The sequence below is a fragment of the Bacillus sp. LJBS17 genome (assembly GCF_019334685.1).
Taxonomy (GTDB): Bacteria; Bacillota; Bacilli; order Bacillales; family Bacillaceae; genus Bacillus; species Bacillus subtilis.
Genome location: NZ_CP079759.1, coordinates 403,187 through 516,884, shown reverse-complemented (window position 1 = coordinate 516,884; position 113,698 = coordinate 403,187). Strand labels below are relative to the sequence as shown.

Annotated in this window: 125 protein-coding genes and 1 riboswitch (2 of these 126 cut by a window edge); of the genes, 32 read left to right on the top strand and 93 right to left on the bottom strand. The window is 45.4% G+C overall.

Annotated features, from left to right (window positions below; translation table 11 throughout):
• A protein-coding gene (locus KXZ66_RS02645) for a SprT family protein (RefSeq protein ID WP_003234309.1) crosses the window boundary here: on the bottom strand, window positions 1-278 show its 5' portion. 175 nt of this gene lie to the left of the window's left edge; only the first 278 of its 453 coding nucleotides appear in the window; the start codon lies at window positions 276-278; its stop codon lies beyond the left edge, outside the window.
• Between the two features lie 103 nt (window positions 279-381).
• On the opposite strand from KXZ66_RS02645, the gene cmpA reads away from it, so the two are divergent.
• Entirely contained in the window at window positions 382-495 is a 114-nt protein-coding gene (gene cmpA / locus KXZ66_RS02640; protein ID WP_003225207.1) for a cortex morphogenetic protein CmpA, read from the top strand.
• Between the two features lie 9 nt (window positions 496-504).
• Here the strand turns inward: cmpA and KXZ66_RS02635 are convergent, their stop codons facing one another.
• The 19 genes from KXZ66_RS02635 to acpS all read right to left on the bottom strand — a co-directional run bounded on the left by KXZ66_RS02635 (window position 505) and on the right by acpS (window position 12,704).
• Complete coding sequence (locus KXZ66_RS02635) at window positions 505-2,664, bottom strand: Tex family protein (protein WP_085186786.1); 2,160 nt, start codon at window positions 2,662-2,664, stop codon at window positions 505-507.
• 93 nt (window positions 2,665-2,757) lie between these two features.
• Window positions 2,758-3,201, bottom strand: a complete 444-nt coding sequence (locus KXZ66_RS02630) for a MarR family winged helix-turn-helix transcriptional regulator (RefSeq protein ID WP_014475883.1) — start codon at window positions 3,199-3,201, stop codon at window positions 2,758-2,760.
• The gene (locus KXZ66_RS02625; RefSeq protein WP_003246529.1) at window positions 3,185-3,625 is read right to left on the bottom strand and encodes an EVE domain-containing protein; all 441 of its coding nucleotides are present in this window, start codon (window positions 3,623-3,625) and stop codon (window positions 3,185-3,187) included. Before KXZ66_RS02625 ends, KXZ66_RS02630 begins: the two co-directional genes overlap by 17 nt.
• Window positions 3,622-3,858: a hypothetical protein gene (locus KXZ66_RS02620; RefSeq protein ID WP_228394539.1), complete on the bottom strand. Its 237-nt coding sequence runs from the start codon at window positions 3,856-3,858 to the stop codon at window positions 3,622-3,624. Before KXZ66_RS02620 ends, KXZ66_RS02625 begins: the two co-directional genes overlap by 4 nt.
• A complete protein-coding gene (locus KXZ66_RS22495) occupies window positions 3,809-3,970 on the bottom strand; it encodes a hypothetical protein (protein WP_003246653.1) in 162 nt (53 codons plus the stop codon). The genes KXZ66_RS02620 and KXZ66_RS22495 overlap by 50 nt, the downstream gene beginning before the upstream one ends.
• Window positions 3,931-4,047 carry a hypothetical protein gene (locus tag KXZ66_RS02615; protein WP_120027795.1) on the bottom strand — a complete coding sequence of 39 codons (117 nt, stop codon included), beginning with the start codon at window positions 4,045-4,047 and terminating at the stop codon, window positions 3,931-3,933. Before KXZ66_RS02615 ends, KXZ66_RS22495 begins: the two co-directional genes overlap by 40 nt.
• Before the next feature lie 110 nt (window positions 4,048-4,157).
• Window positions 4,158-4,757, bottom strand: a complete 600-nt coding sequence (gene rsbX / locus KXZ66_RS02610) for a phosphoserine phosphatase RsbX (protein ID WP_021481701.1) — start codon at window positions 4,755-4,757, stop codon at window positions 4,158-4,160.
• On the bottom strand, window positions 4,757-5,545 hold the full coding sequence (gene sigB, locus KXZ66_RS02605) for an RNA polymerase sigma factor SigB (RefSeq protein WP_003246715.1): 789 nt from the start codon (window positions 5,543-5,545) through the stop codon (window positions 4,757-4,759). Before sigB ends, rsbX begins: the two co-directional genes overlap by 1 nt.
• Entirely contained in the window at window positions 5,511-5,993 is a 483-nt protein-coding gene (rsbW, locus tag KXZ66_RS02600; RefSeq protein ID WP_021481702.1) for an anti-sigma B factor RsbW, read from the bottom strand. Before rsbW ends, sigB begins: the two co-directional genes overlap by 35 nt.
• Window positions 5,990-6,319, bottom strand: coding sequence for an anti-sigma factor antagonist RsbV (gene rsbV / locus KXZ66_RS02595; protein WP_014475877.1), 330 nt, complete (start codon window positions 6,317-6,319; stop codon window positions 5,990-5,992). The genes rsbW and rsbV overlap by 4 nt, the downstream gene beginning before the upstream one ends.
• A gap of 68 nt (window positions 6,320-6,387) precedes the next feature.
• Window positions 6,388-7,395, bottom strand: coding sequence for a phosphoserine phosphatase RsbU (gene rsbU / locus KXZ66_RS02590; RefSeq protein ID WP_014478900.1), 1,008 nt, complete (start codon window positions 7,393-7,395; stop codon window positions 6,388-6,390).
• A gap of 11 nt (window positions 7,396-7,406) precedes the next feature.
• Window positions 7,407-7,808: a serine/threonine-protein kinase RsbT gene (rsbT, locus tag KXZ66_RS02585; RefSeq protein ID WP_003225192.1), complete on the bottom strand. Its 402-nt coding sequence runs from the start codon at window positions 7,806-7,808 to the stop codon at window positions 7,407-7,409.
• Between the two features lie 3 nt (window positions 7,809-7,811).
• The gene (rsbS, locus tag KXZ66_RS02580) at window positions 7,812-8,177 is read right to left on the bottom strand and encodes an RsbT antagonist protein RsbS (RefSeq protein ID WP_003225190.1); all 366 of its coding nucleotides are present in this window, start codon (window positions 8,175-8,177) and stop codon (window positions 7,812-7,814) included.
• A gap of 4 nt (window positions 8,178-8,181) precedes the next feature.
• A complete protein-coding gene (gene rsbRA, locus KXZ66_RS02575) occupies window positions 8,182-9,006 on the bottom strand; it encodes an RsbT co-antagonist protein RsbRA (RefSeq protein WP_009966610.1) in 825 nt (274 codons plus the stop codon).
• Window positions 9,007-9,120: 114 nt separating this feature from the next.
• Window positions 9,121-9,471, bottom strand: coding sequence for a type II toxin-antitoxin system endoribonuclease NdoA (gene ndoA, locus KXZ66_RS02570; protein ID WP_003156187.1), 351 nt, complete (start codon window positions 9,469-9,471; stop codon window positions 9,121-9,123).
• A gap of 4 nt (window positions 9,472-9,475) precedes the next feature.
• The gene (gene endB / locus KXZ66_RS02565; protein WP_003225183.1) at window positions 9,476-9,757 is read right to left on the bottom strand and encodes a type II toxin-antitoxin system antitoxin EndoAI; all 282 of its coding nucleotides are present in this window, start codon (window positions 9,755-9,757) and stop codon (window positions 9,476-9,478) included.
• Between the two features lie 115 nt (window positions 9,758-9,872).
• Window positions 9,873-11,042, bottom strand: a complete 1,170-nt coding sequence (gene alr / locus KXZ66_RS02560) for an alanine racemase (protein ID WP_219144776.1) — start codon at window positions 11,040-11,042, stop codon at window positions 9,873-9,875.
• A gap of 114 nt (window positions 11,043-11,156) precedes the next feature.
• A complete protein-coding gene (locus KXZ66_RS02555) occupies window positions 11,157-12,173 on the bottom strand; it encodes a LolA family protein (protein WP_003234282.1) in 1,017 nt (338 codons plus the stop codon).
• Window positions 12,174-12,338: 165 nt separating this feature from the next.
• The gene (gene acpS / locus KXZ66_RS02550; RefSeq protein ID WP_015252768.1) at window positions 12,339-12,704 is read right to left on the bottom strand and encodes a holo-ACP synthase; all 366 of its coding nucleotides are present in this window, start codon (window positions 12,702-12,704) and stop codon (window positions 12,339-12,341) included.
• 94 nt (window positions 12,705-12,798) lie between these two features.
• Between acpS and KXZ66_RS02545 the strand changes: the two genes are divergently transcribed.
• Window positions 12,799-13,398, top strand: a complete 600-nt coding sequence (locus tag KXZ66_RS02545) for a rhomboid family intramembrane serine protease (RefSeq protein ID WP_219144775.1) — start codon at window positions 12,799-12,801, stop codon at window positions 13,396-13,398.
• A 196-nt stretch (window positions 13,399-13,594) separates the two neighbouring features.
• Here KXZ66_RS02545 and KXZ66_RS02540 read toward each other — a convergent pair whose 3' ends face one another.
• The 5 genes from KXZ66_RS02540 to KXZ66_RS02520 form a co-directional block, all read right to left on the bottom strand.
• Window positions 13,595-15,076: a PH domain-containing protein gene (locus KXZ66_RS02540; RefSeq protein ID WP_021481704.1), complete on the bottom strand. Its 1,482-nt coding sequence runs from the start codon at window positions 15,074-15,076 to the stop codon at window positions 13,595-13,597.
• A complete protein-coding gene (locus KXZ66_RS02535; RefSeq protein ID WP_003234318.1) occupies window positions 15,066-15,545 on the bottom strand; it encodes a PH domain-containing protein in 480 nt (159 codons plus the stop codon). The genes KXZ66_RS02540 and KXZ66_RS02535 overlap by 11 nt, the downstream gene beginning before the upstream one ends.
• Before the next feature lie 172 nt (window positions 15,546-15,717).
• On the bottom strand, window positions 15,718-17,202 hold the full coding sequence (cshA, locus tag KXZ66_RS02530) for a degradosome RNA helicase CshA (protein ID WP_003246685.1): 1,485 nt from the start codon (window positions 17,200-17,202) through the stop codon (window positions 15,718-15,720).
• Window positions 17,203-17,601: 399 nt separating this feature from the next.
• Window positions 17,602-18,975 (bottom strand): UDP-N-acetylmuramoyl-tripeptide--D-alanyl-D-alanine ligase, encoded by a 1,374-nt coding sequence (gene murF, locus KXZ66_RS02525; protein ID WP_077671303.1) that lies wholly within the window; start codon window positions 18,973-18,975, stop codon window positions 17,602-17,604.
• Window positions 18,976-19,046: 71 nt separating this feature from the next.
• On the bottom strand, window positions 19,047-20,132 hold the full coding sequence (locus tag KXZ66_RS02520; RefSeq protein WP_077671277.1) for a D-alanine--D-alanine ligase: 1,086 nt from the start codon (window positions 20,130-20,132) through the stop codon (window positions 19,047-19,049).
• Window positions 20,133-20,285: 153 nt separating this feature from the next.
• Between KXZ66_RS02520 and KXZ66_RS02515 the strand changes: the two genes are divergently transcribed.
• Complete coding sequence (locus KXZ66_RS02515; protein ID WP_003234326.1) at window positions 20,286-20,606, top strand: thioredoxin family protein; 321 nt, start codon at window positions 20,286-20,288, stop codon at window positions 20,604-20,606.
• A gap of 14 nt (window positions 20,607-20,620) precedes the next feature.
• On the opposite strand, the gene KXZ66_RS02510 is transcribed toward KXZ66_RS02515, so the two are convergent.
• Complete coding sequence (locus KXZ66_RS02510; protein WP_014475869.1) at window positions 20,621-21,493, bottom strand: cation diffusion facilitator family transporter; 873 nt, start codon at window positions 21,491-21,493, stop codon at window positions 20,621-20,623.
• A gap of 247 nt (window positions 21,494-21,740) precedes the next feature.
• Between KXZ66_RS02510 and KXZ66_RS02505 the strand changes: the two genes are divergently transcribed.
• On the top strand, window positions 21,741-21,905 hold the full coding sequence (locus tag KXZ66_RS02505) for a Fur-regulated basic protein FbpA (protein WP_003225157.1): 165 nt from the start codon (window positions 21,741-21,743) through the stop codon (window positions 21,903-21,905).
• On the top strand, window positions 21,859-22,038 hold the full coding sequence (gene fbpB / locus KXZ66_RS02500; RefSeq protein ID WP_010886410.1) for a Fur-regulated basic protein FbpB: 180 nt from the start codon (window positions 21,859-21,861) through the stop codon (window positions 22,036-22,038). Before KXZ66_RS02505 ends, fbpB begins: the two co-directional genes overlap by 47 nt.
• Before the next feature lie 23 nt (window positions 22,039-22,061).
• Here the strand turns inward: fbpB and KXZ66_RS02495 are convergent, their stop codons facing one another.
• The 8 genes from KXZ66_RS02495 to dctS form a co-directional block, all read right to left on the bottom strand.
• Window positions 22,062-23,207, bottom strand: coding sequence for an acyl-CoA dehydrogenase family protein (locus KXZ66_RS02495; protein ID WP_032722925.1), 1,146 nt, complete (start codon window positions 23,205-23,207; stop codon window positions 22,062-22,064).
• Window positions 23,208-23,334: 127 nt separating this feature from the next.
• Window positions 23,335-23,670, bottom strand: a complete 336-nt coding sequence (locus tag KXZ66_RS02490; RefSeq protein WP_003225151.1) for a hypothetical protein — start codon at window positions 23,668-23,670, stop codon at window positions 23,335-23,337.
• Between the two features lie 94 nt (window positions 23,671-23,764).
• Window positions 23,765-24,532, bottom strand: coding sequence for a DUF2705 family protein (locus KXZ66_RS02485; RefSeq protein ID WP_015715273.1), 768 nt, complete (start codon window positions 24,530-24,532; stop codon window positions 23,765-23,767).
• Window positions 24,525-25,451, bottom strand: a complete 927-nt coding sequence (locus tag KXZ66_RS02480; protein WP_124073401.1) for an ABC transporter ATP-binding protein — start codon at window positions 25,449-25,451, stop codon at window positions 24,525-24,527. Before KXZ66_RS02480 ends, KXZ66_RS02485 begins: the two co-directional genes overlap by 8 nt.
• A gap of 271 nt (window positions 25,452-25,722) precedes the next feature.
• Window positions 25,723-26,775 (bottom strand): AI-2E family transporter, encoded by a 1,053-nt coding sequence (locus KXZ66_RS02475; RefSeq protein ID WP_124073402.1) that lies wholly within the window; start codon window positions 26,773-26,775, stop codon window positions 25,723-25,725.
• Window positions 26,776-26,923: 148 nt separating this feature from the next.
• Entirely contained in the window at window positions 26,924-28,189 is a 1,266-nt protein-coding gene (dctP, locus tag KXZ66_RS02470) for a C4-dicarboxylate transporter DctP (protein ID WP_064671969.1), read from the bottom strand.
• A 119-nt stretch (window positions 28,190-28,308) separates the two neighbouring features.
• On the bottom strand, window positions 28,309-28,989 hold the full coding sequence (gene dctR / locus KXZ66_RS02465) for a two-component system response regulator DctR (protein WP_064671968.1): 681 nt from the start codon (window positions 28,987-28,989) through the stop codon (window positions 28,309-28,311).
• Window positions 28,979-30,586 (bottom strand): two-component system sensor histidine kinase DctS, encoded by a 1,608-nt coding sequence (gene dctS, locus KXZ66_RS02460; RefSeq protein ID WP_151870424.1) that lies wholly within the window; start codon window positions 30,584-30,586, stop codon window positions 28,979-28,981. Before dctS ends, dctR begins: the two co-directional genes overlap by 11 nt.
• A gap of 69 nt (window positions 30,587-30,655) precedes the next feature.
• On the opposite strand from dctS, the gene dctB reads away from it, so the two are divergent.
• Entirely contained in the window at window positions 30,656-31,708 is a 1,053-nt protein-coding gene (dctB, locus tag KXZ66_RS02455) for a C4-dicarboxylate TRAP transporter substrate-binding protein DctB (protein ID WP_151870425.1), read from the top strand.
• 84 nt (window positions 31,709-31,792) lie between these two features.
• Entirely contained in the window at window positions 31,793-32,614 is an 822-nt protein-coding gene (locus KXZ66_RS02450; protein ID WP_015715268.1) for a manganese catalase, read from the top strand.
• A gap of 36 nt (window positions 32,615-32,650) precedes the next feature.
• On the opposite strand, the gene KXZ66_RS02445 is transcribed toward KXZ66_RS02450, so the two are convergent.
• The 4 genes from KXZ66_RS02445 to KXZ66_RS02430 form a co-directional block, all read right to left on the bottom strand.
• Entirely contained in the window at window positions 32,651-33,010 is a 360-nt protein-coding gene (locus tag KXZ66_RS02445) for a YdbC family protein (protein ID WP_029317320.1), read from the bottom strand.
• Window positions 33,004-33,345 (bottom strand): cupin domain-containing protein, encoded by a 342-nt coding sequence (locus tag KXZ66_RS02440; protein WP_003246564.1) that lies wholly within the window; start codon window positions 33,343-33,345, stop codon window positions 33,004-33,006. Before KXZ66_RS02440 ends, KXZ66_RS02445 begins: the two co-directional genes overlap by 7 nt.
• 131 nt (window positions 33,346-33,476) lie before the next feature.
• Complete coding sequence (gsiB, locus tag KXZ66_RS02435) at window positions 33,477-33,848, bottom strand: glucose starvation-inducible protein GsiB (protein ID WP_003234357.1); 372 nt, start codon at window positions 33,846-33,848, stop codon at window positions 33,477-33,479.
• A 128-nt stretch (window positions 33,849-33,976) separates the two neighbouring features.
• Window positions 33,977-34,795 (bottom strand): EcsC family protein, encoded by an 819-nt coding sequence (locus KXZ66_RS02430; protein ID WP_015715265.1) that lies wholly within the window; start codon window positions 34,793-34,795, stop codon window positions 33,977-33,979.
• A gap of 117 nt (window positions 34,796-34,912) precedes the next feature.
• On the opposite strand from KXZ66_RS02430, the gene KXZ66_RS02425 reads away from it, so the two are divergent.
• The 5 genes from KXZ66_RS02425 (at window position 34,913) to KXZ66_RS02405 (ending at window position 37,743) form a co-directional block, all read left to right on the top strand.
• Window positions 34,913-35,365, top strand: a complete 453-nt coding sequence (locus tag KXZ66_RS02425; RefSeq protein WP_003246574.1) for a DUF2188 domain-containing protein — start codon at window positions 34,913-34,915, stop codon at window positions 35,363-35,365.
• A 77-nt stretch (window positions 35,366-35,442) separates the two neighbouring features.
• Window positions 35,443-35,700, top strand: a complete 258-nt coding sequence (locus KXZ66_RS02420) for a GlsB/YeaQ/YmgE family stress response membrane protein (RefSeq protein WP_003246519.1) — start codon at window positions 35,443-35,445, stop codon at window positions 35,698-35,700.
• A gap of 229 nt (window positions 35,701-35,929) precedes the next feature.
• Complete coding sequence (locus KXZ66_RS02415) at window positions 35,930-37,207, top strand: Nramp family divalent metal transporter (RefSeq protein WP_032680356.1); 1,278 nt, start codon at window positions 35,930-35,932, stop codon at window positions 37,205-37,207.
• Between the two features lie 103 nt (window positions 37,208-37,310).
• Window positions 37,311-37,577 (top strand): hypothetical protein, encoded by a 267-nt coding sequence (locus tag KXZ66_RS02410; protein WP_038827757.1) that lies wholly within the window; start codon window positions 37,311-37,313, stop codon window positions 37,575-37,577.
• A gap of 28 nt (window positions 37,578-37,605) precedes the next feature.
• Entirely contained in the window at window positions 37,606-37,743 is a 138-nt protein-coding gene (locus tag KXZ66_RS02405) for a hypothetical protein (protein ID WP_064671965.1), read from the top strand.
• A 56-nt stretch (window positions 37,744-37,799) separates the two neighbouring features.
• Here the strand turns inward: KXZ66_RS02405 and KXZ66_RS02400 are convergent, their stop codons facing one another.
• The 10 genes from KXZ66_RS02400 to lrpC all read right to left on the bottom strand — a co-directional run bounded on the left by KXZ66_RS02400 (window position 37,800) and on the right by lrpC (window position 52,290).
• Window positions 37,800-39,524: a pyruvate oxidase gene (locus tag KXZ66_RS02400; protein ID WP_046160070.1), complete on the bottom strand. Its 1,725-nt coding sequence runs from the start codon at window positions 39,522-39,524 to the stop codon at window positions 37,800-37,802.
• 66 nt (window positions 39,525-39,590) lie between these two features.
• A complete protein-coding gene (mutT, locus tag KXZ66_RS02395) occupies window positions 39,591-40,040 on the bottom strand; it encodes an NUDIX hydrolase (RefSeq protein ID WP_021481719.1) in 450 nt (149 codons plus the stop codon).
• Between the two features lie 58 nt (window positions 40,041-40,098).
• Complete coding sequence (gene kimA / locus KXZ66_RS02390; RefSeq protein WP_021481720.1) at window positions 40,099-41,922, bottom strand: potassium transporter KimA; 1,824 nt, start codon at window positions 41,920-41,922, stop codon at window positions 40,099-40,101.
• A gap of 192 nt (window positions 41,923-42,114) precedes the next feature.
• Window positions 42,115-42,258, bottom strand: a riboswitch (cyclic di-AMP (ydaO/yuaA leader).
• A 135-nt stretch (window positions 42,259-42,393) separates the two neighbouring features.
• A complete protein-coding gene (locus KXZ66_RS02385; protein WP_151870428.1) occupies window positions 42,394-44,505 on the bottom strand; it encodes a cellulose biosynthesis cyclic di-GMP-binding regulatory protein BcsB in 2,112 nt (703 codons plus the stop codon).
• Window positions 44,506-44,510: 5 nt separating this feature from the next.
• Window positions 44,511-45,773 carry a glycosyltransferase family 2 protein gene (locus KXZ66_RS02380; RefSeq protein ID WP_003246697.1) on the bottom strand — a complete coding sequence of 421 codons (1,263 nt, stop codon included), beginning with the start codon at window positions 45,771-45,773 and terminating at the stop codon, window positions 44,511-44,513.
• Window positions 45,766-47,475, bottom strand: a complete 1,710-nt coding sequence (locus tag KXZ66_RS02375) for a DUF2334 domain-containing protein (RefSeq protein ID WP_151870530.1) — start codon at window positions 47,473-47,475, stop codon at window positions 45,766-45,768. Before KXZ66_RS02375 ends, KXZ66_RS02380 begins: the two co-directional genes overlap by 8 nt.
• Before the next feature lie 10 nt (window positions 47,476-47,485).
• Entirely contained in the window at window positions 47,486-48,337 is an 852-nt protein-coding gene (epsK, locus tag KXZ66_RS02370) for a cyclic-di-GMP receptor EpsK (RefSeq protein ID WP_021481723.1), read from the bottom strand.
• Window positions 48,318-49,406, bottom strand: coding sequence for a hypothetical protein (locus KXZ66_RS02365; RefSeq protein ID WP_021481724.1), 1,089 nt, complete (start codon window positions 49,404-49,406; stop codon window positions 48,318-48,320). The genes epsK and KXZ66_RS02365 overlap by 20 nt, the downstream gene beginning before the upstream one ends.
• A gap of 201 nt (window positions 49,407-49,607) precedes the next feature.
• Window positions 49,608-51,791: a DNA topoisomerase III gene (locus KXZ66_RS02360; RefSeq protein WP_032726499.1), complete on the bottom strand. Its 2,184-nt coding sequence runs from the start codon at window positions 51,789-51,791 to the stop codon at window positions 49,608-49,610.
• A 64-nt stretch (window positions 51,792-51,855) separates the two neighbouring features.
• Window positions 51,856-52,290, bottom strand: a complete 435-nt coding sequence (gene lrpC / locus KXZ66_RS02355) for a transcriptional regulator LrpC (protein WP_003246585.1) — start codon at window positions 52,288-52,290, stop codon at window positions 51,856-51,858.
• Between the two features lie 184 nt (window positions 52,291-52,474).
• Here lrpC and KXZ66_RS02350 point away from each other — a divergent pair, with 184 nt between their 5' ends.
• A complete protein-coding gene (locus KXZ66_RS02350) occupies window positions 52,475-52,765 on the top strand; it encodes a DUF3817 domain-containing protein (RefSeq protein ID WP_014475846.1) in 291 nt (96 codons plus the stop codon).
• Between the two features lie 44 nt (window positions 52,766-52,809).
• Here the strand turns inward: KXZ66_RS02350 and amj are convergent, their stop codons facing one another.
• The 5 genes from amj to KXZ66_RS02325 form a co-directional block, all read right to left on the bottom strand.
• Complete coding sequence (amj, locus tag KXZ66_RS02345; RefSeq protein ID WP_219144774.1) at window positions 52,810-53,619, bottom strand: lipid II flippase Amj; 810 nt, start codon at window positions 53,617-53,619, stop codon at window positions 52,810-52,812.
• A gap of 507 nt (window positions 53,620-54,126) precedes the next feature.
• Window positions 54,127-54,549 (bottom strand): pyridoxamine 5'-phosphate oxidase family protein, encoded by a 423-nt coding sequence (locus KXZ66_RS02340; protein ID WP_014475844.1) that lies wholly within the window; start codon window positions 54,547-54,549, stop codon window positions 54,127-54,129.
• 77 nt (window positions 54,550-54,626) lie between these two features.
• Window positions 54,627-55,178, bottom strand: a complete 552-nt coding sequence (locus tag KXZ66_RS02335) for a GNAT family N-acetyltransferase (protein WP_003234398.1) — start codon at window positions 55,176-55,178, stop codon at window positions 54,627-54,629.
• Window positions 55,179-55,263: 85 nt separating this feature from the next.
• A complete protein-coding gene (lyxE, locus tag KXZ66_RS02330; protein WP_003234400.1) occupies window positions 55,264-55,767 on the bottom strand; it encodes a D-lyxose ketol-isomerase in 504 nt (167 codons plus the stop codon).
• 15 nt (window positions 55,768-55,782) lie between these two features.
• Window positions 55,783-56,643 (bottom strand): SDR family oxidoreductase, encoded by an 861-nt coding sequence (locus KXZ66_RS02325; RefSeq protein ID WP_003234401.1) that lies wholly within the window; start codon window positions 56,641-56,643, stop codon window positions 55,783-55,785.
• Window positions 56,644-56,798: 155 nt separating this feature from the next.
• On the opposite strand from KXZ66_RS02325, the gene KXZ66_RS02320 reads away from it, so the two are divergent.
• Window positions 56,799-57,395, top strand: a complete 597-nt coding sequence (locus KXZ66_RS02320; protein WP_204267228.1) for a class I SAM-dependent methyltransferase — start codon at window positions 56,799-56,801, stop codon at window positions 57,393-57,395.
• 17 nt (window positions 57,396-57,412) lie between these two features.
• Here the strand turns inward: KXZ66_RS02320 and KXZ66_RS02315 are convergent, their stop codons facing one another.
• The 4 genes from KXZ66_RS02315 to pbpC all read right to left on the bottom strand — a co-directional run bounded on the left by KXZ66_RS02315 (window position 57,413) and on the right by pbpC (window position 64,415).
• Window positions 57,413-58,924 carry a class I adenylate-forming enzyme family protein gene (locus KXZ66_RS02315; protein WP_032726504.1) on the bottom strand — a complete coding sequence of 504 codons (1,512 nt, stop codon included), beginning with the start codon at window positions 58,922-58,924 and terminating at the stop codon, window positions 57,413-57,415.
• A 211-nt stretch (window positions 58,925-59,135) separates the two neighbouring features.
• A complete protein-coding gene (gene mtlR / locus KXZ66_RS02310) occupies window positions 59,136-61,220 on the bottom strand; it encodes a mannitol operon transcriptional activator MtlR (RefSeq protein WP_080528932.1) in 2,085 nt (694 codons plus the stop codon).
• Between the two features lie 185 nt (window positions 61,221-61,405).
• A complete protein-coding gene (locus tag KXZ66_RS02305; RefSeq protein ID WP_124073408.1) occupies window positions 61,406-62,308 on the bottom strand; it encodes an aldo/keto reductase in 903 nt (300 codons plus the stop codon).
• 100 nt (window positions 62,309-62,408) lie between these two features.
• Window positions 62,409-64,415, bottom strand: a complete 2,007-nt coding sequence (gene pbpC / locus KXZ66_RS02300) for a penicillin-binding protein 3 (protein ID WP_014478860.1) — start codon at window positions 64,413-64,415, stop codon at window positions 62,409-62,411.
• Window positions 64,416-64,565: 150 nt separating this feature from the next.
• On the opposite strand from pbpC, the gene KXZ66_RS02295 reads away from it, so the two are divergent.
• Complete coding sequence (locus KXZ66_RS02295; RefSeq protein WP_014478859.1) at window positions 64,566-64,853, top strand: antibiotic biosynthesis monooxygenase family protein; 288 nt, start codon at window positions 64,566-64,568, stop codon at window positions 64,851-64,853.
• Window positions 64,854-64,858: 5 nt separating this feature from the next.
• On the opposite strand, the gene KXZ66_RS02290 is transcribed toward KXZ66_RS02295, so the two are convergent.
• The 9 genes from KXZ66_RS02290 to KXZ66_RS02250 all read right to left on the bottom strand — a co-directional run bounded on the left by KXZ66_RS02290 (window position 64,859) and on the right by KXZ66_RS02250 (window position 72,281).
• Window positions 64,859-65,104 carry a YczI family protein gene (locus tag KXZ66_RS02290; RefSeq protein WP_003240256.1) on the bottom strand — a complete coding sequence of 82 codons (246 nt, stop codon included), beginning with the start codon at window positions 65,102-65,104 and terminating at the stop codon, window positions 64,859-64,861.
• Window positions 65,105-65,276: 172 nt separating this feature from the next.
• Entirely contained in the window at window positions 65,277-65,918 is a 642-nt protein-coding gene (gene lipC / locus KXZ66_RS02285) for a spore germination lipase LipC (protein WP_041850707.1), read from the bottom strand.
• A gap of 63 nt (window positions 65,919-65,981) precedes the next feature.
• Entirely contained in the window at window positions 65,982-66,734 is a 753-nt protein-coding gene (locus KXZ66_RS02280) for an IclR family transcriptional regulator (protein WP_014478857.1), read from the bottom strand.
• A gap of 15 nt (window positions 66,735-66,749) precedes the next feature.
• Entirely contained in the window at window positions 66,750-67,757 is a 1,008-nt protein-coding gene (pxpC, locus tag KXZ66_RS02275) for a 5-oxoprolinase subunit PxpC (protein ID WP_080121237.1), read from the bottom strand.
• A gap of 2 nt (window positions 67,758-67,759) precedes the next feature.
• Entirely contained in the window at window positions 67,760-68,482 is a 723-nt protein-coding gene (gene pxpB, locus KXZ66_RS02270; RefSeq protein ID WP_029317303.1) for a 5-oxoprolinase subunit PxpB, read from the bottom strand.
• 44 nt (window positions 68,483-68,526) lie between these two features.
• Entirely contained in the window at window positions 68,527-69,300 is a 774-nt protein-coding gene (locus KXZ66_RS02265) for a putative hydro-lyase (RefSeq protein WP_103803548.1), read from the bottom strand.
• A 23-nt stretch (window positions 69,301-69,323) separates the two neighbouring features.
• Window positions 69,324-70,538: an NRAMP family divalent metal transporter gene (locus KXZ66_RS02260; RefSeq protein WP_014478854.1), complete on the bottom strand. Its 1,215-nt coding sequence runs from the start codon at window positions 70,536-70,538 to the stop codon at window positions 69,324-69,326.
• A gap of 14 nt (window positions 70,539-70,552) precedes the next feature.
• Window positions 70,553-71,326 carry a 5-oxoprolinase subunit PpxA gene (gene pxpA, locus KXZ66_RS02255; RefSeq protein ID WP_120027782.1) on the bottom strand — a complete coding sequence of 258 codons (774 nt, stop codon included), beginning with the start codon at window positions 71,324-71,326 and terminating at the stop codon, window positions 70,553-70,555.
• A gap of 205 nt (window positions 71,327-71,531) precedes the next feature.
• Window positions 71,532-72,281: a phosphoglycolate phosphatase gene (locus tag KXZ66_RS02250; protein WP_003234424.1), complete on the bottom strand. Its 750-nt coding sequence runs from the start codon at window positions 72,279-72,281 to the stop codon at window positions 71,532-71,534.
• Window positions 72,282-72,413: 132 nt separating this feature from the next.
• Here KXZ66_RS02250 and KXZ66_RS02245 point away from each other — a divergent pair, with 132 nt between their 5' ends.
• Window positions 72,414-72,578, top strand: coding sequence for a hypothetical protein (locus KXZ66_RS02245; protein ID WP_003234425.1), 165 nt, complete (start codon window positions 72,414-72,416; stop codon window positions 72,576-72,578).
• Between the two features lie 32 nt (window positions 72,579-72,610).
• Here the strand turns inward: KXZ66_RS02245 and KXZ66_RS02240 are convergent, their stop codons facing one another.
• Window positions 72,611-73,003, bottom strand: coding sequence for a 3-hydroxyacyl-ACP dehydratase FabZ family protein (locus KXZ66_RS02240; protein ID WP_219144773.1), 393 nt, complete (start codon window positions 73,001-73,003; stop codon window positions 72,611-72,613).
• A gap of 85 nt (window positions 73,004-73,088) precedes the next feature.
• On the opposite strand from KXZ66_RS02240, the gene KXZ66_RS02235 reads away from it, so the two are divergent.
• Window positions 73,089-73,697: a dienelactone hydrolase family protein gene (locus KXZ66_RS02235; protein WP_038829069.1), complete on the top strand. Its 609-nt coding sequence runs from the start codon at window positions 73,089-73,091 to the stop codon at window positions 73,695-73,697.
• Between the two features lie 68 nt (window positions 73,698-73,765).
• Here KXZ66_RS02235 and sipU read toward each other — a convergent pair whose 3' ends face one another.
• The 6 genes from sipU to KXZ66_RS02205 form a co-directional block, all read right to left on the bottom strand.
• On the bottom strand, window positions 73,766-74,329 hold the full coding sequence (gene sipU, locus KXZ66_RS02230; protein WP_021481743.1) for a signal peptidase I sipU: 564 nt from the start codon (window positions 74,327-74,329) through the stop codon (window positions 73,766-73,768).
• A 133-nt stretch (window positions 74,330-74,462) separates the two neighbouring features.
• Window positions 74,463-75,527 carry a tartrate dehydrogenase gene (locus tag KXZ66_RS02225; RefSeq protein ID WP_003234436.1) on the bottom strand — a complete coding sequence of 355 codons (1,065 nt, stop codon included), beginning with the start codon at window positions 75,525-75,527 and terminating at the stop codon, window positions 74,463-74,465.
• 90 nt (window positions 75,528-75,617) lie between these two features.
• Entirely contained in the window at window positions 75,618-76,739 is a 1,122-nt protein-coding gene (locus KXZ66_RS02220; RefSeq protein ID WP_161619500.1) for a mannitol-1-phosphate 5-dehydrogenase, read from the bottom strand.
• Window position 76,740: 1 nt separating this feature from the next.
• The gene (locus KXZ66_RS02215; RefSeq protein ID WP_003246714.1) at window positions 76,741-77,172 is read right to left on the bottom strand and encodes a PTS mannitol transporter subunit IIA; all 432 of its coding nucleotides are present in this window, start codon (window positions 77,170-77,172) and stop codon (window positions 76,741-76,743) included.
• A gap of 24 nt (window positions 77,173-77,196) precedes the next feature.
• A complete protein-coding gene (locus tag KXZ66_RS02210; protein WP_010886406.1) occupies window positions 77,197-78,633 on the bottom strand; it encodes a PTS mannitol transporter subunit IIBC in 1,437 nt (478 codons plus the stop codon).
• Between the two features lie 172 nt (window positions 78,634-78,805).
• Complete coding sequence (locus KXZ66_RS02205) at window positions 78,806-79,159, bottom strand: hypothetical protein (RefSeq protein ID WP_003246726.1); 354 nt, start codon at window positions 79,157-79,159, stop codon at window positions 78,806-78,808.
• A gap of 164 nt (window positions 79,160-79,323) precedes the next feature.
• Here KXZ66_RS02205 and ycnK point away from each other — a divergent pair, with 164 nt between their 5' ends.
• Genes ycnK through KXZ66_RS02190 form a run of 3 tightly spaced genes read left to right on the top strand, consistent with a single transcriptional unit; the run spans window position 79,324 to window position 82,183 of the window.
• Window positions 79,324-79,896 (top strand): copper uptake transcriptional regulator CutR, encoded by a 573-nt coding sequence (gene ycnK, locus KXZ66_RS02200; RefSeq protein ID WP_024573246.1) that lies wholly within the window; start codon window positions 79,324-79,326, stop codon window positions 79,894-79,896.
• Window positions 79,897-79,930: 34 nt separating this feature from the next.
• Window positions 79,931-81,556 (top strand): copper transporter YcnJ, encoded by a 1,626-nt coding sequence (gene ycnJ / locus KXZ66_RS02195; protein WP_219144966.1) that lies wholly within the window; start codon window positions 79,931-79,933, stop codon window positions 81,554-81,556.
• A 12-nt stretch (window positions 81,557-81,568) separates the two neighbouring features.
• Window positions 81,569-82,183, top strand: a complete 615-nt coding sequence (locus KXZ66_RS02190; RefSeq protein ID WP_014475816.1) for a YcnI family copper-binding membrane protein — start codon at window positions 81,569-81,571, stop codon at window positions 82,181-82,183.
• Between the two features lie 43 nt (window positions 82,184-82,226).
• Here the strand turns inward: KXZ66_RS02190 and gdh are convergent, their stop codons facing one another.
• The 4 genes from gdh to gabT all read right to left on the bottom strand — a co-directional run bounded on the left by gdh (window position 82,227) and on the right by gabT (window position 86,785).
• Window positions 82,227-83,012, bottom strand: a complete 786-nt coding sequence (gene gdh / locus KXZ66_RS02185) for a glucose 1-dehydrogenase (protein WP_024573629.1) — start codon at window positions 83,010-83,012, stop codon at window positions 82,227-82,229.
• Window positions 83,013-83,031: 19 nt separating this feature from the next.
• Window positions 83,032-83,895, bottom strand: coding sequence for a glucose uptake protein GlcU (glcU, locus tag KXZ66_RS02180; protein ID WP_003234455.1), 864 nt, complete (start codon window positions 83,893-83,895; stop codon window positions 83,032-83,034).
• 122 nt (window positions 83,896-84,017) lie between these two features.
• A complete protein-coding gene (gene gabD, locus KXZ66_RS02175) occupies window positions 84,018-85,406 on the bottom strand; it encodes a succinate-semialdehyde dehydrogenase (protein WP_021481750.1) in 1,389 nt (462 codons plus the stop codon).
• A 68-nt stretch (window positions 85,407-85,474) separates the two neighbouring features.
• Window positions 85,475-86,785: a 4-aminobutyrate--2-oxoglutarate transaminase gene (gene gabT, locus KXZ66_RS02170; RefSeq protein WP_124073412.1), complete on the bottom strand. Its 1,311-nt coding sequence runs from the start codon at window positions 86,783-86,785 to the stop codon at window positions 85,475-85,477.
• Window positions 86,786-86,891: 106 nt separating this feature from the next.
• On the opposite strand from gabT, the gene gabR reads away from it, so the two are divergent.
• Complete coding sequence (gene gabR, locus KXZ66_RS02165; protein WP_033883682.1) at window positions 86,892-88,331, top strand: MocR-like transcriptional regulator GabR; 1,440 nt, start codon at window positions 86,892-86,894, stop codon at window positions 88,329-88,331.
• 1 nt (window position 88,332) lies between these two features.
• Here gabR and KXZ66_RS02160 read toward each other — a convergent pair whose 3' ends face one another.
• The gene (locus KXZ66_RS02160; protein WP_003234476.1) at window positions 88,333-88,647 is read right to left on the bottom strand and encodes an ArsR/SmtB family transcription factor; all 315 of its coding nucleotides are present in this window, start codon (window positions 88,645-88,647) and stop codon (window positions 88,333-88,335) included.
• Window positions 88,648-88,786: 139 nt separating this feature from the next.
• Between KXZ66_RS02160 and KXZ66_RS02155 the strand changes: the two genes are divergently transcribed.
• The 4 genes from KXZ66_RS02155 to KXZ66_RS02140 all read left to right on the top strand — a co-directional run bounded on the left by KXZ66_RS02155 (window position 88,787) and on the right by KXZ66_RS02140 (window position 92,320).
• Window positions 88,787-89,074 carry a putative quinol monooxygenase gene (locus KXZ66_RS02155; protein WP_003234477.1) on the top strand — a complete coding sequence of 96 codons (288 nt, stop codon included), beginning with the start codon at window positions 88,787-88,789 and terminating at the stop codon, window positions 89,072-89,074.
• A 16-nt stretch (window positions 89,075-89,090) separates the two neighbouring features.
• A complete protein-coding gene (nfsA, locus tag KXZ66_RS02150; protein WP_003234479.1) occupies window positions 89,091-89,840 on the top strand; it encodes an oxygen-insensitive NADPH nitroreductase in 750 nt (249 codons plus the stop codon).
• 163 nt (window positions 89,841-90,003) lie between these two features.
• Window positions 90,004-90,882 (top strand): TetR/AcrR family transcriptional regulator, encoded by an 879-nt coding sequence (locus KXZ66_RS02145; protein WP_003246592.1) that lies wholly within the window; start codon window positions 90,004-90,006, stop codon window positions 90,880-90,882.
• A gap of 19 nt (window positions 90,883-90,901) precedes the next feature.
• Window positions 90,902-92,320, top strand: a complete 1,419-nt coding sequence (locus tag KXZ66_RS02140; RefSeq protein ID WP_014478836.1) for an MDR family MFS transporter — start codon at window positions 90,902-90,904, stop codon at window positions 92,318-92,320.
• Window positions 92,321-92,366: 46 nt separating this feature from the next.
• Here the strand turns inward: KXZ66_RS02140 and yclQ are convergent, their stop codons facing one another.
• The 4 genes from yclQ to yclN are packed head-to-tail and all read right to left on the bottom strand — an operon-like array spanning window position 92,367 to window position 95,984.
• Entirely contained in the window at window positions 92,367-93,320 is a 954-nt protein-coding gene (yclQ, locus tag KXZ66_RS02135) for a petrobactin ABC transporter substrate-binding protein YclQ (protein ID WP_219144772.1), read from the bottom strand.
• A gap of 21 nt (window positions 93,321-93,341) precedes the next feature.
• Window positions 93,342-94,100: a petrobactin ABC transporter ATP-binding protein YclP gene (gene yclP / locus KXZ66_RS02130; RefSeq protein WP_014475806.1), complete on the bottom strand. Its 759-nt coding sequence runs from the start codon at window positions 94,098-94,100 to the stop codon at window positions 93,342-93,344.
• Window positions 94,094-95,041, bottom strand: a complete 948-nt coding sequence (gene yclO / locus KXZ66_RS02125) for a petrobactin ABC transporter permease YclO (protein ID WP_014475805.1) — start codon at window positions 95,039-95,041, stop codon at window positions 94,094-94,096. The genes yclP and yclO overlap by 7 nt, the downstream gene beginning before the upstream one ends.
• The gene (gene yclN / locus KXZ66_RS02120; RefSeq protein ID WP_014475804.1) at window positions 95,034-95,984 is read right to left on the bottom strand and encodes a petrobactin ABC transporter permease YclN; all 951 of its coding nucleotides are present in this window, start codon (window positions 95,982-95,984) and stop codon (window positions 95,034-95,036) included. Before yclN ends, yclO begins: the two co-directional genes overlap by 8 nt.
• Before the next feature lie 384 nt (window positions 95,985-96,368).
• Here yclN and KXZ66_RS02115 point away from each other — a divergent pair, with 384 nt between their 5' ends.
• From KXZ66_RS02115 to KXZ66_RS02105, 3 genes are all read left to right on the top strand, one after another.
• Complete coding sequence (locus tag KXZ66_RS02115) at window positions 96,369-97,733, top strand: aspartate kinase (protein WP_015715246.1); 1,365 nt, start codon at window positions 96,369-96,371, stop codon at window positions 97,731-97,733.
• A gap of 152 nt (window positions 97,734-97,885) precedes the next feature.
• Window positions 97,886-97,999 carry a YjcZ family sporulation protein gene (locus KXZ66_RS02110; RefSeq protein ID WP_014478831.1) on the top strand — a complete coding sequence of 38 codons (114 nt, stop codon included), beginning with the start codon at window positions 97,886-97,888 and terminating at the stop codon, window positions 97,997-97,999.
• Between the two features lie 81 nt (window positions 98,000-98,080).
• Window positions 98,081-98,170 (top strand): YjcZ family sporulation protein, encoded by a 90-nt coding sequence (locus KXZ66_RS02105; protein ID WP_015482794.1) that lies wholly within the window; start codon window positions 98,081-98,083, stop codon window positions 98,168-98,170.
• A 98-nt stretch (window positions 98,171-98,268) separates the two neighbouring features.
• Here KXZ66_RS02105 and phrC read toward each other — a convergent pair whose 3' ends face one another.
• The 4 genes from phrC to yclJ form a co-directional block, all read right to left on the bottom strand.
• On the bottom strand, window positions 98,269-98,391 hold the full coding sequence (gene phrC / locus KXZ66_RS02100; RefSeq protein ID WP_003224994.1) for a phosphatase RapC inhibitor PhrC: 123 nt from the start codon (window positions 98,389-98,391) through the stop codon (window positions 98,269-98,271).
• Window positions 98,375-99,523 carry a response regulator aspartate phosphatase RapC gene (gene rapC, locus KXZ66_RS02095; protein WP_014475800.1) on the bottom strand — a complete coding sequence of 383 codons (1,149 nt, stop codon included), beginning with the start codon at window positions 99,521-99,523 and terminating at the stop codon, window positions 98,375-98,377. Before rapC ends, phrC begins: the two co-directional genes overlap by 17 nt.
• Before the next feature lie 163 nt (window positions 99,524-99,686).
• A complete protein-coding gene (gene yclK / locus KXZ66_RS02090; RefSeq protein WP_077671293.1) occupies window positions 99,687-101,108 on the bottom strand; it encodes a two-component system sensor histidine kinase YclK in 1,422 nt (473 codons plus the stop codon).
• Window positions 101,095-101,778, bottom strand: a complete 684-nt coding sequence (gene yclJ / locus KXZ66_RS02085; RefSeq protein WP_015482792.1) for a two-component system response regulator YclJ — start codon at window positions 101,776-101,778, stop codon at window positions 101,095-101,097. Before yclJ ends, yclK begins: the two co-directional genes overlap by 14 nt.
• Before the next feature lie 212 nt (window positions 101,779-101,990).
• On the opposite strand from yclJ, the gene KXZ66_RS02080 reads away from it, so the two are divergent.
• Window positions 101,991-103,451: an ABC transporter permease gene (locus KXZ66_RS02080; protein WP_041850694.1), complete on the top strand. Its 1,461-nt coding sequence runs from the start codon at window positions 101,991-101,993 to the stop codon at window positions 103,449-103,451.
• A 15-nt stretch (window positions 103,452-103,466) separates the two neighbouring features.
• Window positions 103,467-104,147 (top strand): ABC transporter ATP-binding protein, encoded by a 681-nt coding sequence (locus tag KXZ66_RS02075; protein ID WP_014475797.1) that lies wholly within the window; start codon window positions 103,467-103,469, stop codon window positions 104,145-104,147.
• 104 nt (window positions 104,148-104,251) lie between these two features.
• On the opposite strand, the gene gerKB is transcribed toward KXZ66_RS02075, so the two are convergent.
• Genes gerKB through gerKA form a run of 3 tightly spaced genes read right to left on the bottom strand, consistent with a single transcriptional unit; the run spans window position 104,252 to window position 108,245 of the window.
• Complete coding sequence (gene gerKB, locus KXZ66_RS02070; RefSeq protein ID WP_163136801.1) at window positions 104,252-105,373, bottom strand: endospore germination permease GerKB; 1,122 nt, start codon at window positions 105,371-105,373, stop codon at window positions 104,252-104,254.
• Window positions 105,374-105,397: 24 nt separating this feature from the next.
• On the bottom strand, window positions 105,398-106,621 hold the full coding sequence (gene gerKC, locus KXZ66_RS02065) for a spore germination protein GerKC (protein ID WP_165634616.1): 1,224 nt from the start codon (window positions 106,619-106,621) through the stop codon (window positions 105,398-105,400).
• A complete protein-coding gene (gene gerKA, locus KXZ66_RS02060; RefSeq protein ID WP_165634615.1) occupies window positions 106,611-108,245 on the bottom strand; it encodes a spore germination protein GerKA in 1,635 nt (544 codons plus the stop codon). The genes gerKC and gerKA overlap by 11 nt, the downstream gene beginning before the upstream one ends.
• Before the next feature lie 125 nt (window positions 108,246-108,370).
• On the opposite strand from gerKA, the gene KXZ66_RS02055 reads away from it, so the two are divergent.
• A complete protein-coding gene (locus KXZ66_RS02055; protein ID WP_015715241.1) occupies window positions 108,371-108,592 on the top strand; it encodes a YczF family membrane protein in 222 nt (73 codons plus the stop codon).
• Window positions 108,593-108,610: 18 nt separating this feature from the next.
• Here the strand turns inward: KXZ66_RS02055 and KXZ66_RS02050 are convergent, their stop codons facing one another.
• Window positions 108,611-110,365: a right-handed parallel beta-helix repeat-containing protein gene (locus tag KXZ66_RS02050; protein ID WP_219144771.1), complete on the bottom strand. Its 1,755-nt coding sequence runs from the start codon at window positions 110,363-110,365 to the stop codon at window positions 108,611-108,613.
• 279 nt (window positions 110,366-110,644) lie between these two features.
• Here KXZ66_RS02050 and KXZ66_RS02045 point away from each other — a divergent pair, with 279 nt between their 5' ends.
• The gene (locus KXZ66_RS02045; RefSeq protein WP_021481763.1) at window positions 110,645-112,123 is read left to right on the top strand and encodes a peptide MFS transporter; all 1,479 of its coding nucleotides are present in this window, start codon (window positions 110,645-110,647) and stop codon (window positions 112,121-112,123) included.
• Between the two features lie 40 nt (window positions 112,124-112,163).
• On the opposite strand, the gene KXZ66_RS02040 is transcribed toward KXZ66_RS02045, so the two are convergent.
• From KXZ66_RS02040 to bsdD, 3 genes are all read right to left on the bottom strand, one after another.
• Window positions 112,164-113,009, bottom strand: coding sequence for an alpha/beta fold hydrolase (locus KXZ66_RS02040; RefSeq protein ID WP_077671296.1), 846 nt, complete (start codon window positions 113,007-113,009; stop codon window positions 112,164-112,166).
• A 65-nt stretch (window positions 113,010-113,074) separates the two neighbouring features.
• Window positions 113,075-113,539, bottom strand: a complete 465-nt coding sequence (locus tag KXZ66_RS02035; RefSeq protein WP_219144770.1) for a pyridoxamine 5'-phosphate oxidase family protein — start codon at window positions 113,537-113,539, stop codon at window positions 113,075-113,077.
• A protein-coding gene (bsdD, locus tag KXZ66_RS02030) for a phenolic acid decarboxylase subunit BsdD (protein ID WP_010886405.1) crosses the window boundary here: on the bottom strand, window positions 113,536-113,698 show its 3' portion. 65 nt of this gene lie beyond the right edge of the window; 163 of the gene's 228 nt are visible here — the last part of the coding sequence; the start codon falls outside the window, past its right edge; it ends in the stop codon at window positions 113,536-113,538. The genes KXZ66_RS02035 and bsdD overlap by 4 nt, the downstream gene beginning before the upstream one ends.

The following is a 113,698-nucleotide window of genomic DNA, read 5'->3' as shown; positions in this document are numbered from 1 at the left end:
TGCAATAGCATTCTAAAATCTCTGTCTCTGTGCTTGTACCCTTTTCCTTCAAGGTGGAGATGATAATGGCAGAGCTCGTGCTTGATGATGCCGATCAGCTCCTCCCTGCCGTGTTCAATCAGATATTTTCTGTTCAATTCAATGTTATGAGAGGTTAACAGGTACCTTCCGCCCGTGGTTTTAAGCCTGTCATTAAAAAGCGCCTGATGGCGGAACGGCTTTTTAAAATATGTTTTAGAAATATCCTCTGTCAGCTTTTGAAGCTCTATATTATCCATAGTGCACCTCACTTAAAAAACATTGAACGGGACAATTCACCGTTCGCATACAATATGGTAATCACCGTCCCTCTTATGATAAAAGCTGAGGAGGAATGAGCCTATGCCAAATTGGCTTAAAAAGCAGATGCAAAAAGCGTTCCTTGAAAAAGATAATTACCAAATTAAACTGCTGAATCAATGCTGGTATTTCTATAGGAAAAAACACTGCTCGTAAGCAGTGCTTTTATTTTACCATAGACAGCGATACTCTGCCTTTTTGTACATCTACGCCGTCAACCCAAACTGTCACAATATCGCCGACAGATACGACATCAAGAGGATGCTTGACGAATTGATTGCTCAATTTTGAGATATGCACAAGCCCGTCTTGTTTGACTCCAATATCAACAAACGCTCCGAAGTCCACTACATTGCGCACGGTGCCCTGCAGTTCCATTCCCTCTTTCAAATCTTCCAGCTGAAGGACGTCTGTTTTCAGCAAAGGCTTAGGCACCTCATCGCGCGGATCGCGTTCCGGCCTTGTCAGCTGTTCACAAATGTCTTTCAGAGTGATTTCGCCGATTCCCAGCTCTTTTGCCGTTTCAGAAAGCGCCAGCTGATTGATTTTGTCCTTCAATTCCGCCGTGCCGATATGTTCTGTTGAAAGTCCAAGTTTTTTCAAAAGCGCTTTTGTTTCTTTATAGCTTTCCGGGTGAATGCCTGTTCTATCCAAAGGCTCTGTCCCTTCCTGCACTCTTAAGAAACCGATACATTGCTCATAGGTTTTCGCACCGAGCCTTGGGATGTCCTTCAGTTCTTTTCGATTTGAAAACTTTCCGATTTCCTCACGTTTTTTGACAACGTTGCCTGCTACAGACTTCGATAATCCCGCTACATACTGAAGCAGCGCGGCGGAGGCTGTGTTGACGTTTACTCCCACCTGGTTTACGACCGTTTCGACTACAAACCGCAGAGATTCATTTAAGCGTTTTTGGCTGACGTCATGCTGATACTGTCCGACACCAACAGACTTCGGATCGATTTTAACGAGCTCCGCAAGCGGGTCTTGAAGTCTTCGCGCAATAGACACGGCACTGCGCTCTTCAACCTTAAGGTCAGGGAATTCTTCTCGGGCCAGCTCTGAAGCCGAATAGACGCTTGCACCCGCTTCATTGACGATCACATAATAAATTTTGCGCGGCATGTCTTTCAGTACATTGACGATGAATTGTTCTGTTTCTCTGGATGCTGTGCCGTTTCCGATCGCCACCATCTCGACTTGATACTGCTCAAGAATCTTTTTCACTTTTTCATGGGCTTCTTTTGTTTTGTTGACTGGCGCATGCGGATAGATCACATCAATTTTCAAGACTTTTCCAGTCTCATCTGACACAGCGAGCTTACAGCCGGTTCGAAAGGCTGGGTCAACACCGAGAACGGTTTTGCCTTTCATCGGCGGCTGCAAAAGAAGTTTTCTCAAGTTCTCTGAGAAAATATGAATCGCCTGTTCATCAGCTTTTTCTGAGAGCTCTTTCCTGATTTCACGCTCGATTGCCGGCTGGATCAGCCTTTTATAGCTGTCTTCAATTGTCTCCTGCAAAATCTCTTTTACGGATGTTGAGCGATTTTTAATGATTTGTTTTTCTAAATACGCCTTAATGTGATCCGCAGGCGGTTCGATTGATACCTTTAAAATATCTTCTTTTTCGCCGCGGTTCATTGCCAGTACCCTATGCGGAACGACTTTTGCAATTGGCTCTTCATACTCGTAATACATTTCATACACATTTTTCTCATCGGTGTCTGCCGACTTTCCGGCTGCGGACTTAATGGTTCCTCTTTTGAAGGTTTCCTGGCGAATCCACTTTCTGAAGGTCGGCTCGTCTGAAATTTGTTCCGCAATAATGTGCTTGGCGCCTTCAATCGCTTCTTCTCGTGTGAACACTTCTTTTTCTTCGCTGATGTATTGGTCTGCTGTTGCTGCCAGACGATCATCTTGGGGAAGTGTCAGGATATAGTCGGCAAGCGGCTCAAGGCCTTTGCTTTTGGCGACTGTCGCCTTTGTTTTACGTTTTTGTTTATAAGGGCGGTAAAGGTCTTCCACTTCCTGAAGCTTCACCGATTGCTCGATTTTACGTTTTAGATCATCTGTCAGTTTATCCTGCTCTGCAATCAGCCTGATGACTTCTTCTTTTCGCTGATTCAGGTTTTGTATGTATTGCCAGCGTTCAGAAATCGTCTGAATCTGAACCTCATCCATTGAACCCGTCTGCTCTTTTCGATACCGGGCAATAAACGGGACTGTATTGCCGTCCTCAAGCAGGCGGATGACACTTTCAACGTGTTTTTGTGATAAACTTATTTCTTTCGCAATTTGCTGTTTTAAAAGGGCTGACGTTTCCATGTAACCAAAGCCTCCAATTTTGTCGTTCTGTCTCTAGTGTATCAAAAACCGAAAAAAACACATAAAAAAAGACAGCTGACGCTGCCCGTATCTTTACTCATGTTTCAATAGTTCCTGTAATCCGCTCAGAAAATTCTCTTTTTTCATCGCAGCTGCAAAGAAGGCTTGATCAATCTTCTCAACAATTGGCAAAGCCGCTGTTACTTTTTCTCCTCCTGTTTCTGTAAGAGACAGGAGAACCTCTCTTTTATCTTGGGGATTTTTGCTTCTTTCGATAAATCCTTTTTTCTCAAGCGTCCGCACAACCTCCGAAACCATCATGATATTGGTCTGGCTGAAGCTTGCAAGTTTTTTTTGCGTGACGGTTTCTCCGTGAGCAATCATATACTTGCACGAGGTCAGCAGAACAAATTGAACGTGGGTCAGGTCAAACTCAGCCAATGCTTTTCCCACTTTCCGCTGCCAGCTTTGCGTGGCCTGCCATAATAAAAAGCCCGGGCTTGTGTTCGGACCGCTAAATTTAGAGTGCCATTCCACTTATGTTAACTCCCATCGCTTGTGCTATTGTCAAAAAATCTTTTTTGCTTATTTCAAAGTGTCCTCTGCGAAATAAAAAGCCAAGATGCTTGGTTTCCTGAACGAATTCAAGCTTTGATTTAATGTCGTAAAAACCGATTTTATGGCATGGATAATAGTCTATATCTAATCGGTATGGAATAAAATTCGGAGCCATTTGATACGGATAGATGTTTCCGCTTTTTACTTTGCCGATCGCAGTAAAGCTTCGCAGCAGTTTGCCGTCTGGATATGCGTCTCTCGGAGAATAATAAATCAGCCAATCTCCCTCTTTCATTTTGGCGAGCGGGGCTTTTTTTCCATGGCACAGCTGTGCAAAACCGCCGGCAGCGCCTTTTAATACATGCTGCTCTGACACAACGCCGATCCAATAATTTGTGTTCATTTTATCACTCCTCCGCAAAGGTGAACAAGCCTGCTGACAGCCGTCGGCATGTCTTTAGACAGTTCAGTCCCAATGATTTCTCCCCACTTTTTTGCTTCAGCGCCTTCTAATACAATTCCATATGTGATACACAAATCTTCTTTTTGCTTTTGAAGCACGTGAAAAAACTCCATTTTTACATTGCTATGCGGGCATGTTGACCATGACAGAAAACGCCCGATGTTTCTCCACATGCTCAAGCCATAAGAGAATTGTTTTTCCTTGCAGAAGCAATGTTCCTTCCGTTCCATTTTGAAATTGTCCTTTCAAAGAATCTGATGCAATACCCGTCTCCCATTGATCCATTGTTTCTGTTTCCTGATAACAGTTCCAGGTTTTCCCACATCCGCATCAGCTATCGCTGTGTATTCATAATTCCACATCCATAAGCTCCCAGAATGATAAGTTCACTTATTAATTATAATAAGCGCACTTATTAATAGTCAACCGCAAAAAAAAAGAAGCCGGATGTCCAGCTTCTTTTTCTGGTTTTTTAGGACAGCTGTCCGAGAATATAGGTCAGGTCATCTTTTCTCGATGTCGTATACATTTTCAGCGAATTCGATATTTCTTCTACCGATTGGCCTTTTTTTAAATGGGAGCGGATATCAGGTACGTTGAGTCCATCTGTATGTATAATGAACTTTGAACCCTTTTCATAGGTGGCGGTGTGCGTTTTGTATTTTTGCGGCTTGCCTGATAAATAGCCCGAAATCGGCAGAGGATAAAAGCTTTCACCAGACGGGGAATGCAGAATAAACCGTACATTTCCGACAGAGCAGTACGTAAACTGCCTTTGCTCAAAATTGATTTTCAGGATAGATGCTGTAGCGCCTCTTTTGTTTTTCATCGCCTGATTACAGCGTTCGATAATTGTTTCTACGTCTTCACTCGCATAGTTTTCCACTAAGTCTTTGATGGCTGCAGAGGATTCGTTAGCAAGTGATCCGCTTCCCAGTCCGTCAGCAACCGCGCAAATTAACTCCTTATCATCAGCTTTCATAAAAAAGCTGTCACCGCAAATCGATTTCCCTTCTTTATTCAGTTGATATACTAGAGTTTGAATATGCTCATTTTCTTCAACCTGGATCATTACATTAACTCCATCGAGGGATCTTCAATCAAGGCCTCTCTGAGCTTCTTCACAGCTTTGCGCTGCAAGCGCGAGACGTGCATTTGAGATATACCGAGAATGTCCCCAGTTTCTTTTTGGCTTTTGTTTTGAATATACGTAAGGTCTATGATTTGTTTTTCACGATCTGAAAGGACATGAAGCACGCTTTGCAGCATCAATTGCTGGTTGACCCGCTCATATCCGTCCTCCTGTGATCCGACGATATCAAGAATCGTGACGGTGCTTCCGTCCGAATCCGCTTCAATGCTGTGGTCAACGGATAAGGCTTGGTAGCTTTTGCCCATTTCCATCGTTTCAAGAACCTCTTCTTCAGAAACATCGAGGAATTCGGCAATCTCTTCTACTTTCGGCGATCTTTGTGTTTCAGTGGTCAGCTGATCAACCGCCATTTTGATTCTTGGACCCAGTTCTTTAATTCGTCTCGGCACATGAACGCTCCATGTTTTATCTCTGAGGAAACGTTTAATTTCACCGATGATTGTCGGAATTGCAAAAGCTTCAAACGATTTGCCGACAACAGGATCGTATCGCTTAATCGCGCCTAGCAGCCCGATCATGCCGACCTGGCGGAGATCCTCGTGGAAGCTTTTGCCTTTTGAATATTTTTTCGCAAGCATGTCAACCAGATTTGTATACACCCGCACAAGCGTTTCCTGCGCCTGTTCATCTTGCTTTGTTTGGTAATCGCTTATGAGCCGATCGACTTCATCTTTAGTTAGTTTCGTAGTTTTTGATGGTTGTGTCATGATCAACTCGCTCCCCATTTAAATACTTTGTCATCGCTACGGTGACGCCGGAGTGGTTTTGCACTCTGACTTCATCCATGAGCGTTTCCATTAAATATAGACCGAGCCCTCCTTCTGATAATTGATCAACTGTGTGCGAAGGTGTGTACGGCCCTAGATCCTGCTGCTTTTGATCAAAGTCAAAGCTGTCTCCTTCATCCGCCACAATAATCTCTAAACGGTCTTCAAACACACCGAATCGTATTGACACTTCCCCAGTTTTATCTTCTTTGTAAGCGTGCTGAACCGCATTTGTGCACGCCTCGCTGACTGCGATTTTCAAATCTTCAATTTCATCGTACGTATAGCCCATTCTGCTTGCGACCCCTGATAGCGTCAGTCTTATAATTCCAACATATTCAGGTTGGGCCGGCACTTTCATTTCGATGTAATCAACATTATTCTTCATTGCACTCCACCTTCTGACTTTGCAGAAATATCAATGATGTCCTTCAAGCCTGTAATGTCAAACAGTCGGATCAGCCGGTCAGAAAGATTTTCAAGTTTCAGCGAACCGCCTTGTTTTTTCACCATTTTAAAGGTCCCTACAAAAACGCCCAATCCGGTACTGTCCATGTAGCTGACATCTTTCAGGCAAATTCTTAAGTCAGCTCCTTGTTCTGCCAGAGGAACGAGCTTCTCTCTGAGCACCGGGGCTGAGTATACATCAATTTCTCCTGCAATGTTTACTTGTATATCATTCTCGTTTTGCTTCACATCAACATTTATATTCATTCGTATCACCTCAAATTTTCCTTCAAATCACTAATCACTAGTTGCTTTATACCCTCGTCTGGCAGACGTTAAACCTTTCTCCGCAAAACAATTAACGTAAAATCATCGTGAAGCTGAAAATCCTGCAATTTGAGGAGGCTGTCATAAATGTTTTTGACCATTTCCTGCGCGGAGGAACACATATGTTCCTCAATGAGCTTCTGCAGATCAGGACGCTCCAAGAAACCGTTTTCCGTTCTGCATTCTGTGACGCCATCAGAAAATAAAACAATCATATCGCCCTTTTCCAGATGCTGATCGAATTGTTTGTAGTCATAGTCCTGCGAGATGCCGAGAACGAGTCCTTTGGCCTCTAAATCGTAAAACGTGTTGTCCTTTTGAGAATAATAGAATCCCGGTTCATGTCCCGCTGAAGCATATGTAAATTGATGATTGTCCATATTATAATTCGCATAAAACATCGTAATAAACATACTGGCATCAACGTTTTGTTCAACAACACGATTCAAATTTTTCAGCACTTGAGAAGGGTGTATGCCCGTTTCCGGCAAAGAGTCCATCGCGTATTTAATCATGGACATGCATAAAGCCGCTGGAATGCCTTTTCCGATCACGTCCGCGATTGCGATATTGATGGATTCCTTGTCTTTGACAAAGTGGTAGTAATCACCGCTCATCTGTTTAGCGGGAACACTGATGGCGCCGATATCCAGCGCTTCCTCCTGAGGAACTTTAGTTCCGAGCAGCGTCTGCTGGACATTTGCCGCGATTTCAATTTCTGATTTGATTTCCTGCTGTATCCCTCTAAGGGTTTGATGCTCCTGATAAGCCATTCCATAACCAATCATGACTTCTATTAAAAAATCCAGCGAATGAAACACATCTTCCGGGAGACTTGGATACAGCTCCTTCAGCACTTTTCTGTGAATGCTGATGATTTCTTCCGGAGGAATTTGGTGCTCGATTGTTTTTCGGCTGAATTTTTGGGCTTGATATAAAGATGTTTCTGTTAATTCGGCTATATATCGGCTAAGCAGCTGATGATACCGCTGCTCAATAACCTCCCTAAAATCCACGTTCTTACCTCCTACCGAAGCCATTTGATGGCTTGTATCTCTGTTCCTTCCCCCGCTACGGAATTTAAGCTGAATTCATCCATCAGCCTTTTGACCCCAGGAAGTCCCGCACCAAGTCCTCCAGACGTTGAAAACCCGTCTTCCATGACTTTTCGGATATCAGGAATTCCCGGCCCTTGGTCTTCCGCTATGATTTTCAGGCCTTTTTTTCCTCTGTCTGCGACCTGTTCAATTCCAATCTGCCCTTTGCCGGCATATAAATAAATATTCCTGGCTAATTCTGAAATAGCCGTTGTAATTCTAGCCTGGTCTACCGTGCCGAAACCCAGTTCTTTCGCAACGTTTCGTCCCAGCTGTCTGGCGGCCACAATATCCCATTCTGTCATGATTTTTACACAGGATTGGTCGTTCATTCGCTATTCCCCCAATTCCCGCTTCAATGTCTCAAGCCCCTGCTCTAAGTCGAGCGCAGTTTCGATTTCCTCAAGCGCGATTCCAAGTTCAATCAGCGTCACTGCCACAGCGGGCTGAATGCCGGTCAAGACGACTTTAGCCCCCATTAACTTAGACATTGTAATGACGTCGCCCAGCACTTTCGCGATAAATGAATCAATCATATCCACAGATGTCAGGTCAATGACGACTCCGTTAGCACCTGTTTCGTATATTTTATTTAATAAGTCTTCTTGAAAAGTTAATGCTGTCTGGTCATCAAGTTCCCATTGAATGGATACTAATAAGCAATTATACAGTTTCAAGATCGGGATTTTCGGATGTCTCAAAATGTTATTCCCCCAATGAAACGATTTTTCGATCCGTCATTTCCAATGCTGTTTGAATTCCTTTTTGCAGGGTATTCTTAGTTATAACTTGGGATAAATCAATCCCCAAATTGACGATTGTTTGAGCAATTTCCGGACGGATTCCGGCCAGCAGGCATTTTGCTCCGACAAGCCTTACAGCTTCTGATGCCTGAATAATATGATGGGCAACCATCGTATCGACGACAGGGACACCTGTAATGTCAATCAGCACGACTTGGGAACGGTGTTTGACGACGCCATTAAGAAGGTTTTCCATAATTCGTTTCGCGCGTTCGGTATCAATTGTTCCGACAAGAGGCATCACAGTGATATTTTCAAACACCGGGATAAGCGGCGCAGACAGCTCTTGCAGCGCGATTTTTTGCAGGGATACTGTTTTTTCCCATGAGATTGAGTATTGATTAAAAATTTCTGTGTTAATCGGGCTGAAAAAGCGGTCAATCTGCCAGATTAATTCCGTGCTCTCTTGATCTGGCAATCTCTTATCATTCATTTTCGTGTAGAGACGCTTCCAGAATTCAGCAAGCGCAGTAGCCAAAAACTTCATAGACAGTCCGATTTGGACCGCTCGAAGCGCCAGTTCGCTGATTTGGCTTTCAGCAGCATTTTCGTCCTTAACAGACAGCAGCAGAATGTCGATATATTCTTTAGATATATTTTCATACACTTGGTCAGTCAGCTGATAGGATTCTTGCTCGCTTAATTCTTTTAGTGTGTCAGTCCACAGTTGGAGCAGTTCATTTTGATTTTCGGCAATGAACTGGTATACAGTCTGGTTCGACATCAAATTCGCTTACCTCCCAATAAAAAACAACATATTTTTTCGTTATTTCACTATTATATCGTTTATGTTTTTTGAAAACAAAAAAAGTTGCTCTATTTGAGCAACCTGCAAATATGTCTAAAAATCAATGAGTGCCAAACTGATTTGTAAGGCTTCATCAACCTTATCCATCATTTCATCATCCAGATGAGTAATCTTATCCGTTAACCTTTGCTTGTCAATCGTCCGAATTTGCTCCAGCAAAATAACGGAATCTCTTTCAAAACCGTAGCGTTTTGCATCGATTTCGACGTGGGTTGGTAATTTCGCTTTCTGTATTTGTGCTGTTATGGCTGCAACAATAGCAGTTGGGCTGAAGCGATTTCCGATGTCATTTTGGATCACTAAAACCGGGCGCACCCCGCCTTGCTCTGAGCCAACAACAGGAGATAAATCAGCAAAATAAACATCGCCGCGTTTCACAATCAAATGATTATCCTCCGCTGACTAAGCGCTCAACTGTCGTTTCAGCCTCGCACTCCGCAAAGTGAGCCTCAGAAGAAATATTCAGGTTGATTTTCGCCATTTCCATATAGCCGCGTCTCATCAAATCACGGTTGTGACGAGTTGTTCGTTCGCTGACATACGCTCTCACTGCTTGTGATATCAGTTCGTTTCTGCTTCGTTTCTCCCGCATCGCTACACCATCCAATTCAGCTACTAGGTTTTCGGGCAAGCTGATTTTCATTTCGGTTCTTGCGCTGGATTCAGACAAAAAACATACACCTCCACCAAACTTACGGATACGACTCTTTTATCCATCCAGTGATAATGATACCATTATTCACTCTTCAAGCAAAGCTGTTTTATGAATTCTCCATTTAGGTAAGTTAATTGCTTGTATTTACCTGCAATAAAGGATTTCTTACTTCCATTATACTCCCATTTTCCAAAAACATACGGGGAACACGGGAACTTATTGTACAGGCCACCTCATAGTTAATGGTTTCGAGCCTTCCTGCAATCTCATCCATGGAAATATATTCATCCCCCTGCCGGCCTATTAATGTGACTTTTGTGCCCGGCGGATATTCCTGATCCAGCTCCACCATAAATTGGTCCATGCAAATTCTGCCGGAAATTTTCAAGCGTTTTCCCTTCACAAGGATGTCAGTCCCTTTCAATTTTCGGAGCCAGCCGTCCGCATAGCCTACAGGCACCGTCCCGATCCATGTTTCTTTTTCTGCTGTGTACTCGGCTCCGTAGCTGACGCTCTCGCCTTTTCTGATCAGTTTGACATGCGACAGCGTCGAATGCAGGGTAAATGCCGGACGCAGCTGAAACGGTATCTCGTCCGAAATGTCAGCAGACGGGCGAAGGCCATACATGCCGATGCCGAATCTGACTGCATTAAAAAAGCCTTTTTTCAGCCGGAGTCCGGCGGCGCTGTTCGCGCAGTGGACCATCAGATTCTTTAACGGCAGCGGAGCAATCAGCTCTTTAAAACGCTCAAACTGCATTAAGAAATAGCCTCTTTCTTTTTCATCCGCTGTCGCAAAATGGGTAAATACCCCTTTGCACTTTAAACGAGGGTTGCGGTCAAGAATGGCCATCACGTTCTGAACTTCTTCCTCTGTTTTTACACCAAGTCTGTTCATCCCCGTATCGACCTTCAGATGAAAATGAAGAGAACCTTTTTTCGTGTGGCGGGCTGCCTCCTGAAGCCATTCAACAGAATAACCTGTTAAGGTCACGTCATACTCAGCAGCGATTGCAACATACTCCGGGGGAACCGCGCCAAGCACCAATATAGGCGCCTTCAATCCCTTTTTGCGCAGTGAAATCGCTTCATCCAAAATGGCCACGGCCAAGCATGAAGCACCTGCGTCAAGAGCAGCCTTTGCTGTTTCTGCATCACCATGCCCGTAGGCGTTTGCTTTCACAACTGCCATCAGGTGGACATGTTCACCGATATGTTTTTTCATATTGCTGACATTTTCCTTTATCGCGGACAAGTCAATTTCCGCCCACGTATCTCTGTAAAAAGGTTTTGTGCTCATTACGACACTTCCTAGCTTTTATTCAATATCATTTACATATCATACTAAAATTAAAGGCTAAAGGGAAACGATGTCTAACGAAAAAAAGGCCAAATCATGTTTGGCCTTTGGCGGTTATTTCGATGATTGTCCCTGCATGCTTTTCGCTACTGTCACCATTTCCTCTTTAGAAAGATCTTTAGAAGAGAGAAGGTAATCTACGCCGTCATATGTCCATGATAATGATGCATCCGACAGGGCGCCGATGGTGTAGCCGAGATTTACCGGTTCGCCGTTCAGCGTAACGGAGGAGGAAGCCTTGGCAATCTGGGCTTTTTCCTGAATTAACGTAAATGATTTTTCTCCTCCGTACGTCATGATGATGCGCTTCCCGTCTTCAGTAGATATATCTTTTTCTTCAAGCAGCTTGACGCCAAGCGGCAGTTCCAGCGGCGTTTTGACCGCAAATGTATCGGAAGGCTTCGCGCTTGTGGCGACATCCATTTGAGAAAGAGTCATATTTTTCTTTTCGTCAAATGATTCTTTATCAAATTGTTTATTAAATTCAAAGCTGCTGAATTCTACTTTGACCATCACTTTCCGGTCAGTATCCATCACCTTGACAGATGACGGGCTCATATCTTTTTTGTTAAATGTGATTTCTTGCGTGGGCAGCATTTTGTTATGCTGATAGTTTGTTTTTGTTTCAAATACGTATTTCTTTTCTTTCGCTGTGAAAACTGCATCCGAATCGTTTTGAACATCCTTTACGAGCGATTCAAACAGATAAACCTGGCTGCTGTTGTTCGGCCAATCGCTTTGAAATCTGAAGCTCTTATTTAAAGACGGCGTGAGAACGAATACTCCGTTTTCATTTCGTAAAATGACTTGGTTTTGGTCCTTTTTCGGATTTTCTAAATAAACCCTGTACAGAGACGGCTTTTTGTGCCAGATTTCCACATTGTATACTTGAGGCTCACTCCCTGTCTCGATGGTCATTTTCGCTTTTGCTTTGTACGAGGTGTATTCTTTCGCCTTTTCATCTAACCCGGCCACAATATCTTGCTGTGTTTTTTGCCCGCAGGCAGAAAGAATAAGAACAGCAAGCAGTCCCGTTAAAAGCAAAACAAAGCTTTTTCTCACCTTTTTCAACCCCTTTTTCTCAATTGATGTAAAAGGAAGAAATCGCTTGTTTGACTTTAACGGTACGCTCGGTACACGTTTAGGCAGAACAGATGCGTACCATAAAAGCCTCAAACAACTTGTCTCCCTTAATGCACTATCAAATATATGAGTGGGGTTTCCCTAATATGCAGACTAGCTTGACAACCTTTCAATCACAACCTGCGCGGCAGCGTATTCTTTTGTATGAGTGATTGATACGTGAACGGCTGCCTGGCTCAGTTTCGTGCAAATGATATAGGGCTTGCCATTTTGGTCTTTCCTAATTTCAATGTCCTGAAAGCTGAGCTGTCTCCCAATGCCGGTGCCAAATGCTTTCGAGAAAGCTTCTTTTGCCGCGAATCTGCCCGCGAGAAATTCGATTTTTCTTTTCTCTGAAAGCTCATAGTATTGGTCAAGCTCGCTTCGCGTCAAAATCCGCTCGGCAAACCTTTTCTGGCGCCCAGCCATAGAGGCGATCCGTTTAAGCTCGGTAATGTCCAGCCCAATGCCGTAAATCATGTATGATAACCTCCTTTGCGTACGTACTATTTAAATGGTTTGTCTCATAAACGTGTTACTATAGATATACCAAAATGAAGAAAAGGGGCTCGGAATGTTTATACGGACTGAAAATTTTCAAACATTTATCAGGCTTTACCCCGTTGTCACCTTTATATTGGCTTTGCAAGCTGTTCTCTGGCTGTTTTTTTCACTTCCTGCCCATTCAGTCGTGTTATGGAGGGATACCGTCACAGGCTATAATCTAGGTGTCGCAAACGGTGAATGGTGGCGGCTTATCACACCGATTTTGCTGCACGCCGGTTTCACACATCTGCTGTTTAATTCCATGTCCATCTTTTTATTTGCCCCGGCTTTGGAACGCATGCTGGGAAAAGCGCGTTTCCTTCTTGTATACGCCGGCTCCGGCATCATCGGCAATATCGGCACTTATGTTACAGAGCCGCTTGATTACGTGCATGTCGGGGCTTCAGGCGCCATTTTCGGGCTATTTGGCGTATACCTGTTTATGGTTCTTTTTCGCAATGAGTTAATTGGGCAGGAGCATTCCAAAATGATCATCACACTGCTCGCATTTGCCATTCTCATGTCGTTTATCAACTCCAATATTAACATGATGGCCCATCTGTTTGGACTATGCGGCGGGTTTCTTCTTTCGTTTTTATGCGTGCAAAAAAAAGCGCGGCGGTATTAACCGCCGCTTCAGATTGTTGACAAAATCCTAAAATGGTTTTCATTTTAGGATTTTGTCATCTTTTCAGCGTGATTGAAAACCCTTGAAGTCTAGGAAGGACGAGCATAGGAGCGGAGCGAATGTTCTAATTCGTGAGCACCGAATCGCAGTCCTGACAACGAATGCGAGGGTTTGCCGACACGCTGGAGCGGCGGTATTAACCGTCCGCTTTTTCATATGAGTACCACTTTAAAATGAAGGCTGCATCCTCTTCACCTACATCCCTCACCGTTAATTCTTCCATATGGCTCGATGATTTCACCGAAGTAGAAATGGTATACAAGCGGCCTTTCTTTTGGAAATAGGATTGGCTGAACTTGCAGACCTGCATTCGTTTTTTCAGTACAATGGCGGTTGTTCTGCCTATAAATCTAGACGTCAGCTGAAGACGGTCCCCGTTGATCGTCCATGCAGCCTCTTTATACGCGAGATAGCCGAAGAGCAATTCTATCGGCAGCAGGATCACTGACAGATAGCCCCATGGCTGAAAGAAGATACATAACGGGATGATCAAAAAGAGTGAAAAAATGACAGAACGGAACAAATAGCGTTTCAACGCGCGCCGCGGCAGGCGGCGGCAGTTTTCTTCCAGCGTATATTCCGGTGTAAATGTTCGGAGCATGTGCGGAAGCTTTTTTTTATGAATCATTGGAAAGAGAATGGTCAAAGCGCCTTCTTCTTTTTCCCGGTCGCCGCCTCCTGCGCTGACGATGGACACCGTTACAAAGCCGAAAAGCTGGCGAATGATATTTTCTTTGATTTTAATGGCTTGTATTTTTCGCAGCGGAATCGTGACTTGATGTTTTTCAATAATTCCCCTTGAAATCACCAGTTCCTGTTCTTTTTTTATGATTTGAAAGTTTGCGTATCTAAACATCATGCCCGCGATACTGAAAATCCAGGCGATAAATAAACCGATAAAAATGAGTACCGCGTAAATACCAATACTGGCGTGCTGAAGGAAGGAAAACTTATCGAATAACCAATCCATTGGCAGCACTTCATCAAGCTGGGAAATAAGTGCAAATACAGCTGAGATAATGACTCCGATTCCGCCGGAGGTAGAAGCGGCCATGAGCAATTCTTTCGCGTTCATGCGATAGTGCTCTTGCACCTCAACGACCGGAACCAACTCCTCTTCAGCTTCAAGCCATTCTTCATCAAGTTCATTTTCTCGTCTTTGCGCTTTTTTCTTAAAGACAGCTTCTTTGATGCGTTCGGCTTCTTCAACAGAAATAGCAGAAAGAACGGCTTCTGCCTCCTTGCCTCCGCCTGCTGTTTCAATTTGCAGCTTCACAAGCTTAAAGATTTGCTGGACAAGGCCCGCGCTCGTATTCATTGTTTGAATCCGATCAATCGATATGTATCGTTTTTTCGTAACAAATAAGCCTTCTTCAATTCTAAATTCATCATCTTCAATTCGATAGGTAAACCTTCTCCATTTGATGATGCTTGCCGCTACAAGCCAGATGAACAGCACACCGAGCGCAATAGCCCCGTAAAAACGGACAGTATGGTTTGAATTGACAATATACACAAAAAAGAATGGCAGAATGATATTTTTTATCGTTTGAATAATGGTATGGCATAAATTCAAAATGACTGCTGCCGGGTGCAGGCGTTTCGGTTCAGACATCATCGTCAGTCACCCTCGCCAGACGGGAAATGGAGTCTCTCAGCCGATCCGCTTCCTCCATCTCTAAAGCGGGGATCGAATGAACGGTCGCGGCCGTGGAAATTTTCACCGTTGCCAGGTTGTATTTTTTTAATAATGGCCCTTGTGACGTATCGACGTGCTGAACTCTGACCATCGGAACAATCACACGTGTCACCACAAAAATACCTGACTGAATATCTATTTCATGTTCATGGACTTCATATCGCCACACCTTATGACGGACCTTCGGAATGATAAAGACCGTCACAATCGATCCCAGCAGCCAAACAGCGCCGAGCACGCCGCTGATCCAGTACGGCCAATGAAAATAATAGCTTAACACTGCAACTGCAATGACAATAAGTAAGCAAACAGCGGATATGATGATCTCTTGAAGTCGCCAAACCTTTAATCCGTCTGGACTGATTTGGTTTTTTGGCTGCTCTCTCAAAAATACCTACCTCCCTTTTTTTCGTCGTTATTTATACGTCTCTTTTACAGAAAGGTTTCATTCTTAAGCATACAGAGAAAAATGGCTTCCGTCAGCTGAAAGTTTGCTGAATAACAAATCGCGAACATAAAAAAGCCCAAAACATCATGTTTTGGGCTCTCGATCGATCAAATTAGTAAGATTTTTTCTGGCGTCTGTCACCTGAAGAACGGCGATCGTTTGAACGCTTTTTGTCATAGGAAGAACGGTTGTTGCTTTTCCCTTTTCCGCCGCGGTAGCCGCCGCCTTGACCGTCTCTGCGTTTAGAAGAGCGCTGGTTCTTGTAGCGTTTGCTGACCATCGGCGCTTCGTCTGTTAAGCGAACCGGTGTGTCGTCTGGCTCTTTTGTAGCCATTTTGATAGCCGCCGCAACCACTGTTACTGCATCATGATCTTCAAGCAGCTCAGCTGCCGCTGTCATGTAGAAGTTCAGGTTGTTTTCACTGATTGTTGTGCGAAGACGTTCAACAGTAACCTGTTGCTGGCCTTCTAACGCTTCATCAAGTGTAGGCTCCTTCATGCGGTCCATTTTGCGTTTTGTTGTTTGTTCAATTGCGCGAAGCATGCTTTTCTCACGCGGTGTAATGAACGTCATCGCCATACCTGTTTTTCCTGCACGGCCCGTTCTTCCGATACGGTGAACGTAGCTTTCAGGATCTTGAGGCACGTCGAAGTTGTATACGTGTGTAACACCTGAGATATCAAGTCCGCGAGCGGCAACATCAGTTGCGACTAGAACTTCGATTGCGCCTTCTTTAAATTTACGAAGCGCAACCATACGTTTCGCCTGCGTTAAGTCACCGTGAATTCCTTCAGCTGCATATCCGCGAAGGTTCAGGGCTTCTGCCAGCTCATCGACACGGCGTTTTGTACGTCCGAATACGATCGCAAGCTCAGGAGACTGAATGTCAAGAAGGCGAGTCAGTGTATCGAATTTTTTGCGTTCTTGCACTTCCAAATAGAACTGCTGAATGTTAGAAACCGTCATTTCTTTCGCTTTTACTTTTACGTGTTCCGGCTCAGTCATAAAGCGCTCTGCAATGCGTTTGATCGGCGCAGGCATTGTGGCAGAGAACAGAAGTGTCTGATGCTCGCTTGGCACGTTTGAAAGGATAGATTCAATATCGTCAATGAATCCCATGTTCAGCATTTCATCCGCTTCATCCATTACAACGGTATTTACGTTGTTTAAACGAATTGTGCGGCGGTTGATGTGGTCAAGAAGACGGCCAGGTGTTCCGACAATAATATTCGGATTCTTCTTTAACGCCCGGATTTGCCGTCCAATATCCTGTCCGCCGTAAATAGGAAGAACCTTCGCACGTTTATCTTGTCCGATTTTATACAATTCTTCAGATACTTGAATGGCTAATTCACGGGTTGGCGCGATTACGATTGCTTGAATATTAGGAGACTCGGGGTTAATTTTTTCAACAAGGGGTATACCAAACGCAGCTGTTTTACCTGTACCTGTTTGCGCTTGTCCAATGACGTCTTTATTTGAAAGTCCGAGCGGTATCGTTTGTGCCTGAATCGGTGTTGCTTCTTCAAATCCCATACGATTAATTGCTTTCATGAGATCAGAACTTAAATTAAAATCTTGAAACGTTATAGTCAAATTATTCAAACTCCTTCTAATTGCTGTTTCAGTAATGTCGTGATTTACCACTTATAAAACTGCCCTTTAGACAAGAAGGACAGGATCCATCCGTATACAAAGCCCGAATTACTTTAAGTTTTATCTTACCATTACACTATTTGTTTTTCAATAAGATGAGAAGCAGATCGGCATCTCGAATATGCCGGCTGCTGCTCCATCCGCTCCCAAGAATCCAGCGGAGAACTTCGGGTCACGATGAAAAGTCCGGACGAATATGTTCGTATCGCGAAATAACCTATATATATTGTATCATAGCCGCAGCCGGCCAGATATACATAATTTTCGGCCGGCATACATTAGTGTTTGCATATCATGTTATTTTATGATGCAATATGCGTTTTTTCGCAAAATATTTTCTTATGAAAGCGGGCTCTCTATTAAATCTTTAACGATTTCTTCAAGCTTCATACCTCTGGACGCTTTGAATAAAATCAAATCGCCTTTTGATGCGTTTTCCTTCACAGCTTGGAGGAGATCTTTTTTCTCAGTGTAATGGCTGACGCGGTCTTTCTCAAAGTGTTTCAGGGCGCCTTCCGCGATAAAAGCTCCCAGTTTTCCGTACGTAAAGACGCGGTCAATTTTCTCAGGGCTGATCACAGCGCCGCACTCTTTATGGAACGTTTCTTCAAGATCGCCGAGTTCAAGCATATCACCGAGCACGAGCATTTTTTTGCCGTAGCCTTCAAGGCTTTCTGTCAATTGAATGGCAGCTTTCATAGAAGTCGGGCTCGCATTATAAGCGTCATTGATTATCGAAAGGCCGCTGTCTGTTTTGATGAGTTCAAGCCTCATCCCGGTTACCTTTAGGCCGCTCAGTCCTTTTGCCGCATCCTCAGGCGCGATGCCAAAATAAGCCCCTGCAGCAATTGCAGCCATGGCGTTCATCACATTGTGCTTGCCGAGTATTGGAATAAAAAACGTGTTTTCTATCCCTTTGATTGTAAAATGGGTTCCTTCCTCACTCTGGCTGACATCCTGAAGCTGATAATCATTATGCGTTCCCGTACCGTACGTTTTCGTCTGGCAGCTGTATGCATTTTGAAGAAGCGGTTCGTCCCCGATATAAATCAGCACTCCGTCTTCTTTAAGCCCGTTTATGATTTCAAGCTTCGCCTCCGCGATGCCCTCTCTAGAGCCGAGGTCTTGCATATGCGATTCGCCGATATTCGTAATCACTGCCGCATCCGGGTTTGCCAGTCGGCTCAAGAGGTCAATTTCTCCTTTGGCGCTCATTCCCATCTCCAATACGGCGATCTCCGTATTTTCAGGCATCGCTAAAACCGTCAGCGGCAAACCGATATGATTATTGAAGTTTCCTCCAGTTTTGTGGACACGGTACTGGGTCCCCAATACGGCGTGAATCATATCTTTTGTTGTCGTTTTGCCATTGCTTCCGGTTACTCCGATGACACGCGTGCCAAGCTCCTGCAAATAGGCTTTTGCAAGTTGCTGAAGTGCAGTAAGGGTATCGTCCACTAAAATGACGGCGTGATTCTCGGGCGGATTTGGTACTGACCGATCCCAAAGAACAGCCGCTACACCAGCTTCAAAAGCCTGCTCCACAAAAGAGTGGCCGTCAAAACGTTCCCCTTTCAGCGGAATGAAGAGCTGATGTTGTTCCAGTTTTCTTGTATCGGTTGCCACTCCATGAATGACTGTTTGTTCATATTGCGGATTTGTTAGTGTGCCTTTAACCATTTCGGCAATGTTTTTTACTGTTCGCTTAATCAAGTAAGGTCCCTCTCTTTCTTTTGTATATACGGGAAAAAACACTGCCCTTTTACCGGCAGTGTCCTTCTTCATTAGAATGTATGCTTAATCAATTGTTTTTCAGCGTGGCGTTCTTTTGCAAACTCCACAAGCTGTTCAATCAGCTCAGCATATTCCACTCCGGCTTCTTTCCAGAGCAGCGGGAACATGCTGAAAGGTGTAAAGCCAGGCATTGTGTTGACTTCATTGATCAGAACTTCGCCGTCAGCTGTCAGGAAAAAGTCCGCTCTGACGAGTCCTGAACCATCGATCGCTTTAAACGCTTTGATCGCCATATCACTGATTGTTGCGTATTCCTCATCAGTCACAATCGCCGGAATCATCAGATCAGTATCTCCATCCTCATATTTCGCTTTGTAATCGTAGAAATCTGTCTTCGGTGCGATTTCTCCCACAACAGAGCATTTAGGATCATCATTTCCAAGAACGCCGATCTCAATCTCGCGGCCGTTAATTCCTTCTTCAACGACGACTTTGCGATCATATTGGAAAGCAAGCTCAAACGCTTTTTGCAGTTCTTCACGGTTTCGGCATTTGCTGATTCCGACACTTGAGCCGAGGTTCGCCGGTTTTACGAAGCAAGGGTAGCCTAATTCCTGTTCAACCTGCTCACAGCTTTCTTTCGGAGAACGAGTCCAGTCTTTCTTAAGGAAAGCTGCGTATTTAGCCTGAGCAAGGCCGGCCTGAGCAAATAAATGTTTCATGACAACTTTATCCATGCCGGCTGAGGAAGCAAGCACTCCGTTGCCGACATAAGGAATGTTCAACAGCTCGAGCATTCCCTGGATCGTACCGTCTTCTCCGTTCGGTCCGTGGAGGAGCGGGAATACGACGTCGATGGCTTCATTTTGCTGTGACGCTTCCTGCGGAAACATCTCCTGGTTCAGGGCAGCTGGAGAAAAAGCACTGCCTCCTTGCTCAAATTGAAGCATTTTCACGTTTGAAACAGGTTCAGTTAAACGGGCGCCTCTAACCCATTCGCCTTTTTCTGTTATATAAATCGGATGTATATCAAACTTCTCAGTATTTAGCGCTTTGATTACAGCCAGAGCTGTCTGCAGGGAAACATTATGTTCTGCCGACTTTCCTCCGTACACTAATCCTAGACTTGTTTTCAATGGATACTCCCCCCACTACAATTCATCTTTACTATCTTATCATTTTCACCGGAAAATGATCTAATTATTTTTGGGCATGCTGATGTTGAATGCATTTGTATGTAATTCCTTTTTATTTTATATTAAAATGGCATTGAAAAGGAGATGTGACATATGAAAAAAATCACAACAAACGAACAATTTAATGAACTGATTCAATCTGATAAAGAAATCATTGTAAAGTTTTATGCTGATTGGTGCCCAGACTGCACACGCATGAATATGTTCATCGGCGATATTTTGGAAGAATACAACCAAAACGACTGGTATGAGCTGAATAAGGACGAGCTTCCTGACCTGGCTGAAAAATACCAAGTAATGGGCATTCCCAGCCTGCTTATTTTCAAGAACGGTGAAAAAACAGCTCACCTTCACAGCGCCAATGCCAAAACGCCTGAAGAAGTGACTGAATTTTTATCTGAACATATAAGCTAATTCGTTAAACAGCCTTATTTTATGTCGTCAGGCTCTACATGAACATGAACATGAGTGACATCGTGTTCATGTTTTATTTTGTCTTCTACTTCATCCGCCACTCCATGGCCTTCTTCTACTGTAAGCTTCGGATCAACCGTAATCACCATCTCGATATGAACTGTACTGCCTAAATACCTCGCTTTCACATCCTTTAGGCGATGCACATTTTCGATCCTGCCGACGGTCTGTTTGTAAGGCTCAAGATCTTTTAAATGGAAGCCGTCTGTTAAGGAATGTGAAGCGTCTTTAAAGATATCCCACGCAGTTTTGCAAATGATGATGCCGATGATAAAAGCCGTTACCGGATCAATCCACGGCAGCTTCAGCTGGGACGAAAAAACACCGATAAACGCGCCGGCACTTACAAAAGCGTCTGACCTGCTGTCCTTTGCCGCTGCCATCAGGGCAGAGCTTTTAATGGACGCTGCCAGCCTTTTGTTATATAAATAGATGCCATACATAAACACAGCACTGCCTAACGCCGTCCATGCCGCGATAAGATTTGGCGTTTCCGTTGTGCCGCCCGCAATCGCTTTTCCTCCGCCGATTAACACTTCAATGCCGACTGCCATCATAATAAAAGACGCAACAAGAGACGAAATTGTTTCAGCCCGATAATGGCCGTATGGATGATCGCTGTCAGCCGGTCTTTGAGAAATCCGCAATCCTATCAGCACTGCTACTGACGCAACAATATCTGTTCCATTATTTAACCCGTCTGCTCTCAGCGCTTCAGAATGATATAGAATCCCGATAACTAGCTTTACAACAGCAAGGATGACATATGCAAAAATATTGAGGAGCGCCCCTTTTTCTCCCTTTTTCAGATTTTCTGTCCGCTCCATTGAATACCAGCCTCCATTCTATTACATAGTATGGTTCAAAACATGAAAAATAGCAGGGTGCGTTCAATGAAGCGGAATATTTCGACAGCAAATTATTGCCCGGGAAACTTTTTGTCGATTTGTTGAATGTTTGTAAATTGGAGAAAGAATAGGACTCTTTTCATCTTTACAGGCTATTGCGGACATTGTATACTTAAGTTAATTGATAATGATTATCAATATCGTTTGATTGGAGGTTGGTGACACAATGACACCTCAGTCTGCAGAAATCAGAAAAAAACAGCTCATTCATCTGTTAATACAGAATGGTATATACAAAAAGTCAAAGCGTCATCTGTATGAATTGTCGCTGACGGAGTTAGAAAGTGAATACAAACATGTCAGGAGGGCGCCGGAGCATGCCGAAGCGTAAAGTGAAAACTTACCAACAGCTGATCCAGGAAAACAAAGAGGCGATTATGGGCAATCCAAAGCTGATGAACGTTATTTATGACAGGATCGACCGCAAGCATCAAAAAAATCTGCAAGAGCAAAACAATACATAAAAAGAGCCGGTAAGGCTCTTTTTTTATGACTCAAATGCTTCAGCTGCCAGCTTGTGTATCACGGCGTCATCCATCGGCGGGTTGTGAAGACCGGCGCGCACATCACGGTAATAGCGCTGAAGCGGGTTGGTTCGTCCCAGGCTTTTGGCCCCGACAATTCTCATCGCTTTATCAACAACAGACAGCGCAGCGTTTGTGACGATATGTTTCGCCGCACCGAGCTCGCTGGTCAAGTGTGGACGCCGCTCCGGATCGTCATACAATTGAGCGATATGGAAAAGAAAGTGTCTGGCATTGAGCAGTTCAAGCTCCATTTCGCCTGTTCTTTGCTGTACGGCCGGGACATTCTTGATCGGTCCATTCAAGCTGTTTGGAGAATACTCAGATGCAAATTGCACTGCATAGTCACGAGCAGCTTGAGCCACACCAAGATAAATCGCAGGAATGTGAAGCAGCCAGCCATTCGGCTTAGCTCCACGAGGCCCTTGAAGCAGTTCCACCAGCTTATTCTCATCAAGCATTACTTCGTTCAGTACAAGGTCATGGCTCCCAGTCGCCCGCATCGCCATCATATCCCACGTCTCTTCAATCGACAAGCCGGGATCATCTTTATGAATGAGAAACACGCCTGTTGTTTGTTTGTCTTCAATCCATGCGGTTACTAAAAAATAATCCAGAGCTTGTGACATCGTCGTAAAGGTTTTTCTCCCGTTCACTGCCCATTTGCCATCCTTTTTGACGGCGTGTGTACCCGGACGCCCTCCTCTTGTCGGGCTTCCGGTTTTCGCTTCAGTCGCCGCCCTGTTAATGACGGCTCCGTTTTGGACTTCCTTGGCAACAAATGCAAATACGTCTTCATCCCAGCTGTTGCCTTCTCCAAGCTCCCCGATCACGCTCAAATGCCAGCCGATGCTAAGAGCCGTCGAAGCATCTCCCCGTGCAAGCCGTTCTTGAAACAGGAGCATATCGTAAACAGAAATGCCCCCTCCGCCATGAGATGCCGGCAATGTTAATGCTGTATACCCAGCATCACGCAGTTTTTGTATTTTCTCTGCAGGAAAACGTCCCTGTTCGTCATCTTCAGCAGCTGTTTGCTGAAATTCATCCGCAATCCGTCCGATTTTCTCCATCCATTGCCGCTGTTGATCGTTTTGTATAAATAATGACATCCGGCAGCCCCCCAGTTTTAATTCCGATAAATTTAATATGTATTATAGATTCCCTGCCATTTTTCCGCAACTGTTAACCTTTTGCCCAGTATAGAAAAACACGCCGTTCCCCAAGGGAACAGCGCGATTACACAGGATTTGCATCCCGGTCTTGTTTCATGCCGAGATAAATCAGCATATATGTCAGGTAACCCATCGTCATCACCAGGCCGCCAAAGAAAAAGCTTGAGAAAATCGGCTCTTCAAAAGCGGTCACTGCGGCCAACACAATCCAGCTGGCATACAGATAGATGATAAAATAGCGGATGCCCGTCTTCATTTTATATATCATGTACAGTCCCACGAGAGAAAACAACCCAAGCGCGAGCCTGAAATAAACAAGATGTTCAAACTGAAACATGAATGACACAAATGAGAATCCAAGCAGCAATACGATCGGTAAAGCGGTAATAAAGTTCCTCAATCGAGACACCTCCGTCAGTACCTTTAGTATAAACCAAAATATCAAATGATATTGATTTACGTGAGCTTTTTCACAAAAATGTCATTCCTTGCCTTTAGACCCGAACATCCCGTTTACAGAAGCACCACCAGCCAACAACGATGAAGAATATGGCATGTATGATGAGAATTCCAATTGAAAACAATGGCGTCATGCCTGAAAACAACGCTGTCTCTCCGCTTCTGTATTGCGTAAAGTCAGTGTTCGCAAAAAGCAAAAAGCTGCCCCACTTGTTTTCAAACAACTTCATGAGCTGAACAAGTGTACTCGCTCCGTATAAAACGACAAAAGAAACAACAACTGCTACCGCGCTGTTGCGGAACAGCGAAGAACAAAGCAGCCCGAATAATCCCATCATTACGGCTTCAAGCCAGTTTGACCCGATCAGCGCCAAGGTGTTGACCAGCAATGTCTTTGATTCCGCAGTCACCGATGTGCCAAAAAACACAAGACCGAATAATAATGCCAGAATGTAGTATGCCAGATACAAATAGAAGCTGACCATCACGACTGTGATTAATTTTGACCAAAAGACCTTTTGGCGTTTAACCGGACGAATGAGCAAAAATTTGATCGTCTTTTTATCAAATTCCATCGAAACAATTGTTGCTGCAATTACGATCGTTAAAGCCTGCAGCAAAATGTTCAGGCTCGGTGTATACGATAAATAGCCGATGAAGTTTTCATCTGTTCCGGCACTGATGACAATCCGTTTAATGATCAAAGCCATGAAGAATTGAAAGACAGCCATCAGGATAAGGGAAACCAAAGTGACCTTCCGATTAAAAAGTTTCATATGTTCATTCCAAATTAATTTAGACAAGCTCTTCTCCCTCCTCTTGATGAGCGGTCGTCGCTTTTATAAATTCGTCTTCCAGTGATTGCGTGTAAGGCGTAATGGAAAATACATTCAGATCTTGTCCGACAAGTGATCGGTTCAGCTCCGGTATGTTTTCTTTTGCCACCTCAACTACAATCGTCCCGTCTTGGCTCTCAGCTTGATATTGATTGCCTGTCAGCCAATTGAGCGCTTTTTCTTGCGGCTGCACTTCTATAATCGCTTTTTCTGTGGTTTGATCAGTTCCTTGTAAGCTGACTTCCGCTTTGATCTCACCTTTTTGAATGATGATGACACGGTCGCACAAGTCTTCAACCTCGCGCAATAAATGAGTGGCAAACAGGACAGCTGTTCCTTCCATTTCTGCGAGTTCCTTAATATGATCGCGAAAATCCTTCATCCCCGCAGGATCGAGGCCGTTTGTCGGTTCATCTAGAATGAGAAGCTTCGGCCGGTGAAGAATTGCCTGGGCAATTCCCAGACGCTGGCGCATCCCAAGGGAATAGGTTTTCACCTTATCATGAATCGCTGACGTCAGCCCGACACGTTCCACCACTTCATTAAGCCGTTCATCCGCTATTTTTTTGTGCATATTCGCAAAGTGCTTGAGGTTTTCCCAGCCTGTCAGGTACGGATAGAACTCAGGGTTCTCAACAATCGCTCCAACCGCTTCCATCGCTTTTTCAAACTCTGTATCATGCTGGAATCCGCTGATTGTCACGCTTCCGCTGTTTTGTTTCAGCAGCCCGACGATAATACGGATGAGTGTTGTTTTTCCGGAACCATTTGGACCAAGCAGGCCGATGATTTCACCCTCCATGACGTCCATGCTGATCTGTTTTAAAATCTGTTTAGACCCAATCTTTTTATCGAGGCCTTCAATATGTAAAATCGGCTCAGCCATAAAGCCTTCCTCCTTTTTCGACAAAAAATAAACAGTGCCCAACATTAGGCACTGTTTGTATTATAGCATTTGTTGCTTCCAAATGTTTGGTTAAACCGATGATGAGCGTTTGCTCCGACTGTTTGTTCTTTTCAGGTTTTGTAATGATGACAGGCATTGTCACCTGTTGTGTTCACCACTGTGCGAAGCAATGCCAAGCTCCGATTCCGAGTCTTAATTCCATGCCCTGAACAGGCAGGCCGGCAGATCGAGGCGCACTCATTATTCGATTTTAAACTTTATCGCTATTCTCTCGGGGTCCTTTAGACCTATCTTCCTTGTTGGTGACATCCAGAATATCAAGGAGAAACACAAAGATCGGAATCCCGATAATTAAACCCCAAATGCCGAAAAAGTGTTCAGAGAAAATGAGTACTGTGAAGGTGAAAAAGATTGGCAGCTCTGTTTTCGCCGACATCAGCTTCGGATTTAAGAAATATGTTTCGATCGCATGAATGGCGAATATGACAAGGACAATGTAGAGCACATACATTCCACCGCCAGTGCTGTAGGCGATAATGCTGAGCGGAATCAGGGAAATGACGACGCCTGCTACAGGGATCAATCCAAGGAAGAACACCATAATCGAAAGCCCAAACAGCTGCGGAAAATGCATAATCCAAAGCGCGATAAACGTCAGAATACAGTTGACGAGCGCAATGATAAATTGAGCCTCGAGCACCTTGCCGAACGTTCTTGCAAATTTGCTTCCGAAAAAAGCAATTTCCTCATAAAAGACCCTCAGTTTGCTCGTTTTAAATTTCGCCATGAATTCAGAAAGCCGTTTTTTCTCAAATAAGAAAAACATGCTAAGAATGAGCGCCATCACAACCTGCAAGCCGAATGTGCTGATATCGGCCAGATACGTATACACTACATTGAAGCCCTCTTTGACATATGAACTGATGTTAATATCTCCGAAGACACTGGTGATCTCATCAAAGAAAGGGATGCTGTCAGGATGATACGCAATATGTTTAATCTGCTTTACCAGCTGCTGGATCTGCGCCGCAACGACCGGATAAAACACAAAGCCCCCAACTGTAAGCAGCACAGCCAGCAACATGTAAAGAAACGTAATGACAACCCGCTGGCTCACGCGGAAGAACTGGCTTACAAACTGCCGCATGACAAGCTCCAAACGATCCATTAGAAATGTGAAAATGAAGGTAAGCAATATTAAGTTGATCATGCTCTTAAATAGATATAACACACCAGTTAACACGACAAAGATGGAGAAACGCCTTACTCCCGGGTGCTGAAAAAATTTAACTAAAGCGGCCATTTATACACTCCTGTTAGGACAAACGTCCTTCATTCAATATAGTATCCATTTGTAAATTATATAACAAAAAAATGCTGAGGTCTCTGTCCTTACCTTAATAATTCTTAAACAATTAAAAAAACGGCCCCATGGATGGGCCGTTCTTTTTTCAGACTGCTGTTTTCATTTTTTTCATGCCTTCAACAGCCTCTACGCTTTTTGCTTCATCAAATTCATTTTCGCTTTTGGCAACAATGATCGTGGCGATTCCGTTTCCGATCAGGTTCACAATGGCTCTTCCTTCACTCATGAAACGGTCGACCCCGAGCAGGAGTGCAAGCCCCTCCAGCGGAATGACCTGCAGCGCTGACAGCGTTGAGGCAAGGACGATAAATCCGCTTCCCGTCACACCTGCCGCTCCCTTCGATGTCAGCATCAGAACGAGGATAATCGTAATTTGCTGGCCGATGCTGAGGTCTACTCCAAACACCTGTGCCAAAAAGACAGTCGCCATTGATAAATAGATGGATGTGCCGTCGAGGTTAAACGAATAGCCCGTCGGAATAACAAGCCCGACAACGGATTTGGAACAGCCGTAGCGCTCCATTTTATCCATCATACGCGGAAGCACCGATTCGGAAGAGCTTGTGCCAAGCACGATCAAAAGCTCATCCTTAATGAAGCGAAGGTAATTCCACAGGCTGAATCCGTAAAGCTTGCAGATGATATTTAAAGCAACAAATACGAACAGGAACATCGTAATATAAACAGACATCATTAAGCTTGCCAGCGGTTTGATGGAATCGAGCCCGAAGTGTCCGATTGTATACGCCATCGCCCCGAATGCCCCGATTGGCGCGGCACGCATAATGTAGCCGATAATTTTGAAAAAAACGTGAGAAACCTTGTCGAAGAAATCAATGACGCTTTTTCCTTTTTCGCCTAATGCCGCAAGACCCACTCCGAAAAGAATAGAAAAGAATAAGACCTGCAAAATGTCCCCTTTTGCGAAGGCATCAACCATGTTGGACGGAACAATGTGTGTAATAAATTCAATCCAGTCGATTCCCTGACCGCCATTTTGCGTGTATTGTGATACATCTCCTTTTTCAAGCTTGCTGTAATCAAGACCCGCACCCGGCTTCATAATATTGACGACAAATAAACCGATAATGAGTGCGAGGGTGGTGACAACCTCGAAATAGATAAACGCTTTTCCCCCTACTTTTCCAACCTTCTTCATATCGCCCATTTTTGCAATCCCGAGAACGATTGTGAAGAAAATGATTGGTGCGATCACCATTTTAACAGCGTTGATAAATGTATCGCCAAGCGGTTTCATTTCTTTGCCGACATTCGGCCAGACCAGCCCGACAATGACCCCGATGATGACCGCGGTTATGACCTGAACTGTTAAATTTTTAAACAGTTTCATATCTTCATCCCCCTGTCCTATTCGCCTTTTGTGTCTTTCTTACTAGAATGATAGCGTTTTCATACAGTCTGGGGAAGTTTATGATCATAACGGACATTTTGGTCTTTTTGGTCTCAGGTTTATCCTTTTAACACGTAGCGGTTGACCGGCCGGCCGACTCCGCCGTATTGAACGTCCAATTTGATGATCCCGGTTTTTTCTAAGTAATCAAGATATCGTCTGGCTGTCACTCTGGCGATGCCGAGCGCCTTGGCAACCTCTTCAGCAGAAAGGGATGCGGTTTGCTGTTTCAAAAAAGCAGTGACTTCATTCATCGTGAAGTGATTCAACCCTTTCGGCAGATCCTGTACGGCCTGCTGCGGAATATTCAGGATCGCATCGAGCTGTTCCTGGGACAGCGTATCATTCGCTTCGATTTTTTGTTTATATTGCTTGTACTTTTCGAGCGCCTGTCTCATTCGCTCAAGCTTAAACGGCTTTAAGATATAGTCAACCGCCCCGTTTTGCAGCATGAGTGAGATCGTTTTCTTGTCTTTTGCAGCGGAGACGACAATGACATCCACTTCAAGCTTTTGCTTTCTGATCTCCTGCAAGGTCTTGATGCCGTCTTTTTTCGGCATGTACACATCGAGAATGACGAGATCCGGCTGTTCTTCTTTAATCAGCTTCATGCCTTCCTCTCCGTTTCCTGCCGTTGCACAGACAGTAACGCCTTTAACAGTTGTAATGAAATCCTTATTGACCTCTTGAACCATCGGATCGTCTTCAATGAGCAGAACCTTCCATTCTTTACGAGCCATGCTGTGCTTCCTCCCCCTTCATTGGAAAAACGATAGAAAAAGATGTCCCCTGCCCCGCATGTGAATCAACTTCTATCGTGCCCGATCCTTTGTCTATGATTTGTTTCACTAAATACAGGCCATAGCCTGTGCCGCCAGTTTTATTGACCGTAAAACCTTTGTCATAAAGGCGAGGCATATGTGTCGGTTCAATTCCGCAGCCGTTATCTTCTATTAAAATAGCAAGGATATCATCTGTTTGTTCGATACTAATGTCAATTCGTTTGTCTTCAGATTGAACGGTTTCAAATGAGCCGAAGGCATTTTCAATCAGATTCCCCAAAAGCACGACAATATCATGCTGATCAACATGCTCGGGAAATTGCTGAAGACTGCTGTTTTCATCTATATGAACAGCAATGCCGAGCTCTCTTCCCCTTCTGATTTTACTTAATAGAAGGCCTGCCGCAGCGTCATTTTGAATCGAGCGGTGCAGAAATTCAGTCACATTTTCCTGCTCAGTTGACGCCTGGAATGCAAGCTGCAAGGCTTTTTCAGATTTCCCCAGCTGGATGAGACCGGCGATCGTGTGCAGCTTATTCATATGCTCATGGTTTTGGACACGGAGCGCCTCCACAAAGTTTCTGACACCAGTCAATTCCTCTGCCATCTTGGCCGCTTCCGTTCTGTCCTGAAAAATCGCAACGGCGCCGATCACTTTTTTCTTCATGACGATCGGAATTCTGCTGCTCATGATGACTTTTCCGCTGACACGAATTTCTTCATTATAAACCGCTTTGTTCCGCTCCACGATTTCGGGCAGGCGCGAATCCTTGAGAACCTCCCAAATCACCTTGCCGATCAGATCCCCCTGCACTTCAAAGATCTGTTTCGCTTTTTCATTGAAAATCGTAATAATGAGACGATTGTCAATGGCGATCACCCCTTCATTCATCGAGTGAAACGTCGCTGTCCGTTCTTCATACATTCGGACAATCTCATGGGGTTCAAGCTGAAACATTTGTTTTTTGATATGGCGGGCTAGCAAAAAGGAACCAGCAAGGCCAAAGCCGAGTGTCAGCACAACGATAAAGACGATATCACGCTTTAAATGAAGCAGGATGTCAGCGATCCCCGGCAGCGTTTTTCCGACAAGCACCACGCCTATTTGGTTCAGGTCTTGATCCTTAACCGGATAAAAAGCGCGAACCGCCGTGCCGATCTCGCCCTTTGCTTCAGAGAAATAAATGTGCTCCGCAAACGCTGCCTCCTCGTCTGCACCTTCTGATTTCTTGCCAATGCTTGTGCTGACAGGATGCGTATATCGGATGTGATTCATATCCATGACGACAATATAGTCTGCTTCATTAATCATCCTGATTTCTTCAACCGCATGGCGAACAGCTTCTGTTTGTTTTTTTCGCGCCAAGGCTTCTTTCACTTCTGTCATCTCTGACACCGTCCGGGCCGTATTCATCAGCCGCTTTTTCAGCTCCCGCTCCTCTGTATGCTGAATGTTGCCGATGAGCACAATGCCGCCGATCAAAAAGGAGAAAATGACGAGTATATAGGATAAGATCGTGATTTTCCAACGGATTGAGAGCTTCTTTTTGTTCATCAGCTTCTCCTTTCAGGTCTTTACGAATGTCATTGCCCCCATTATCCTTAACATAGGGGAGGGCTTTTCATGAAGAGTTTGCTTGCATGTCTCGCACTGATGATCGCTGGAATTGCAACCGCTTTATTTATCGGATTCCATGATCATACCGGCAATAAAAAGATTGTTTATGATGACGACCAGGAAGGCCTGCAGGATCAAATCGTGTTTAAATTCAGCCACGTGGTTGCTGAAAATACGCCAAAAGGGCTGGCCGCCAATAAATTCGCTGATCTGGTGAACGAAAAATCAGGCGGGAAAATAAAAATAGAAGTATTTCCGAATGGAAGCCTGTACTCGGACATTGAAGAAATTGAAGCATTGCAAAACGGCGATGTTCAATTTATCGCCCCCTCCACATCGAAGCTCGGCATGCTCTCGCCTGAATGGGGAGTGCTTGATCTGCCGTATGCATTTACAGATTACAACGCCGTCAAAAAAGGGCTGAACGGAAGCATCGGCACACAGCTGTTTGATTCTCTAAAGAAAAACCAATTAAAAGGACTGGCCTATTGGACGAACGGCTTTAAGCAAATCACAACAAATCAAGGGCCGGTCAAAACACCGGATGATTTAAAAGGGCAGGATCTGCGCATTATGCAAAGCGATGTGATTGAGGATCAGTTCAAGCTGCTTGGCGCAACACCTCATCAGGAATCCTTCAATTCTACCTTTCAGCTGTTAGAAAACAATGTAGTCGATGGCGAAGAAAATACAATTTCAAACATCTATTCTAAAAAATTTTATAATGTTCAGGACTATTTGACAATAAGCAGCCACGGTTACCTCGGCTACGCTGTCATGACTGATGAACACTTCTGGAAGGCGCAAACACCAGAAACAAGACGCATTTTGACTGAAGCGATGAAGGAGACGACGGAGTGGAATGAAACGTATGCCGAACAAATGAACAAGGAGCAGCTGGAAGAAATCAAAAAGATTTCTGCTATACATATTTATGAGCTGTCAGATAAAGAGAAACAAGAATGGATGAAGCGTCTTGACCCTGTTTACCGGCAGTATGAGCCCATCTTTGGCCGGGAGCTGATCCGGGAACTGTTGGAGCTGCGAAAAGATTCATAGTTCCCATCTCGATACGCTGTTTTTCGTTTATCTTTCTATCGATCGGAAATATAAAAAGAGATAAACGAAAAAGGAGATGGGTACATGTTTAAGCACACAAAAATGCTGCAGCATCCTGCTAAACCAGATCGTCCAGATCCATTATTCGCTAAAAAAATGCAAGAAATTTTAGGCGGGCAATTCGGAGAAATTTCAGTTGCCATGCAGTACTTATTTCAAGGCTGGAACACAAGAGGAAATGAAAAATACAAGGACTTGCTGATGGATACGGCAACTGAGGAGCTCGGGCATGTTGAAATGATCGCAACGATGATTGCCAGACTTCTTGAGGATGCCCCTCTTGATCAGCAGGAAAAAGCTGCTGAAGATCCGGTCATCGGCTCCATCCTAGGCGGCATGAACCCTCACCATGCGATTGTATCAGGACTTGGCGCCATGCCGGAAAGCAGTACAGGCGTACCTTGGAGCGGCGGTTATATCGTAGCAAGCGGAAACCTGCTGGCAGACTTCCGCGCCAACCTGAATGCGGAATCTCAGGGCCGTCTGCAGGTCGCACGCCTGTTTGAAATGACGGATGACAAAGGCGTCAAAGATATGCTCAGCTTCCTGCTGGCGCGTGACACGATGCACCAAAATCAATGGCTTGCCGCCATTAAAGAATTAGAAGCACAGGAAGGTCCGGTTGTGCCGGGTACATTCCCGAAAGCGCTCGAAAAACAAGAGTTCTCACATCAGCTTATCAATTTCTCTGAAGGCGAAGAAAGCGCCGAGCAAAACTGGCTGAATGAAAAAGCGCCGGACGGAGAAGCCTTTGAATATGTGAAAGAAGCAAAAACGTTTGGAGAAAAACCGGAGTTAAAACCAGCACCGCCTTTTGTTCATAATACACTTCCGGGACGCGAGTAAAGAGACAAGCCCAAAACATGATGTTTTGGGCTTTGATTATGCCTTCAGAACCGTCCAGTCTGGTTCGTACCGGATATCGGGGTTATGTAACAGATCGTGAACGAACGGTTTATCCTCTTCGTACACCGTCACCTCTATCGAAAGAATTACAGCCTTCTGATCGTTTTCCTCGTATATGCTGTCATGTTCGTTCTCCATAAAATGATCATAGGCTTCTCTGTTTTCCCATACACTGATGATTTCTGCGGTGAGCGGCTCGTCTATCGTTTTTCGCCAGCCGCCGGCCTGTTTGATAAAGCCGCTTATATGCGATAACGCTTCCCACTGTGACTGCGCTTTTGCAAATGCTTCAGCGTTTGCAGCATCTACTTCACATATCATCTTTTTGATTAGCATGGCTGCTCCTCTATGATGACGGTTTCGGCTTGTTTATGCTCCACACAGAGATTTACCGTTCTGACGTAAGAGCGTGTGCGGTGAACCGTGCCTTTAGGGATCAGCAGGCTGTCATTTGCTTTGAGCACCGCGGTTTCTTTGTCCTTAAAATCGATCAGCAGCTCCCCTTCAAGAACAATAAACAATTCGTCTGAGTCAGGGTGATGGTGCCAGTCATATTCTCCCGTAAACACCGCAAGGCGCACGCAGTGGTCGTTGACCTCTGAGATTGAAAAATTGGCGTGCTTTTCTTTGACTTCATTTGCGATGGCGAGCAAGTTTTGCATCTTGGACATTAGCGAAAACCCCTTTTTCACTTATTGTATCTCAATAGCGGCATAAATTGAGAAGATTCCAAAAAAAAGCGATCCAGCTGATGTGCCGGATCGCTTTTTTATTTACAGGTTGTCTGCCTTTATGCTTTTGATTAGTCGTTGTTGCGGGCGTTTCCGCCTTTTGAGCCAATTTCTTGGTAGAATTCTTTATCATGATTTTTGCTTGTTGCCTCTCCGCCTTTTCGGCCGATTTCTTGATAGAATTCTTTGTCATGGTTTTCGCTAGTGGCTTCTCCGCCTTTTTCACCGATTTCTTGATAGAACTCTTTGTCATGATTTTCGCTTGTGGCTTCTCCGCCTTTTTCACCGATTTCTTGATAGAATTCTTTGTCATGATTTTTGCTTGTGGCTTCTCCGCCTTTTTTCCCAATCTCTTGATAGAATTCTTTGTCATGGTTCTTGCTTGTTGTTTCTCCGCCTTTTCTACCTGCTTCTTCTCTGCTCATTTTGTTATCGTCTGCCATTTTGAATTCCTCCTTTAATTGGTGTTGGTTGTTGTATTCCCGCTATCAATTCTTTTAAACAAACAAAACACATTGGGTGTGTTTCCACTAAAAAAAGCAGGCGGATCGCGGTGTCCGTCTGCTTTCTGCTATTCCATCTCTCGTTCTGTTTCTTTCAGTCGTTCAAGAATGCGCCTCTTTTTGTACAGCATCATGCCTGTCTCGGTAATGTCGTTTAATGTTGAGCGATTGGCAGCGGCGCCAAAAACCATTCCGGCAACCGGCACCATCTGGAAAAGTTTTTTCCAGCCAAACGTGTCTCGATAGCCTAAAACAACTTCTCGCCAGCCTTGGATTTGAGAAGCGACATTCTTATATGTACGGTCTTGATCGTAGTGTTTTAATTCTTGCAAAATCGATCTTTTGCCGACAACATCAGCCGACGTCAGCTGCAGACATTTCACAATGAAGACGCGTTCTTTTTTCTCCTTTGGGTCATAGCCGTATGCGACTGCGATATCCTGTAATGTTTTTAGTGATAAGCCAAGCACTGCCGGAATGTCTGCCGCCAGCGTAAACACGCCGCCCACACCGGTTGTCGCGCCTTGAACGGTTGCTGCGTTGGTTCTGTTTTTGCCCATTCCTTCCGCAATTTCATCCATGACAGGAAGAGGAGCTTTCCGGATGTCCTCCAGCGATTCAAAGATCTCCCCCGGCAGTTTCTTTTGAAACATCCTGATAATCTGTTTTTCAGATGTCAGGTACTGTCCGCCTGTTTGAACAAAGCTGCCGACCTCATCCAAGAGCTTGCCGATCTTTTTCTGGATGAATTCTGGTGTCAGCTTGTCCAGCAGTTGAAACGGGAGACGGCTGAGCTTTTCCCAAAACCAGACTTTTTGCTGATCTTTTTCCCATTTCTCTATCTCTTTTAATTGCTGATGTAAGTCTTCTTTTCGTTCTGTTGGCACCCAACCCGCACTTCCCTTCCGTTTTTTCTACTATATAGTATACCTTCATTTTTTCGGATGCGTTTTTATTTTTCACCTGCGGGTACCATTTTTATAAAAGGAAAAGGAGTGATGGACATGCCTTGGTCGATGAAGGATTATCCTGCTTCATTAAAAAATCTTGAGAAGCCGGTGAGAAAAAAGGCGATAGACATTGCGAATGCGATGATTGATGAAGGCTATGAGGAAGGGCGCGCGATTCCAATTGCGACAAGCAAAGCGAAGGAATGGGCGGAAAACGCCTCTACAGATGAAATTGATGATTTCCTGACGCATGATGATGAGACAGAACGCGATGCTGATCCAAGCAGCGGCAGCGGGCCCGAGCTCATGAACAAAGCAGAACATGTTATTAAGCATAAAAAAGGCTGGGCAGTCAAAGCCGAGGGCGCCAAACGCGTGTCTGAAATCAAGGATACAAAGAAAGAAGCGATTGAACGGGCAAAGGAAATCGCGGCGCATAAAGGCACTGAGGTCATTGTTCATTTAGCTGACGGCAGTGTGCAGAGAAAGATTAAAACAGGGTCATAAAGGAATATGCTTTTAGGTGTTTCGAAATGATCAGAAGCGGTTATTGATTGGTAAATCATTTATGAGAGGTGATCATGATGCTTAGCTTTTTGGTTTCATTAGTTGTTGCTATTGTTATCGGATTAATTGGGAGCGCCATTGTAGGAAACCGGCTGCCGGGAGGAATTTTCGGCTCTATGATTGCCGGGCTGATCGGCGCTTGGATCGGGCACGGACTTCTTGGCACATGGGGACCGAGCCTCGCCGGCTTTGCTATTTTCCCCGCCATCATCGGGGCAGCCATCTTCGTATTCTTGCTGGGCCTTATATTCCGCGGGCTGCGGAAGGAAGCCTAGACTCATTAGATACAGAAGGCATCGTTTCGAACTGAAACGATGTCTTTTTATATGGGACCTTATCCCGAATCCCTACATATCATGTTACATAACAGGGAAAAATTCAGAAGTGTATTTTGAACATTTTCGGTTGACAAGAAACCGGGATGGTCATATGATGTAGATAAAATAATTTGCCTTAAGGAAACTCTTTGTTGTACGGCAAAAACAAACAGAATTCAGGTGAGACATGATGAACAAGGACATCACAGCACAATCTCCCCGTTCCAAAGCCGTCCAAGATGCGCTTGACGGGAAAATCAGAGGATTCAGAGGGCTGCTCCCTTTTCTCGGCCCTGCATTTATAGCAGCCATTGCCTATATTGATCCCGGCAACTTCGCAACGAATATTTCGGCGGGTTCTAAATACGGATATATGCTCTTATGGGTGATCTTATTTTCTAATATCATGGCCCTTTTAATTCAATCCCTATCCGCCAAACTCGGTATTGCGACAGGCAAAAATTTGCCTGAGGTTGCCCGTGAAGAATTCCCGAAGCCTGTCTCGATCGGATTATGGATTCAAGGCGAGCTGGTCATTATCGCAACTGATCTGGCGGAATTTATCGGAGCGGCTCTGGGACTGTATTTGCTGTTCGGCATTCCGATGCTTGAAGCGTCTATTATAGCTGCGATCGGTTCTTTCGCGATATTGGAGCTTCAGCGCCGCGGTTATCGCTCACTTGAAGCCGGTATTGCCGGTATGCTGTTTGTGGTCGTGATCGCCTTTGCGCTGCAGACCTTTTTCGCAAAACCTGATGCCGTGTCAGTGATGAAGGGCCTTTTTGTCCCGGCGTTTCATGGCACCGACAGTGTGCTTCTTGCAGCGGGTATTCTTGGCGCAACTGTTATGCCGCACGCCATTTATTTACACTCTGCCCTTACACAGCGGCGGGTGGTTGGCAAAACTGATGCAGAACGAAAAAAAATCTTTAGGTTTGAATTTATTGATATTTTAATAGCGATGCTGATTGCAGGGGCTATTAATGCAAGTATGCTGATTGTGGCTGCTGCATTATTCTTCAAAAACGGCCTGTTTGTTGAGGATCTTGACGTCGCATTTCAGCAATTCGGACATCTTGTCAGCCCTATGTCTGCGGCTTTATTCGGGATCGGGCTGCTCGTTGCCGGTCTATCCAGTTCGTCTGTCGGCACACTTTCAGGCGACGTGATTATGCAAGGATTTATCAACTACCGCATTCCGCTGTATGTACGGCGTTTTATCACGATCATTCCGCCGATCTTGATCATCGCGTCAGGTGTTAATCCGACGACCGCTCTCGTACTGAGCCAAGTCGTGCTGTCCTTCGGGATCGCCTTTGCCCTCATTCCGCTTATTATGTTTACAAGCAATAAACGGATCATGGGATCTCTGATCAACGCCAAATGGGTCACAGTGGTGTCTTGGCTGATTGCTGTATTGATCGTTGCTTTGAATGTGTTTTTAATTGTAGATACGTTTCGATAAAAAAACCGGCTTCTAAAGCCGGTTTTTATTTTTTCGCAAAAGCTCATTGATACCCTTTTTGACAGAAATTTGTTATGATAGAAGAAAAATCGGAGTTTTGATGATGTCAGTATTTATTTTGTTTTATTTGTGGATTGTTCCTATTGTCATCGGCATTATATGTTCTGTCGCTGCCTATAAATCCAAGGGGAAAATGAGAGTCGCGCCCGGCATTGCCATGATCGTGCTCAGTATCATTTCCTTAATCACGGCGTTTACGGCCGGACACACAAATTTCCACGTGTTTATCGGCGGCATGTTTTTATTCGGCACCTTCTTGGTCGGTTCTGCTTTTCCTTTCTTTTTCGGACTGAAGAAAAAAGAGAAATAAGCTTATAATGAGAAGAGTTCTGTAAGATTTGATAAGAATAAGCATGCAAGGACAAATGCATCTTCCTTTGAAACAAGATGCATTTGCCCTTTTGTCTGTTTCGAGTATGGCGAAATCAGTTCCTAATACATACACCGATCATTTTATGAATTCAAACATGTTATAGCTGAAAATACGTTTGTTTCCAACAAAAAACAGAGGCCTTTTGGGGCCTCTGTTTTTTTAGAATAACCGTTTCAAACTTTTCTTCAGTGACGGCATTTCAATTTTTTGGTTTTCGAAGAAGTTTTTCAGCATGTACTTGCTAAAGCCTTTCGCCTGCCCGTAGGTGATTTTGCCAGGAAGCGGCGGTTCGTTTCCAATCATGACATCCACAACAACAGGTTGGTCAGAGTGCAGCGCCTCATGGAATGCCGGCGCAAGCTCTTCCGCTTTGGTCACTTTGATGCCCTTTGCTCCGCAGCTTTCTGCAAATGCGGCATAGTCGACATTTTGAAGTTTTGTGACATAGTCGATATTGCCTTTGACCTGCTGCTCGTACTCAATCATGCCAAGATTTTCGTTGTTTAAAATGACGACTGTGATCGGGAGCTTATATTTGACAGCGGTCGGAAGATCCTGCATGACCATGGAAAATCCCCCGTCACCACAGACGGCGATCGCCTGGCGTTCCGGTTCGGACAAGCTTGCGGCGATCGCTCCCGGCAGGCCGCAGCCCATTGTCGCAAGCCAGCTGGAGACGATGAAATCCTGGTTCGCGTTCATTTTGAAATGACGCGCCATCCAGACTGTCACAGTGCCGACATCGACAGAGAGCACCGCATCATCAGCTGCCGCTTCCTGAAGACGGGCCACGACCTGCTGAGGTTTAAGCGGTGTTGTTGCCTCTGTCTCATCTTTTTCAATTTCGTTCCACCAATGCTGCATATGTTCTGTGCAGGCATTCAGGAATCTTCTGTCTTCCTTGCGTTCAATATACTCTGTCAATTCGCGCAGACCGAGAGCCGAATCGCAGACAAGGCCCGCTGTCACCGGATACCGTTTTCCGATTTTCGCCGGGTCTGAATCGAGCTGGATTGCCGGCGTGTCATCAGGCAAATAATCACGGTACGGGAATGATGTTCCGAGCATGATTAATAAATCACATTCCTCCATTGCCTCGTAAGCCGGCTTTGTTCCGATCTGCCCGAGGTTGCCGAGAAAATGCGGGTGCTTATCGGGAACGACACCTTTTGCCGGGAGTGTAACAACGATCGGAGCGGCGGCTTTGTCCGCAAATTCTAAGAGCTCCCGTTTCGCCTTTTTCATTCCCTGCCCTGCCAGGATAATCGGCTTCTTAGCGTTATTAATATATTGGGCGCAGGTGACGAGCTGTTCTTTTTTCGGTTCAAGGTTCCCTTCAATATACACCGGTGAAGTATACACGGGCTCCCGTTTGATTTTCTCCGCAAACAAATCATCTGACACGCTCAATACCGCAACGCCTTTTTTGCTGTAGGCGGTCCTGATCGCCTGATTTAAGAGATCCGGAAGTGATTCTGCGCTATGTACCTCTCTGTTGAACACAGCCACGTCCTCAAACATTTGCTCCAGCTTAATCTCCTGGAAATAGTCCCGTCCGACTTCGCCAGAAGAAACCTGTCCTGCAATCGCCAGCACAGGGGCGCCGTCCGCTTTTGCATCATATAAACCATTTAATAAGTGCACCGCTCCCGGCCCTGCGATTGATAGACAGACTCCGATCTTGCCGGTGAGTTTTGCTTCAGCCGCGGCTGCCAGTGCCGCTACCTCTTCGTGGCGGGTTTGAATGAACTTCAGTTGATTTCTTTCGTGTCTTAATTCTTCAATAAACTCATTTATACTGTCTCCGGGGATGCCGTATACATGATCAACTCCCCATTGCTCAAGCAGCTCTGTCATTACTTGTCCTGCAGTTTTATGTGCCATAACGTATCCTCCTTTTTCCTTTTTTCAAAACCACAGGAGAAAGGCTTTAAAACCCGGAGACCTGAATCACTTGCCCAGTCTTCTTTTCAACAGGTCGATCGCCGCGAGCAACCCTCTATCCTTGACGGTGACATTTACATCTTGAGCGCCGTTCTTGAAATCATTGATCTGCCTTTTTCGATTCGGCACCATAAAAAGCGGCAAACGCCCCGGGGAAACCCACTTTAATCCCGCTGTCTCTGTGCCGTCAGCCACTGCTTGTCCGCCTGTAATGCTTCCGAAAAACAGATGCTGTTCATCTTGAAACTTTGGCCTTTGGTAAACACCTATTTTCGCAGAAAGCGCTGCATTGTATCCCGTTTCTTCCAATACCTCCCGCACTGCCGCTTCCTCAGCCGATTCCCCGGGATCAACCCTGCCGCCCGGCAAATCCCATAGAGGGACATCTTTTCGTTTCACCAGCAGAATTTGCTGACTTTTGTTCAATACGATCACAAAAGCACCTTGTGTATACACCGCCATACCTCCTTTTCCCGCAAAAAAGGACCAAGGTGATTCCCTTGGTCCTAGAGCTTTACTTTTTAAAATGATACGGCAGTGTGGCAACCATTATGTCCTTTTTCCAGAACAGCCGGACTCTGAGGAGAAAGGCCGATTGGTTGTGAAGGATGGTGTGCCAGCGTTTTTTCGTTATAAATTGCGGAAACAGCACCATAACGGAAAACTGTTCCTTCTTCGCTTTTGCCTCAACTGTTTCCAAAAACTTATCAAACGGATGGACAAGGCTTCTGTACGAGGAATGAAGCGTAACGAGACGCACGCCGTTATTAAGCTCTTCCCAGCGTTTTTCGAATTTCTTTTCCTGTTCTCTGTCAAATGACACGTGAACGGCGATCACTTGATCGGACAGTGATTTCGCATAGTGAATCGATTTTTGCACGACGGTGGTGACACCGGCCACAGGCACAATCACAACGGTGCCTTTGATTTCTTCCGGCTCTTTGTCTACGATGCGAAGCTGTTCACCAACCGCTGTATAGTGATTTTTAATCGCAAAAAACAGCAAAACGACGATAGGCATAAAGATTAACACAGGCCATACGACATTAAACTTCGTCACAAACAGAATGGATAGAACCATAAACGATATCAGAGCACCGCAGGAGTTGATCAGCATTTTTCCGATCCAGCCTTTTGGTTTTTGCTTGATCCATTTCATGCACATGCCGGTTTGTGAAAGCGTAAATGGAATAAATACGCCCACAGCATATAACGGGATTAAGTGCTCCGTCTGTCCTCCGAATAAGATAATGAGAACAATGGAGGCAAAGCCTAAAAAGATAATCCCATTTGAGAAGCCTAAGCGGTCGCCCCTGACTGTAAACATTCGCGGCATATACTGGTCTCTCGCCAGGTTGAAGGCAAGCTGCGGGAAGGCTGAAAATCCCGTATTTGCCGCAAGAACCAAAATAAGCGATGTGACACCTTGGATGACATAGTAGAACACATTCCGTCCGAAGGTTTCGGACGCAATTTGTGAAACCACTGTTTCATCAGGCTTCGGCGCCGTACCATACCCGTACGCGAGCACCGTGATGCCGGAGAACAGAATCGCCAGCAAAATCCCCATCATCGCAAGCGTTCTTGCCGCGTTTCGCGCAGGCGGGTTTTTGAATGCAGGAATCGCGTTAGAAATGGCCTCAACCCCGGTCAACGCTGAGCATCCGGAGGAAAAAGCCTTAAGCAGCAAAAACAGCGTAATGCCGGCTACAGGTGTGCCCAGCGGTGTATGATGGGCTGGCTGGTCTATTTGTCCTGTCATAAGTTTAAACAACCCGACTGCAATGAGAACCAAAAGCGCCACCACAAACAGATAAACCGGGTAGGCAAGAATGGATGCCGATTCCGAAAGACCGCGCAGGTTCAAAATCATAATCACTAACACGAGAAAAATAGCGATCGGCACATGATAATCATGCAATGCAGGAAAGGCTGACGTGATGGCGTCCGTGCCTGCGGAAATACTTACTGCTACTGTTAAAATATAATCAACAAGCAATGAACCGCCCGCAATCAATCCCGGTTTTTCACCGAGATTTTCTTTAGAAACGATATACGCCCCGCCGCCCTGCGGATAAGCGTAAATAATTTGCCTGTATGAAAGAATCAGTGCGAGCAGTAATATGAGAACGCCAACCGCAATCGGAATGGAGTACCAAAATGCGGCAGCACTGATTGTTGCCAAAATAATTAGAATTTGTTCTGTCCCATATGCAACAGATGACAGCGCATCTGAGGAAAGCATAGCCAAGGCTTTTAATTTCGTCAGTTTTTGCTCTCCAGCTGCTTGGGATTTTAGTGGTTTCCCAATCAAAAAACGTTTGATTGAATGATACATCGATGTCTTCCCCTTTTAATTTCTCATTTTTCAATTAAAACAATAAAACATCAGTGTCTTGCTCTCACATGTTGTTGATAGTCCTTTCTGCTATGATGTCTCTGTATGCGATTTGCATTCAAAAATGAACAACAAAAAACACAGAGGCAAACGGATGCCCCTGTGCCATAACATCGAACACAGGTTTCATTCATCTCCTCTCACGAACGCTTACGAGGTTAGCTGACGGATTCGGGCATATGAGAGTTAGCCCTACCTAAAAAGGATTCACCCCAACGGCAAAAAGCCGTTCTATTGGGTCCCCCGCTCTGATTTCAGATTAAGCGATTTGTTTTCTAAAAGAGATCATACTCCCGTTCCCGCACGTTGTAAAGAGGCTTATTGGCTGAGAGAAAAAAATAAAATGACAGGTTCCACAAATGGAATTTACTTACCAAAAATAAAAAAACAGAGGCTAAAATCGCCTCTGTTTTATTCTGTATCTGTCTTTCTTTTTCTGCGTCTTACGGCAATCCAAATGAACACTGCCGCAACCACCATAATGAGTGCCAGCACACCAATATACATCCATTTCTGGCTATGATCCTGTGTTGGTTGTTCTGCATCGGAACTGTTTGTTTCCGATTTGAGCTGCTGGTGGTTTGTAAACACCTGCTGGCTGTTTGTTTCATTAAGGACGGTTGCCGACTCATCGTTGCTGTTCAGATAACTGATGATCTCTTTTGTGACAGCCGCGCCATCTCCTTTTGACGGTGCAAAGACAGCCATTGTATAGCGTGAATCCCAAACCGATGCTTGGGTAAATACCACTTGTTTTGTCGTCTCATTCAGCATCTCGAAACCAGATACATCAAACGATCCGTTCTTTTCCTGCGGCACAAGCAGATCTGATGATTTCTCCTTCAGAAGAGAAAATTGATTGATCCCTCCTATGAAAATGAGGTTTCGTCCTTTCGCATCATTTGCTGTAACGTCAGATGATTTCTTTACCGTATATGAATGCTGTGCTTCGCTGCCAAAGGATTCCGTCACGAGAGAAAGCTCCTCAAGCTTCGATTGGCTTACGGTGTCAGGAAGCACGATTAACGTTGTTTGATCCTGGTTTCCGGCGTAAGGCAGCGGCCACTCTTGAAAATCCGCTGACGGAGACATGCCTTTGATGGCGTATGATAATGTACTGTTTTTATCGATAAAAACCCACTTTTCTTCATCAGTGGTGTTGCAAGGGTTGTTTTCCTTTAAACCGGTCGTGACGAACTGAATATCAATGTAGCGGTTTTTTTGCAGCAGCTTAGGGTCCACTTTCACTGTGACATGATAGAATCCGTTTTTATCTTCTTTTCCTAATTCATCAAGCCGGACCGAGTGCGGCTGGCCGTTGATCATCACTTTCAGTTCTACGGCCTGAGAGGCTGACTCGTTTTCAGCCGTTGAGGCTTGAATCGTTTCAGACTTTTTCAGTTTAAGCGACAGCTTCGCCAATTGGTTTTCATCTAAAACAGCCGAAGCCGGATAAAAATAATGTGCTGAAGATGTTTTGTCGGCTCCAATTGTGATATCGCCCGCTCCAAAATTCTCAAGGGTCAGCTTATCGCTTTCTTTTTTTTCAGTCTGCTGAAGCTTGCTGATTGAAAGTGTATCGCCGCTGAGCTGGCCTGTATATGTCTGATCTGTCATCACGCTGATTTTTTTAGTGAGCGCGTCCTCGGACGCCGCTTGCGCAAACAGAACCGGCTGCTGTTTGCCCTCTGCTTTCAGCACCCGCTCCGCAAGCAGAAGGTTTTCTCCTTTTGCCTGTAGCCCGGCTTGTTTCAACAGGTTTTTCACTTTGCCGTTCCAATGCTTGTCCACGCCGATAACAATCGTCGGCTTATCGATTTTTTTCAGTTCAGATTCCGTGACATACGCAATACTGACACTGCTGTCCACCGTTTTCAAATAGCCTTCTGTTTTAACAGCAGCTTCTATTTCTGCTGAACTTGGGTGATCCGGAATGACGATGGCTGTTTCTTCCGCTGTATTTCCAGATTGGGCGAAAGGATACGGATAATGGTCCAGCGACGTTCCCTTCGCTTCACTGCTGTCAGCAAGTGTCAGCCGGCTGTCCGGATAAATTTTGATCCAGTTGCCTGATGTATCCTGTCTGACGCACACGCCCTCTTTCATTACGCCGTAGAATTTCAACGATACGTTGTGATAGCCTTGCGCAGACTGGCTTTTATTCAGATTCAGCTTCACTGTTTTCCGTTTGGAATCACCATCAAGCTTTAACGTCTTGACCGGTTCATCATCAATGACAGCCGTTAACGATGATGGAGAAATTAAAAGATTTGATGCCTCGTATTCGATTACCAATTGCTGATTGCCCGAAGAAGCGCCTGCCGGGATCTGATACGTCAGCTCTGCGCTGTCTTTTGATCCATACAGTGTAATCAGCTCGCTTGTAAGCACCTGCTGTTTGGCTTGTTCTTGGCTGCTTTTCCCGAGGAGCAAACCACTGACCTGTACGTCTTTGGCAAGAGCCGTTTGTCCAGTCATCGCCAGCAGCATGAAGCTTGTGAGAAAAATCATTATTTGTTTCAAAAAGGTCACCCGCTTTTATGTTGATTGTATCGTTCTGTCTTGTACCATTTGACCTCTTGCTTGAATAAACGGTGCTTGATTTCTACAAATAAAGAGTAGATAACAAGCACAATCCATGCCTGCGAGTATGTGAAGTACATGAGAAATACGATAAAAAAGTTTTGCTTGTTCATTTCTGTTTTTTCAATGCTCAACGTAATCATGACCTCTGTCATAAATAAGAAAAACGCCAAAATCCAGAGAATCATTGCTAAAAATCCAACAGACAAATGCAAATCATAAAACAAATTCACTACAAAAATCGCATTTGACATGATCACGCCAAAGAAAAACAGGAAGTACGTAAAGAAAAAATAAAACAAATCAAAGATAATCCGTTTTCGTTTCAGCTTAAAAAACTGCGCCAAAAATTTGAGCACGACATATTGATTGCCGCGCGCCCATCGGGTGCGCTGGCGCCACCATACCTTCCATGTTTCAGGTTCCTGCTCCCACGTGATGGCGGCAGGGAAAAAGCGGATGTGATAGCCGAGATTATACACCCGGATGGTCAGTTCAGTGTCCTCAGCGAGCGCTTTGTCATCCCAGCCTCCGAGCTTTTCGATAATGCTTCTGCGGATCGCGAAGTTGGTGCCTGGGATCGTGGCGATTTTGAACCACTTCCATCTGCCTCCCTGGGCCATCCACTGAAAACAGATCGTTTCGATATTAATAAACCTCGTCAGCAGCGTCTTCGCTGCATTGATGACGCGGAATTTCCCTACCACGGCGCCTGCCTTTTCGTCATTCATCAGGCCGAGCACGAGGTAATACACGGCCATTTTCTCAGGCGTGTTGTCGGCGTCATACACACAGATCACATCGCCGTTTGATTCGGCAAAACCTGAGTTAAGTGCAGAGGATTTTCCTTTTCCTGCATTTGGCGGCTTCGTAATCACCATTTTGATAAAATCGTATTTCTCGGAAAATTCATTGACGATATCACCCGTCCGGTCTGATGAATTATCGTTAACGACGATAATCTCCAGCCGGTCCTTCGGATAATAAAGGTTGACCATGGCCTTCAGCGTCTGCCGAATCACAACCTCTTCGTTATGCGCCGGGATAAGGACGCTGACCTTCGGCAGTTCCTTCATGTTTTCTCTCCACTTTGGGATATTCCGTTCGAAGGTCATATAGTGGCGAAACCCGCCCTGCATGAGGAACATGTGGTAGAGAAGCATAACCCATATTAAACTTAGCGAGATAAAGAACAGCGTATTACCCAAGGCTTCTTCTCTCCTTAAAAATTCGTTTTTTCAATGTGGCTCTCAAGTAAAACGTATAACTGACAAACATGATGACAAATAAGAGCACAACAGCGGAGAGAATCCATAACGCCTTTTCCAGAGGGGTTTGCCGGTGATGATCGAAAAACTCGTCAATGGGGCTTACACCGTTTTTCACCTGAATCGTTCCGTCACCGCTTGTATGAATTTCCACTTTGTCTGTTTTGACGGTTTGTTTCGTTTTCTTTAAATCAAGCCATTCACTGTCTGGAATGCGTTCCATCTGATCAACCAGCTCAGGCAGATATTTCATCCCAAGGTACGGGTGATAAAATCCTCCGGCTACTCCGCCTTCAAAATCAATCATCTGGGAGATGCGCTCCTCCATCTCACCGAGCGGGTTTTGCTTTGATGTGTCGACAAAGCCGATCGTTTCCGGATAAAGCGTCATTCCGTGCAACATCGAAGGAGCAGTCACAAACGGAGGTGCACCGGATGTTTTCCATGTTGTGCTGCTGAGCTGGACCTGGCCGAAAATGCTTGTAAAATACTGCGAGGCGATTTGATAGCCATATTCGGACATCGTGTAATGCGGCGCTTCAAACGCCAGCGGGTAAAGACCCGATGATGTCAAATCCTCAATGGCACGCGTCAGTTTTTGTTTTGTATACGTTTCTTCCTTTTCCCGAAATGGTTCAAGATAGCTGTGATAGGCTTGTTCGTTCGGGAAGTCCTGTTCTTTCTCCAAAATGGATGGGGGGTCTTCGGCATTTCCGGATGTAATCGGCTGATCCGCCTTTGCATCCCAAAATTCAAAACCCTCTCCTGTTTCACTGTAGCGATAAGCGTGAGTATAGCCGTGAACAATGATACTGCCGCCCATGCTTTGCAGCTTTTTCAGCACCTTGACCATCTTCGGTTTATCAGACAAATACACTTTGTCGCCTGTTTCCGGATTCAAGTAAACCGGAATGACCGCCAGGATAAAAGGAATATGCCGCTTATGCAGGTATGTACCGGCTTGAAGCAGCAGTTTTTCATCAGACATCGGGCTGATATCCTCGAGACGCAAATACAATAACGTCGTCCCCGCCTTCTCTCCGAAAGCTTCTCTGAGCTGTTTCGCCACGATCAAATTGTCATTTAACAAATTTGTTAATCCAATGTACACATTCCCTTTTTTTGTTTTCCATATAAAAGAATGCGTTGTGCCTTCATCCGCTTTGAAGGTGTAAAGCGCCGTTCCTTTCAGGCCTGATATGCTCAGCACGTTAAGCCCGCTTTCCAGAGACACATCGGCCTTTTCCGACCTGCTGTGAACCTGAAACACATTTTCTTTGCGGGCTAATGAAAGCCCGGAAAATTGGTTGATTTGGCCTGCGTTATAGCCAATGGCGACAACCGGGTTTTTTACGCCGCTGATAAGAGACAGCAATTTTTTGCTGAGCTTTCTTTTCGTTTGGCCGTAATAAATCACATGGTCTTTCCCTTTGAAATCCGACGCTTCAACGTCTAAATCTTTTTTGACTGTCACATGGGATGTAAAGTGACCCGCAAGCAAATCGAGCATTTTGACTTGTGACGACTCTTTGCCGTCCAAGGTTGAGTAGATGATGAGAATGCCGGCATCCTGATCTTTCGCTTGCGCAGAAACGGGAAAAGACGCAATAGCTGAAAATAGAAGCATCATGACGCATAGCAATGTGATTCCTTTATAGTTCATTCATCATCATCTCGTTTTCCAGTTCTTCTAAAAATTGATCAGCTGTTTTGATATCGTTGCGGTAGGGCAAATAGCAAACGTGGAACGTAAGCGACACATACTTTCCATTTTCCAGCTGATATGTATCCAATTGTTTCTTCAGCTTGGTCAGAACGGCCGGCATATGTTCAGCAGGCGTGTGCGTCAGCACGATCCCGATACGCTCGTCAGAGGGACGGAATTTCTTATCCGTTTCCCGAACGCTTGTCCTGATTTGCTGACCGACATATTGGAAGAGGCGGTCCGTTTCTTTTTCACCGTACAAAGACTTAAACTCTTTGAAATAATGCATATGGAGCAGCAAAAACACAAAAGAATTGCCATAGCGCTCCGCCCGCTTGATTTCTTCTGAAAGTTCCAGCTTCATCCTTTGCTTGTTATCAAAACCGGTCACTCTGTCAACAGCAACAAAGCTTTTGATTTCGGATTGAAGCCGTGTCATTGAGCGCCGAAGCTCTGCCGTAATATCGTGGATTCGTCCAGAAATAAAAGAAAACAGCAAAAGCGCGATTCCCCACACGACAAGCATTCGCAGCCCTTCCTCAGCCGGAAAGAGCGATGTCTGTCCAGTCTGGAAAAACATCATTAAGGTGCCGAGAACAAAGAGTACGATTAAGGTCACTGCCAGCGCGTAAATCGGGCCGAACCAGATGCCTGCGGCGATGACGACAAATGTGATGCAAAGGATCAGAGCACCTTCCGATTGCTGGGCTGACACATAATAAATAAACAGAGACAGGGCCGCGATGAGCCCTGAAAAATAAGCAAATAATTTTTGTGATTCACTGAATGATATTTTCATTAAAAAGCTTCCTTTCGGCTAACAGCGGCAGCAGATTGTCAAATGAATGCGTCTGAGTGCCGCTCATATAGCCTCCATAATACGATTTCACCGGATCATGAATTTCAAAGTCATTCATTCTGTCATATATGGCTTTGATGACAGAACTGTTTTCATGCTGTTTTGTCAAAAACAATACGGCTAATGCATATACGGATGGAGACTCATATTGGACGGCAGGCTCCTTCGTATCTGCCGAATACCGCCCGTACAGCTTTCCGTTTTTCTGAAATTCCTGCTTGATCCAGTCCGCTAAAACAGATGCTTTTTCATCCCCTTCCGGCAAATGCCAAGCAGTGTAAAGCTGATCAATCAGGTTGATTTCACTGTCGTATGTGTATTCCTTCGTCTCCGAGCTGTATGTTTTCGGCAGAAAGCCATTTTTTAAAGGAGCTGAATAGAGAACATTGGCATTCCGCTGTTCTGTGTCTTCGTCTATGATTCCATTCTTCTTTAAGACAGCTAAGGCGTCAGGCATGACGTATGAAAGCGTCACATCCTTTGAAGCGGCCTGTGAGTCGTAATAGTCTGTAAATAACCCATTGTTCATATTGTATGTCTTCAAAGACGTGCCGATATCCCTAGCCGTTTGCGCGTAGTCGCTGCGGCCCCATTTTGCGGCGGCTTGGTCAAGAGACAGCATAATTCTCATATCATCTATCAGCGCATTCGTCCCGCTCGCTTGGCCATTTTGAATCTTCCACGTCACCAAGTGATTGCTCAGCAGAAATGAATCAGTAAGATGCTGATATTGATCCTGGAAATGCGGTGCATCATTTTTGCTGAGCAGAAACTCCATCCACAGGCCGAGAGATTCCGACAAGTAAGAAGGCTGGTCTGAAAAATCGGTTTTGATCAGCCCTTGGTCATTCATTAAATTGTGATAGATGAAATATTCCGCCGGCTGGAGCGGGCTGGCATTCACTTCTGTTGCCGACTGATTTTGGGTCTTGTTTCCAGCTTCAGCACACCCTGCGGAAAGTCCGATAGATAAGAAGAATAAGATGACAGCAATTAGTACATGCCTCACAGGCAAATCCCCCTTTGTCGCCTGAAGCAAATCAGACGCTCACAAATAGTTATAGACGAAAATATGACTGCCACGTTACAAAGTACATTTACTATAAAAGAAAAAAATGCAGATTGCTAGCTTTTTTTCCCTTTTTGGACATTAAAAAAACAGGACCTAAGTCCAATAGAAAAACCTGTGCGATATGCACAGGTTTTTTTATTATTTATCCAAACCAAGTTTTTTCAGCTGTTCTGCCAGCGCGTTGTTAATCGGCTCATCTTTATTTTGTTTTTTCATATAAGAGGATACGTCCCGTTTGGTAGCACGCGCTTTGTCTTTGTTTTTTCGTTTTTCAAATACAGAGAGCTTTTCACGGTGACCGCACACACACGCAAAGGTTTGGCCCTCGCCTTGGCCGCGAAGCTCCATTCTTTTATGGCAATTCGGGCAGCGTGCGTTTGTTTTTCGGGCAATCGTTTTTCTGCTTCCGCATTCACGATCTTGGCACACGAGCATCGTCCCGCGTTTGCCGTTTACTTTCAGCATCATTTTGCCGCATTCCGGACATGCCGTTCCCGTGATGTTGTCATGTCGGAAGGTTTGGCTGCTGTTTTTGATTTCTTTTACCGTTTGGTGAGCGTAAGCCTTCATATCTTTAATAAAAACAGCCGATTTCAATTTGCCGGCCGCGATCGCAGACAGCTTTTGCTCCCATTCTGCTGTTAAGGCCGGTGATTTCAGATCCTCCGGAACAAGCTGCAGGAGCTGTTTTCCTTTAGACGTGATAAAAATATCTTGGCCTTTTTTCTCGATTAAAAAGCTGTTGAACAGTTTTTCAATAATGTCGGCACGCGTTGCCACCGTGCCGAGGCCGCCTGTTTCTCCAAGCGTTTTGACGAGGTCTTTTTCTTCTCCCTGCATAAATGCGCTTGGGTTTTCCATCGCTGACAGCAAGGTCCCTTCGTTAAAGCGGGCAGGCGGCTTCGTTTGACCGCTTGTTTCCGTTAACGTGCGGACGGCAAGTGTGTCGCCTTTTTGAAGCGCAGGAAGTGTCTGGTCTCTGTCATCCTCCTGCTCATCATCCTCATCCGCCATATCATAAACGGCTTTCCACCCTTGCGACTGCACGGTTTTGCCTTTCGCCGTAAAGGTTTCTCCGCCGATTTCTGCGATGACCTTTGTTTCCTCATATTCGAATGCAGGCATTAATACAGCCAGGAAACGTTTCGCAATCAGGTCATACAGCTTTCGTTCTTTATCACTCAGACTGCTGAGAACGAGCGGCTCTTCGGTCGGGATAATCGCGTGGTGGTCTGACACCTTCGCGTCATTGACATATCCTTTATGAGATTTAATGCCGCGTTTTTTAATTTGGCTGACATATTGGGCATACGGTTTTACTTCCATGCCTTCCAGACGGTCTTTTAACGTCGGGACGATGTCACTGGATAAAAATCTAGAGTCCGTCCGCGGATATGTGACGAGCTTATGCTGCTCATATAGCTTTTGTAGGACAGAAAGCGTTTCTTTAGCAGAAAAACCGAAGCGCTTGTGGGCGTCACGCTGCAGCTCCGTTAAATCATAAAGCGCAGGCGCAAAGCTTTTTTTCGCTGTTTTTTTCAGCTCAGCTACGACCGCTTGCTTTCCTTGGAGATTTTTTAGCAGACGGCTTGTTACATCTTGATTGAACGTTCTCGTCTGCTTTGATTTCTTATCCTGCCACGTCAGCGCCATGCCGTCGACTGCAGCACGTATACCGTAATACGGAACGGGCGTAAACGCCTGAATGTCTGCCTCGCGCTTTGCAATCATGGCAAGCGTCGGAGTCTGCACACGACCGCATGAGAGCTGGGCATTGAATTTTGTGGTAAGTGCACGGGTGGCGTTGATCCCCACAATCCAATCCGCTTCCGCTCTGGCGACGGCAGAATGGTACAGGTTTTCATATTCTTTGCCGCTGCGCAGCTTCTGAAAACCTTCCTTGATCGCTTTATCCGTCACAGATGAAATCCACAGCCGCTTGATTGGTTTTCGGACATTCGCTTTCTCAATGATCCAGCGCGCAACAAGCTCACCTTCCCGGCCTGCGTCAGTCGCGATGACAATCTGATTGACGTCTTTACGGGTAAGCTGGGATTTGACTGCATTGAACTGCTTTCCGGTTTTTTTTATTACCACAAGCTTTAAGGGTTCTGGGATAATCGGCAGATCCTCTAGGCGCCATGATTGAAATTCTTTTCCGTAGCCTTCTGGATCAGCAAGCGTCACCAAATGGCCTAAAGCCCAGGTCACAATATATTGATCGCCTTCGAGATAACCGTTTCCTTTTTTATGGCACTTCAGCACCCGGGCTAAATCCCGGCCGACTGAAGGTTTTTCAGCTAATACTACTGTTTTTGACATGCTTGATCACTTCTCTTTCTTTCGCGCTCATCCTGTTATTATAACAGACTTCACGCGGCACTCTCTAACCGCGCCCGTTTTTCGTGTCAATTTCTGAGAAAATGACGTGAGTGACGGTTTGCGCGTAGGGCGATGTTTTGTTAATGAAATCTTCTACCGCTTCGAGGCTTTCGGCATTGATTTTCAGCATATAGCAGGCTGCACCCGCAATCCGGTAGCAAAATTCAATATTCGGCAATGTTTGAATATAGCTTTTGAACCGCTCGTAATCCGCGTTTTTAACGGTTGCTTCTACAATGCAGGAAACGGGAAGCCCCAGTTTTTTCTGGTCGACCTCCAGCGTGTATTGCTTGATGATGCCAAACGATTCAAGCTGCCTTACCCGTTCTGTCACAGATGGAGGCGACAGCTTAATTTTTCTGCCTAATTCCCTCATCGACAAACGGCTGTCCTTCTTCAGCTCCTCAATGATATTCAGATCAATCTGGTCAAGTTTCATTTCAACATCCTTCTTTTTTGATTTTGTACACATTATCTCGGGTATTTTTGTAAATGACAAGTACAGTTCCCTAGAAAAGGCATGTAAAAATGAATGTTTTCCGAACATTTTTTGAAAGCTGTCATATGCCCCTCCGGATTGTTTATAGTATAAAATGAAAACGTGTCCACAAGGAGGGCGATTTATGCTGCACACGCCGATTGGAAGACTTCGCACGATGGGTTTTATTGAAGGAATGTCACTCTTAATCCTGTTGTTCATCGCTATGCCGCTTAAATATTGGGCAGGCCTTCCGCTTGCGGTGACAATTGTCGGTTCGGTTCACGGCGGGTTGTTCATTTTGTATTTGCTTGTCTTGGCTTATGCAACCTTCTCTGTCAAATGGCCGCTGAAATGGTCAGCTGCCGGCTTCATCGCCGCTTTCGTCCCATTCGGAAATTTTTTGTACGACCGCGGATTAAGGAAATATAAATAAGGGAACGCAAAAAAGGCTGGATTTTTATGATCCAGCCTTATTTATTAAAACCACTTTGTCAGCCACGCGATATAGTAGGCCCCCGGAATAAACATGAGCTGGGCGAGGAGTGTGCCCGCCACCCTTGATGTGACCATTGTGACAGAGGTCCATTTTAAATAGAGATAGCTTCGTTTTCCTTTTGCCACATCATCAGCTAGAACGGATACTTTAGGATCAACAAAAATGGCCAGCAGAATCGTCGCAATTCCGTTGATCAAACCCGAAGCCATGACGGCTGTCGTACTGCGCTCCGGCGCCAGAAGGCCTGCGTATAAAGCCGAAAGCACGCCAATCGTATAAATCGATGTGATCAGCATGTTGATGACAAACAAACGCTTCGGAATCAAGCGCATATGAAATCCTTTTACATATGAAATAGACGGCAGACGCAAATAGGAAAGGGCATTTTTGAATCCTTGTTTCGAGAATCCCTTTCGGAAAACTTGAAAAACGGAGCCGCCGCCGCCCGCCAAGTGAATAATCGCCCGTGAAAAAAGAGCGACAAAAGACGGGAGCAGGATAATGCCCAAAATGGTGCCGACTGTCGATCCGAAAATTAAAAAGCGGAACTGCTCCCCTACAATCGCCAGTGCGTTTTTTCCAGCATCATCAATTAAATGCCCGGTAAAGGGCTGCTGCACCATGTTCGACATTCTGGATACGATGACCATGACATTAAACAGAGAAAGCGCGGACGCAATAAATCCAACGCGGGCCCCGGAAAGCCTTGTAGCATAGGCTAAGGTTTCTATCGAGTGAATCAGCAATAAAAAACAAAAAATAAAAAGTACTTGTGTTGTAATGACATGCACGTTATTCTTCCTCCAATTTCATCCTAGAGATAAGACTGGAAAGAAGACAAGGAGGTTTCAGTACGATGTGTTTTTTGCAATAAAAAAACCGTCCGGCGTACGCCGGGCGGTTTGTCTTATTCTTTTCTATACGCAAATAAAGATTATATCATCCGCCAAGTCAGGCGGGTTAGATTCATAAAGCATTGTTCCGAAGAATCATTCTGGAAAGTAAACACCATGGAAATTTCTTGAACACAAGACAACGAAAGCCCTACCTCTCAATCGTCACTGCGGCTCCGAAGCCGCGCCGGTGTGAATTGTAAAACAAAAAAGTCTTTTTTCCATCTCATCGTTAGGGGCGATTTGTTATGAAGGAAAAGAATAAGGGCAGCTGGTTATGCTGCTTGGGAAGCGGTAAGCTTCTCTCTCAAAACAGAAAAAAGAAGTTTACTTTCTTTTTTATTTGCTTATTTTTCTTACTAGCTATTCATAATAACATATCGCCCCTGAAAACACAATTATTATTTACAGGTCTAGTGAGACCGGTGTTTTCTCCCCGGCATTCATTAATCTGATATCCTCCGGTTCAATTTCAAGAATCACCAGATTCGGATCATCCTTGCCGTCAAACCAGCGCTCTAATTTGGAACTCCATATTTTGTCCTTGAGTTCTGCCGAATTGTTAATTTTGGCTTTTCCGGCAACTTCGACATATGCGTCGCCAAACCCTTCACAATCATAGCCTAATAAAATGTGGACATTGGGGTTGTTCTCAATTTCTTCCGCTTTATGAGTTTCCTTGCTTGTCGGTGTGTAAATCGTCAGCCCGTCATGGAAAAAAGTCATGTAGCGGGAATGCGGTTTGCCCTTTTGAACTGTTGCGAGCGAACCTACTTTATGGTGATCTAGAACATCAAGCACTTTTTGTTTAATGTCTTGCTGATTCATCTCGAATCACTCCTTTTTAACGTCTCCGCTGTTACTTTTCCACATCCGGGGAAGATTTAAACAAGAAAGTGTGCTCTTTATTTTTCGCCTTCCCATTCACGCTTTAACAGACTGTAGTAGACGAGGTCGTGATGCATGCCGTTTACGTATAAGCCGTCCCGTGCCCTGCCTTCCTCTAGAAACCCGAGCCGCTCCGGAACCGCTCTGCTTTTTTCGTTTCCGACAGCCGCACAGATCGCCACACGATTCAGCTCAAGCTCTTCAAAAGCATACGTAATGAGTTTTCGGCAGGCAGCTGTAATAATGCCTTTCCCTTCAAATTCTTTGGCAATCCAATATCCGATTTCCGCCTTACGATTCACTTGATCAAGGTTATGCAGGCTGATCATGCCGCATAGGCTGCCGTCATAAAGGAGCCCCGCCTCAATGCCGTTCAGGTCGGCATACTGGCGCCGCCAATCTGGAATGATTGTTTCTCGGTACGTTTCAGCGCTGCTTGGATTTTCCGCAAAAAACAGCCACTTGCCAAGCCGCTGCTGATTTTGGATAATGAGTTCGGCCAGCCGCTCCGCATCCTTCGGCTCCAATAATCGGATGGTGATGTGCTCATTTACCTTGCAAGTGAACATTGCCTCGCCCTCTTTCCTTTTTTAACCATTATAGCGATGATTCTGTTTTTTTCAATACAAAAAGGATGGGCTGTTAAGCCCATCCTTATATTCTTGGATCGGTAAAGATATCATGTTTATCCGTGCTCGTCGATGACATTTCCGTCACGACGGCACCTTCTTCCCCGGCCTGGAACCAATGCTTTGTGTTTGGTGGAATCGTGTATTGCCCGCCCGGTTCTAGCTCAATTTCGTGCCAGACCGTATAGTGTTCTCTGTCTTCCTGAGGAGGGAGAACTTTTGGAAGCGGCGTTTTTTCTCCTTCTACGTAAAGATACACTTTTCCGTAGCGGCAGCGGAAGGTCTCCTGCTTGCCTTCCTGGCCGTCGACCGGCGGATGGCGGTGTTCCGGGCAAGTCTGTCCCGGAAACAACACCAATTCCTTTGAACAATAACGGTCTGTATTGACGTAGACGAAGAGCTGGAGCCCGACTTTTCTTTCTTTTCCTAAGCCGTAATCCATCAGCTGGATTTGGTCTACTTCCTCGTCCGTTAATACAATCCCTGCTTTTTGATAGTAGCTGTTCACTTCTTCTTTCGTGATGCCCATATGTCTCACTCCCTCTTATGTCGTCACAAAGTTTCCGCCGTTGACATGCAGGGTCTGTCCTGTCATGTAAGAGGACTCATCTGATGCCAGGAGCACATAACAGCCGACGTGCTCAACAGGCTGTCCAGGACGGCCCATCGGCGTATCTTGCCCAAATTGAGCAACTGTTTCTTCAGGGAACGTAGCTGGGATTAGTGGCGTCCAGATTGGACCCGGCGCGACTGCATTTACACGGATGCCGTCTTTAACAAGCGCCTGCGCCATTGTTCTTGTAAAGGCGTTGATCGCCCCTTTTGTCGCTGTATAATCAATCAGTGTCGGGTTCCCTACGTACGGGTTGATAGATGTCGTATTGATGATGGCGCTGCCTGGTTTCAGGTAATCAATTGCTTTTTTAGTCAAATAAAATTGAGAATAAAAGTTTGTTTTGAATGTGCGGTGAAGCTGTTCGCTCGTAATATCTTTGATGCTTTCTTTCGGATGCTGTTCACCTGCATTGTTGACAAGGATGTCAAGGCCGCCTAGTTCCTTGACCGTTTTTTCAACCGCTTCATTGCAGAATTCCTCTTCACCTACGTCACCAGCAATCAGCAGGCATTTTACGCCTTCTTGTTCAACACGTTTCTTCGTCTTCTCAGCGTCTTCATGCTCATCCTTATACACAATGGCGATGTCAGCGCCTTCCTTTGCGTAAGCGACGGAAACCGCGCGTCCGATCCCGCTGTCGCCGCCTGTAATAAGAGCTACTTTTCCTTTTAATTTGTCTGCTCCTTTATAATCCTCGTACTCATACACCGGACTTGGATTCATTTCGCTTTCAATTCCCGGCTGGCGACTTTGAGTTTGTGCCGGCAGTTCTTTTGGATAATTTGCCATGATGATTCTCCTCCTTTGTTTTCATGTCTATTTGTTGTGTACCTCACACACTCTTTGGATAAACATGGCTTGGCACCTTCGCATTGCTTTATCAGAAAAATGTTTCACATGGAACGCTGGAAGGAAATTAACTCAAAAAGGGGGTTGGTTGCTGAATGATTAACATGCTTTTTAGAAGATTCAGCAGGCCAAAGGGCGTCATCGGCATGATTGCCGGGTACATCATGGCTGCTGAAAATCAAACACTGAATCAGTGGACAATCAATCAGCTGGGTATCACGCGCGGGGACAGCATTTTAGAAGTCGGGTTTGGCCCGGGATACTGCATGCAGCAGATGCTGAAACGCGAGAAGGATGTTCATCTCCATGGGATTGATGTGTCAGAGGCCATGCTGAAGCTGGCCGCCCGCAGAGTGAAACCAAAGGGCGTACGCCTGATACAAGGAAGCATCGAGACATTTCCTCTCCCCGCCTCGTTTTATGATAAAGTGATTTCCGTTAATAACTACACCATTTGGAATGACCAAACAAAAGGCATGAAACAGATTTATCGGGCATTAAAGCCAGGCGGCAAAGCAGCCATTACGATGCAGCCGCGGGAAGCGGATGCCAGTCCTGAGAAAACCAAATCATTTGGAAGACAGATGATTGCTGACTTTAAAGCAGCCGGCTTCGAAGACATTGATATACAATTTAAGAACATTAAGCCTGAGCTTTCCGTCTGTGCAAGTGCAAAGAAGCCCGCCACATAAAGTGGCGGGCTTCTTTTTTATGAATGTACAGCCTGATTGCGCAGGACGTCTTTTTTCACCTTGCCAAGGTTGTTTTTCGGCAGTTCGTTAACAAATTCAACTTCAGGTATTTTGTAAGCGGACAGGCGTTCTTTACAAAATGCGATGACATCCTCTTCCGTGATGCGCTGGCCGCCATTTTTCACGATAAAAGCTTTCGGTTTTTCACCGTAAAGCGGGTCTGGAATACCGACCACAGCCGTTTCAAGGATTCCCGGGATCTGCTGGATAACTTCTTCAACCTGATCAGGATAGACGTTATCGCCTCCGTAAATAATGACATCCTTGTAGCGTCCCGTGATGAAAATAAAGCCATCTTCATCTACATATCCTGAATCTCCGGTTCTAAACCATCCATTTTGCAGCACTTTCGCTGTTGCTTCAGGATTGTCTTCATAGCCTTTAAATAAGAATGGAGTATGAACAACGATTTCGCCGATTTCTCCTTGAGGAAGTTCTTCTCCGGTCAGAGGATCTTCCACTTTGACTTTAACACCTGCCACAGGTTTTCCTGCAGATGCCGCTTTATCCATTCCCATATCAGGCGTCCATGTGCTGATGCCCCAAGCCTCAGTACTTCCATAGCCATGCGCAAGCGGAATGCCAATATCAAGATAGCGGCGGATTAGGCTGCTCGGCACTTTTGTTCCGCCTGTCATTAAAATAACAAGCGAAGATAAGTCAGTTTGGTGCGTTTCCCACGCCTCAAGCAAATACGTGTAGAACACAGGAAGAGCCATCACGGTCTGAATTTTCTCTTCTTCAATGACCTTCAGCATGTGAACAGGATCTTGATCCTTTGTAAACACAAAGGTTGTTTCTGCAAACGTTCCAAGCATGATGCAAATGAGCGCACTCGTATGATAAATCGGATGGCACGCGAGAAAACGAAGGCCCTTCATGCGTGCTATTGAGCTGTTGGATTTTTTAACGTATCTGTATATGCCGCCATGTGTAATCATGCATCTTTTCGGGTTACCCGTTGTTCCAGATGTAAACATCAAAAGTGCTGTATCATCAGGGGAAACCATTTCCGTCTCTGGCAAATGATCAGGACCTGCAAACAGCGCTTCAAATTCAGCAGATGTTTCGTAAGCTGTTCCTGTTTCCATTGTTACACACAGTGAGGACAATTCAGGAAGAACTTCATCCAGTGTCTCTTTAAACTCCGCTCCGTAAAACATTGCTTTCGGTTCACTTGCTTTTAAAATGCCTGTCATTTCATATGGTTTCAGCTGCCAGCTGACAGGTACGACAACAGCACCTATTTCAAGTGCGGCGAACATAACAGTTGAGGCGGGATGGCCGTTTTTGCAAAGCAATGCAACACGGTCGCCCTTTTGAATTCCTTTTTGAAGCATGGCATTCGCCAGCTGATTAATCCGTTTACGGTAACCTTTATATGTCAGTGTATGGTCTCCGCTTTTTACAGCCTCTATATCTTCGCTATTCGGCATGTCATGCAGAATCAGATGCTGTAATGTTTCCATATCGTCATCTCCTATATTCTCTTGAATCTTCAATAATTTGTTAGATTTTCTTCCTTACCTCACCCATTTTAACCCAAAAAAGATAACTTGTAAAACTATTTCATTTTGGAATTATTCCAATACTGAATGATAAAATAGTCCCACATTTTCTTATTTTGTTCCCCGTCCAAAGAAAAACACACGCCAAATTTTTGACGTGTGCCATGCAGGTTTACAGTATGTTTTTTTCTTTCATCCATGTGAAAAATATGCGGTTTAACCGCTGATACAATTCTTGTTCTCCTTCTTCCTGAAACCCCGCCATGCTTTCTCCGCTCTCGATAATTGCCGAGCTGATCGCGCTTAAAATCTCCGAGCCTTCAGCAGATAATGAGCTAGGCGCCATCATGACGAGAATGCGTGTCATCCTGAGGGTATTTCCGTCCATGCCATCCACTTCATAGGAGGTGCTGAGATCAAACATTTTGAAAAAAGGCAGGACGATTTCATCATTTTTGAGATGATAAAGCGCCATGTTTGTTCCGGGGATTCCCAATCCTCCTTGTTTCTCCCGCTCAGCCAGGCAAACCGCGGCTTTTTCCGGATCACGGATCAGGCCATCCTTCTTCAGCTGTTGAAAAAGCTCTAGCAAAAGCATGCTATGGTCCGGGTTTGTTTTGAGTTGAGCTAGCGTAAAATGGCGCAGAACATCTTGGATAACCTCCATATACCGCCCTATGCTTTCTGCCGCCTCTAGCATGTCAGGTACATCAGCTTGCTGCGCCTCTTCCTTCGGGCTTCTTTTTTTGTTAAGAATAAGGGGAATCTTCCGCTTGATATACTGCTTAACCTGGTTTGCGTCTTCCTCATTTAATAGCGGGCTGACCATGATGTAATCAATGTTTTCATAAGGAATCGGTACAGTGGACACAATCATATCATAGGCTTGAACATCCTTCCCCTTTAGCTCGATCAGAGATGACATATCAAACGATTCAATTTCCGGCAGCTCTTTTTTCAGTCTGGAGGCAAGCATTTTCGAGGAGCCGATCCCGCTTGAGCAGACGACAAGCGCTTTCACTTTTGCTTCTTCTTTTTTGATTTCAAGAGCCGAGCCAAAGTGAAGAACGATAAAAGCGATTTCATCATCAGAAAAGGACATGCCCGGAAAATACTTTTCGACGCCTTCTTCGATCGCCATATAAAGCAGAAAATAATCGCGCTTGATCTGTTCCTTCATCGGATTGTATATCTCAATATTTTCTTTTATGCGGCTGACGGCCGGCTCCAAATGGGCAATCAAGCCTTCATATAAAGAGTAGTTTTTCGTCAGATCCATTCTGATTTTGTCTGAAATAAAAGCAATGAGCCGCTTTGTTTGCAGGGCTGTTTCCAGCTCAATTTCCTGCGCTTTGTATTCTGTTTTGTATTTTCGATTGGCGCTTCGAAGATGGATTGTAATATAGCCGACCTCCGCCTCTGGAATCGTCACGCCGAAGGCACGTTCAAGCTCGCCCGCGATTTCAAGAGCGGAGCTGTATTCCTTCGCATTCTTCAGTTCCTCAAGCTCATTTTGCTCCATGGTGATAGTTTCCCCAAGCTTAATTCGTTCGATAGCATACGTCAGATGGACGACGAGCGCTATATAGGAGCTGTCGGACAATGAAAAAGCGATTTTTTCTTTGAGCTGAAATAAGATGCGCTCCATTTTTAACAGCTCACCTTTGCTGACAACCCCGAACATTTTCTCTGAAGAATCGGTTTTTCCTTTGATGTTTAATTCAACCGCTTCCAAAAACATTTGGATGTCGAGACGGTTCACAATCAAGTTGCCGACAATTTTCCGTTTCGCATTCTCCGGCCCTATAAGCTGGATGCCAAAACCTCTTTTACGGATCAGTGTCAGTCCGAAGGGAGAAATCCACTTCTCGAGCTCATCTAAGTCATAGCTGACCGTGGCATTCGTCACCTGGAGATCATGAGCAAGCGTGTACAGTTTGACGGGCTCCTGAGACTCTAATAACGAACAAAGAATGAGCAGTTTCCGTTCGTCGGCGCTGTATTCATGCTGTTCATATGATAAATCAGTAAGCAGCTTTTGTTTATCTTCGGGACTTCCCACTGCTTTCAACCCTTTACCGGGCTGTTTATCTAACGTAAGCCCCACGGTTTCCATCAGCGGTTTAATTGATTTGAGTTCCCTGTGAATGGTTCTCGTGCTGACTTGCATCAGCTCAGCAAGCTCAGTTACGGTTATATATCTGTTTTGTAATAATAAGTGCTTTAACAGTTTTTGTTCTCTGGCAGTCATATACATAAAAAAGACCTCCTAGACTATCTTGATGTGCGGATGAAGTCGCAAGGAGATGCAGTAGAGGATATAGAGAGGTTTCCCTTTAATATAAAACGCTTTCAAGAAAGAATCAATCACTTATAAATGGTAATTTGGCACTATGCGGTGTGACAATATTGAAAAAGCATCAGCTGGTAAGCTGATGCTTTTTATGGAATATCGTAACCCTGTACGGCTGTAAAAATGCGGAACCATTGATCCTGGTCAAGCTTGTATGACAACGCATTTATCGCGGCGGAAATCCGCTCGCGCTTTCCGCTTCCGACAATCGGCATGATGCCGGCCGGATGCGTGAACAGCCATGCGTACATGACCTCGTCCAATGAAGCAGCGCCGATTTCCCCTTGGACGGATTCAAGCGCCGTGCGGACACGCTGGTCTTTATCCGTGTTTCCAGTGAATACTTTGCCGCCTGCCAGAGGCGACCAAGCCATCGGCGGAATCCGTTTTTCCTGGCACAGGTTCAAAGTGCCGTCGAGCATATTTTCTAATTCGTATGCGGAAAGCTCAATCTGGTTGGTTACGAGCTTCTCGGGCAAATATGATTCCAGCATCCGATACTGGTGATCTTTAAAATTTGAAACGCCAAAGTACCTGACCTTGCCAGAGCATTTCAAGGCCTGAAACGCCTCTGCTACCCCCTCCGGATCCATGAGCGGGTCCGGTCTGTGAATCAAAAGCATATCGATATAATCCGTCCTAAGGTTCATAAGCGATTGCTCAACGGATGCCAAAATATGCGATTTGCTTGTGTTATAATGATGCGATCTGTGAGCGGGCCGTTCAGGCGATTCAAGAACGATACCGCATTTTGTGACCAACTCTATGTTTTCTCTTAATCCAGGTGAAAGGGCAAGGGCGTTTCCAAACAACTTTTCGCACGTATAGCCTCCATAAATATCCGCATGATCAAAGGTCGTGATGCCGTGATCGATACACCATTCAATGAGGCTCAGAAGTTCAGCATCTGAATAGTTCCATTCATTCAGCCGCCAAAGCCCGTGTATGACTCTTGAAAATTGAAGATCCTCCGCCAATTGAATACGCTGCATGCAAAATCCCTCTTTTCTTTGTATAAACCGGGTTTTGCCCCTTACTAGTTCATTCGGCCTCAGATCCCCTTTTTCCTTTCGCTCCTTTTAAAAAGACATTTTAATTCGATTGAAATTGCTTTTTCGCTTTCTCAACGACATAGTGGCTGCCGCCGCGGTCCTGCACATTTTGGATCATCATGGCGACAAGCAGGTCTTTGTTTTTGTAATCGTAGCCGACAAACCAGCCATTTTCCGTGCCGTCTTTATCATCTTTTGATGTTTTCAGCTCGGCTGTTCCTGTTTTCCCGGCCACTGTGATTCCTTTCACGACAGGCTGATACGCTGATCCGCGCTCATCTTCCACAACGCCTTTCAGACCTTTTGTAATGTCTGCCGCTCCTTCCTTGGTGACCACTTGCTTGTGCCAAACATCAGCTGTTTGTGAATCTTTTTTGATCAGCGTCGGTTTGACAAGGTCTCCATTGTCAACAAATGGCGTGTAAGCAGTTGCCAAGTGAAGCGGAGACATTTGCATTTGCCCTTGTCCGTAGCCTGTATCCGCAAGCAAAATGTCTGAATCAAGCTTGTCATTTGCAATAGACGATTTCTGGATCGGGAATTCGTACGGAACGTCCTCTGAAAAACCGAATGTCTTCAAGCCTTTTGTGAAGGTGTCCGCTCCCATATCAAGCGCATTCTGGGCAAAATAAATATTGTCTGACGTAATAAGGGCGTTTTCCAAATCGACTTGTTGAAGTCTCTCAGACACACGTGTCACTGAATAGCCGCCCCAGCTCGAATCTTTTTGCCACTCCTTGCCTTTGATTGTTTTCTTCTCATCGGCTTTAAGGGTGCCGTTTTTGATTCCAATAGCAGCCGCAATCGGTTTAATGGTAGAACCTGGCGCGTATGTCTTATTGAATTTCGCTGAAAACGGATTGTTTTTATCTTTGTTTAGCTTTTTCCATTCCTTATCGCTCCAGCCGAAAATAAATCCATTTGGATCGTAGGAAGGCGCGCTGACAAGGGCTAGTGTTTCGCCTGTCTTCGGCTGCAGCGCGACTGCCGCCCCGCTGTCATCCTTCAATTCATCATACAGCTTCGTTTGCGTTTTGATATCAATTGTGAGGTGAAGATCCTCGCCGTCCTTTGCTTTCTTTTCAGCGATGACTTCCCCGGTTTGCGGCACGTAGATTTTCCAGCCAGTTGTGCCTCTTAGCTTGTCTTCATACACATTTTCAAGTCCGGCGATACCGATGTTAGACGTATCGCTGTACGTTCCTTCTTTCTTTTTCTTCAGTTCTTCCGCTGTAATGGCGCGGACATAGCCTGTCAAATGGGCTGTCTTTTCGCCATACGGATAGTAGCGGGAGCTGACATTCGTTCTTGTTACGCCTTGTAATGACGTCGCTTCAGAAACTAATTTCTCCTGGTCTGGCTTGACCTTTTTGAGCGGCACAAACGAATCGTCTTTTACCCAGCCTTGATCCAGCTTTTTCTTGATGTCGTCTTCAGTCAAATCAAGTTTTTTGGCGAGTTCTTTTATAACTTTCTCTTTTTTATCGCCAAGCTCTCCGGGAACAATTCCAATTTCCGGAACATCTGTATTGACAGCTAAACCTTTTCCATTTTTATCGTAAATTTGGCCTCGTTTCGGTTCAATGCTCATAATTTGCACGGTTTTGTCGTCAGCCAGCTGCTTGAAAATAAACGATGGGTCCCAATCTATATTCCATGACTCCTCGTCATCTGTTTTTTCTAATTTCAGCACAGCAGTATTCTTGAAGCTGACTTTGCCGGCATTTGTGTTCATGCTGACTTTATACGGGATATGTTTCATCGTCTTGTTGTCTTGATCGTCCTTATCTACTTCTCCCGCAGTGACTTTCAAATTTTTTACGCCGGCCTGCTCATAGATGGCTTTATACCTGTTGACGAAATCTTTTTTGGAGATTTCTTTTTTGACATCTTTAGTCAGGCTTTGATACATGTCATCGAATTGCTGATCGTTCCACTGTTTCACGAATGCTTCCATGCGATCCTCTGGTGAATCTGTTTTGGAGCATCCGATTAACCCAATCAATCCGACGCATAGAAATACTAGTAGAATACACTTTTTTAACATGACTTTCCCCTGCCTTCCACTTGTTATTTTCTCTTAATTGAATTGGTGCGTGCAAGATTTTTTTGAAAATGAAGGAAAAGTTCACCGATTTTGCAGAAATCTCCTATCGTTTGCTGTAGACTATTTGAAAAGACAGAAAGAAGGGATAGCATGGTCAGAGAGGCAGCAATGCTTCACATTAAAGAAGGCCTTGAACAAGAGTTTGAGGATGCATTCCGGCAAGCGGCGCCGATTATTTCCGGCATGAAGGGCTATATCACTCACTCGTTATCAAAATGCATGGAGGAAACGCATAAATATCTGCTTCTTGTGGAGTGGGAAACACTTGAGAACCATACGGAAGGCTTTCGCGGTTCTTCAGAGTATCAAGAGTGGAAAGCCTTGCTTCATCGATTCTATACCCCGTTCCCGACGGTCGAGCATTTTCAGGATGTGTAATAGATTTATATAATATGAAGTGTAAAACCGATAAGGGAGACAGACCATACAAAAACGGCGGTATAAATATTAAAAGCGCCTGAGCCGTCATTTTCTTTTTTGCGCTCTTCAAGCCCCTGCATAAACATGACCGCGCCAAGAAAGACGAGCATGACCGATTGGATAACAGAGGTGTGTTCCGTATAGTTAAAAGCAATAAGCGCCAGTATAATAATGATAACCGCAAAAGACATTTTAAAAATCCGAAACAAAAGGACCATCCTTCCTTATATACGAAATATTGAACGTTATGGCTATATTTGCCTACGTCCTCCATTATTCTAGCGCACTTTGTTTGTCTGTAGAACAGAAGACAGAGAATTTTAAGTTTCTTTTAATATTTCGATCACACATAAAAAACGCGCCTGTCATGAGGCGCGTTTTCTATGAAACTGATAGTTCTTTATAGCCTAGCTTGTGAACGGCTTCAGCCATCGCTTGATAGCCTTTGCAGTTCGGATGGACACCGTCAAAGGACAGATATTCCCGCTCCTTGCCTTTGAAGATGCTATAGGCATCTGCGATTTTGACATGGGGTGCTGATGCAAGTGTTTCTAAATGTGAATTAAAGGATGTGATCCATTTGCCGGCGATTTCAATGCCGGGAAACGGATTGTATAAGTTGAACACTCGGATGGCGTACGGGGAAGGTTTTTCTCCTTTAATCTCGGCGATTTTGGCAATCATCTTTTCAAAATTCTCATGGCAATGGGCGGATACACGGCTGAAAATCGTTTCATCCTTAGAGGTTTGGTAGGCTAAGACCGAATCGATGAGATCGTTTCCGCACCCTGTGATCGTTATCATATCAGCATCTCGAATGCATTTTTGCACATAGGGATATGACAGGAGTCCCAAAATCTCTTCTGTATTCAGGCCTGATCTGGCAAATATTTTTATTGCCGTTCTTGTTTTCAAGTCAGCTTCCATCATGTCCCCAAAACGCTGGACGAAGCCGGGTGAAAACAGCCCAGAGCCTCTCCCTGTAGTCAAGGAATCGCCCAGAGCTGTATATCGAAGCACCATGTTCTTTCCTCCACTCTTGAACGTCGATACGTTAATGTACGCAGCAGAGAAAAGATTGGCTACTTATGTATATCCTATTTTTCTTGAAATCTGTAAAGCGGCGTCCTTCACCTTTTCTGTTAAATAGGGCAGCCTGTCTTCTGTAAATCTCGCTTCAAAGCCTGCAATGCTAATGCCGGCTGCCACCTGGCGCTTATGGTTAAAGATCGGGGCGCCGATCGCCGCCGTATAGTTTTCGAGCTCTGAATAGCTGACAGTATAGCCATTTTGCACAGAGGCATCAATCTCCTGAAGCAGTTTTTCGGGATCGGTAATCGTTCCGGAGCCAATCGAAATGAGCTCGGTTTGTTTGATGTATGCTTCGATTTCTTCACGGGGAAGAAAAGACAGAATGCTTCTGGCGCACGCTCCCGCGTATAGGGGGGAACGCCTGCCGATCGCCGTATACAGCCGCACAGTCTGTGTCCCTTCTATTTTCTCAACGTATATCGCTTCATTGCCGTCCCTCATGATCAACTGCACGGCCTCATCCACTTCCCGGCACAGCTCTTCCATCACCGGTTTCGCTATTTTTCTGATATCCAGCCTGTCAGCGACAAGCTGTCCGAATTCCAAAAACACCAATCCCAGCGAATAAGCGCCGGACGCATCCCGACTGAGGAACCCCATTTCCTCCAAGGAGCTGACCATCCGGTGAACAGAGGTCTTCGGCATTCCCGTCAGCGACACCAGTTCACTTAAGGTTAGGCTTGGTTTATGCAAAAACAAATTAAGTAGCGCCATAGATTTGACTACGGTTTTATTTTTATTCTGCATCATTCATCCCCTTTGCTATGTCAGCCATTCCATCTTTATTCTCGTTTTCAGTTCTTTTATATGCTGTTCCCGTTCAATCGCAAGCGCTTCTGCCTCCTGAAGGGATACAGGCTTAAACTGGACGTGCTCGCCCGGCATGATTTGGGAAACAATCGGAAGATCAGCGGATATGATATGCGCGATCCTCGGATAGCCGCCAGTCGTCTGCCGGTCTGCAAGCAGGATAATCGGGTTGCCGTCAGGCGGCACCTGAACTGTTCCGAATGAAACCGCTTCCGACACCATCTCAAGCGGGGCCTTCAGTTCGAGCGGTTCTCCTTTGAGCCTGTAGCCCATACGGTCGGACTGCGGCGTGACACGAAATGCTTCTTCATAAAAACGCGTTTTTGATTCTTCTGTGAAAAAGGCAAATTGCCTTCCTTCCAGCACCCGAATGACGGGATTCTTCTTCAATGGCAGAAATCTGCCGCGGCTGACTGACCACTTCGGTGCTGCAAATCCCTGATTTCCAAGCTGCGAACTTAAGCGGGAAAGGATAGTTTGCGAAAGAGCTGACATCTCTCCAATGTTCAGTTCATCTTCTTTTTGAAGCGCTCTGCCATGAAGTCCGCCGATGCTTCCTCTGACGTATGTGCTTTTACTTTCCATGACGGCAGGCACCTCAATGCCACCGGCTGCCGCCAAATAAGCACGGCTGCCGAGTTTGCAGGGGCCAAAGCTGACCGTGCTGTTTTCCTTGATGAGCACAGGCTTCCATAAAGGCGCTTCCTCGTCATTAATACGCAGCGTGAAGTCCGCCCCTGTCACAGCAATCAGTGTCTGTTTTGAAAAATGAAACGACGGACCGGGCCCCATCATCGTTATTTCGAGACCTGCTTCATTTTCGCCGTTTCCTATCAACAGATTGGCAATGCGCAGTGAAACCGTGTCCATAGCGCCGCTGGCCAGAACGCCGTATTTTTGGTAACCCGTTCTGCCTATATCCTGAACCGTTGTGAGCAGTCCGGGCTTTAATACTTTCATGCTCAATTGGACTCCTCCTTATAGGCGTGATAGTCTTTTTCTGAGATGCGAACGAATTTCACAGTATCTCCCGCCCGCAGCAATGTCGGCGGGTTTTCCTGCGGCCGGAAAAGAGCGAGCGGCGTTTTGCCGATCAGCTGCCAGCCGCCCGGCGTTGAAATCGGATAAACGCCTGTCTGCAATCCCGCAATACCGACCGAACCTGCGGGAATCGACGGTCTTGGCGATGATTTTCTCGGAGCTGCAATGCGTTTTGACATCCCGCCTAGAAAAGGAAAACCGGGCGCGAAGCCAAGCATATACACCACATATTCCCCGTTTGTATGAATGTCGATTACTTCCTCCGGTGACAGTTGATTGATCTTCGCCACCTCTTCTAAATCCGGACCGAATTCACCGCCATAGCAAACGGGAATTTCTACAATACGGCGGTTGACCTCATAGTCTTCGGCTATTTCTACCAGCCGCTCTTCGACATCGCGCTTGACCTTCTCAAAAGGTGAGCTTATGCCTTGAGGCAAATGCTTGTACACTTCATACATATCATAAAATACGGTTAGACTTGTAAAAGCCGGGATACATTCAATGAATCCCGGAAATGGCTGTTCTTCTATATAAGCGGCCGCGGCATGGACAATGCCGTTGACCTGTTCATTGATTTCTTCTCCGAATCGGATCATCATTGCAGAATCACCGAGCTGTTCGATTTGATATCGTACAGTCATCTTTCTCACCTCTTTTATTTCTCGTTCATCAGGATGACGAGAGGTTACAGCACCGCAAGCGACTCGTCTCGAATATCTGTGATGAGCATATGCCCCGGCGCATGTGTGATGACCATTTCAGGCTTTACATTCATAGCCACGGCTTGCGGAGTCACCCCGCATGCCCAAAAAACAGGAACCTCGCCGTCACGAATGGAAACGGCATCTCCGAAATCCGGTTTCCTGAGATCGCGAATCCCGATTGCTCCCGGATTGCCGATATGGATCGGCCCTCCGTGCACAGCCGGAAAACGCGAGGTCACTTGCGCGGCACGTACAGCCAGCCGTTCAGGAACCGGCCTCATGCTGACAACCATCTGTCCGTGAAACGCCCCCGCCGGAACACAATCGATATTCGTTTTATACATCGAGACGTTTGTCCCCTCATCAATATGCCGGACAGCTATCCCATTATTGATCAGTGCCTGTTCAAAGGAGAAACTGCATCCGATCAGAAAGCCGACAAAATCGTCCTCCCAGTATGGCGTAATATCAGATACTTCTTCCGATAAGATACCGTGCCTGTAAATACGGTATTTCGGAAAGTCCGTTCTGATATCAGCATCAGGCGCAGCCAGAGACGGCACAGGCGAACCTGCTTCAGTCACATCCAGCACGGGGCAGGGCTTTTGATTTCGCTGGCAAAACAGCAGAAAATCAAACGCAAGGTCCTTTTTCAAAACCACAAGATTCGCTTGGGCGTAGCCGCCGGACATGCCTGCGGTCGGCCCGTTTATTTTCCCCTCTCGTATCAGGGCGCGTACATCCTTTGGCGCCATTTTGTTTAATTGCTCCACTTATATCAGCTCCACAATTGAGGAAGTTGTGTAATTAACGTGTAGATTCCCATAACTGCCATTACAATCACTACAAGCGCGCCTGTGCTTGTCAGCCAAAGCGGATGCTTATAATCACCGACAATGTTTTTCTTGTAGGCGGCAACAAGCAGCGTTCCGAGCGCAATCGGCAGAATTAAGCCGTTCAGTGAACCGACAAGGACGAGGATCTTCGCAGGCTGGCCGATTGTGACAAAAGCTAACGTAGAAACCACAATAAATCCGATAATAATACCGCGTGAATTCTTTTCAATTTTTGGAGAAAAGGTTTTAAAAAATGAAACAGATGTATAGGCTGCTCCAATAACAGACGTAATCGCCGCAGACCACATGATCAATCCGAAAATTTTATAACCGACATTTCCAGCAGCCAGCTTGAAGACAGAAGCCGCCGGGTTGCTTTCATCGATGTGCAGGCCTTTCGATACAACGCCTAGAACCGCAAGAAAAAGAGCGATACGCATGACAGATGTAATTAAAATGCCGACAACCGAGCTCTTTGTCACCTGCGGAATGGATTCCTTTCCTTTAATTCCGGCATCAAGCAAACGGTGTCCTCCGGCAAATGTGATATAACCGCCGACGGTTCCGCCCACTAGGGTGACAATGGCAAATATGCTGATGTGTTCCGGGACGAATGTATTTGCGACTGCCTGTCCAACCGGAGGAGCTGTCGTCGCCGCAACGTAGACCGTTAAAATAATCATCACGAACCCCGCGATTTGCGTAAAACGGTCCATCGCTTTTCCTGCTTCCTTGATGACAAAAATCAAAATGGCGATAACGGCACTGATTAAAGCGCCTGTTTCAGGTGTAATGCCGAACAGCACCTGAAGTCCCAGCCCGGCCCCTCCGATATTCCCAATATTAAAAGCTAGTCCGCCAAGCACGACGAGAATGGCGATGAAATACCCCAGTCCGGGAAGCACCATATTCGCAATTTCCTGACCTCGTTTTCCAGAAACTGCGATGATGCGCCACACATTGGTTTGGGCGAAAATATCTAAAATAATAGAGATTAAGATGACAAAACCGAAGCTTGCTGCGAGTGTGTTTGTGAATGTTGCGGTTTGGGTGAGGAAACCCGGTCCGATTGCTGATGTCGCCATTAAAAAGGCGGCGCCCATCAGCAATGACCAGCTGCCCGCTTTTTTTCCTGCTGTCTTTTTCTGCTGCTCCATCTATTGTTCCTCCTTTATGTTGACTTCTGTTCTGAAATAGCTGTCACTTCAATTCCAGCCGCTTTGAGCTGTTTTCTGATTTTTTGCGCAAATCTCAGCGCATGGGCTCCATCTCCATGAATGCAGACTGTATCTGCTTTTAATGACACATCATGTCCTTGCTGAGATTTGACCGCCCCTTCTTTCACCATTTTGATGACCTGGGTGACGGCGGCATCATCACTTTCAATGAGTGCGTCCGGCTGGGAGCGCGGTGTCAGTGTGCCGTCCGATTGGTATGTTCTGTCGGCGAACACTTCATTTGCGGTCTGAAGTCCGATCCGTTCTCCCGCTTTTACAAGCTCGCTCTCAGCAAGACCGAAAAGAATCAGGCCGGGATCAACCTTATAGACAGCTTTCGCGATAGCATCCGACAGTTTTTGATCGACTGCCGCCATATTGTATAAAGCCCCATGCGGCTTGACGTGCTGCATGTGAAGTCCCTCTGCTTTTAGAAAGCCAGAGAGCGCGCCAATTTGATAAACGACAAGATCATACGCTTCCTCAGGAGAAATCGCCATATTGCGGCGCCCAAAACCGAGTAGATCCGGCAAGCCCGGATGCGCGCCGATTTTTACGCCTTTTTCCGCTGCAAGCGCGACGGTTTTTCGCATAACACTAGGATCTCCTGCATGAAATCCGCATGCGATATTCGCTGATGTCACATACTCTAAAATATCTTGGTCAAGACCTATCTTGTAGGCTCCGAAGCTTTCTCCTAAATCACAGTTTAAATCAATCTGAAACACAGAATCCCTCCTGCCAAAGCAAACGATATGCTTTATGTCATTTATTGTCCCGAAATTCGGAATGACTATTCCGAATTTTTGAACTTTATTTCATTATAAGTGAATCATATCAGTTTGTGAAATACTTTTGTCAGAAAACCTACCATGGTCCCAGAAGAAAACCTGCCAAACTAAAAAAGAGAGTCCATCTTAGGACTCTCTTTTTTTATAGTACCCAATGGCGAATCGCTTTAGCGACACCATCCTCAATATTTGTATCCGTGATATAATCAGCCGTTTCTTTTACGATGTCTTGCGCATTGCCCATTGCGACGCCAAGACCCGCTTCTTTGATCATCGCAATGTCATTAAGGCTGTCGCCCATCGCCATCACATTCTCCATTGTAAAGCCGAGTTTTTCCGTAACCTTGGCAAGGGCTGCAGCTTTGTTGATGCCAAGCGCGTTGACTTCAATGTTTGTCGGACTTGAATTTGTGATTTCGAGCTCTTTGTTTTTTCTCAGCTCCTCAAGCACTTCGTTTCGGATATCGTCATCCTCAATGTCAAAGCCGAATTTGAGCCATTCATGATCCGTAATGTTTTCCGGAAACTCGCCTCTCCATACTTTATTCACCGTAGAAGCCCAGAAATTAGTGTTGTGCTTATTCCGCAAATCCCACATCATTTGAATATGGTCCGTATGAAGCAGCTTCCGTTCCACCAAATTAAAATTCGAATCCCAAATTTCACTGCCGTTTGCCGTGATTAGAAAGGATGACAGCTTTAGCGATTCCGCCAGCTCCCTGCACGTCATCAGCGTCCGGCCCGTGCTGATCACCACATACACACCTTTATCCTCCGCTTCACGAATGGCTTTGCGGTTTTCATCCGAGATCAGCTGCTCGTCGTTCAGCAGTGTACCATCCATATCAATTGCGATCAGCTTGATATCTACATCTTCTCTTTGAACAGACATATATGTACCTCTCTTTATCTTTTTGTTGTGCTTCTCTCTATTCTAATACATTATACCCAGCGGGACAAAAAAGCGATTTCCTATGTTTGAGGAGAATGGATAAGAGGAAAACAAACGGTGAGGTGATCAAACATGACAGAAAAAAAACAGCAAAACAAACCAAATGAAAACCCCGAGCACAACGACTTAACCGATCCGATTCCTAATGAAGAGCTGAAGGAAAATATGAATGATGAAAAACACAAACGCCAGCAAAGAGATAACTCTCAAAGCGAACGGGATTACGACACAAAATAGAACCCCTCACAAAATGTTGTGAAGGGTTTTTTTCATTTTTCAATATAGATGCCGATTTCAGCTTCAGCAACAGGCTGCTCTCCAACTGACGCCTTGGCATGTCCGAACACAAACCCGCGCCGATTGCGCGTGACTTCAAACGTAAGATCAAGCCGGTCACCAGGCACAGCTTCTCCCAGCTTTTCCGCTTTCCTCACCGAAGACAATAATCCCAAGCTGTTCTCATCTGTAATTCCTGTAAAAGCCGCGGTTTGCGCAAGCGCTTCAATCACAAATGAAAACGGCATTTCTGTTTGCGTATCAGTGATAAACCAGTCGTTCTCACTAATCAGCTTATAAGCTGCCGCATGTTTGCCGGGCTCGCTGTCCGTCACGCCATCAATAAACAAAAATGGATAGCGGTGAGGCAAAGATAATGAGTTCATTTTATATCTCCTTTTTTTGACCATTATATCTCAGCCTAAAGTGAAACGATAGGATATAATGGAAAAAACACAAAAGGAGGCCGTTATGTCCCCAAAACCGCTTGTCATTCTCGTACACGAAATATACGGTGTAAACAGCCATATGAAAAAGATGGGCCGGCTGATCAAAATGGCTGGATATGATGTGTTGACGCCCAACCTGCTCGGCGAGGATGAAGTCTACACACTGCAAGAAGAAAAAACGGCATACGAACAATTTACAAAACACGAACGGCTGAAAACGGGAGAAACCATCATCCAGAATGTGATCAGACAAAACGCCGGACGGCACATCTTTGTGATTGGATTCAGCGTGGGGGCTACTATCGCATGGAAATGCAGCAGTATGCCTGAGGTGAGCGGATCGGTTTGTTATTACGGTTCCCGGATACGCGACTCTCTTCATCACGTGCCAGCCTGCCCGGTCCTATTGTTTTTCCCTAATTATGAGCCGTCGTTTGACGTAGCGCTTCTTATCAAAAAACTGCGGGAAAAACAGCATACCCATCTTGAGATTTATCAATTCGATGCGCTTCACGGCTTCGCCAATCCTGATTCTGTTTATTTCAACAGGGCCCTTTTCTTCAAAACGCTCTCTATCATAAAAAACGGGGCGGAAAAACGGCTCCGCCCTGTTTCATCAGAAATTTTTTAATCGCTTACAGCGCTTTATTATCGCGTGTTTTGGTTCCGTACGTTCCATGTTCTTTGTTGCACTGAGTTTTATTTTGCCTGTCTCATCTCACCGAATGGATAAAAGACGAGAGATTCAGTACCGATGATATCGTCCTCAGAAGGCATGCCCATTCCGTTTCTGCTATCCAGTGAATTGAGACGGTTATCTCCCATCACAAAATATTTACCGGTAGGAACCTCAACCTCGAAGTCACCCGTTAAGGTTACACCCGACTCTTTGACCTCCTGTTTATATTCCTTTAAGTATGGTTCTTCCACCTTTTTATCATTTATGTATAGCTGATCATTTTTCATTTTAATGCTGTCACCAGGCAAACCGATTAAACGTTTGACAAAAGAGCGGCCGCTCTTTTTGTCATGAATGACTATGATGTCGCCTCTGTGAAACCCGCCAGTCCATTTGACTGCTTTATCAACCAGTATTCTTTCTGAGTCTTTAAGCGTTGGGGCCATTGATGATCCTTCAATAAGAAAAGGCTTGTAAAACACCAATCTGATCGTAAAAATGAGAGCTGCGATCATAATGATACTGAGTATAACGATCGTTGTGATTTTTCTTTTTTTCTTTAACGTGATTGTTTTTGCATTCAACTTCCTTCACCCGATGCTTTCCTAAGAATTCCAAATTATTATACAGCATTTGGATCTGCTTGGTTAGACTTTCGTGGAAATTTTCGTAAGGAAATGGACAGGCCCGGGCAGCCATCTGCCCCGGCCTGATTCATCAGAGCTTTCTTAAGCGCGAACAGATTTCATCAGTGACCTCAGCCGTTGTGCTTTGTCCCCCAATGTCGCGTGTTTTGATGCCGTCGGCAGTCACTTGCTCCATTACATCCAGAATTTTCGCCCCCAGCTCTTCCTCTCCGAAGTGGTCGAGCATCAGCTTCGCTGTCCAAATCTGGCCAATCGGATTGGCAAGGCCCTGTCCGGCAATGTCAGGAGCTGAGCCGTGAACCGGTTCAAACATGGACGGATATTTGCCGGATGGATTGATGTTCGCAGAAGGCGCAATGCCGATGCTTCCCATCAGGCTTGAGCTGATGTCGGTTAAAATATCACCGAACAAGTTGCTCGCCACAATGACATCAAACGTTTCCGGACGCGTCACAAAAAAAGCGGCCAGCGCATCAATATGCTGAGATGATGTTTCGATTCCGCTATAATCAGCGGCTGTCTGCTGAAAGACTTCATCCCAAAACGGCATCGCATGATAAATGCCGTTAGACTTTGTGGCGCTTGTCACATGGCTGCGCCGTTTTTTCGCCAATTCGAAGGCAAAGCGCATGACACGTTCTGTCGCTTTTCTCGTAAACACGGCATTCTGGATGGCGATTTCATCATCGCCTCTGTGAATGCGCCCGCCGACTTCACTGTATTCACCTTCACTGTTCTCGCGAATCACCACGAAGTCAAAATCATTTGGATGCAGAAGCGGCGACGTAATGCCTGCCATTTGTTTGGCGGGTCTCATATTAATGGAAAGCTCAAGCTCCCTCCGGATTTTCAGCAGCAGTCCCCATAACGATATATGATCGGGAACCAGCTTCGGATTTCCGACGGCTCCCAAAAAAACCGCTTCAAATTGAGTAAGCGTATGTATTCCATCTTCGGGCATCATTTTGCCGTGCTCCAAGTAATAATCACAGCTCCATGGAAAAGCCGTGAATGAGAATGACAAACCTCCGTGTACCTCAGCGGCTGTATGAAGCACTTTCTCAGCAGCCGCTACAACCTCTTTTCCTACTCCGTCTCCCGGTATTGCCGCAATCTCGAATTGTTTCATTGTCATTCTCCTCCCCCTGTTTTCGTAAGCGCTTTCTATTATACTAGATTGCGAGATAGTAAAAAAAGCCCGTGACATTGTGTCACGGGTGATCGGTTATTGATTAAGTTTCTTTAAAATGATGGCGTGCAACGGTTCATGGGACTGAATGCCGCACACCTCTTGAAGTACGCCGCTGTATCCTTTTTCTTCGATCAGCGCTTGCAGTTCAACCGCTTCAGGGTCACCGGTGAAATCGAAGCGCAGTGCTGCGGCAATTCCTTCAGCCAGTGCATTCGGTTCTTTTATTTTCTTTGCTGGGCCTACAAGTCTATCATTTTCTCCCAGTTTTCTGAGAGGTGACCTCGCTACGCGGGTCACATCGTCCGAAATGAAAGGATTTTCAAAGCGACCGATGATTTTTTTGATATATTGTTCGTGTTGAGTTTGCTTAAAGCCATACGATTTGACGAGATAGTCACCAGTTTCAAGCAGCGCCGAATGAACGACACGGCGGATTTCCGGATGATCGATTGCTTCTTTGACCGTCTTGAGTCCGCGCTGATAGCCGACATACGCTGTCACCGCGTGTCCGGTATTGACCGTAAACAGCTTCCGTTCGATGTACGGCGTTAAATCATCAACAAACAGTGCGCCGTTTATGACTGGTGTTTTCCCTTTAAAGCCTGATTCATCAATGACCCATTCGAAAAATGGTTCAACCGATACTTTCAGCGGGTCTTCATGATGCTGAATCGGGACGATCCGGTCAACGGCAGAATTCGGAAAACCTACCGTTTCACTGACGGATTTCTGCTCTGCTTCCGTTAAATGGCTGTATATCTCTTTCTTTAAGAAGCTGCTTCCGCCAATCATATTTTCGCAGGCAATGATATTCAGTGTGTTTGCAGTGTTTCTCCGTCTTAAACCTTCTGCGATAGATGGAGCAATCAGCTTCAGCACATTCGGGCCGACAGCTGTTGTGATGAGCGCCGCCTCATTCATCAGCCGGTACAGCTCCTCGGGCTGACTGCCGCTGTTAATCGCGCTGACCGGGCCAATGACCTCTGATGAACGTCCCTCTTCCGCCAGTTCCACTGTGTATTCTTTTTTTTCATTGAGGAGACTGACCATCGTGTCGTTCACATCCGCAAACACCACATCATAGCCGGAGTGGTGAAGCAGCGCGCCGATAAACCCTCTCCCGATATTTCCCGCACCAAAATGTAAGGCGATCATGTCAGTTCACCTCGTTGAAAATGGCGATCAAATCTTCTTCGCTTTTAGCGGAGATCAGGCGTTCAATGTTTTCTTCTTCTGAACAGATAATGGCGATATTAGACAAAATGTCTAAATGCTCATTATTTTTACCCGCAATGCCGAATACCACTTTTGCCGTGTTGCCTTCTCCGTACTCAACGCCCTCTGGAATCTGTATGATTGAAATCCCAGAGTGAAGCACCTCGCTTTTCGCTTCTTCTGTGCCGTGTGGAATGGCAATGAAATTCCCCATAAACGTAGAAGACGTTTCTTCACGTTCAAACATTTTGCTAATGTAATCCTCTGTCACGTAGCCGTTGTCAATCAGCGTCTGGCCTGCCAATTTGATGGCCTCTTCTTTTGATGATACCGTTTGATTGAGTTTAATATTTTCCTTTGCGAGTACTTGCATGAGTATCACTCTCTTTCTATAAGATTACTTTTTCAGCTTTTCAATCAGCTCATCGTATTTCGGGCTGTTTAAGAAGTTATCCACTGATATGTGCGTCGCGTTCGGCAGCTTTGCTTTCGCGCGGTCTGTTAAATCTTTGTGGGTGATGACAATATCCGCATCGCTTGGCAGATTGTTAATGGCCGTGTTGGTCACACTGATGTCAAGCTCCGCTTTTTTCACTTTGTTTCTTAAGATAGATGCCCCCATGGCACTTGATCCCATTCCCGCATCACACGCAAAGATAATTTTGTTCACGCTTTCAGGAGACAGCTCAGACGCTTCTTCTGCTTTGGCTTGTTCCGCCTCTAAAGCAGCTGCTGCTTGGCTTTTCTTCCCCTTCATGGACTGCATTTTTTCTGTTGCGGCAGCCAGGTCTTCTTCACTAGCTTTTGAGGATTTCAGGATCACTGCTGAAACGATGAACGATACAGCTGCAGCGACCAATACACCCGCCAATACGCCGAAATAGCCTCCTCTTGGCGTCATTGCCATCAATGCGATAATGCTTCCCGGTGACGCTGCCGCGACAAGTCCGGCATTAAAGATCGTAAACGTTAAGAGTCCGCTTGCTCCGCCGGCAATGGCTGCAAGAATCAGGGCCGGTTTCATCAGAATGTACGGGAAGTAAATCTCGTGAATCCCTCCGAAGAAATGGATGATCGCCGCACCGGGAGCCGTTGATTTTGAAGATCCTTTGCCAAAGAACATGTAGGCCAGCAAAATGCCGAGCCCCGGTCCAGGGTTTGCTTCTACTAAAAACAGAATTGATTTTCCTGTTTGAGATGCTTGCTCGATTCCGATCGGGCTTAAGATTCCATGGTTTATGGCGTTGTTAAGGAACAACACTTTCGCCGGTTCTACAAAAACACTGGCTACCGGCAGTAAATTAGCGTGTACAATGACTTCCACACCAGCCGCCAGCAATTTATTTAGCGTCAAGACAACCGGGCCGATGGCGTAAAACGCGAGAATCGTTAAAGCCGCGCCGACAATCCCTGCCGTAAAGTTGTTGATTAGCATTTCAAAGCCTTGCTTGACTTTATCCTTGAATAATTTATCAGTCTGTTTAATGAGGTATCCGCCAAGCGGACCCATAATCATTGCGCCTAAAAACATTGGAATATCCGATCCGACAATCACCCCAATTGCCGCTGTCGCTCCGACAACTCCGCCGCGGTGGTCGTAGATCATTTTTCCGCCTGTATACGCTATCAAAAGCGGCAATAAATACGTAATCATCGGGCTGACCAGCGTGTTCAGCTGTTCATTCGGAAACCATCCTGCCGGAATAAACAGCGCGGTAATGATACCCCACGCGATAAACGCGCCGATATTCGGCATGATCATTCCGCTCAAATAACTCCCAAAGCGCTGCACTTTCACTTTCATGCCGCCTTGCTGCTGTTCTTGCTGCTGCATATATAAACCCTCCCTGTTTTGTTTGTCGCTGTAAGATACAAAAATATGTTCAGAGAATGATGCTTCCCTTTGACTCTATGTTAAAACGCTTACAGTCCCTATACAATTGAAAGTAAAGAGGACTTTGGCACATGACTGTGACAATTTTTTAAAAATAAAAAGGCTCCTGGTTTCAGGAGCCTTTTCTCTTTCCTCTATAAATGATGTTGCCATTTTGAATCACGTACTTTGCAATCATCCGCTCACTCACAATAAAAACGGGATACGCGCACACAAGCGCAAATACAGCCATCGGCACGTGCTGTACAGCTGGCAGCACTGAGCCTGCCGCATTGCGGAGGAGCATCAAAAGATAAATAAGCAGCACGATGGCCGCTAATGATACCAGCATAATCGGAGCTGAAACTTTATATTCATAAAGCCGTTCCCGGCAGTGGCCGCAGCGAAATTGACAAGGCACATTTGATGATCTGACCATATCGCCTGTCAAAGGTTTGCCGCAGTTCGGGCATGGTGTTTCTTTCATAGGGTATTCCTCACTTTCTATTCCATATGTCTATTATACCAGAGTCCCTTCTGTTTCGTTTTGTTGCTGTTCAACACATTTTCACATTTTTTATCATCAGCTTACTTGTCTCTGTCTCTAAAATCCTCTACGCTTAAATAGATCTTAATGAAGAGGGTGTATGAATGCTTCCGATTAATAGACAGCAACACATACTGAAGTGGCTGAAAGAAGAAGGCGCGCTCAGAATTTCTGACATCAGCGCAAGGTTTGGCGTTTCGGAAATGACGGTATACAGAGATGTCAATCAGCTGGTTCAGTCAAATGAGGTCATTAAAACGGCCGGCGGCATCACGCTCCCCGCCCGAACACCTCAAACGGATCATATGTGCAGCTATTGTTTGAAGCCCGTCAATCAAGCTCATTCGGTTCAGCTGATTACGGTAAACCAAGACATTGAACAGCTATGCTGCGCACATTGTGCGTTTTTGCGTTACGCGGATAAAACGGAAGAGGTTTCACACTTGATTTGCAGAGATTTTCTGTTACAGACAACCGTCAGTGCCGGTTCGGCTTATTTCGTCGTAAATGCTGAATTAAACCTGCATTGCTGCCAGCCGCAGGCCATTCCGTTTGCGACACTTGATCATGCCGAACGATTTCAAAAAGGATTCGGCGGAGCCGTCTGCACTTTCGACCAAGCGCTGGAAGACATGCTTCAAGACCGAAAGAAACGCTGCACCTGCACCAAGAAATAACACAACACATACAGCGGAAGGTGGTGTCTGAGTGATGAAGCGAAACAGATGGTGGATCATCCTTCTGCTTTTTCTTGTTTTCCTGCCGAAAACAAGCTTTGCTCACGCCTATATTGTCAAATCTTCACCTGGGGAAAACAGCGAATTAAAAAGTGCTCCTGCGCAGGTGGAAATCGAATTTAATGAACCGGTTGAAGAAGGGTTTCATTACATTAAAGTCTATAATTCAAACGGCGACCGTGTGGATACGGACAAGACTGAAATCAAAAAAGATAATCATCACATCATGACAGTGAAGCTGAAGAAGAATCTGCCTAAAGATGTGTACAGAGCGGAATGGAATGCCGTATCCGCGGACGGGCATCCTGTTTCCGGCGTCATTCCATTCAGTATCGGGAAAGCGGATGGCGGATTCAGCAGCCAAAAAGCAGCCGATTCAGCTCTGAATCCGGGAACAGCAGCAGATCGCGCGATTCTGTATACAGCCTTATCTCTGTTTATCGGAACGGTTTTCTTCCATCTTTTCTGGTATAAAGGGAAATCAGAACAGCTCGTCAAACGGACGAGACGTATCCTGACCGGCTCGATCGCAGCATTGGGGCTGGCGCTTTTGCTTCAGCTTCCGATTCAGACAAAAGCGAACGCAGGCGGCGGCTGGGGCAGTGCATTCCACCCGGGCTACATCAGAGAAACACTGTTTGAGACAGCAGGCGGCTCCGTTTGGATCATACAGGCCGCGCTGTTCGTACTGCTCGCACTGTCTGTCATCCCTGCGATATGGAAAAACCGCTTTTCATCATTTGGCTATTGGATAGCGCCGCTCATTTTCTTTTTCGGTCTCCTGCTTGCCAAGGCGTTTACCGGGCATGCTGCTGTCGTTGAAGAAAAAACGGTCGGCATTTTGATGGATTTCCTTCATTTAACTTCCGCTTCCATCTGGGTCGGCGGAATAGCGGCACTCGTTTTGCTGCTCTCAAAAGAATGGAGGCAGCCTGACAAAACGCTCGCGTGGGAGACGGTCAGACGCTTCTCTCCATGGGCGCTCACTGCAGTCGGCGTCATTTTGTTTTCAGGCTTGCTCAATGGATTTTTCATCATTCGTTCAATGGATTCTCTGTTCCATACAGCGTACGGCCAAGCTCTTTTAGTGAAAAGCGGGCTGTTTGTTTTCATGCTGGTCTTAGGTGCGATTCATTTTCTGCTTACCAGAAAGCAGCGCCGCACAGGAATCAGCCGAACGTTAAAAGCGGAGTGGACAATCGGCATCGCTGTATTGATCACAGCGGCCGTGTTTACAAGCCTGCCAAGCCCGCCTGAGCCAGCGCCGGAACCGTTCTACCAAACCAAAGCGATAGAGAACGGACAAAGCGTTTCTCTCAGCATCAGCCCAAACCAGCCCGGAAAAAATGTTTTTGAGCTGCGTGTCACCGACCATAACGGAGATCCCGTGAAAAACATCCAGCAAATCACGTTAACCGTTTATAAAACAGGCCTGTCAGGCAGCGAAAACAAAAGCACCTTTACATTAAAAGAAAAAACAAAAGGCGTCTTCCAAGATCAAAACCTGTCGATTAATGAAAAAGGAAACTGGAAGATCAAAGTCCACGGCCTGACCGGCGACTTTAACGAAATCAATATCATGTTTACAAAGACCAATTAAGGAGTGTTTACGTTGTTGAAAAAAATCGCATTGACACTATGTCCGGCTATTGTCGGCTCCCTCTTATTCTTTACGGCCCCTGCCAGCGCGCATGTTTCTGTAAAACCGGCTGAGTCTGCTGCAGGCTCTTGGGAAACGTATACAATGAAGGTTCCTTCTGAGAAAAATCTGCCGACAACGAAGGTTGTCCTCAAAATGCCGAAGGATGTTGAATTCCAGCAATATGAGCCAATTCCGGGCTGGAAGGTTTCCACTCAAAAACATGATGACAAATCAGTGTCCGTGACATGGGAGGCGACTGACGGAGGCATTCAGGAAGGACAGTTCCAGCAGTTTACCTTTGTTGCCAAAAACCCTGACAAAGCGGAGGAAGCTGCTTGGGACGCATACCAATATTACAAAGACGGCAGCATTGTTGAGTGGACAGGTGACGAGGATGCCGATACACCTCATTCCATTACAAACATCACGTCTGCAAAACAAGTGACAGATGAGCACGGCGCCACGAAAACAGAAGACGATTCCGAAAACTCAGGTTCTTCAGCTCTAGACATTACAGCGATTGTGCTGTCTGCGGCTGCTATTATTTTATCTGTAGCAGCACTTGTAAAGAAAAAACGCGCCTAATAAAAAAGCGATCCAGATGTCATGTCTGGGTCGCTTTTTATGTTTAACCGCGGCCTGCCTGGAAAGCAGGATATTTCGTCATTCCCCCGTCCGCAAACAACGTGATGCCTGTAACATAGCTGGATTCCTTCGAAGCAAGCCACACTGCCACTGCGGCAATTTCCTCCGGTTCGCCGATATAGCCCATCGGGATCATGCTTTCTACATCTGCTTTCTGTTTAGGGTCAGCGAATTTTTCAGCATTAATTGGCGTGTTGATCGCACCTGGCCCGATATTGTTGACGCGAATGCCCTTCGGCGCGTATTCCAAAGCCAACGTTTCAGACATCAGCTTAATTCCGCCTTTACTAGCTGCATAGTGGACAAATAACGGCCACGGAATCCTTTCATGCACGCTGGACATGTTGATGACATTTCCCTTGATATCGTTTTCTACGAAATATTTAATCGCTTCACGGCTTCCTAAAAAGGCACCTGTTAAGTTCGTGCCGATGACTTTATCCCAATCCTTGAGCGGCATTTCGTGAGATGGCACAGGATTTTCAAGACCGGCATTATTAATCATAACATCGAGTGTGCCGAACTCTTTAATTGCCGTTTGCACGATATTTTTTACATCTTCCTCTTTCGTGACATCTCCTTGGACGACAACAGCTTCACCGCCCGCCTTGATGACCTCTTCTTTTACCTCGTTCGGATCTTGCTTATTACTATAATAGTTAATGACCACTTTTGCCTGCTCCTTGCCGAAGCGAATGGCCATTGCCTTTCCGAGCCCTGAAGCAGCTCCTGTAATAGCGACGACTTTTCCTTTTAAATCCGGATACATATACATCCTCCTCCATTTGTTATGAATTTGTTTTGGCGATTCCTAAGAATACGGCGGCGGCAATAATCAGGATAATCCCGATCGCAATTGCTATTAGCTGGCGTTTCGTTTTCTTTTCACGCAGGATGAAAATACCGCCGAGCGTAGAAATGACAATTCCCATTTGTGAAAGGGAAAAGCTCGTTGCAACGCCGACTCGCGGCTGAGAAATAAACAAAAACATATTTCCGCCTGCCCAGATTAACCCTGGGAGAATATTTCTGATCGCATACTTGTTAAAGGGTTTGTGTCTATAGGTTAAAACTAACCCCCCGACCACCATGCCAATTGCCTGTGGCAGCAGCGCGGACCAGCCGGACACATTGAATAATCTAGCCACGACTACATAAACCAAATAACCAAGAGTCGAAACAAGGAGAATCAAAATGCCCTTTTTCAAATTGCTTGGCTCGCCCTCTTTTTTATCATTCTTATCTTCCAAGGACGTGAGAATGATTCCCACAATGATAAAGATCAAAGCGAGAACGCCAAGCGTAATCGCAATCGGTGTTGACCATTCGCGGAACACGATCACACCGAACAGCGAGGTGGAAACGAGCTGCATTCCTGTGGAAATCGGCATTGTTTTCGACACGCCCATCAATTGAATGCTTTTCAACTGGTTGGCCTGTCCAAGTGACCAAAATAAGCCGGATACGATTCCAACAATAAAAATGCGAAGGGACAGAACGGGCTGAACAAAAAAGTAAATAACGATAGAAACAATGAGTGCCCCGATCGTCGTTCCCAGTGTCTGGCTGTACGGCCCGCCGCCTAATTTCACATTGAAGAGAACAATGCTCCCCCAAAACAAAGCCGGGAGAAGAGCCAATAATAAATCCATTGTTGGGGAACCTTCTTTCAAAATGTATTTGCTGTTATTTTGGCTGGAATTGTTGTGATTATTCGCCGGAACACAAAAAGAGCTGCCGGAAAATCCGGCAGCTCTCAGGAGCGTGCATTCTTTTATAAACCGATGGACAAATATTTTGTTTCAAGGTACGGCTCGATACCTTCTGAACCGCCTTCACGGCCGATGCCGCTTTCTTTCATTCCGCCGAATGGCGCTTGAACCGCTGACGGTCCGCCGTCATTCCAGCCGATAATGCCATACTCTAGATTCTCGGAAATATAGATGCCGCGGCGGTAGTTTTCTGTGAAGAAGTAAGCAGCCAAGCCATACGGTGTATCGTTGGCAAGCTGAATCGCTTCATCAATATCAGAAAACGTGACGATCGGGGCGACCGGGCCGAATGTTTCCTCATGCATGATGTTCATGGACGTATCGACATCGGTGAGCACTGTCGGATTCACAAAGTAGCACCCTTTGTCATCGTTTCGGTCATATGTGCCCCCAGCAATAACTTTCGCGCCTTTTTCAACCGCATCATCTATTTGGCTGACGATTTTTTCGAAGCCTCGTTTGTTGATGATCGGGCCGACATTGACGCCTTCCTCAAGTCCATTTCCGACTTTCAGCTTAGACACTTGCTCGCTCAGTTTCGCAGCAAATTCATCTTTAATGGATTCATGAACGATCAGGCGGTTGGCACATACGCAGGTTTGGCCGGCGTTTCGGTATTTGGACGCCATCGCCTGTTCAACGGCAAGGTCAATGTCCGCATCTTCATCTACGATCAGCGGGGCGTGTCCGCCGAGCTCCATTGAGACGTGCTTTACGGTGTCCGCGCTGTTTTTCATAAGGATTTTCCCTACAGGTGTTGAGCCTGTGAACGTGATTTTGCGGATTTTCGGACTGCTTGTGAACACATTTCCGATTTCTTCTCCATCGCCGATCACAACCTGAAGAACATCCTTCGGAATGCCCGCTTCATATGCGAGGCGCGCTAGTTCATAAGCAGACAGCGGTGTGTCCGGCGCCGGCTTGATGATAAATGTACAGCCGGCGGCAAGAGCAGGCGCCGCTTTGCGTGTAATCATCGCATTCGGGAAATTCCAGGGCGTGATAGCAGCAACGGGGCCGACCGGCTGGCGTGTTACAACAATTCGTTTACCAGTTGTCGGGGCCGGGACCGTTCTTCCGTACACACGCTTCGCTTCCTCTGCGAACCATTCGATATAGCCTGCGCCGTAAAGTACCTCGCCGACTGCTTCCTGATAGGGTTTTCCGTTTTCCTTCGTAATTAAATCTGCAAGCTCTTCTTTATGTTCAACAATCAGCTCATACCATTTTTTCAAAAGAGACGCTCTTTCGTTCGCCGATGTTTTAGACCACGTTTTAAACGCTTGATGTGAACGTTCAATGGCTTCTTCTACTTCTTTGGCTGATTGCTGAGGAATCGTTTTGATCTCCTCGCCCGTAGCCGGGTTGTAGACCGTTAATTGATCTGGCATATTGAACATTCCTTTCTTTTCATGATTACTTAAAATGATAGCAGACCCAGCCGTTTTCTTTCCAATGATTAAGCTCGCAGGCCCGCCTCCAAGATGCTGAGCCCTTCATTTAAAAGGCTGTCTGAGATGACGAGCGGTGTCAAAAAGCGGATGATATTACCGTTAATTCCTGCTGTCAGCAAAAGTAATCCGTTTTGATTCGCATAGGCCGCGATCGCTGCTGCTTTTGCTTTATCAGGCTCACGCGTGTCTGGATCCTTGACGATTTCGATTGCGGCCATCGCCCCGAGTCTGCGGATGTCACCGATGAACGGGAATTCTTTTTTCCACTCATACGCCTTGTCTTCAATGATTTTGCCAATTTCTTCAGATCGCTCATTCAGTCCTTCTTCTTCGATAATATCCAAGACTGCCAAAGCCGCCGCGCAACTGAGCGGGCTGCCGGCATACGTGCCGCCCAGCTCCCCTGGCGCTGCCGCATCAAGCATTTCCGCACGCCCGATCACACCGCTTAATGGCAGGCCTGCCGCAAGCGATTTAGAAACCGTGATCAGATCGGGCACTACATCAAAGTGCTCAATTGCGAAATAAGTGCCAGTTCTGGCAAAGCCGGTTTGGATTTCATCAGCAACAAAAACAATGCCGTGTTCTTTGCAGAATGAAGCGACGTGCTGTACGAACCGTTTCGAAGGAATAATAAATCCGCCTTCTCCCTGCACTGGCTCCATCACGACACACGCCACCGTTTCAGGCGCCACTGAAGCGATAAAGAAATCATTGAATGCTTGAATGACCATATCGTCATAGCTTTCATCACTCATGCCGGCCGGCTTCTGATAATAATAAGGGAACGGCGCTTGATAAACCTCTGGCGCAAAAGGTCCGAAATCGAATTTATAAGGTTTTACCTTGCTTGTCATGCTCATCGTCATATTCGTGCGCCCGTGAAACCCGCGTGTAAACGAGACAACGCCTTGGCGCTTTGTATACTTTCTGGCGATTTTCACAGCGTTTTCGACCGCTTCTGCCCCTGAGTTAAGAAAAATCGCTTTTTTCTCATGGCTGCCAGGCGCGATGCCGCACAGTTTTTCTGCTAATTCGATATAAGTCGGGTACATCATGACATTAAAGCCAGGATGAATCAGCTCCTCCGCCTGCCGCTTCACAGCCTCAACCACCTTCGGATGCGAGTGTCCGACATTTAACGTGCCGATGGCGCCTGCAAAATCAATAAATCTCCGGCCATCCAGATCGTACAGCTCGGCCCCTTCTCCTTTGACCGCCAGACTGCGGTTGCCGTTGCTCACACCTTTTGACACAAATTGATCCCGTTTTTGCTGCCATTGTGCAGTTGTGATGCTTGCTGTTGTTTGACTCATGTGAATATCCCCCTGTCGGTATTTTCTTATCATTCTGACTTCTCTTTGGTATGATGAAAAGTACCAATTATAACTTTTTGATGGTATCAGAAGGAGAAACTACAAAATGGATATCACAATTACACTCGATCGTTCAGAGCAAGCCGATTATATCTATCAGCAAATTTATCAAAAGCTGAAAAAAGAAATCCTCAGCCGCAATCTGCTGCCGCACTCGAAGGTTCCCTCCAAGCGGGAGCTGGCTGAAAATCTCAAGGTCAGCGTAAATTCAGTGAATTCAGCCTATCAGCAGCTGCTGGCTGAGGGGTATTTGTACACCATTGAACGAAAGGGTTTCTTCGTGGAGGAACTAGACATGTTTTCCGCCGAGGAGCACCCTCCATTTGCACTGCCGGATGACCTAAAAGAGATTCACATCGACCAGAGTGATTGGATATCGTTTTCACACATGAGTTCCGATACAGACCATTTTCCGATCAAAAGCTGGTTCCGCTGCGAGCAAAAAGCGGCCTCCCGCTCATACCGCACGCTCGGCGATATGTCACATCCGCAAGGGATATATGAAGTGAGAGCGGCCATTACGAGGCTCATTTCCCTGACGAGGGGTGTAAAATGCAGGCCAGAACAAATGATCATAGGGGCAGGCACACAGGTGCTCATGCAGCTGTTGACTGAGCTTTTACCCAAGGAAGCCGTGTATGCGATGGAGGAGCCTGGCTACAGACGCATGTATCAGCTTTTGAAGAATGCCGGAAAACAAGTCAAGACGATCATGCTGGATGAAAAAGGCATGTCGATTGCTGAAATCACCAGACAGCAGCCAGATGTGCTGGTGACCACCCCGTCGCATCAGTTTCCGTCCGGAACGATTATGCCTGTATCCAGAAGAATTCAGCTGCTGAACTGGGCAGCCGAGGAGCCGCGCCGATATATCATTGAGGACGATTATGATAGTGAATTCACATATGATGTAGACAGTATTCCGGCGCTGCAAAGCCTCGACCGTTTTCAAAATGTCATCTATATGGGAACCTTTTCAAAGTCCCTTCTCCCCGGCTTGCGGATCAGCTATATGGTGTTGCCGCCTGAGCTGTTGAGGACATACAAACAGCGGGGCTATGATCTGCAGACTTGCTCATCACTTACACAGCTCACCCTGCAGGAATTTATTGAGTCTGGTGAATATCAGAAGCATATAAAAAAAATGAAGCAGCATTATAAAGAAAAGAGAGAACGCCTGATCACCGCTTTAGAAGCAGAGTTCAGCGGAGAGGTTACCGTAAAAGGAGCAAATGCGGGGCTGCATTTTGTTACCGAATTTGATACCAGGCGCACCGAACAAGACATCCTGTCACATGCTGCCGGTCTGCAGCTTGAAATATTCGGAATGAGCCGATTTAACTTGAAGGAAAACAAGCGGCAAACGGGCAGGCCTGCTCTCATTATCGGCTTTGCACGGCTGAAGGAAGAAGATATTCAGGAGGGTGTGCAGCGGCTTTTCAAAGCGGTTTACGGACATAAAAAAATCCCCGTTACAGGGGATTGATTCACCAGCGGTCCTGGTCTACATTCAGCACGGCTTCAAGCAGTCCCGGAAATGCCTTTTCAAGGTCTTCAGCGCGAAGCGAATAATACCGGCGCTTTCCTTCTATCCGAACTTGAGCGATGCCTGATTCTCTCAAAACTTTAAAATGATGCGACAAAGTCGATTTGGCAACCTGCACATCTGCACAGGTGCTGCACGTTTTTTCTTTTGCTTCAGCTAATTGCTTGACGAGCTCTAAACGAAGCGGATCACTAAGTGCATGAAGAACCTTTGTCAGCTGCAATGTTTCTGTTTCTGGATGGTTTGGAATGTTCATGACACAAATGTATCATACAACAATTAGAATGACAATTTTACTATATAAGGGTTTTTCCTTTACCTTATTTAGAATACATGTTACATTTAGTTCGATGAAATTCGAACAATAAATTCGCATAACAACGGAGGAGATTTAAATGATCGTATTACAAGCTTACATCAAAGTAAAACCAGAGAAACGCGAGGAATTTTTGAGCGAGGCTCAATCACTTGTTCAGCATTCAAGAGCTGAGGAAGGCAACGCGCAATACGACCTATTCGAAAAAGTAGGCGAAGAAAATACATTTGTCATGCTTGAAAAATGGAAAGATGAAGCGGCAATGAAATTCCATAACGAAACTGCGCATTTCCAAGGGTTTGTCGCAAAAGGAAAAGAACTGCTGAGCGCTCCTCTTGATGTTGTCCGCACAGAGCTTAGCGAGTAAAGGAAGGGTGTCTCATATGAATGAAGTGATTAAATCTTTAACAGACCACCGCTCGATTCGCAGCTACACAGATGAGCCTGTAGCTCAGGAGCAATTGGACCAAATCATTGAAGCGGTGCAATCAGCCCCTTCTTCTATCAACGGACAGCAAGTGACTGTGATCACAGTCCAGGATAAAGAGCGCAAAAAGAAAATCTCCGAGCTGGCAGGCGGCCAGCCATGGATCGATCAAGCTCCTGTTTTCCTGCTGTTCTGCGCAGATTTCAACCGGGCCAAAATTGCGCTTGAAGATCTGCATGATTTCAAAATGGAAATCACAAATGGATTGGAATCTGTTCTTGTCGGCGCAGTAGACGCTGGTATTGCCCTCGGCACAGCAACAGCAGCGGCTGAGTCACTCGGACTTGGCACAGTTCCGATCGGTGCAGTTCGCGGAAACCCTCAAGAGCTGATCGAACTGCTTGAGCTTCCAAAATACGTGTTCCCTTTATCCGGCCTTGTCATTGGGCATCCTGCCGACCGTTCAGCGAAAAAACCGCGCTTGCCGCAGGAAGCTGTCAATCATCAGGAAACTTATTTGAATCAGGATGAGCTGACGTCTCACATTCAGGCATACGACGAACAGATGTCTGAATACATGAATAAACGGACAAACGGAAAAGAAACAAGAAACTGGTCACAGAGCATCGCTTCCTACTATGAGCGCCTGTACTATCCGCACATCCGTGAAATGCTTGAAAAACAAGGATTTAAAGTTGAAAAATAAGCTCTTATTCGGCCTGTCGGATTTTCCGGCAGGCCTTTCATTTACCCGGTTAAAATCCATTGACTTCTATTTTGTTTATTTGGTAAAATTTTTTCATAGTTACTCATTGGTTTTCTGTGAACCAATGGGTTTTCTAATGTTCAAGAAAGAAGGAAGCCATGAGATGCTTGATAAAAAAACAGATATCTTGTTAGCCGCGCGAAAGCTTTTTTCGGAAAAGGATTTTACGTCAGTTTCCATGCAGGCGATCGCAGAAGAATGTAAGATGTCAAAAGCTTCGATATATAAGCTGTTTCAATCTAAAGAAGATCTGCTTTTGGAGCTGCTGTCATTTAACCAGAAGCAAATGGTGGCCGCGGCCTCAAGACTTCAGGAAAATACCGCACTTACACCGGAGGAGCGTTTGACGCAAAAGGTCAAAATGGAACTGGAGGGCTTCAGGCGGAATCAGCAGTTTTTCAATATGCTGACCTACGGAAACCCCAAGCTGCACAATGACCGGGTCAAACAGCATATCCATCAGACCAGATCGACGATTATCTGCTGGCACCGCGATTCGCTGATCCAGGCGTATGGAGAAACCATTCTCCCGTTTGTGTGGGATTTGGTTATCATTCTTCACGGCATGATGCGTGAGTTTTTAATGCTGATCAAAATCGAGGAAAAACCGCTTGAGCTTGATCCGATCGCAGAGTTTATCATCAGCACCCTCAATCAGATTATCAAAAACAGGGAAACCCGCCAGTCTCTTCTTCCGCCCGAAGCCATCGAGCTTTATATTCATTCAGCATCCTCCTACAAGCCAAAGGATAAATCAGTCCTATTATCGGAAAGCCTGAAGGAATTACATAAAGGCATCTCTTCCCTGTCCGCCGCGGACTATGACGTAGATGAACTGACATCCGCAGCCGCTATGCTGGAGGAAGAAGCGAAGAAGGAAGAACCCCGCGCTTTTTTACTCAAATCACTGATTGGCTATCTGGAACAAACCGGTGTTTTAACACAGCCCGTTTCCATGTTAAAAACACTGTTAATTACTTAGAGAAAAGAAGGGATATGTATTGAACACAAGTATTGAACAAAAACCTTTTAACCGTTCTGTCATTGTCGGCATTTTGTTAGCCGGAGCGTTTGTGGCGATTTTGAACCAGACATTGTTGATTACCGCACTTCCCCATATCATGAGGGATTTCAATGTCGATGCCAACCAAGCACAATGGCTGACAACATCATTTATGTTAACCAACGGGATTTTAATTCCGATTACCGCGTTTTTAATTGAGAAATTCACAAGCCGGGCGCTGCTCATCACAGCAATGAGCATTTTCACTGCCGGAACAGTCGTCGGAGCGTTCGCGCCGAACTTCCCGGTTCTGCTGACAGCGCGTATCATTCAAGCGGCTGGAGCCGGCATTATGATGCCGCTCATGCAGACTGTATTCCTGACAATCTTTCCGATTGAAAAGCGCGGCCAGGCTATGGGTATGGTCGGATTGGTCATCTCATTCGCGCCTGCGATCGGACCGACTCTTTCCGGATGGGCTGTCGAAGCTTTCTCTTGGAGATCATTGTTTTATATTATTCTTCCGTTTGCTGTGATTGATTTGATTCTTGCCAGCATCCTGATGAAAAACGTGACGACTTTAAGAAAAACACAGATTGATATTTTATCAGTCATCCTTTCAACATTTGGGTTCGGCGGCCTTCTGTACGGCTTCTCAAGCGTCGGCTCTTATGGCTGGTCCAGTTCAACCGTCTTGATTTCACTGCTGGTGGGTGTCATCGCGCTGCTCTTGTTTATCACAAGACAAATGAAGCTTGAAAAACCGATGCTGGAATTCCGCGTCTTCACGTTTGGCGTTTTCAGTTTAACAACACTGCTGGGAACCCTCGTCTTTGCATTATTAATCGGTACGGAAACCATCCTGCCGCTTTATACACAAAATGTCAGAGACGTCACAGCTTTTGATACAGGGCTTATGCTCCTTCCGGGAGCCGTTGTGATGGGCTTTATGTCGCCGATTATCGGCAGAATTTTTGACCGTGTCGGCGGAAGAGGGCTGGCGATTGCCGGTTTCTGCATCATCTTCCTGACATCTCTGCCGTTTATGCAGCTGACTGACCATACGTCACTCGCTTGGATTGTCGTTTTATACACCGTTCGTCTCTTAGGCACCGCCATGATCATGATGCCGGTGACAACAGCCGGAATCAACGCGCTGCCGCGCCACTTGATTCCGCACGGAACTGCGATGAACAACACGATTCGCCAAGTCGGCGGCTCGATCGGAACCGCATTATTGGTTTCCGTGATGAGCAACCAGGCGGCACATGCAGGCACGACAAATGTGAAGCATGCCGCCCTGCACGGCATGAACGCCGCTTTTATTGTGGCTGCCGTCATTGCACTTGTCGGCTTCCTTCTCTCATTCACATTAAAGAAACCTCAGCGCCCTGCCGAACAGCAGCCGGCACGCTGATTAACAAAAAAAGAGCCCCGCTATTTAGCGGAGGCTCTTTTTGGTTTTACTTTTCTAAACCGTCTTTCACTTCTTTGATCATTTGCGCCATAGACTCAAGACCGCCTCCTGATAAGTACCAAGTAGCAGAATCAAGGTAGACGACATGATCATTTTTCACTGCGTTTACATTTTTCACATAATCATTTTCAACGACTTGTTTAGTAGATGATGTTTCACCGATCGCTGTACCGCGGTCAATAACAAACAGGTAATCCGGGTTTGTTTTTGAAATGTACTCGTAAGAAACGCTTTGTCCGTGAGTAGACGCTTTGATGTTTTTATCAGCCGGTGTCACGCCGAACACGTCATGGATCAGGCCGTATCTTGATTTAGGACCAAATGCGCTGATCTTCCCGTCGTTCGCCATGATGACGAGACCGTTTTTGTTAAGCTTTTCAGCCGTTTTCTTTACATCTGCGATTGAATGATCGATTTTTGCGAGTTCATCCTTCACTTCATCTTCTTTATCGAAGATCTTACCGATTGTTTCTGCGTCAGACTTAAATGATTCCATATACTTCGCTGTGTCTACGCCAAGGTAAATTGTCGGCGCAATTTCAGAGAATTCTTTGTAAGACTCAGATTGTCTTCCTGAAATAATGATCAAGTCAGGGTCTAAATCTGCCACTTTCTCGAAGTCTGGCTCTTTTAAGCTTCCGACGTCAGCATATTTGTCATCCTTGAATTTGGACAGATATTTAGGAAGGGCTTGTTTCGGCAGTCCCGCTACTTTATCATCAAGACCAAGTTTATCTAGTGTATCTAAGCTTCCAAAGTCAAATACGACAACTTTTTTAGGGCTCTTCGGTACTTTTGTTCCGTTTTTTGCCAGCTGGTGTTTCACCGTGATTTGTTCTTCCTTAGAATCAGAACCTTTGCTGCTTGTGCTTTGGTTTCCGCATGCAGAAATGACAACTGCCGTCACCAAAGCGATGAATAGTAATGCGAACTTTTTCATGCTCTTCACCTCTTCTATATATTAAGAAAAATAGACACCTATTCTTTGATTATCAATCGTCTGAATCGGGATGGTCATATCGTAGATTTCCTCAAGCACTGATGTTTCTATCATTTCTTCAGGTGGTCCTTCTTTTACGATTCGGCCGTTTTTCAAAGCGACGATATGGTCAGAATAGACTGAAGCAAAATTGATATCGTGAATAACGATGACGATCGTTTTTCCAAGCTCCTCTACCAGCCGTTTCAGCAGTTTCATAATTTCAACTGAGTGTTTCATATCCAGATTGTTCAGCGGCTCATCCAGAAAAATATAATCTGTGTCCTGGGCAATGACCATGGCGATAAATGCCCTTTGGCACTGTCCGCCGCTCAGCTGATCCAAGTATTTGTCTTGAATGTCTTCCAGCTTCATATAGCTGAGCGCCTGGTTAATATGAACCCAGTCTTCCTCTGTCAGCCGGCCCTGTGAGTACGGAAACCTGCCAAAACTGACGAGGTCTTTGATCGTGAGCCTGATATTAATTTGGTTCGCCTGCTTCAAAATGCTCATTTTCTTGGCAAGCTCTTTGCTGTCACATGCTCCAATCTCTTGTCCGTCTATGTAAATCTCGCCGGAATCCTTTTTGATCAGGCGGCTCATGATAGACAGCAGCGTACTTTTGCCGGCGCCGTTAGGACCGATAAACGAGGTGATTTTGCCCTTTTGAATCGTGACTGACGTCTCTTCAAGAACAACTTTCCCGCCATATTGTTTGCTTACATTTCTGACCTCTACCATGATTTATTCTCCTTTAACAGCAAGTAGATAAAATAAATCCCGCCGGCAAAATTAATAATGACGCTCAGCGTCGTTGAGAAGGTAAACACTTTCTCAACCACAAACTGCCCTCCGACCAGCGCAATGATGCTGATGAAAACGGAGCCTGCGATTAAGTATGAATGCTTATATGTTTTCAGGAATTCTCTCGCCAGGTTGACGACCAGAAGGCCTAAAAACATAATCGGCCCGACTAGCGCTGTTGAAACAGAAACCAAAATCGCAACCACGATCAGCATCTGCTTCACCACTTTGTCGTAGTCAATGCCCAAATTCACGGCGTGCTCGCGTCCGAGCGACAGCACATCGAAAAATTTTGTAAAACGCCAGACATAAACGCCTGTCAGCAGGAAGATGATGAACGCGAGCCATAACAAATCCGTATTGATATTGTTAAAGCTGGCAAACATCTTGTCCTGCACAACTTGGAACTCGTTCGGATCAATCAGCATCTGCATAAAGGAAGACAGGCTGCTGAACAGCGTGCCAAACACGATTCCGATAAGCAGAAGGAAAAAGATATTTCTCCCCTCACCCTTGAACATGATCTGATACAAAACAAGAGAAAACAGTATCATCAGCAGAACAGAGATGATAAAGTTGATGTTTTTATTCATGATGACCATATTCGCAGAACCGAACAAAAAGATAATGCCAGTCTGAATCAGCATGTAGAGAGAATCAAGGCCCAAAATGCTCGGCGTCAGGATGCGGTTGTTCGTAATCGTTTGAAAGATCATGGTCGAAAACGCAATCGCTCCCCCCGTCAGCACAATGGCTGCGACTTTTTTGATTCGTCTCGGCAGGGTGTAATCCCAATTGCCTAAGTCATAAAACAGAAACAAGCCGATACATACAATGGCTAAAACAACGAGCAAAGCTATTTTCATCTGGTTACGCATAGGCTTTTCTCCTTAACAGCATAAACAGGAAAATGCCGCTGCCGATGATTCCGACCATCAGGCCAATCGAGATTTCATAAGGGAAGATAATGATTCTGCCCAGTATATCGCAAAACAGCACAAACACCGCTCCCAACAGCGCAGTATGCGGCAGGCTGCTCTTCAGATTGTCTCCTCTGTAAATCGAGACAATATTCGGGATGATTAAACCGAGAAACGGCAGCATACCGACAGTCAAAATGACAAGGGACGTGATCAGGGACACGATAATGAGCCCGATGTTCACAACCCGTTTGTACTTCAGGCCGAGGTTGACAGAAAAGCTTTCACCCATACCGGCCAATGTGAATTTATCCGCATACACATAGGCAATGATGACGAGCGGAATACTCAGATAAAGAAGCTCGTATCTTCCTTTCACGACTAAAGAGAAGTCTCCCTGCAGCCATGATGACACATTCTGGATCAAGTCATATTTATATGCGATAAATGTCGCGATTGAACTGACGATATTCCCGAGCATTAAACCGACAAGCGGAATAAAGATGGTGTCGTTAAACTTGATTCTTTCAAGGATTTTCATAAACAGAAAATTTCCTGCAAGGGCAAAGACAAACGCGACCAGCATTTTGATTAAAGGACTGGCCGATGTAAACAGCAGCAAGGAAATTAAAATGCCGAGCCTCGCCCAATCCATCGTGCCCGCCGTCGTCGGTGACACGAATTTGTTTCTGCTGATCTGCTGCATAATCAAACCGCAGATGCTCATGCTTAATCCCGCGATGACAATGCTGATCAATCGCGGCAAACGGCTTGCAAACAGCGTTGACGCCTCTTGTTTGCTTAAATCGAAGAGATCAAGCGGCGACAGATCTTCTACACCGATAAATACAGATGTGACTGCTAATATGATAAGTAGAATAAATAAGTAACGTAGCTTCATGCTGCCTCCTTACATCCTTACAGCAAAAAGAACGTATCTCCTACTCCGCAAGGACTCAAAACAATATGGCCATATAGTAATTGATTATCATTATCATTTACATATTACCATTTTTCTAGGGTTAGTCAATATTCTTTAAAAATATTAACCTAGTCATTTATCCATTTTACTAATCATTCTAACCATTTTCCATCCCAAAACGTTAGGCTGTTTACCATATTTATCTTTATAACGCAGGTATACGGTCAGCAAACCTAACATTATTCCTCGTGGAAAATACAAATGTTCTCCCTGGATAGAAATTCCCCCTTGATTTACAGTACTGAAAGAGAGATAATAAATACTAAATTTGTGTGAAAATTTTAAACATTAGGAGATGTAAACATGAAGGTCGTTAAATTCGGAGGCAGCTCACTTGCTTCAGGCGCCCAGCTTGACAAGGTGTTTCACATCGTTACCTCAGACCCGGCACGGAAAGCTGTAGTCGTCTCAGCTCCGGGAAAACGCTATGCCGAGGATACGAAAGTGACTGATCTCTTAATCGCATGTGCAGAACAATATTTGGCATCAGGCAGCGCACCTGAACTGGCGGAAGCTGTTGTGGAACGGTACGCTCTCATCGCCAATGAGCTTCAGCTGGGGCAAAGCATTATCGAAAAAATCAGAAATGATCTGTTTACGCTTTTAGAAGGAGATAAAAGCAATCCCGAGCAATACCTTGACGCAGTCAAGGCCAGCGGAGAGGATAACAATGCCAAGCTGATCGCCGCTTACTTCCGTTATAAAGGCGTCAAAGCGGAATATGTAAACCCGAAGGATGCCGGCCTCTTTGTGACAAATGAACCCGGCAACGCGCAAGTTCTTCCTGAATCCTATCAAAACCTCTATCGTCTTCGGGAACGTGACGGACTCATCATTTTTCCCGGTTTTTTCGGATTCAGCAAGGATGGCGATGTGATCACATTCTCACGGAGCGGTTCTGATATTACCGGTTCGATTCTTGCCAACGGACTACAAGCCGATTTGTACGAAAACTTTACAGACGTAGACGCTGTGTATTCTGTCAATCCGTCCTTCGTGGAGAATCCAAAGGAAATCAGCGAGCTGACATATAGAGAGATGCGGGAGCTGTCCTACGCGGGTTTTTCAGTGTTTCATGATGAAGCGCTCATTCCGGCATTCAGAGCGGGGATTCCTGTTCAGATCAAAAATACGAACAACCCCTCAGCCGAAGGCACCCGCGTCGTCAGCAAGCGGGATAACACAAACGGGCCTGTCGTCGGCATTGCCAGCGACACCGGTTTTTGCAGCATTTATATCAGCAAGTATCTCATGAACAGAGAAATCGGTTTTGGCCGCAGAGCCCTTCACATCCTGGAGGAGCATGGTTTGACGTATGAGCATGTTCCATCGGGAATCGATGACATGACAATCATTTTACGGCAGGGGCAAATGGATGCCGCCACTGAACGCAGCGTCATCAAACGGATCGAAGAGGATTTGCATGCCGATGAAGTCATCGTCGAGCATCATCTCGCCCTGATTATGGTTGTAGGGGAAGCGATGCGCCACAATGTCGGTACAACGGCAAGAGCCGCCAAAGCATTATCAGAGGCACAGGTGAATATCGAAATGATCAATCAGGGGTCTTCTGAAGTGAGCATGATGTTTGGCGTAAAAGAAGCCGAAGAAAGAAAAGCCGTTCAAGCGTTATACCAGGAATTTTTCGCGGGCGTGCTGATCTCTTAATCGTACATAAATAGCGGGCGGCAGCGCCCGCTATTTTTTATATCACCTTCATATAGCCGAATTGTTCATTTTTTCTCTTGTCCACTATTATCCCTGCCAAATGGATCGGTTCAGCATATCTTATAGTATCCTTCATAGGGAGGTGAAACCTTATGTCAGGATACTCTAACGGCGGCGGTTACGGCGGCATCAGTTCTTTCGCTTTAATCGTTGTATTGTTTATTCTTTTAATTATCGTAGGGACTGCGTTTGTTGGCGGCTACTAAGCTGCTGACCGTCTCTGCGGAACCCTGTCCGCCACAGTTTTGCAGCATTTGCTGAAGCAATCTCGCAAGGAGGTGCACAAAATGTCAGGTTACGGAACTTCTTTCGCTTTGATTGTTGTGTTATTTATCCTCTTGATCATTGTGGGAACTGCATTTGTAGGAGGCTACTAAATAAACGTAATCTCCATGAAGGCGGCACCGCAAGACTATGTCTTGCGGTGTTTTTTGAAAAGAAAAACCCCTTCTCGCTAATGAGAAGGGGCTTGTTCTTACGTCATTCCTCTTTCTGTCACATGAAAGTCGAGTGCTTCCGCATTAGCAGAAACGCCAGCCGCTGTAAAAATCGCGGCTGCGGCCAAACAAATAACAAACAACTTAGATTTCAATTTCATACAAACCTTCACTCCTTTGTATTTGTTTTCTTGCCTCTTCAACTTGTAGAAAGTAGGAAGCAGACAGTTTAAACCATTTCTGTTCATAGTAATATTTTGCTACTTCTAGGGCTAAATCCTCTATATCAGCGTACATATTTTTATTTTTTAAGTACTGGAAACATCGTTCGATTCCTTCTTCATTGGGCTGATCCTGATATAGGGATTGCAAAAACTCGAATTTTACGGCATAGTCTGCATCGTCTGTTTCTTTAGCATATTCATAGCCCCGCTTGTGATATTCCGAAGCTTTATCATGTTTTCCCTGTTTATAATAAATCAGGGTGATTAAAAAATAGGCTTGCGGGAGAGAATTGACGATCCTGCTGCTTTCAAATGTGGAGACCGCTTTTTCAAAGTAATCAATGGCAGGGTCTAGAAGGTCTTGATTGTAATAGCATAATCCGAGATTGTAGTATGCTCTTCCGACCAGCTGGGCTTTTTGTTCCGCTTGGGCCATATTGAGCGCCAATTTGAAATGGCGTGCGGCTTGTTCGAAATTTCTTTCATCCATCAGGTTGACCCCGAAGACGAAATGGCATTGAATGATTCTCACATTATAGGTTTCCTGCTCCACGTAAATTTCATAGGCGTTTTTTATATTAATCAATGAAAAATACGTTTGCTTCATATAATAATAAGCTTCCGCGATTTTAAAATAGAATTCAGCCCGTTCAATATGGTCTGCGACAAAGGAGAGCTTTTTCTCCGCCTGTTTATAGTATGTAATGGCAGAAATAAATTCCCGCTTATCAAACTCATACATTCCGCGAAAAAAATTCACGTAATAGTCGAGCAGCCCTTTGAGATCTGCCTGGTTGCTGTCAATGTTTCTTGATAATTCAGACAGGCTTGGCTGGTCTTCGATATTTAATTTCTCTAACGGCTCAAGATAATCCAGCATAAGCTGGTGCCGGAATTCCATTAGTGAATAATAAAGCAGCAAGTTGGAATCATGCTGCATATGTTTCAGTTCCTGCTGGATTTCAGCTTTTAACACTTCGGCATCCGGCACGCTGAATGTCCGGATATATCTGTACCACTCGTTAATTTTTTGACCGACCGCTGAAGAAGGAATTACCCCGCTCTTCATTCCTTCACCCTCTCCCATCAAAAACTGTTTATGTCATATTTTATCATGTTTATAGACCGTCCCAACCCGAAAAACACGCAATCTTTGTTTTCGGGAGCACGCAATAAACCGAAGCGGTGTGCAAAAAAGGCGGCTCCATCAGATGATGCCGCCGCCCTGTATGCTATTGCTGTTTTGCCGTTAAAGGAAGGCGGATGATGAACTTTGTGCCCTTCCCTTCTTCACTCTTGATTTCTACTGTGCCCTGGTGCATTTCAACAAGCTGCTTGACGATCGAGAGACCGAGTCCGTATTCACCGTATGCCGTGTTCGTTCTTGAAATATCTGCTTTATAGAACCGCTCCCAAATATGCTCAATATCCTCTTTTGGAATGCCGATACCCGTGTCTTCAATTTCAATAATCGTCTCTTTATAACCTTCCATTCCGCGCAGCCAAATGTCACCGTTTTGCGTAAATTGGATGCTGTTTTTCGTAATGTTGACGAGAATTTGAATGAACCGGTCATAATCGGCATGTACGATGACGTGATCCTCTACCTGGATCATCAGCTTGTTTTGTTTTTCTTCCGCCTGCTGCTGCAAGTGCTCTTTCACGATTTCAAACACCTCGATCAGAGGAACGTTTAGCTTGTTCAAGGTAATTTGCTGGGATCTGATTTTTTCATAATCCAGATTTTCTTTTACGAGCCGCAGCATGCGCTTCGTTTCCTCACTGATCAGCGAGAAGCATTTATCCTTCTTATCCTCAGGAATCGTATGGCTGTTCAGCCCTTCAACCAAACCGTTGATCGTCGTCAGCGGTGTTTTTAATTCATGTGACACGTCAGCGATAAACTGCCTTCTCCGCTTCTCAAGGCGATTGATTTCATCCCTTGACTGCTTTAGTTTTTTCGCCATGATATTAAAGTCAGACGCCAGTACGCCGATTTCGTCCCCGTAGCTGTTTTCCAAATGGATGTCATAATCGCCGGAAGCCACTTTATCTGTCGCTTCTCTCAGCTTTTGAATCCGCTTGACATGGAATTTGGACAGAAGCCAGCTCACAAGAATCGTAATCACAAGCGTGCTGATCACAGCGTAAAACATATAGAGGTTGACCTGATTGACCATCTGTTCAACGCCGCTGATCGGAGAAATCAGCAGAACGGCGCCTTTAAATTCGTTCTGAACAAATATAGGCTGCGCCACAAGTGACACTTCATCATCAAAACGGCCATCTGCCCTGATCATGACAGTCTGCCCTTTTTTTAGCTTATTCCATTCTGATTTCTTCAGCTGTTCCCTTGGTGGGTGATGAAAGCCTTCAGGAAGAAAATAGGGCTGCTGCTCTTCATTAAAGATGATAAACTGCGTCTTTCTTGTGCTTAACATGTCCTGATAAGGATAGAGCCTGCGCATGTCCACCTGGCCGGCTTGGAATTCATTTGCAATCTGCACCGCATATGACGTCAATTCCTCTACTTTGTTCTGATAGGCAAATTCCTTCACAAAGTGGGAAAACAGAGAAATGATAATGACAAACGCTAAAATCAAAATGCTGATATGGCTTAGCAGCAGCTGATATAAATATTTAATCTTCATCAAATTTATACCCTACTCCCCACACAGTATACAGGAAAGGCTTGTCCTCGCTGGCAAGCTTTTTACGCAGCCGTTTGATATGAACGTCAACCGTTCGTTCATCTCCATAAAACTGATAGCCCCATACCTGCTCGAGCAGCTGTTCTCTGGAGAACACCTGCCGCGGATTTTGGACAAGGTAATAAAGCAGATCGAATTCCTTCGGCGTGAGATTTTCTACAGGCTCTCCGTTTAATAATACTTCTCTCGTCTTCTTATTAATGGTAAAGCATTCTGATTCGATCATATCTTCATCAATAACAGCTTTGCCTGTCGCCTTGTATCTTCTGATGACGGCTTTGATGCGGGCAACCAATGTCAGCGGGCTGAACGGCTTTGTGACATAATCGTCCGCCCCCATCTCAAACCCGATGACCTGATCTGATTCAGTGTCTTTGGCAGTCAGCATGATAATCGGCACCGTGCTTGTCTCTCTTATTTTTCTGCAGATGGTCACGCCGTCCATAGATGGAAGCATGATATCCAAAATGATCAGATCCCAATTTTCTTCCGTAAAACGCTGGTACCCTTCTAACCCGTCATGAACGAATTCCGCTTCAAAACCTTCTTTAAAAAAGAACATCTCCGTCATCGTACATACACTAACATTATCTTCTATCATTAATATTTTCATTATATCCTCCGGTTGTTTTGATGCTTTTTTATATAATAGCACCATTTTAAACAGAAGGTTTTGCGTTTCACAATTGTTAGTTTTTATTTCATCAACTAGAAATAGATTGTTCATATTTTTTTCATACCTTTGGACTACTATTAATTTATCAGCAAGGGGACGCGCCCCAGAGGCGGTCTTATCAATAAAAATACCAATGCGGAGGAACATAAATGAACTTTATCAAACGGGCCTTTTGGAATATGAAGGCTAAAAAGGGAAAAACGTTATTGCAATTATTTGTGTTTACAGTCATATGTGTCTTTGTTCTATCAGGCCTCACCATCCAGTCGGCAGCACAAAAGTCAAGCGAACTGGCCAGACAGGAACTCGGCGGAAGCGTGACACTTCAGGTTGACCGCCAAAAGCAAATGGAAAAGCAGCAGGACAGCGGTGAAAAACGCAGCTTCGAATCAACACCAATCAAAGTGTCTGATGCGAATAAGCTTGCAGCGCTTGATCATGTGAAGAGCTACAATTACACCACATCAGCTTCAGCCAACGCAGGAAACTTTGATGCGATTGAAAGCTCTAGTTCAAGTGATTCCAGCTCCAGCAGTTCAAGCTCAACCGCTAAAAACAGCCAAGGTGGCGGACAAGGCGGACCGCAAATGGTGCAAGCCGATCTTTCGATTGAAGGTGTCATCAGCACAGCATTAGTTGATGACTTCTCTGACGGAGATTCAAAAATCACTGACGGACGCGCGATTACAAAATCAGATGTCGGCAAAAAAGTAACAGTGATCAACGAAACATTAGCGGAAGAAAATGATTTGAGCGTTGGCGATTCGATCACAATTGAATCAGCAACAGATGAAGATACGACAGTAAAGCTGAAGATCGTCGGTATTTATAAAACAACATCTTCAGGTGATGACCAAGCCCAAAATTTCTCTTTCTTAAATCCTTATAACAAGCTTTATACGCCTTACACAGCAACAGCGGCGCTGAAAGGCGACGACTATAAAAATACGATTGACTCAGCTGTTTACTATATGGACGACGCGAAAAATATGGATGCTTTCGTAAAAGCAGCGAAGAAAACATCAATTGACTTCGATACGTACACACTGAATACAAACGATCAGCTTTACCAGCAAATGGTCGGCCCGATTGAAAATGTGGCTTCTTTCTCTAAAAACGTGGTGTATCTTGTATCAGTGGCAGGCGCCGTCATCCTTGGCCTGATTGTCATGATGTCAATCAGGGAGCGCAAATACGAAATGGGCGTGTTAATGGCCATCGGTGAAAAACGATGGAAATTGATTGGACAGTTCTTGACTGAGATTCTGATTGTGGCCGTTATCGCTATCGGCCTTGCATCTGTGACGGGAAATCTCGTCGCGAATCAGCTTGGAAATCAGCTTTTATCCCAGCAGATCAGTTCATCAACCGATTCAACGCAAACCGCAAGCGGACAAATGCCCGGCGGCGGTGGCGGCATGGGCGGCGGAATGTTCGGCCACAGTTCATCAAACGTGGACGTTATCGATTCACTGAACGTCGCGGTTTCTATGAACGACATGCTTATTCTTGGCGGGATCGGCATCCTAATCGCAATCATTGCAACATTGCTGCCGTCAATTTCAGTACTGCGGCTTCATCCGAAAACGATATTGACAAAACAGGAATAGAAAGAGGCGGAACCTATGAGCTTATTAGAATTTCAGCAAGTCGGCTACTGGTATAAAGACAAAAGCCAGCCATTGTTTCAGGATATTAACATCAGCTTTCAAAAAGGCAAATTCTACACAATTGTCGGCACATCAGGGACGGGGAAAACCACTTTCCTGTCTCTGGCAGGCGGGCTTGACGCACCAAAAGAAGGAAACATCCTTTACGACGGAAAAGCGGTTTCTAAAATCGGCTTAACCAATTTCAGAAATCAATATGTATCAATCGTCTTTCAGGCGTACAACCTGCTCCCGTATATGACGGCTTTGCAGAACGTCACAACCGCTATGGAAATCACAGGTTCTAAAGAAAAGAACAAAGAATCATATGCGCTTGACATGCTGCAGAAGGTTGGCATCAACGAAAAACAAGCCCGGCAAAAAGTGCTCACACTGAGCGGCGGACAGCAGCAGCGGGTATCAATTACAAGGGCTTTCTGCTGTGACACGGATCTTATCGTAGCCGATGAACCGACCGGAAACCTTGATGAGGACACATCAAAAGAGATCGTACGGCTCTTTCAAGATCTGGCACACAAGGAAAATAAATGTGTCATCATGGTGACGCACGATGAACAAATTGCAAAAGTGTCAGACATCAATATCAGACTTTCAAGAGGAAGCTTTACTGTGAAGGAAAACATCGCAGTCGTATAACAAAACGCGCCTCTGCCAGTGCAGACAGGGGCGCACCCTATATCCCCCTTTTATATAGAAGTGAACATAAAAAGAGCGGCGGCTGCATCCCCCCGCTCTTTTTATCATTTTTTTGCTTCCGCCCCTTTTGACTTCTCTCTTCGTTTCTTTTTCCAAACAGCCACAATAAACAGAAAGAGCGGAAACAATAATTGAAAAGGCAAATGAATATACAGCGGCACCACTTTCAAGCCTTCGTTCAAGTGCTCCGAAAAGTTAGTCGCGATCGTTATAGAAAGGATTAAGATGCCCAATCCCATCGGATAAGCCAATTGAGAGGGGTTCTTTTCCTTAAAGAGCGTAGATGTCCCAACCACTGTGGCATATAAGTAGAGGCTGACCTTAAAGAAGCCGCCGATGATCAGCGCCAGCATAAAAAAGACATCGAGCCGGTCTAAAAATTCTTCGACCTTGATGGTCTGGATCGTGCTTAAAAGCGGAAACTGGGATCTGAGTGTAAGATCAACATCAAGCACGCTAATATTAATCGCCACGGTGAGCGCAACAATCAATCCGCTAATAGCCATGGCGATCATCCCCATTTTTTTCACATCTTTTCTGTCATTCAGGTTAGGGAAAATCATCACAAATAAAACAACTTCACCAAATGGGACGTACATGGTCTGCGTGAAAACAGAGTGAAGAATAGGAGAAATGCCGTTTGCCAAAACCGGCTTTAAATTGTGCGGGTCTATAGTGCCTGAGACAATAATCAGCACGAGGCCGATCGCGCCCAGTAAATACATGGCCCCGAAAAGAAGTTCGGCCGCGCGTGCGAGCACTTCAATTCCTTTTCTTACGGCATATATGCTTACTACCATTAATAAAGCATTTACAATAATGATAGGTGTATCATGATAAGCAAACGTCAGCAGCATTTCTCCAAAGTCACGCAGCACCCTTGCGGCAATATAGGCAAAGTACAAGATATAGAGAAATGAAAACAGACAGCTCAGCTTGGTTCCCAGCATATCATCCATATATTCTTTCGGAGAAGAATTCGGATAACATTGATAAATGCCTTGATACAAATAGAAAAGAAACAGTCCGATCGCACAGCCTAATAAAACTGCTATCCAAGCATCCCTGCCCGCCATTGATCCCGGTGTAATCAATAAGGAGCTGCCCAGTTCAAAAATGATAATCATGACAAACAGCTGCCTTATGCTTATTCTGGCTTTTTCCATCTGTCACTTCCCCTTTCTTCAGACCTAATCATCTTTAAACTGGTGTTTGATCGGATTGTTTCGCAATCCCGTCCTTCTGATATACGTCTCGGCCTTCACATCGATGGGCAGTTCAGGCAAATACTCTTTGTCCCATGTGTCCTTCATTTTCTCCCACTGCTCCGGATACTTTCTATATATCGTGTCACCAAAACCGATAAAATCTATTTTATTCTTCTTAATCTTTTTCACAGTATGGCTGATTTCCCTTTCCAGCTCTTTGTTGAGCGCTTTTTCAATAGCGGCCAGCACCTTGGGATCAGACAATTGGAAAGGGTATTTGACAGCATCTATAATACCTTCAACCGACACTTTCACATGGATGTACGGACGTCCGTTCCGCATTTTCGGTACCAGCTTTGTATCTTGATGGGTAACCTGCAAGCTGACCGCATCCTTCGTCTTGCCCCAGTCAGCATTAATAAACGTATGCTGGATCTTATTCATAAGCCAGACTGCCCCCACGCTTTCATCATCTTCCAGCCAATATTTTAAATAACCTGCCTTGTCAAAAACCGCCAAACCATCTGCCTGAAGAATGGCTTTCGGGTCAGTCGCCTGCGTGTTTTCCATGCTGACTCCTTTTTTATCGTCACCAATCATCATATATCCCGGGATAACCGGTGCCATAGTGTTGGCGGCAAGTGTTTTCAAAACGTCCTGAATATTGGTTTTGACCACCCGCCCGTATTGCGCCTCCGTGAAATCCAGGGTTTTATTGACTTTATTTGATGGAATTTTATCAATTGGCGTCAAGATTTTCACAATATTTTCTGCTTTTGTTTTATGAGCAACGACGAATGTTGCTGTTGTCCTGAATTCTGTGTCCCGGTCAAGATTATCTAATACAAAATCCAAACCTTCTTCTTTTGCCAGCTTTTCATTGATCACGACTAGATTGGTATGGGCAAAATAAAGCCGCCGTGATACCTTCATGGAGGCTTTTCTGAGTGCTTCCGTTATATTGTTACCTTCAATCGAATAGACATATACAGGCGGCCTGTCTCCAGCACCGCCTCCCTGAAGGCCGCCGGCAACATTTCCTGGATTGATAATTTGAAGATGCAGCACGTAGTTGCTGTCGTTTGTCCGATCGATGCCAATCGCCGAGATAATCGCAAGATCCGTCAGCTCCCGCTTATCCCAGCAGCCGGGCAGCACAATGACGCTCAAAAGCATGAGAACGGCTAATAGACATTTACGTACCATTCTGATCCCCTTCTTCCAAATCTTTGTTCACCATTCCTCGTGAAGCGGCCGGCTCTGGGCGTTGATCTTGCCCCTGCCGCACCTTATCTTCCTTACTGACCGATTCCGGCCTTTTTTCATCGGCCCACCACGGAACCCGGAAAAGCGCGTCCTTTACGCCTTGTGAAGAAAAGGGTGCAAGCGGCGACATATATGGAACGCCGAATGAACGAAGACTGCATAAGTGGACAAACATCATAATGATCCCTAAAATCAGCCCGTAAAAACCCATAACAGCTGAGGCAATAATAAAAATAAACCGAATAAGCCGAGCTGAAATCGCCATTGCAAACGCCGGTGTTGCGAAGCTCGCAATCGCGGTGAGTGCCACGATAATCACCATTGCCGGAGAGACGATACCAGCCTGTACGGCAGCCTGACCGATTACGAGCGCGCCTACGATTGACACTGCCGAGCCGACAACCCGGGGCAGCCTGACTCCCGCTTCCCTCAGAATCTCAAAAGCAACCTCCATCGTCAGCGCCTCCACAACAGCCGGAAACGGGACAATTTCCCGCTGGGCCGCAATGACCACTAACAGCTGAGTCGGTATCATTTCTTGATGAAACGTCGTGGCTGCCACGTATACGGCCGGAGCCACAAGCGAAATGAAAAAGACTAAAACACGAAGAATTCTTATGCTTGTCGCAATGTCAAAACGCGAATAATAATCCTCAACAGACTGAAAAAACTGGACAAATAAGGCCGGGGCTATAAGCACAAACGGTGTTCCGTCCACAATAATTGCGAATCTTCCTTCTAACAGATTACCCGCTACAACATCAGGGCGTTCTGTATGATACATAGTCGGAAACGTCGTAAAGGTTTCATCTTCAATCAGCTGCTCAATATATCCAGATTCCAAAATACTGTCAATATCTATTTTTTCCAGGCGCTGCTTCACTTCCTTCAGCACCTTTTCATCACATATTCCTTGAATGTACATGAGAGCGATATCCGTATTCGTAACAGAACCTTTTTTCATTTTTTCGACCCATAAATTGGGATTTTTAATGTATCGCCGAATCATGGAAATATTGGTTTGCAGAGATTCTGTAAACCCTTGGCGCGGGCCGCGGAATGACACCTGGGTGCTCGGCTCTTGGATGGAGCGCTGCTCTCCCCCTTGAGTGCTGCAAATCAGCGCTTCGGCATAGCCATCGGCAAAAATGAGCGCATTGCCGAGCATTAACTCTGAAAAAAGCTTGTCCCAGCTCTTTTCCGCTTTCACTCCGCCCAGCGGGAGCGTTTTTTCAAGAATTTGCTGGATCGCATGGGAATTCTGGATAGACTCATCCTGTACCAATGGATCGATTAACGACTCATGGATCGTGTTATTATCGACCAGCCCAGCAATATAAATAACAGCTAGATGGACACGATCCTGCTCCCCGATTTTAATCTCGCGAATGATGACGTCAGAGCTGCTTCCGACTTCCTTTTTCGTTTCCGCTATATTCTTTGCCAAACTTGGAGAAATGAGAACCGGCCTTTCTTTTTCTTGCTGCTGTTCCTGATTCCTTTCGTCTGTATTCTGCTTGTCTTTTGAATCGGTATTGTTCTTTCGCTTAGAAAATAAAGGCATACACAAATACCTTTCCTTGTCGTTTTCTCATATTCTTCCTTTTAAAATTGAGATTATGCATTAGGGTTAGATGCGGTATAACTTCTCCGCCAACGATAGACACTAAAAGCGGAGGATGATGAAGCATGAAGATATTGGGCGTGACCGGAGTCATATTAATTTGTTTATTAGCTATTTCTGTGTTGATGGACATGCTTCAAGGGTTCAGTTTAACAAAAGCCGTTTATAACAATATGTCCAGCTTTAAGATGACAACATTTGCGGAATGGGTCGTGCTTTTATTTTTTGTTTTAGTACTTGTGAGAGAAATGTATGTGATCTATAAATCGAAAAAAAAGAACCCCTAAAGGGGGCCAGCGCTTTTTTCAGACAATCATATTGCCGTCTATTGTATCACTGCTGTGTTTGTTGATTGTCCCTTTAAAAATGCGGTTGCCAATGATTTTGGAATTGGTTGCCGTGTTTGTTTGAATAGCTATCGCAGTGCCCGTGGAGAGGTTATTGATGGTGTTTCCAGAGATGATAGAGCCTGCAGAGCCATTAATATAAATCACAATCGGATTCCCGGCTGTTCTGTTGACTGAAATGGTATTATCAAAAATCTCATGCACACCGGCGCTGATATAGATGGTGACCAAAAGCGGAGATCTCTCTAAGTGGTTGCCGATAATTGAGGTTTTTGCACTTGTGGAGCAATAAATGGGGTAATTTTTGAACTCTTTAAATGTATTGTTTTTGATGATGGCGCCGGCATTGTTTGTGACGGAAACAGAATATGATTCCGGCACTGCTTCAAACGTGTCAGGATTCAGTGTATTCCCTTCAATCACCGCGTTCCCTTGAGCAATCCAAATGCCCCGGCTGAATTTTCTCAGGAGATTATCTTTAATGATCATATTTCCGCCGGAAACGTTCACACCGTCAACGACTTGAATGAGACAGTTATTCAGAAAAGCGATGTCATCTGACAGCACTGCGCGAAGACCGATGCTGCGCCTTGTTTCAGACAGTCCGTTTTGAATTTGGTTTCCGTCTACCTTTACATCGGAAGACTGATAAACCAATATCCCTGTGTTTTCAAAGTTGCTGATTTTGTTGTTCGTCACAAGAACGCTCTTTCCCCTGACATCAATTCCAGTTGAAAATCCGGTAATGAGGTTGCCAGCGATCACTGCATCACTGGTCTCTTTTCCTTGTGATACACCGAGTCCGGTTATCCCGACTCTTGGCGCAGCCGCCGCGTCTTCAGGGCGTCTCAGAATATTGCCCTTGATCACTGTTTGCGTCCCATATCCGTAGCTGATTGTATTGTCTGAGTGATTTCCTTCTATTAAAATGCCATACCCGTTAAAATTGGTCACAGAACTTGAAACGTTTCCAACAAAGTGGTTATTGCGAATTGATACATTAATCGGTTCCTCATAATCAACGTCACCTTCGCCGTATCCTTCAATGTCAATTCCGAATTTCGGGGCTGTTCCATTCCCCGTTCCGGCATCTTCAATCAAGCATTCCTCCACCGTGACCATGTCACATCCGGTAATGGAAATGTTATTTCTCCTCGACCGCCGAACCTCACAGCGGCGGATGATAATTTGCTCTGACGTTCGATAATCTTGATTGGTCTTTAATCCCCTTGGGCTGACTATGATCCCATCGCCGGTAAAATCGGAAATTTTCACATCATCAATGACAACATTCGAGCATCCTTCAATACATATGCCAAAGCCCCATTCATGGGTTGACCTTATTCCTGCCGAGGCATACGTATGCTCATCCCGTTCGCCGATAATTTGTCCCCCGGAAATGGTTATATTCTCTTGCTTGCCTACATAAAATGCGGAATAACCCCACGAACTATTTGGTATCACTTTCATGATACATTCGGGGTCCATCATAATCTCAAGGTTGCCGGGAACAATGATCCCCGCGTTTCGAAACCTCTGATTAAGATCTCCGCCAAGCGTTGCGTCTATTAAATATGTTCCCTTTGGAAACCAGACAGTATGATAGCCTTTCGAAACAGCTGTACTAAGGCACTGATTAATCCGTTCTGTCGAATCCGTTTTACCATCTCCAGGAACACCGAAATCCGCTGCATTTAATATGAATTCAGCCAATTGCGAGCCTCCTTCTCTATGATTACTATCATGTTACTCACAAAGGCCCGATCTGCTTGTACATTTCTCTAAAATTTTATTAAAAAAATATAAAGGAATAGTTGTGTAAGAAAATCTCACGATAAAGAGTATAAAAATTAGGAGAAAATCACTATTTTTAGGTATTTATAATTTTTCCATTATGGAACTATTTGAAATGAGTATAAATTATATTGACACAAGTATTATATAAGAATATGATTTTTATAATACACTTTTTTTAGAAAGGGTTTGGCTGACATGGCTTCGATTGATAACGAAAGTATCATTAAAAGCGTCCCGCAAAAAGGGTTCTTTGGTCACCCGCGAGGACTATTTACACTATTTTTCACCGAATTTTGGGAGCGTTTCTCTTACTATGGAATGAGAGCAATCTTACTTTACTATTTGTATACAGAGACGGTAAACGGAGGGCTCGGCTTTGACAAGGGCACTGCGGTTGCCATTATGTCGATTTACGGATCACTCGTATACATGTCCACCATTATTGGCGGATGGCTCGCTGACCGGGTATTCGGTACCGCAAACACCGTGTTTTACGGCGGCATATTCATTATGTTCGGCCACATTGCACTCGCCTATCCGGGCAGCGCGATCGCATTCTATATCAGCATGGTGCTTATTATTGTCGGAACAGGCTTATTAAAACCAAACGTTTCAAGCGTGGTTGGGGATCTTTACACGAAAGAAGACCCGCGCCGCGACTCAGGTTTCAGTATTTTCTACATGGGGATTAACCTCGGTGGTTTACTTGCGCCGTTAATTGTCGGAACACTCGGACAGAAGTACAACTATCATCTCGGCTTCGGAGCTGCCGCGGTCGGAATGCTTCTCGGACTTATCGTTTTTGCTTTGACAAGAAAGAAAAACCTCGGGCTTGCAGGTTCCAATGTGCCGAATCCGCTGTCTAAAAAATCTGCGATTGGCACCGGAATCGGTGTTATCATCGTGGCGATCGCAGTGATGATCTCTGTACAAACAGGCGTGCTGACGATCAATCGTTTTATCGACCTTGTAAGTATTCTCGGTATTTTGATTCCTGTCATTTATTTCATCATCATGTTTACAAGCAAAAAAGCGGACAGCACAGAAAAATCCCGTCTTGCCGCTTACATTCCTTTGTTTATCGGTGCTGTCATGTTCTGGGCCATTCAGGAACAGGGAGCGACCATTCTTGCGGTATACGCTGATGAACGCATAAGACTTTCATTGGGCGGATTCGAACTTCAGTCATCATGGTTCCAATCATTAAATCCATTGTTTGTCGTCATTTTTGCGCCAATATTCGCATGGCTCTGGATGAAGCTTGGCAAACGCCAGCCGTCTACACCAGTTAAATTCTCAATCGGAATTATTTTAGCCGGATTGTCATTTATCATTATGGTATTCCCTGCTATGCAAGGAAAAGAAGCACTCGTAAGCCCGCTTTGGCTCGTTCTCAGCTTCCTGCTTGTCGTGCTTGGAGAGCTGTGCCTGTCTCCAGTCGGTTTATCCGTGACAACGAAACTGGCCCCAGCTGCCTTCTCTGCACAGACAATGAGTATGTGGTTTCTGACGAACGCAGCAGCCCAAGCGATCAATGCCCAAGTAGCCGGATTGTTTGATAAAATTCCTGAAACAATGTACTTTGGCACCATCGGTTTGATTTCTATCGTTCTTGGCGGCATTCTCCTGCTGCTCTCGCCGGTTATCAAACGCGCGATGAAAGGGGTCTTATAATCAGAAACAGCCCGCGGATTTTGATCTGCGGGCTGTTTTTTTATTGATCCAGCCATTTGCTGAAGCTTTGATCAAAGGCTTCCGGTTCTTCCAGCATCGGCTGATGGCCGCTCTTTTCAAAAATAACCTTATCCACATGGGGATATAAATCGTCAACAGCATCCCATAGCGAAACGGGTGCAACCAAATAATCATATCTCCCTAATCCGATATACACCGGCATACGAACATCAGCTAACCGCTGAATAAGATCAATCTGGGCAAATGTATTGCCCCATAATTCATCAATGATCGGCATATTCGTGAATACGCCATCCCATAAGGCAGCTGCATGCGGCCGCTCTTGATAAAAGCTTTTCGCTTCAGCGCGAATACACATGTGCACAAAGCGCCTTTTAGGATCTTTGTCGATGTCCTGCGGCAAATTCGCGATGTCTTTTTCAAAGTGTTTCTTTCTCTCAAGGCTGGCTGTTTCCATGAAAAATGATTCGCTTTTTCGCTGTCTTTCTTCACTGTTATCAGGCGCAGTATTGAAGAGCGCCACCTTCCGAACTTGTTTGGGATATGTCCTGGCATACTCTAAAGCCATAAAAGCGTGCCCGGAATGTCCCAGGATAGTAACATCCTCAAGCTGAAGAAATGTTCTCATCCTTTCGATATCAGCCAAGACGGCATCAAGCCTCGAATCCTCCGCACGAAGCTCCCGCTTAGGCTTAGCAAATCCCCTATGGTCGATAAAGACCCATTGATATTTCTGTTTGATATCTGAGGAAAAAAGGCGCGGATAGTAAACCGCACTCCCGATCACAAGGATGGGTGCGCCCTCGCCCTCAATTCGATAAGCTAAATCAAAGCCGTCCGAGTGACAGATCCCCGCACGTTCCATTTCTCACGCCCCCTTTGTTTTCATTATATAAAAAAAGCCTGACGCATGGCGTCAGGCTATCGATATTACCGCTTTAAATCTTCCAGGGTCTTTTCCCATCTGCTCAGCACCTCTTCAGCGCTGTGAAGCTGTATACGGACACCTGAAGTCAAATCAGCGTATTTCGCAACGTCCTCCTTCAATGAAACGATGCGGCAGGAAAAACGGTCTCTTTCATATTCGGCATCTTTCAAAGACGGTAAAGGCGCGCATTCAAGCTTTACATAATAGGCCGCTCCCTTCCACCACGCCGTGAACTGTGCTTTTCCTGTGCGAAGGATGTTGGCCGAAGTCATTGTGTTTTTCCACAGAGCGATTCGGATATCAGTTCGGCTCAGCGCGATGATTTCACCTGCACTGATCATAGCGGCATGCGGCCAGCCATCCTCTGATACTGTTTGCAGAACGAAGGCCTCATGCTGCTTCTCATTCAGGCAGCTCCCGTCAAGCAGCTCAAAGAGACGGTCTGACATACAGTTCACGCGGATCAAGCCTTTCGTTCCGGCACCGCCGGAACTTCAATTGCTGTTTCTGTTTCCTTTGGATCAATTTTAAACGCTGGATTGTATTTTTCGGGATTTGTAATGCTTTCCGGTTCACAGGATCTCCATGTAAAAAAGCATGTTTGGCACTGATAAACTTCCCATGCG

Excerpts from the sequence above, each read along its gene's own strand:
- KXZ66_RS02420 (WP_003246519.1), top strand. The coding sequence starts at position 35,443 with ATGCTTAGCTTTTTGGTTTCATTAGTTGTTGCTATTGTTATCGGATTA.
- nfsA (WP_003234479.1), top strand. The coding sequence starts at position 89,091 with ATGAATGAAGTGATTAAATCTTTAACAGACCACCGCTCGATTCGCAGC.
- pxpC (WP_080121237.1), bottom strand. The coding sequence starts at position 67,757 with ATGAAAGTATTAAAGCCCGGACTGCTCACAACGGTTCAGGATATAGGC.
- KXZ66_RS02080 (WP_041850694.1), top strand. The coding sequence starts at position 101,991 with ATGAACTTTATCAAACGGGCCTTTTGGAATATGAAGGCTAAAAAGGGA.
- yclO (WP_014475805.1), bottom strand. The coding sequence starts at position 95,041 with ATGCGTAACCAGATGAAAATAGCTTTGCTCGTTGTTTTAGCCATTGTA.
- KXZ66_RS02400 (WP_046160070.1), bottom strand. The coding sequence starts at position 39,524 with ATGGCACATAAAACTGCAGGACAAGTAATGACAGAGCTGCTTGAGCAA.
- KXZ66_RS02615 (WP_120027795.1), bottom strand. The coding sequence starts at position 4,047 with ATGTGGAATTATGAATACACAGCGATAGCTGATGCGGATGTGGGAAAA.
- KXZ66_RS02545 (WP_219144775.1), top strand. The coding sequence starts at position 12,799 with ATGTTTATACGGACTGAAAATTTTCAAACATTTATCAGGCTTTACCCC.
- KXZ66_RS02325 (WP_003234401.1), bottom strand. The coding sequence starts at position 56,643 with ATGGCAAATTATCCAAAAGAACTGCCGGCACAAACTCAAAGTCGCCAG.
- KXZ66_RS02515 (WP_003234326.1), top strand. The coding sequence starts at position 20,286 with ATGAAAAAAATCACAACAAACGAACAATTTAATGAACTGATTCAATCT.
- cmpA (WP_003225207.1), top strand. The coding sequence starts at position 382 with ATGCCAAATTGGCTTAAAAAGCAGATGCAAAAAGCGTTCCTTGAAAAA.
- KXZ66_RS02475 (WP_124073402.1), bottom strand. The coding sequence starts at position 26,775 with ATGGCCGCTTTAGTTAAATTTTTTCAGCACCCGGGAGTAAGGCGTTTC.
- yclJ (WP_015482792.1), bottom strand. The coding sequence starts at position 101,778 with ATGAAAATATTAATGATAGAAGATAATGTTAGTGTATGTACGATGACG.
- KXZ66_RS02260 (WP_014478854.1), bottom strand. The coding sequence starts at position 70,538 with ATGGAGCAGCAGAAAAAGACAGCAGGAAAAAAAGCGGGCAGCTGGTCA.
- KXZ66_RS02075 (WP_014475797.1), top strand. The coding sequence starts at position 103,467 with ATGAGCTTATTAGAATTTCAGCAAGTCGGCTACTGGTATAAAGACAAA.
- KXZ66_RS02340 (WP_014475844.1), bottom strand. The coding sequence starts at position 54,549 with ATGAATCAGCAAGACATTAAACAAAAAGTGCTTGATGTTCTAGATCAC.
- rsbT (WP_003225192.1), bottom strand. The coding sequence starts at position 7,808 with ATGAACGACCAATCCTGTGTAAAAATCATGACAGAATGGGATATTGTG.
- gabR (WP_033883682.1), top strand. The coding sequence starts at position 86,892 with ATGGATATCACAATTACACTCGATCGTTCAGAGCAAGCCGATTATATC.
- KXZ66_RS02510 (WP_014475869.1), bottom strand. The coding sequence starts at position 21,493 with ATGGAGCGGACAGAAAATCTGAAAAAGGGAGAAAAAGGGGCGCTCCTC.
- sigB (WP_003246715.1), bottom strand. The coding sequence starts at position 5,545 with ATGACACAACCATCAAAAACTACGAAACTAACTAAAGATGAAGTCGAT.
- KXZ66_RS02505 (WP_003225157.1), top strand. The coding sequence starts at position 21,741 with ATGACACCTCAGTCTGCAGAAATCAGAAAAAAACAGCTCATTCATCTG.
- dctB (WP_151870425.1), top strand. The coding sequence starts at position 30,656 with ATGAAGAGTTTGCTTGCATGTCTCGCACTGATGATCGCTGGAATTGCA.
- rsbX (WP_021481701.1), bottom strand. The coding sequence starts at position 4,757 with ATGATCCAGGTTGAAGAAAATGAGCATATTCAAACTCTAGTATATCAA.
- KXZ66_RS02110 (WP_014478831.1), top strand. The coding sequence starts at position 97,886 with ATGTCAGGATACTCTAACGGCGGCGGTTACGGCGGCATCAGTTCTTTC.
- KXZ66_RS02620 (WP_228394539.1), bottom strand. The coding sequence starts at position 3,858 with ATGTGGAGAAACATCGGGCGTTTTCTGTCATGGTCAACATGCCCGCAT.
- lyxE (WP_003234400.1), bottom strand. The coding sequence starts at position 55,767 with ATGGGCATCACGAAAGAAGAAGTGAACAGCTACTATCAAAAAGCAGGG.
- yclN (WP_014475804.1), bottom strand. The coding sequence starts at position 95,984 with ATGAAGCTACGTTACTTATTTATTCTACTTATCATATTAGCAGTCACA.
- KXZ66_RS02205 (WP_003246726.1), bottom strand. The coding sequence starts at position 79,159 with ATGAAAGAAACACCATGCCCGAACTGCGGCAAACCTTTGACAGGCGAT.
- KXZ66_RS02040 (WP_077671296.1), bottom strand. The coding sequence starts at position 113,009 with ATGGAACGTGCGGGGATCTGTCACTCGGACGGCTTTGATTTAGCTTAT.
- KXZ66_RS02495 (WP_032722925.1), bottom strand. The coding sequence starts at position 23,207 with ATGTCATTATTTATACAAAACGATCAACAGCGGCAATGGATGGAGAAA.
- ycnJ (WP_219144966.1), top strand. The coding sequence starts at position 79,931 with ATGAAGCGAAACAGATGGTGGATCATCCTTCTGCTTTTTCTTGTTTTC.
- KXZ66_RS02220 (WP_161619500.1), bottom strand. The coding sequence starts at position 76,739 with ATGATCGCCTTACATTTTGGTGCGGGAAATATCGGGAGAGGGTTTATC.
- gerKA (WP_165634615.1), bottom strand. The coding sequence starts at position 108,245 with ATGCCTTTATTTTCTAAGCGAAAGAACAATACCGATTCAAAAGACAAG.
- rapC (WP_014475800.1), bottom strand. The coding sequence starts at position 99,523 with ATGAAGAGCGGGGTAATTCCTTCTTCAGCGGTCGGTCAAAAAATTAAC.
- gsiB (WP_003234357.1), bottom strand. The coding sequence starts at position 33,848 with ATGGCAGACGATAACAAAATGAGCAGAGAAGAAGCAGGTAGAAAAGGC.
- glcU (WP_003234455.1), bottom strand. The coding sequence starts at position 83,895 with ATGGATTTATTATTGGCTCTTCTCCCGGCTTTGTTTTGGGGGAGCATT.
- gdh (WP_024573629.1), bottom strand. The coding sequence starts at position 83,012 with ATGTATCCGGATTTAAAAGGAAAAGTCGTCGCTATTACAGGAGCTGCT.
- KXZ66_RS02335 (WP_003234398.1), bottom strand. The coding sequence starts at position 55,178 with ATGTTCACTTGCAAGGTAAATGAGCACATCACCATCCGATTATTGGAG.
- KXZ66_RS22495 (WP_003246653.1), bottom strand. The coding sequence starts at position 3,970 with ATGGATCAATGGGAGACGGGTATTGCATCAGATTCTTTGAAAGGACAA.
- KXZ66_RS02245 (WP_003234425.1), top strand. The coding sequence starts at position 72,414 with ATGACAGAAAAAAAACAGCAAAACAAACCAAATGAAAACCCCGAGCAC.
- KXZ66_RS02155 (WP_003234477.1), top strand. The coding sequence starts at position 88,787 with ATGATCGTATTACAAGCTTACATCAAAGTAAAACCAGAGAAACGCGAG.
- dctS (WP_151870424.1), bottom strand. The coding sequence starts at position 30,586 with ATGAACAAAAAGAAGCTCTCAATCCGTTGGAAAATCACGATCTTATCC.
- KXZ66_RS02250 (WP_003234424.1), bottom strand. The coding sequence starts at position 72,281 with ATGTCTGTTCAAAGAGAAGATGTAGATATCAAGCTGATCGCAATTGAT.
- yclP (WP_014475806.1), bottom strand. The coding sequence starts at position 94,100 with ATGGTAGAGGTCAGAAATGTAAGCAAACAATATGGCGGGAAAGTTGTT.
- lipC (WP_041850707.1), bottom strand. The coding sequence starts at position 65,918 with ATGGTGCTTCGATATACAGCTCTGGGCGATTCCTTGACTACAGGGAGA.
- KXZ66_RS02480 (WP_124073401.1), bottom strand. The coding sequence starts at position 25,451 with ATGGCTGAGCCGATTTTACATATTGAAGGCCTCGATAAAAAGATTGGG.
- phrC (WP_003224994.1), bottom strand. The coding sequence starts at position 98,391 with ATGAAATTGAAATCTAAGTTGTTTGTTATTTGTTTGGCCGCAGCCGCG.
- pxpB (WP_029317303.1), bottom strand. The coding sequence starts at position 68,482 with ATGACTGTACGATATCAAATCGAACAGCTCGGTGATTCTGCAATGATG.
- mtlR (WP_080528932.1), bottom strand. The coding sequence starts at position 61,220 with ATGTATATGACTGCCAGAGAACAAAAACTGTTAAAGCACTTATTATTA.
- KXZ66_RS02295 (WP_014478859.1), top strand. The coding sequence starts at position 64,566 with ATGGTCAGAGAGGCAGCAATGCTTCACATTAAAGAAGGCCTTGAACAA.
- KXZ66_RS02055 (WP_015715241.1), top strand. The coding sequence starts at position 108,371 with ATGAAGATATTGGGCGTGACCGGAGTCATATTAATTTGTTTATTAGCT.
- KXZ66_RS02410 (WP_038827757.1), top strand. The coding sequence starts at position 37,311 with ATGTCAGTATTTATTTTGTTTTATTTGTGGATTGTTCCTATTGTCATC.
- KXZ66_RS02635 (WP_085186786.1), bottom strand. The coding sequence starts at position 2,664 with ATGGAAACGTCAGCCCTTTTAAAACAGCAAATTGCGAAAGAAATAAGT.
- alr (WP_219144776.1), bottom strand. The coding sequence starts at position 11,042 with ATGAGCACAAAACCTTTTTACAGAGATACGTGGGCGGAAATTGACTTG.
- KXZ66_RS02160 (WP_003234476.1), bottom strand. The coding sequence starts at position 88,647 with ATGAACATTCCAAACCATCCAGAAACAGAAACATTGCAGCTGACAAAG.
- KXZ66_RS02625 (WP_003246529.1), bottom strand. The coding sequence starts at position 3,625 with ATGAACACAAATTATTGGATCGGCGTTGTGTCAGAGCAGCATGTATTA.
- kimA (WP_021481720.1), bottom strand. The coding sequence starts at position 41,922 with ATGTATCATTCAATCAAACGTTTTTTGATTGGGAAACCACTAAAATCC.
- KXZ66_RS02415 (WP_032680356.1), top strand. The coding sequence starts at position 35,930 with ATGATGAACAAGGACATCACAGCACAATCTCCCCGTTCCAAAGCCGTC.
- dctP (WP_064671969.1), bottom strand. The coding sequence starts at position 28,189 with ATGAAACTGTTTAAAAATTTAACAGTTCAGGTCATAACCGCGGTCATC.
- KXZ66_RS02225 (WP_003234436.1), bottom strand. The coding sequence starts at position 75,527 with ATGACAATGAAACAATTCGAGATTGCGGCAATACCGGGAGACGGAGTA.
- rsbV (WP_014475877.1), bottom strand. The coding sequence starts at position 6,319 with ATGAATATAAATGTTGATGTGAAGCAAAACGAGAATGATATACAAGTA.
- KXZ66_RS02115 (WP_015715246.1), top strand. The coding sequence starts at position 96,369 with ATGAAGGTCGTTAAATTCGGAGGCAGCTCACTTGCTTCAGGCGCCCAG.
- KXZ66_RS02215 (WP_003246714.1), bottom strand. The coding sequence starts at position 77,172 with ATGCAAGTACTCGCAAAGGAAAATATTAAACTCAATCAAACGGTATCA.
- KXZ66_RS02540 (WP_021481704.1), bottom strand. The coding sequence starts at position 15,076 with ATGATGTCTGAACCGAAACGCCTGCACCCGGCAGCAGTCATTTTGAAT.
- KXZ66_RS02360 (WP_032726499.1), bottom strand. The coding sequence starts at position 51,791 with ATGTCAAAAACAGTAGTATTAGCTGAAAAACCTTCAGTCGGCCGGGAT.
- KXZ66_RS02240 (WP_219144773.1), bottom strand. The coding sequence starts at position 73,003 with ATGAACTCATTATCTTTGCCTCACCGCTATCCATTTTTGTTTATTGAT.
- KXZ66_RS02350 (WP_014475846.1), top strand. The coding sequence starts at position 52,475 with ATGCTGCACACGCCGATTGGAAGACTTCGCACGATGGGTTTTATTGAA.
- pbpC (WP_014478860.1), bottom strand. The coding sequence starts at position 64,415 with ATGTTAAAAAAGTGTATTCTACTAGTATTTCTATGCGTCGGATTGATT.
- ycnK (WP_024573246.1), top strand. The coding sequence starts at position 79,324 with ATGCTTCCGATTAATAGACAGCAACACATACTGAAGTGGCTGAAAGAA.
- KXZ66_RS02305 (WP_124073408.1), bottom strand. The coding sequence starts at position 62,308 with ATGCAGCGTATTCAATTGGCGGAGGATCTTCAATTTTCAAGAGTCATA.
- KXZ66_RS02280 (WP_014478857.1), bottom strand. The coding sequence starts at position 66,734 with ATGCAGAATAAAAATAAAACCGTAGTCAAATCTATGGCGCTACTTAAT.
- KXZ66_RS02440 (WP_003246564.1), bottom strand. The coding sequence starts at position 33,345 with ATGTCCAAGATGCAAAACTTGCTCGCCATCGCAAATGAAGTCAAAGAA.
- gabD (WP_021481750.1), bottom strand. The coding sequence starts at position 85,406 with ATGCCAGATCAATTAACGGTCTACAACCCGGCTACGGGCGAGGAGATC.
- lrpC (WP_003246585.1), bottom strand. The coding sequence starts at position 52,290 with ATGAAACTTGACCAGATTGATCTGAATATCATTGAGGAGCTGAAGAAG.
- gerKB (WP_163136801.1), bottom strand. The coding sequence starts at position 105,373 with ATGGAAAAAGCCAGAATAAGCATAAGGCAGCTGTTTGTCATGATTATC.
- gabT (WP_124073412.1), bottom strand. The coding sequence starts at position 86,785 with ATGAGTCAAACAACAGCAAGCATCACAACTGCACAATGGCAGCAAAAA.
- KXZ66_RS02450 (WP_015715268.1), top strand. The coding sequence starts at position 31,793 with ATGTTTAAGCACACAAAAATGCTGCAGCATCCTGCTAAACCAGATCGT.
- KXZ66_RS02145 (WP_003246592.1), top strand. The coding sequence starts at position 90,004 with ATGCTTGATAAAAAAACAGATATCTTGTTAGCCGCGCGAAAGCTTTTT.
- acpS (WP_015252768.1), bottom strand. The coding sequence starts at position 12,704 with ATGATTTACGGCATTGGGCTGGACATTACCGAGCTTAAACGGATCGCC.
- gerKC (WP_165634616.1), bottom strand. The coding sequence starts at position 106,621 with ATGGTACGTAAATGTCTATTAGCCGTTCTCATGCTTTTGAGCGTCATT.
- KXZ66_RS02045 (WP_021481763.1), top strand. The coding sequence starts at position 110,645 with ATGGCTTCGATTGATAACGAAAGTATCATTAAAAGCGTCCCGCAAAAA.
- KXZ66_RS02425 (WP_003246574.1), top strand. The coding sequence starts at position 34,913 with ATGCCTTGGTCGATGAAGGATTATCCTGCTTCATTAAAAAATCTTGAG.
- KXZ66_RS02105 (WP_015482794.1), top strand. The coding sequence starts at position 98,081 with ATGTCAGGTTACGGAACTTCTTTCGCTTTGATTGTTGTGTTATTTATC.
- KXZ66_RS02210 (WP_010886406.1), bottom strand. The coding sequence starts at position 78,633 with ATGCAGCAGCAAGAACAGCAGCAAGGCGGCATGAAAGTGAAAGTGCAG.
- dctR (WP_064671968.1), bottom strand. The coding sequence starts at position 28,989 with ATGGCTCGTAAAGAATGGAAGGTTCTGCTCATTGAAGACGATCCGATG.
- KXZ66_RS02235 (WP_038829069.1), top strand. The coding sequence starts at position 73,089 with ATGTCCCCAAAACCGCTTGTCATTCTCGTACACGAAATATACGGTGTA.
- KXZ66_RS02265 (WP_103803548.1), bottom strand. The coding sequence starts at position 69,300 with ATGGCGCCAAAGGATGTACGCGCCCTGATACGAGAGGGGAAAATAAAC.
- yclQ (WP_219144772.1), bottom strand. The coding sequence starts at position 93,320 with ATGAAAAAGTTCGCATTACTATTCATCGCTTTGGTGACGGCAGTTGTC.
- epsK (WP_021481723.1), bottom strand. The coding sequence starts at position 48,337 with ATGAAAATATCATTCAGTGAATCACAAAAATTATTTGCTTATTTTTCA.
- KXZ66_RS02445 (WP_029317320.1), bottom strand. The coding sequence starts at position 33,010 with ATGCTAATCAAAAAGATGATATGTGAAGTAGATGCTGCAAACGCTGAA.
- KXZ66_RS02320 (WP_204267228.1), top strand. The coding sequence starts at position 56,799 with ATGATTAACATGCTTTTTAGAAGATTCAGCAGGCCAAAGGGCGTCATC.
- KXZ66_RS02315 (WP_032726504.1), bottom strand. The coding sequence starts at position 58,924 with ATGGAAACATTACAGCATCTGATTCTGCATGACATGCCGAATAGCGAA.
- rsbW (WP_021481702.1), bottom strand. The coding sequence starts at position 5,993 with ATGAAGAATAATGTTGATTACATCGAAATGAAAGTGCCGGCCCAACCT.